This window comes from Fusibacter paucivorans (assembly GCF_018390735.1).
GTDB lineage: Bacteria > Bacillota > Clostridia > Peptostreptococcales > Acidaminobacteraceae > Fusibacter > Fusibacter paucivorans.
Window position 1 is genome coordinate 1 of the sequence record NZ_JAHBCL010000010.1, and the last position, 115343, is coordinate 115343.

A 115343-nucleotide genomic window follows, 5' to 3' on the forward strand; every position below is an offset into this window, starting at 1 on the left:
CATATACGGGATAAGTCTAACCTTTTTTAGGGCAGACTCATGTAATTCTGAAAATAACACACAAAAAATAATGTCATTTTTGATTTTGAAGTTGATCATAGGTTCATGAATAATTCAGGCTCAATTCTTCATCAAAATCATAACTGATGTTGCCAAGAGGTCTCGCATCTTCGAAATAGTTGACCATATCTTCCCAGTCAACTTCTTTCTTATCTCCCTTGTCGTTATCATAGACGAACTCATCCTCATCATTGTTTTGACGCTTTTCGCCATCTTCTTCATTCACTTGATTAATGCGCTCCAGTACGGGATTATTCAGGAGCTCTTCATCAATGAATTCGCTGAGCTCTTGTGCATTGTATTGAAGAATTTCAATCGCTTGCTTAAGCTCGGGCGTCATAATCAATTTCTGAGTTTGAAGGAGATTCAAGTTAAAATTCATTTTCATAAGCAATCCCATCTCTATTCTAAAAATGATTTAAGATAATGCCACGTCGCCAAATACGATGCCGCGCTCTCGTCGCTATCCATCAAAATGGCGTCCTTTATCATTATAGCAAAAATGATACCAAAGTTAAATGACAAATAAAATGAAGGCTTGCCATTAATTGTAAAATTAAGGCTTGCCTCCATTTTCCATCCTTCAAATGACATCTTGTCATAAGAGATTATACAGTCTAACGATGTCCCTTTTCATAAGGGATTCCATCCGCTTTCGGCGCAACCGCTCTGCCAATGAATCCAGAGAGAACGAGGATAGTCGCAACATATGGCAGTGTCTGTAAAAATTCCGATGGAATATTGTTAATGCCCAGCGATGAAGCCTGAATTTGGACAGCTTCCGCAAAGCCAAAGAACAAACTCGCCAGCATTGCACCAATTGGATGCCACTTGCCGAATATCATTGCGGCAATAGCGATAAAGCCCTTGCCGGATGTCATCCCTTCGCGGAAGAGACTAACGGTCCCCAGCGACAGTGAAGCACCTGATATCCCCGCGAGAACACCTGAAATCATAACGCAGATATAGCGAATTTTGTAGACATTAATCCCAACTGTATCGGCCGCTCTAGGATGCTCCCCCACTGCTCTGACGCGCAAGCCAAATGGCGTCTTGTAAATGACGTAATAGGTAATGGCGACTGCGACAAAGGCGAGGTATACAAAAGGCGTAAGCCCTGCAAAAAGCTCACCCAGAACAGGAATTTTTTCTAAAAAAGTGAGTGGATTACCCGTAAGGGCGTGTTCAACAGCATCTGTTTGTCCAGAACGCTTCCAGACCATTTCAAGCAAGAATGCTGTAATACTCGTTGCAAACAAGTTAATGGCAACACCTGCGACGACTTGATTGCCACGCAAATGAATGGCGAGCACCGCCAAAAGCAATGCCGTCAGCGCACCTGCGATCATTGCTGCCAACACACCCAACCAAGGATTACCTGTGAATTTCGTCACCAAAATAGCAAAGAAGGCACCATTAATCATAATCCCTTCAATGGCAATATTAACGACACCTGAACGCTCAGAAAAGATTCCGCCGAGCGCTGAGAAAATCAGAGGTGTTGCCAACCTTAATGCCGAAGCCAACAATGCAATAAAGATAATCATGATGCCTTCACCTCCTCTTCCTTCTTGCCTGTTAATTTACGTTTAATCGCCGGCCAATAACTGCCAATGGCTTCGGCTGCAATAAAGATGATAATAATAGACTGAATAATACCGATAACTTCTTTTGGTATACCGGCAATTTGCATTTTCCGTTCACCATTCTTTAGGATCCCAAATAAAAATGCACTGGCTAAAATACCAATCGGATGATTTTTGCCGACGAGTGCGACGGCAATACCGTCAAAACCATACCCCGGCATCCCAGAAGCCATGTCTACTTTATATGTGAGCCCCGTAATCATAACAGCACCTGCAAGACCGGCAAGCGCACCTGAAATCACCATCGCCAGCGTTATGTTTTTTGCGATGCTGATCCCACCGTATTCAGATGCATACGGGTTAAAACCTACAGAGCGCACTTCATACCCCAGTGTCGTTTTAAAGAGAATAAACCATGTGATAATCGCCATAATAATGGCAATAAATATCCCTGTATTGACACTTGAATAACCAAAGCTCGGCATAATCTCTGTAAGCATTGTCAATCGACCTTGCTCAGGAATCATAACAGAATAAGCTTTTTTCTCCGTTCCCTGTAGAATAGAAGGATTCAGCACAGCCCTTACGACGTAGTTTGCAATATAGAGTGCTGTATAATTGAGCATGATCGTAATAATGACTTCGTTAACGCCGCGTTTCGCTTTGAGAATCCCCGGAATAAACGCCCAGATTGCACCGCCGAGCGCACCGGCTATCAATAAAACAACTGGCAGGATCGAACCCGGCAAATCTCTAAAAATCCATCCGGCACTAATGGTAAAAACAGTTCCTAAAATATACTGACCTTCAACACCGATGTTAAACAGTCCGCAGCGATAACCAAAACCTACTGCAAGCCCTGTAAAAATGAGCGGTGTTGTCTTCAGCATCGTTTCCCCAAAGCGGCTCACCGTGCCAAGGCTTCCGGAAAACAATTCAACATATGCAACGCCAGGATTGTTACCCGTCCATATGATAAAAAATGCCCCAATAATAAATGAAAACACGATGGCTAAGAGGGGGAATTTTATATTGTCAATGGCAATCTTAATCTTACTTTCTCTTTGCATTTGCATCATATCACCTCAATTCCATCTCTTATTAGGCTTTTTGAGCCTTGCCGCCGGCCATCATAATGCCCAGTTCACGCTCATTTGCGTCTTCACCATTGATGATTCCTACAATTTGACCATCGTAGATAACACCAATACGATCCGCAAGTGCCATCACTTCATCGAGTTCCAACGAAACCAATAAAATAGCCTTGCCCATGTCCCGCTGTTCAACGAGTTTTTTATGGATAAATTCGATTGCCCCGACGTCAACGCCGCGGGTTGGCTGCGATGCAATAATCAGTTCAGGGTTTCGATTCATTTCACGTGCAACAATAAATTTTTGCTGATTCCCGCCGGAAAGCGACTTGGCTGGAACCCACTCACTCGGCGTTCTAACGTCGTATTCATCAATAAGATTACGGGTATATTCATGAATATACTTATCGTTCATCAAACCCTTTTTACTAAATGGTTCATTGAGATGACTCCCGAGACACCCGTTTTCTGCTAATGAATGCTCCAGAACCAGCCCCCGTTTGTGACGATCCTCTGGGATATGCGCCAAGCCGTGCTTAAGAATTTGTTTACTGCTGGCTTTCGTCAAATCATCGCCCTTTATTGAAAAAGTGCCGCCTGATGACTTTCGAAGACCTGTCAGCACTTCAACCAACTCCGTTTGCCCGTTGCCGTCGACGCCTGCAATCGCGAAAATTTCGCCGGCTTTAACTTCAAAATCAACGCCCTTGAGTGCTTGAGCGCCTCGATTGTTTTCAGCTTGGAGATTGCGTACAGTCAGAACGTCCACTCCGGCTTCATGCTCATCTTTTTCAACTTTCAGGTTAACTTTTCGTCCAACCATCAATTCAGCCAGCTCATCAATGTTTGTCTCTTCTTTTTGAAGCGTTTCAATAACGCGGCCCCTACGAACAACCGTTACGCGGTCTGACATCGCCATAACTTCTTTTAATTTATGCGTAATGAGTATAATTGATTTATTTTGAGCGACGAGTTTTTTTAGAATTTCGCCTAGTTCAATAATTTCCTGTGGTGTCAATACCGCTGTCGGCTCATCCAAAATAAGAATTTCGGCACCGCGATAAAGCGTTTTCAATATTTCAACGCGTTGTTGCATCCCGACGCTAATATCGTGAATTTTAGCATTGGGATCAACGGCAAGGCCAAATTGCTCAGAAATTTCACGTACTTTATTGGTTGCAGTCTCCATATCGAGTTTGGTATTTTGGAAACCCGTTGTCGTCTCTGAACCGAGAATAATGTTTTCCGTCACCGTAAAGGGTTCCACTAACATAAAATGCTGATGGACCATTCCAATGCCCAGTGAGATGGCAACACTTGGATCTTTAATATTCTGAAGCTTGCCGTTGATAAAAATATCTCCCGATGTCTGCTCATAAAGACCGTAGAGAATATTCATAAGCGTCGTTTTACCAGCGCCATTTTCACCTAATAAGACGTGAATTTCGCCCTGTCTCAGTTCAAAATTGACGCTGTCGTTTGCAACAACACCTGGAAAGACTTTTGTAATGTTCTTCATTTCAACAACATTTGTCATTTAATTCCCTCCATACGGTATTAGGATTCCGTTTTTGATTTTATAGGAGATTGAGCATTTTGTCAGTATCAGCCTTGAGAAATACGAATCCTCTTCAGCACGCTCTGCAAAAATGCCAATCCACCTCTTCCCGTCTCAAAAACAAAGAGTCAGATATCATCTGACACCTGACTCTTAATCATTGTATGCAATAACTATAATGCTGGTGCCACAAAAGCATCAAATTCAGCTTCTGTCGCAGGAACGGCAAAAGTACCAGCCTTGATTGCTTCTAGGTATTTATCTGCAGCTGCTTTTAAATCATCTGTCAAATTGCCAGCTAAGTCACTGTAGCCAACGCCATCATTTTTAGCATCAAACACAATAGTACCACTTTCGAACGTACCGTCGATAACGGATTGTGCCACTTTGTAAACACCGACGTCAACGCGTTTCATCATAGAACACAATACGTTTTCAGGTGCTAAGTGAGATTGATCTTGGTCAACACCAATTGCCCAGAAACCTTCTTCTTTCGCTGCTTCAATTAGGCCTGCGCCAACACCGCCTGCCGCATGGAAGATAACGTCTGCGCCAGCTTGATGCTGAACGAGTGCGATTTCTTTACCTTTTGCTGAATCTTCAAAAGAATCTGCATAGTTTACGATTACTTCCGCGTCTGGGTTAACTGATTTAACACCAGCTTTAAAGCCGTATTCAAATTTTTCGATGAGTGGGAATTTCATACCGCCGATGAACCCAATGACATTGGTTTCTGTTTTAAGGCCGGCAATAACGCCCACGAGGAAAGAACCTTCGTTTTCTGCGAATACGATTTCAGCAACGTTGTCTTTTTCAAGACCGGATGAATCGATAATTGCAAATTTTTGATCTGGGAATTTATCTGCAACTGTTTTCATTGATTCGTCAAATAGGAAACCAACACCATAAATCAAGTTGACTTGTTCTTCAGCAAAAGAAACGAGATTTGGCATATAGTCGTCAGCGCTTTGAGATTCGAGCACTTGTCGCTCAATTCCAAAATCCTGCTCTACCTTTTCAAGACCCAACCAAGCTGAATCATTGAAAGACTGGTCGCCCAATCCGCCTGTATCAGTGATCATCCCCATAACCATCGGTTCAGCCGGTTCAGGTGTTTCAGTGGTTGCTTCAGGTGCCGTCGGCTCTTCAGTAGTCGCTTCTGGCGCTGCAGGTGCCGGTTCTTCCTTTTGTGCACAGCCTGCAAACATCATACCAACGAGCAATAATACTAACATCAATGCTACTGCTTTTTTACTCATTAATAAATCCTCCTCTTATTCATAAGAATTGTTCCCGAATGATAATACTTCTACAAAAAGATTGAAACTCCTGCTAAATATTAGAAAAAAGTTACAATTTTTTCCCCTTAAATCATAGAATTATTTTTCATCATTCGCGAGTTTTCTTCCCTACTCATTATATCCAATTTCAGCTTCAATAATCATTATATTAATGTAATAAAGTAAAGAAAGTTTTAAAAGACCCTTTACGGGTCTCCTTTGTATGATATCTATAAGGCTTAGACTAATGAACGTAAAAGTTCATCAATCCCATCCAAAGAGGCGCGATCTTTCGTGAGCTCACCTGCACGCTCACCGTTTTGGTAGAGGACAATCGTCGGAAGTCCAAGCACGCGCTGGCTTAATGCCAATTTTCGTTCCTGTGTCGTATTGATCTTGGCAAATTTCACTTTGCCGGCGTATTTGCTCTCAAGTGATTCAAAATCCGGCATCAACGCCATACAGGGCGAGCAACCTTCCCCCCAGTAATCAACAACGACAAAACCATCATAATTTTTTACTTCTGTTTCAAAATTGTCTCTTGTAATATCAATCATCTTCTTTTCCTTTCTCGAATAAGGGGATCAGTTTTCAAGTGCATCCACATATTTTTCAGCCTGTACAGCAGCAATGGCACCGTCCGCCGTAGCCGTAACAACCTGTCTCAAACTCTTTGCACGCAAATCGCCCGCCGCAAAAACACCCGGTATATTGGTCTTCATGAGTTCATCAGCAACAATATAGCCGGCCTCATCGCATGTAACGACATCCTTTATTAATTCAGAATCAGGCAAATAACCTACGAAAATAAAGAGTCCCATAAAACCATCGGCATCATCGGCTTTAATTTCTGAAATCGCTTTTGTCTTGAAGTTTTCAACGACAACACCTTGAACGAGTTCATCGCCAATAATGGATTTTACACCCGAATCGAGCACAAATGAAATTTTTTCGTTTTGTTCTGCCTTTTCGACGATGGATTTTGCCGCCCTGAATTGGTCACGTCTGTGAATAACGCTAACGTGTTTCGCAAATTTCGTCAGAAAAATCGCTTCTTCTAGCGCTGTATCCCCGCCACCGACGACAACGACTTCCAAATCGGTAAAGAAATCTGCATCACAGGTTGCACAATAAGACACGCCTCTGCCTGTTAAGTCAATTTCTTTTTCAACGCCTAATTTTCGTGGCGATGCGCCCATTGCCAAAATAACACTCTTGGATGCATACGCACCTTTGTTCGTTACAATGTGCTTCACATCGCCTGTCAACGTCATTGTCTTAACGGTTTCTTTTATCATTTCCGCACCAAAAGCCGCACACTGTTCTGCCATGCGATCTGTTAGTTCCGGACCCGTAATGCCCTCAGCTGCACCTGGATAGTTGGCAACTTCGTTGGTGCCTGTAATCTGCCCGCCAACTTTTTCCCTTTCGATAATAAGCGTTTTCATTTTAGCTCTTGCTGCATATAACCCCGCCGTCAAGCCTGCCGGCCCGGCGCCGATAATGATTACATCATAAGTCATAGGAAACCTCCTCATTGATCTGCATAGTTATACTATACACCAAAAGAAAAAAGCAAGGCAAGTCCCGCCCCGCTTTTTTAATGATTTTCAATTGATATAAAACAAACGCCATACAATGTACTCATATAATACCCGTACATCGTATTGTCATTTAATTCTTTACAGCCAGTACTGCTTCGGCAATATTTTTGGCGTGATCTGAAATCCGTTCCATATTGCTGATGATATCAAGGAATATAATGCCCGAATTCGTTTCGCAACGACCCTCATTCAAGCGTCTGATGTGCGTCTTTCTGAGATGTTTTTCCATTTCATCCACAACGCCTTCAATTTCAATGACATCCCGCGCAAGTTTTCGATTGGATTCCTTCATCGCTTCTAGTGATTTTGACATCGAATCATGGACAACGCTTACCATTTCTTCGAGCTCCATAACGGCTTTCTCCGAAAAGATGATATTGTTTTCAATTTTAAAGAGTGCCAACTCAGCAAGGTTATCCGCATGATCGCCGATGCGTTCAATGTCGTTAATCGTACTGAAAAGCCCATCAATAATCTCTCGATCAAAGTCACCAACGGATGAATTGGAGAGCTTGACGAGATAATCGCTGATATCGCGCTCTAGTTGATTTATCGACTTTTCAATCTTAAATGTTTTTTCAGCAGACTTCTGATGCCCTTCCTTGAGCGCATCTACAGCACTTTCATAGGATATTGTTGCGAGGTTGCCCATGTGAAGCACTTCTTTGATTACTTGTCCCAGTGCAATTGACGGCGTTTCTAAAATACGCTCATCCAAGTATTTAACACCGAGCATTTCTTCTTGTCTTTCATCATCTGTAATTGGAATGATCACCTGAACAATTTTAACGATAAACCCTGCAAAAGGCAGCAGCAGCAGCGTATTCGTTATGTTGAACAGCGTATGGGCATTCGCGAGCTGACGTGCAGCATCATCACTCATCGACTTGACAATATCGACGGTAAAACGGCTAAAGAAAATAATGAAGACCACGGTCCCGAGAACATTGAAGAGAAAATGCATCATTGCTGCACGTTTAGCTGTTCTGCTGGCACTCAAGGATGATAGCAGCGCAGTTACACAGGTTCCGACATTGGTTCCCAGCAGAATTGGAAAGGCCGCCTCAATTGGAAGTGATCCCGTCCCCGCCAAAGCAATGAGAATACCCGTTGTTGCACTAGAACTCTGCACAATGGCCGTAATAAGAAAGCCGACAAAAAAGCCTTCAATGGTACCCAGTATCGTACCCGAACCGATATTGACAATCATATCCGTAAAACCACTGTAGGTTTTAAGCGGCGCCATTGCATCCTTCATAATATCCATTCCCAAGAATAATATACCAAACCCAAGAATGATCTCACCAATCACAACACGTTTGCCGTTTTTCGCAAAGAGCTTAATGGCAACGCCAATGGCAATGGCAATCGGTGCTAATGCCGTCAGTTTAATGGAGACGAGCTGAGCTGTAATGGTCGTACCAATATTCGCCCCCATGATAATCCCAATCGACTGCGACAAATTCATGATCCCCGCATTGACAAAACCGACAATCATAACCGTTGTTGCTGAGGAACTCTGAATAATCATTGTCACAATGGCTCCTACAAAAACACCAACGATAACGTTCCCGGACATCTTCTCGATAATTTTTTCGAGGCGATTGCCGGCGGATTTCTCAAGCCCTTCGCTCATGACGGTCATACCGTACAAAAACAGGCCGAGACCTCCTAGCAAAGGAAATAATATTGCCAGTATTTCCTTTGATGTTATCACATCCATAAAAATCTCCTTCCACCCTAAAGCTATTCTTTTTTTTCACAAAAAAATCACTACTGTGACTTGAGTAGTGACACATTATCCTAAATTAAAATAGGCATTCTGCCTTAATGCCTCATAGAGTACGATTGCTGCTGCATTAGATAAATTTAAACTTCGAAGCCGCTCATCCACTTTCATGGGAATCTTAAAGCGACGATCTGCATATTGTTCATGAATCCAAGATGGCAGCCCAGCCGTCTCTTTTCCAAAAATGATAAAACACTCATCTTGAAAATGGCATTCATGATAATAGCGCGTCGCTTTGGTCGTTAGGAAAAACAAATTTTTGTCGCCATACTTTTCAAAAAAAGCGGCTTCGTTTTCATGTACTTCCAGATCCAGCATATCCCAATAATCCAATCCCGCTCGTTTGACGTGCTTATCGTCAATTGAAAAACCGAGCGGTTTAATCAAGTGGAGCTTCGAACCGGTAATCGCACAGCTTCTCGCAATATTCCCCGTGTTTGGCGGAATTTCAGGTTGATACAGTACGATGTTGATCGCCATGTTACACCATCCTAAACTTTCTAAACTTTAATGGCTATGTCAAACTCCACATTACCCATATTTGATACCAATGGTACACACATCGTCTCCATGCCCGCAGAAGATATTTCGATGGATGTTCCTTTAACCAGTGAAGGCGGTGTAATGTCAATTTTAATACCCTGATTAAACAAAAGTGTTGCCGAATTGCCCATAATCATATTGCCCAGTTCCGAAAGTGCACTCTTTGCCATTTCGTCAATTTCAGTGACAGGCATGCCCATCATCATTCCAGATGCAATTGCCTTTGCAACATCTAGTCCCATACTAAAGACGGCCTGTCCTTTAAATTCGCCTGTAATCCCTAAAATAATCACAATTTCACTTGTTGGAAAAGGATTTTGACGAATAAACGGTCTCCCGACAGAAAATTTCTCAGCAACAAAATTATTCAAAACTTCCGTAGAAGCTTTTATAAACGCATTGACATATTCAACCTTCATTAAGTGCCTCCCATCACATAAATTGAGCTTCTAATACAAGATAAAAAGCTACATTTATAATATACCATATTTCCCCTGCATATTTCATTTTTTTTTGAAGGACATGTTCAAACGCTTATTTTTCTGAGTAATACCAATCAATATCCGTAGATTACTAATCAATAAATGAAATTTAGCGTTCGTCATCACTTCTCATAATCGCCGAGCCTCTCATTCGCCGTTGGTTCAACGAATTAAAGGCTATAGATAAAACATTGCTAAAACAATGATACCCAAAACAATGCGATAATATGCAAAGAGCTTCATGTCGTGTTTTCGAATATAATTCATAAAAAAAGCAATGACGAAATATGCAACGACAAAGGAAACCAGTGTGCCCACACCAAGCATCTGCCACTCAGTCGGGGCAATGTCGCCTTCAAACTTTAAAAGTTTGTAAATTGAGGCGCCGCACAGCGCCGGAATAGCCAGCAGAAATGAAAATTCCGTCGAAAGTTTCCGATCAAAACCAACCCACATACCACCAATAATCGTCGATGCCGATCGCGACATGCCGGGGAATACAATGGCGAGACATTGAAAAACGCCCACGATCAATGCCTGCTTAAAAGTAATCGCTTTATCCGTTACGGTATGAACCTGCTTTTGATGCGTTTCCGATACAATCAGTAATACGGCACCGATGATTAGTGCAAAGGCAACTACAACGGGTTTAAAGAGCACTTCATCAATAATATCTTCCATTGTCAAGGCCAATAAAACAGCCGGCATAATGGCAATGGCCACTTTTAACCAAAGCAGAATATACGTTTTTAAACGCTCAGGATGTCTGAGCGGCGGTATTATTTTTTCACGAAAATAGATCATCGCTGCGACGATGGCACCACTCTGAATCACAATCGCAAAGAGATTGGCGAAATCACCGTCAAAATGCAGCCAGTTATTTGCAATAATCAAATGCCCCGTCGACGAAACGGGAATAAACTCTGTCAAGCCCTCAATAACACCGAGGATGACTGCCAGTAGAATCATATTCATAAAAAGGCTCCTAATTGATTAGTCTTCATCACTATTGGTTAATCGCCCGAACGATTGGCATTCCCATCACATATTCAATGCAATTGACTTTGCAATTATCAATCTTAAAGCGCCAGTAACCCGATAAATCGCCATAGCAAAGATAGCTCAACAGCGATTGAATGACGCCGCCGTGTGCAACAATGAGATAATTCACATGTGCTTCCTTGTCACCATCAGCAATATAGGCTTCATATGCCGCCACGACGCGATTATAAAGCGCCTGCACACTCTCACCCTGCGGCACTTCAAAAGCCTTATAATCATCAAACCACTGCTTTAAAAGCAATGGTTCCGCTTCGCCAATTTCGACAAAAGTCTTTTCTTCCCAGCTTCCAAAATTCATTTCTCTGAATTCAGGATTTATTGCCAGCGCCAACTCCGGCTGATTTTTTAAGATTGTTTCAGCTGTAATGCGTGCACGCTGTAAGTCTGATGATACGGCCTTTGCAAAACACACATCCTTTAATTTTTCAGCGACTTCTGCCGCTTGTGCTTCTCCCTTTTCAGTCAAAGCAACATCCCAATGACCAGCAAAGCGCTTCTGAGCATTGGCATGTGTTTGACCATGCCTTACTAAATAGACTCTCATCATAATAGGTCACTTTTCCTTTCGTATGCATCATTGATTTCCTTAAGCTCTACTGTCAATATAACAATATTCAAACGTCATCCATCATCTTTTGATACAAACATCAGACATTGACAGTGTCCTGACTGTTTCGAAAAGCATCTGAAGCTTCAGTCCACTGCTCACGTGCATATTTCTTGATCATTTGATTCTTGTAAGCCGAAGGATGATTGATCGCTTTGTCATACCACTGCACAGCTTCTTTATAATTGCCAAGCTGTCGATTGATTTCACCTAGCATATAGGTAATTTCCAGTTCCCGCATATCATTTTCCACATGCGATTCCTTTTCGTAGCTGCCACAGAACGCTTCCATTGACATGGTCAAATATTTGACCTCATTGGCAGAATCTTCTGCTTCACGGTAACACCATGCCAGTCTTAAATATATTTTGCCAAAAGTATAATAGGTCGCACCAAGCACTTTATAACTTGCAAGTGCAATCATGTACAGTCTTATAACCTGATCTAGGTCACGTGACTGCGAAAAATTCTGATAATGCCATCTCGACGAAATAAACTTTCGAATCTTTTCCTTGTCTGCTTCCGGCAGTTTTGATTTAAAATCGGATTCAAACTGTGCGTAGCCGCAGTATGGACAACAGATAACACCATAGTGCGTAGGATTGTCGCCTTCGTAGTATGCGTGAAAATCCTTGTCTCTGCTCTTTGGCCGAACGGCTGAAGTCCTTACTTGTTTTGATTTAAAGGTGTTATCACAAACCTGACAATCGTATACGCGATCAAAAAGCGTATCCATGCTTGCCCTCCTATTTCTTCCAACTAATATCGATAACGTCCCCATTTTTGAGTATATCTGTATACCGCGCACGCTCACCATTGAGCTTTAAAACGAGTATGCCTTTTGCTTCACTAATGTCAAAATCGATATGATTAAAAATATCTACAAATACCATCGGATTCGCCGGATTTTCAATTTGGATATCATCACCATTGACAATCACCTTTAACCCTGAGGTATTGTTGAGCTCATTGTCAACGTCATTGGCTGTCATCATCGCACCTTCATCTAATGAACGCTCATAAGGTGCTGCCTCTGTAGGAAACATTTTGCCATCTGCCGCCGCTCCTTCCTGCTTCGCTTCTAGAGGCCTAACGACTGTACGATCTTCATGAATGCGCTTAAACGTCTCTGTATCTTCAATAGACAAAGGCGTTTCACTTGTGGCTGTTTCATCAATGATCATTGGATCCGCTTCCTCTTCAACATAGCCAGACGGCATTATTTCATAATCGACTTGATCACCATGATGCAAGTTCGCATGCGGTGTTACGCGCTCGCCGTTTATACTGAAAACGACTTCTCTCAAATCGAGTTCCATGAGCAGCCCCAATGTTTTTATATCGGGAATACCCTTGACCGCAACATCGTCGCCCGGCTGAATCTCATATGATTCAATACGGTTGACACCGTTGACATTCACAAAATCGACGAGTTTAATCGTCTGTCCTCTAAAGTAAATTTGTGCGTTATAATTAATGAGATCGCCAAGCGTTTTATTGCTTAAACCACCCTTTTGTGCCGGCTCAATCGTTATCTGATCTTTATGACTTATTTTCGCATCCAAACTGGAGACCATGCCATTGACAAATATCTTTGCAGGTTCGCCGAATTCGCCGCGAAGCGTTTTTGCTTTGCCATTCAATGTCATTTCCATATTGTCCCCGCGTTCCGCCAGCAAACTGCGCGCACTGATCCCCGCAATAATAAGGGCATCCGAAACGCGAAGGGTTTTTGAATGAAACAATCTCAAAATATTATCATTGACACTCACCTGAATAAAATCCTGCTCTCGTTCAGAAAACGCGGTCACACCAATGCCTATCGGTGTGATAAATTCAGGCCCAATTAGCGGTTCCTTCATAAAAGTCACCTGCTCCAACTGCTCTACCGATTTTATGGCTACACGCTCTTTCGGCAGTCCAAGCGCTTCAGCCATCGCATATGTAAACCCAGGTATTTGCGAGCCGCCACCAATGCAAAAAACAGCACTTGGCGCCTTTTTGTTAAGCTGAACGATATTTGCAGCTACATGCCCTGCTATATCTTCGACGAGCGGTTCAATAACGGTCATCACTTCCGCCGTTGAGATTTCATGATTCATGCCCATTATATCTGTAAACGAATGATGATCCTGCTTATTCAAGTTAATCTTCAGCAGTTCGGCACCACTGAAATCTAATAAATAATGCTGTGCCAGACGTTCTGTAATCTCGTCGCCTGCAATAGCGACCATACCGTACGTCTCCACGGTACCATCTCTTGAAATCGCAATGTCCGACGTCCCTGCACCAACATCCACAAGCGCCAGATTCAGCAAACGCAACTTCTGTGGTATCGTGACATTCATTGCCGCAATTGGCTCCAACGTTAAATTAAGTACTTCCAGTCCCGCACGTTGTAGGACCGAATAGAGACTGTCAACGACAATATGCGGTAGGAATGTTGCAATAATAGCAACTTTGAGCTTCGAACCCTTGTGGCCTATAGGATTGAGAATCATGCTTTGATCCAAAAAATAATGGATCACCGAATAACCGACACAGTAGTACTCCGCGTGCAGGTTTTCAGCTGTCATCAGTTGTTTCTGAGCCGCTTGAACTGCCTCCATCTCCAGCGTATCCGTGAGGTTTTTCGTAATTTCCTTTGTAAAGTCAACATCTCTTTCCACGGTTGCCTTCTCAGTTTTCAACGCGCGGCCAGCTGCTGCAATAGCCGCCTTTTCAAGCTTAAAGCCATTGCGCTGCTCAAGGCTTTCCACGACGCTGCCGACAACTTCTGTCACTTTTTCAATATCGTGAATCTGTCCGTCGAACATGGCACGGTCGGGATGCGGCATGACTTCGTAATCCATCACTTCATACTGCTTACCATTTAATCGCGCAACGGTACCGACCACATTGCGCGTTCCGATATCAAGCGCAAAAAGCAAATCTTTTGGAATTGGCATCAATTTTTTATCACTCATCTTTACGACCTCGAACATTCTTTTTAGGAATCTTTGGTGTCAGCGATTTATAATATTCACACCAAGGTGCTATTGTACAGGTATCACAAGCCGGTTTTCGAGCCTTGCAGACACGCCTCCCGTGGAATATAATCATGTGATGGGTTTTTGACCACTTGCTTTTCGGCAAATTAGCCATTAATTGTTCTTCTGTTTTCTCGACAGTGCCCGCCTCGGCAAGTCCAATGCGGTTAGAGACGCGGAACACGTGGGTATCAACGGCTATTGCCGGAATGCCAAAAGCGTTGCTCACCACGACGTTTGCCGTTTTCTTGCCTACGCCCGGCAGCGTCATGAGCGTCTCAATGTCTCTAGGAATTTGGCTGTTGTGTACTTCTACCAGCGCTTTTGCTGCTTCGTGCAGATTTTTCGCCTTTGATTTATAGAGACCGCACGGCTTGATAACGGTTTCAAGCTTCGACACTGGCATCATCATTAAATCTGCCGGCGTTGGTATCACCGGAAAGAGCTCTTTTGTCACCAGATTAACCCTCACATCCGTGCACTGTGCCGAAAGCACTGTTGCAACCAATAGCTGAAAAGGATCTTGAAAATCCAGTTCTGCCTTTGCATCCGGATAAAGTGCTTCCAGTGCCGCCAATACTTTTTGAATTTTATATTTACTGAGCATCGCAGCCTCTTTATCATACCCATAGCATCATTAGATGCCATCCTTTATTTTGCATTTCCTAAACATTTTACAACAAAAATACGCCTTAAGACCTATTCGCAATTCAAGCTATATTATAACATAAAATCCTCCGCTTTTTGATGAAGAACGTAAAAAAGGGGCTGTCTAAAAGCAGCACCCCTTACTACAGTAATGTTGAATTTCAGCTTTGAATCTTCATTATATTACTTCCGTACTAAATGTTCAAAATGAAGCAGACGGGATAATGTAAATAAAATAAAAGTATAGATCGGAATAATCGCAATCGCAGCGACGATGCGTCCGGGGAAAAATGCAAGTACGCCCTTGCCGTACATCATACTCAGCCACTTTGTATTTAAGCCTAGGCTAATGACGAGATAATCAAGCGTCACGGCAAATGCAATTTTATCATAACCATACACTGCCTGCTGAAGTTTAAGCTTCTTCGGCTGTACCGCTGGAATCAGCATAAAAATAATCGACATGACAAAGGCAATGCTGATCACGAAAAGTGCCATAGGTTCTGAGTAAACGGGCTTGCCGTTTTCGAATGTAATAACCCCATAGACGACCATGATGCCAATGACAATTAGCAAAAACATTAATATAACGATCGCATTGGCAATATTGTAATTTAATTTTCGCTTATGAATTTTAAAGGTTTGAAACAATAAACCTGCCAGAATGCCGTTCATGGCCGCGCTCAATGTAAAGCCAGGGAAAAACGAACCACCCATTGGGTTTAACATAACGCCGATTAAATCGGCGACAACACCGGTAAGACCACCAACAATCGGTCCAAACAGAAGTCCTGCAATCATAATCGGCAGACTTCCAAATCCCAGTCTCAATGCGGGTATACCACCCAACGGGATCATAATTGAAAAGACTCTAGTGAGAACAATGCTAATCGCTGCAAGCAACCCCGCCTTAACCAGCGTATCCGTTGCAATCTTAAATTTTCCGTTACGGTTCATAACGATGATACTCTCCTTCCAATAGAAAAATACCAACTATTACATTACCAATGAGAGATCATCATAATGCAACAGCGGACGCAGTAAAATACCGCAGACACTTCGTCTTTCGTTTAGGGACAACTTCCCATTCCCTAACACTTAACGCATTTTACCTACTCTGTTACTGTAGTATTATCATTGTACAGCATTTTTTATAAAAAGCAACGCACATGACAGACTTTACGAATTCTTTACAAGTTTATCAAATGTTTTAACCACTTCTGCAAATCGGTTTAGCGCTTCCTGAACAGGCACTTCTGTCTCCATATCGGCTCCGGCACGTCTTAAAATCGGAATCGGCGAATCCGAAGCACCGCTCTTTAAGAAATCAAGATATGCGTTTACCGCTGTTTCGCCATCATTCAAGATACGATCTGATAAGGCAATTGCTGCGGAAAATCCCGTCGCATATTGATACACATAAAAATCGTAGTAAAAATGTGGAATTCTCGCCCACTCGTATTGAATCGCTTCATCAATAACCACATCCGGACCAAAATACTTGCGATTCAGTTCTAAATAATGGCTGCATAGGTATTCCGCTGTCAACGCACCACCGGCCTCAACCGTCGCATGAATATCGCGTTCAAATTCTGCAAACATCGTCTGCCTAAAAATAGTACCGCGAAACTGCTCTAAATAGTGATTGACAATATATTTCTTTCGGCCTTCATTGTCAATCGTCTTCATTAAATAATCATTTAAAAGCGCTTCATTCGTCGTCGATGCCACTTCTGCCAAGAAGATACTGTAATGCCCGTAGACAAAAGGCTGTGTTTGATGCGTCAAATACGAATGCATCGAATGTCCCATTTCATGAATCAGCGTAAACATCGAATCGAGGTTGTCTTTATGATTAAGGAGAATGTAAGGTCTAGAATCATAAGTCCCCCATGAATATGCGCCACTGCGTTTCCCTTCATTTTCATAGACGTCAATCCACCGCGTCTGGTATGCATTTTCAACGACTTCACCATATGCTTCACCCAACGGTTTTAATGCGCCAAGCGTCATTTTTTGCGCTTCTTCATAAGTCACTTTAAAATCAACACTTTCAACTATCGGGTTGTAAATATCATAAAGATGCAAGGCATCATACCCAAGCACTTCCTTGCGAAGTTTCATGTAATCGTAAAAGCTGTCCAACTTGCCGTGTACCGCTTCAATCAGTGCATCGGGAACCGTTACCGGAATATGATTATCAAAGAGCGCCGCTTCGCGCGCACTTTTAAACCCCCTCGCCTTTGCATAAAAAATATTTTTCTTCACTTCTGTCTGTAAAAGTGCTGCAAACGTGTTGATATGCGCCTCATAGTTGGCATAGTACTTCGTAAAGGCATCTTTGCGGAGTTCGCGATCCTCATTCATCATCAGAGGAATATAGCTGCCGTTTGTAATCGGATGCGCATTCCCCTCACTGTCCACGGCATCTTCATAGGTCATGTCAGCATTAAGCAGCATGCCGTAAGCATTGCTGGCGCCTGAAGCCATTTCTTCCGTCTGTGCCAGCAGATGTTCAATTTCCTCAGAACGTATATGAGGCTTGCTTCTAAAAAGCGATTCAAAATAAAAGCGATAGGCGGCGAGCGGTGGATAACGATCCATAAATGACTCAATTTTTACAAAATCGCCCGCCATGAGTTCCGGTGCGTAAAAGGCTGTCATTTCACCATATTCAGAACCTAACGCCTCAACACGCGATGTCAAAGATTGATAGGTTGCATTTTTAGTATCTTCATCATGTTTCAAACGCGCATACGTGATGACATTGGAAAGCATACGCTCAGCACGTTCTTTTGCTTGAATAGCCTCGTAAAGCGTCTCGGGGGCTTCGTAAAGACGCCCGCTGTATGCCTTAAAGTTCTTTGCCAGCACTTTTACTTCCGCAAATGCCGCTTCCCATGTTTCTAAGTCACGATAGAGATCTGATAAATCCCATGTATCTTCCATTCGCTGTTCCGCTCGTTTCATCAATAACCTCCTCGTCTAGTTAATGTATGGATTCGCTTCTTCCTCGTAAGCATCAATAATGTTTTCCAAATCAGTCGGTATATAAATAAGTCGCAAACCACAATCAAAGTGAATGCCATTTTCACGACACCATACAATACGCCCAATGACGACAAAACTCGTATCGTTAATAATCAAATCAATGCTCAGCGTTGTCCCTGCTGCAAACTTTGTCGCACTCTGTATCCCCAAACCACCTGTGGATATGTCTTTTAAGGAGATGATATTGGGGCGATTGATCTCAACCATTCGATTGTCACCCTGAAAGCTGTACGATTCTATTTCGCCAAGGTTTCTAACGCGTTTGGCCTGTCTTCTTTCCATCATAGCCTCCTTTATCACTATGCTTCCATTATACTTTTTTTCCCCTTTTATGCCTACCCAAACAAGCGAAAAGTCACAAATGTCCTGAGTAAAAAGTTTGACAAAGCCTTCACACGGTTTAAACATTGCAAAAGCCAGTGAATCAACAGCGGCGATTAGCGCTGATTCACTGGCTTTACTTCTGTTTTTTATCTTTATTAATCACTTAAAACAATGCAGCCATATCGCTCGAATCCATAAAGGATCCGCATTCACAGCTGTTTTCACCAAGCAATCAATAGGAAACTGCCTGTTGCGATTATTACTTAGGTTTATAGGAACTCTTGAGTGACACAATGCGATTCAATACCAACGCTTCATCAGAAGACAATTTTGTATCTGCAATAAAATAGCCATGACGAAGTATTTGAACGCGCTCACCTGGTGTCATTTCTTTAAAACTCGGTTCAAGCATACAGCTTGTCAGTGTTTGAATGGATTCATCGTTATAAACAAGCGGTGTATTTTCGTCTCCTTCCACTTCACGCTTAACCAAGTTTTCATAAAGTCTAACCGTCGCCGGTATCGCGTGAGAAGCTGAAACCCAATGGATGGTGCCTCTAACTTTACGCGCTGTAAAACCCGTACCGCTCTTCGTTTCCGGATCATACGTCCCGATGATTTCAGTGATCTTCCCATCAGCATCTTTAATAATTTCCGTACAGGTTACAAAATACGCTTTTCGAAGACGGACCTCATTGCCAACATAGAAACGGTGATATTTCTTCGGCGGATTTTCCATGACGTCATCCCGTTCGATATAGAGCGTTCTGCTAAATGGAATCTTGCGCTCGCCCATGTCTGGATTATCAGGGTTGTCTTCATCGTCGAGCCACTCGACTTCGCCTTCAGGATAATTAGCGATGGTTAATTTTATCGGATCGAGCACGCCCATTTTTCGCTTGACACTCTCTTTTAAATCATCGCGAATACAATGCTCCAAAAGTGCGCGATCCACAATGGAATTACTCTTGGCAACGCCTATTCGCTCTGCAAAATCCCTGATGGCATTCGGCGTCATACCGCGTCTGCGCATACCTGAAATCGTATCGAGCCTTGGATCATCCCAGCCTTCAACTGTGCCATCGTCTACGAGTTTCTTCAAATAGCGTTTGCCGAGAACGGAATCTGCAATATAGAGCTTTGCAAATTCAATTTGTTGAGGTCTTTCAACTTTATAATCGTCTAAATGTTCGAGCACCCAATCATAAAGCGGACGATGATCCTCAAATTCCAGTGAGCAAAGTGAATGCGTCACACCCTCTAGAGCATCTTCAATCGGATGCGCAAAATCGTACATTGGATAAATGCACCATTCATCGCCAGTATTGTGATGCGTCGCACGGGCAATCCTATAAATGACGGGATCACGCATATTGATATTCGGACTGTTCATATCAATCTTAGCTCTTAAAACCCTCGCACCGTCTTCAAATACGCCATCATGCATTTGCTCGAACAGCGTTACATTTTCTTCAATTGAGCGATCTCTATACGGCGACGGCGTACCAGTTTCCGTCAACGTGCCGCGTGTTTCACGAATTTCTTCAGCGGTTTGATCGTCTACAAATGCAAGCCCTTTTTTCACCAATTCCATTGCATAACGATACATATCACCAAAATAATCGGATGCGTAGTAGAGGCCATCCCACTCACAGCCTAACCACTTGATATCTGCTTTAATCGATTCAACATATTCAACATCTTCCTTAACCGGATTTGTATCGTCAAAGCGCAAGTTGAAGCGACCACCGTATTTTTTTGCCGTTAAATAATTTATCAAGATCGCCTTGGCGTGTCCAACGTGCAAATAGCCATTGGGCTCCGGCGGAAAGCGCGTACAGATCGACTTGACTTTCCCCGTTTCCAAGTCTGAATCAATAATATTGTGTATAAAGTTTGATGCCATTACCGTTTCATCTTTTATCATCCGTTTGCCTCCAATATTTCTTAGTACTATTATACTGAATTATTCTCATTTTCATAGGCCAAAGCCCTTAAAAGTTAACCTTGGGACAAAATTTCTTTAATTCCCGCTACTGCATAATGCAATTCTTCCACCGTGTTGAGAAATGATGTGCTAAATCTGACTGTTCCCGATGGGTACGTGTTGTAGACTTGATGAGCAAGCGGTGAACAATGCAGTCCCACACGTGTACTAATCCCAAATTGTTTGCTGAGTTCATAGGCAACCAATGCATTATCAATTGTCAGAAACTGCATCGAAAGTACGCCAACGCGTTTTGAATAATCCGGATTGCCAATCAGACGTACACGCGAATCTTGCTGAAAAGCTTCCTGAAGAATACGAATCAGCTGCTGTTCATGCTCTAAGACACGATCGAGACCAATTTTCTGAATCGTATTAATCCCGGCATGAAGTCCTACGATCCCCAAGGAATTAAGCGTCCCGCTTTCATATCTGTCCGGCATCGTATCCGGCTGACTCAGCTGCTCTGAATAACTGCCGGTACCGCCATAGATGAGCGGCTTAATCTGCGAAACCAGTTCCGGTCGGATGAGAAGACCGCCAATCCCCTGTGGTCCCATAAGCCCCTTATGACCTGTAAAGGCCAGTAAATCAATATGTTGTGCCTGCATATCTATTGGCAGAACACCCGCCGTCTGCGCACTGTCTACCATAAAAACGATGTCATTGTCATATGCAAATTTGCCAATGTCTTCAATCGGCATGACATCACCTGTGACATTGGACGCGTGTGTGCTAATGATTAATTTCGTATTCGGCCTTACGGCCTGTTCCAGCGCCGCCAGATCAACAACCCCAAGCGAACTGACCGGCAACGCCGTATAAGTAACACCGATGCGTTCTTTAAGTGCTTCCAGCGGCCTGATGACACCATTGTGCTCAACGCCGGTAACAATAACATGATCCTTCGCTTTTAAAAAACCAAAAATAACAATATTCAACGCTTCTGTAATATGTTTTGTAAAGACAATATGATCCAAATCAGGAAAATTAAAAAGAGTCGAAAGCGCTTCCCGCGTTTCGTAAACAAGGCGTTCCAGCTGCCTTGTACCTGATCCGCTGCTGCGGCTGACATTGCCATAACCATCCCTGAACCACTGTGTTACTGCATGTTCCACTGCAAGAGGCTTTGGAAATGACGTGGCACTGTTGTCTAAATATACTTTCATGCGCTACTCCTTATGCGATGTCGATAAACCTCAATTAACATAACAACAAACCCTATAGCCGTAATGACGTAAACGGTACTGAAACGCCATAAGAATACCACTAATGCGAGATCGTCCGGCTGAACGACCTTGGAAAATATGTAGGCAAAACTGCCTTCGGCAAATCCCGAAGCCCCAGGCGTAAAACCAAAATACATGACAAAATGTGCCATCATTTGGTACGCCGCCGTCTGATAAGGTGCTATCTGATAGCCTAGGAACCCAACGATCACCACCGAAAATAAAAAAACGAATACAAAGTGAACGGAAGTCGTCAAAAGTGCACCAGTTATATTGCGCATACCCGATTTTAAGAAAATGCGCATACCATCCAGAAAAACACTCGCTTCATCTGCCAGATGCAGTAATTTTTCAGCCTTGCGCCGTTTCACCGCAAAATGCTTAAATTTGCCGATCAACCACTGATGATGAAAACTCACAACAATAATAATCGTCGTCCAAAGTGCATACCCCAACGTTATCCAAGGTAGATAATGCGATATTTTTTGAAAGGCATCACCTAATATATCGGCATTATAATAAAAAACAATTGGCAAAACTGAAAAAAAGAAAGTTGACGCCAATACAGCACGCACGGATGTCGCCGCAGTCGCACGGCCGATTGAAACACCTTGTTTATTTAAAAGATATATTTGCGCAATACTTCCCCCTGCCAAAAATGGTGTAATATTGCTGACACTCGTGCCGATAACGACGAGTTTTACAATTTCAGAATACGGGAGGTGAATATCCATAATACCCAATATCCAATAAAACCGCAGTGCATCAAGCAAGACATAAACAACCACCATACCGCATAGTGCCGAAATAAGCGGCATCGAAAGACGAGAAAAGTCTACTTCCAAGTTAAAAAAGTGCTGTACAGCCCACAAAGATGCCGACGAAAGTATAATAAAAACCACAATATAATAAATGTATTTTCTAATTTTAAATGTCACAGCCATTCGCTCCTCTAATTGTCATATTACATTATAGCATACTCGTCGAACCTGTCGTATCATCACATCATTTTATTTATTTTACAGCCGTTATCACATCGCTGTACACTTGTCTATTTAATCGCCACAACTGGATGTATTGAACTTTTATGGGGACACATTGAATGAAAAAGGAGAAGCCTTCGCCTCTCCATGCCTATCATCTCTATTCTGTTCTATCGTAGCGCTCGCCTTCAACGCTGTAAATGACCCATTCAGCCACATTGGTAATATGATCTGCCATGCGTTCAAGATACTTGGCAATCAGCAGAAAATCAATACATTGCCGCACCGTACCCGGACGTTCTTTCATAATCATTTCCAACTCTTCGCGAATGCTCTTATAATAATTGTCCACGATATCGTCTTCTTTACAAATCCGCTTACCTTTATCAACATCAAGATCAATATAGCAGTCAATGGTAAGCTTCAACATCTCCTTGACCTGCTTAGACATTTTTGGTATGTCAATCAATGGTTTGACATACTCTTCTTTTGCCAAATGAAGGGTAAGTTTTGAAACATCAGAGCAGTGATCTGCAATGCGCTCCAAATCAGTAACAATTTTGAGAATGGATGTGATTTTTCGCAAATCTGAAGCCACCGGCTGCTGTCTGGCAATGACAGAAACACAATTGGATTCAATGAGCCTTTCCATATCGTCAAATCGATCGTCACCTTCGATCACCTGTTTTGCCATTTCCACATCCTGATTAATCAGTGCTTGGATGGTGTCATCAATACTTTTTTCTATTAATGTGCCCATTTTAATGATTTGTACGTGCAACGTCCTTAAATCATTATCTAATGCTGTCCTATATGACATTGGAAACATTACCTCCTAGTCTATTCTACACCGTCTGTTTCGCATCAACCGAAACGACCCGTAATATAATTTTCTGTCCGTTCATCTTTAGGATGGTTGAATATGTTTACCGTCTCATCGAATTCAATCACTTCTCCATTTAAGAAGAAGGCTGTATTGTCTGAAATTCTGCCGGCTTGCTGCATATTGTGCGTGACCATAATAATCGTATAATCTTTCTTTAATTCACCAGCCAGTTCTTCAATTTTCATCGTTGAGATCGGATCCAGTGCCGAAGTCGGTTCATCCATGAGCAGTACTTCCGGTTCCACAGCAAGCGCCCTAGCGATGCAAAGGCGCTGCTGCTGCCCGCCTGAAAGACCCAATGCATTCTTTTTCAGTCTGTCTTTTACTTCATCCCAAATTGCCGCCTGCCGTAAACTGCGCTCGACGATCTCATCCAGCTTTGAGCGCTGTTTAACACCATGCGTCCGAGGGCCATATGTGATATTATCATAAATACTCATTGGAAATGGATTAGGTTTTTGAAAGACCATCCCCACGCGTTTACGAAGTGTAATAATATCTTGCCTAGAAGCATAAATATCCTCACCGTCCAGCAACACCTCACCATTTATCGTTACACCGGGAATTAAATCGTTCATGCGGTTAAGCGTTTTGATAAAGGTCGATTTTCCGCAGCCAGACGGTCCGATAAAAGCGGTGATCTGGTGGCTTTTAATTGACATATTTATTTTATTGAGCGCTTGGAACTCGCCATAATACAGGTCTAAGTCCGACACCTTGAATTTGTAATTTTCCATTTTTTCACCTTATTGATTTCATTATTTTCGATTGTCGTGTATGCTTGTCTACATTATACTTGTCCTCAGATATTTTGACGACCTATTGATGCAACAACTATGATGCCATCCTACCGCGTTTTAACAAATTGACCACTTTGTTAGCCGTGAAATTAACCATGAGTACAATGGCGACGAGCACCACTGCTGTCGCATAAGCTTCGTCAAACGAAATGCCTTCACTGGCGAGAATATACATGTGCACAGAAAGCGTTCGCCCCGGATCAAAAATACCGCGAGGCATCCTCGGCACCATTCCTGCCGTTAAGAATACAGCCGCAGACTCACCGACAATACGTCCAATCGTCAGTATCGTCGCACTTAAGATCCCAGGAATTGCCGAAGGCAAAATAACTTTGAAGATGGTTCTGAACTTGGACGCCCCAAGTGCAAAACTTCCCTCCCGATATTCTCTCGGAACAGACTTAAGCGCTTCCTCAGTCGCTCGAATAATCGTCGGCAGCACCATAATGGTTACCGTCAACGCACCTGCTACGAGTGAACGCTGCAATCTAAGGATGACAACAAAGAAGATAAGACCAAATAGACCAAAGACAATTGACGGAATCGCTCCAAGGCTCTCTGTCGCAAAACGGATCACTTTGACAATTCTTCCCTGTTTTGCATACTCTGTCAAATAAATCGCTGCAAAAACCCCGATCGGTGTTGCCACGACGACACCGAGAAAAACGAGGTAAAGCGTACTGATAATAATCGGCAATATGCCATTGTAATCTGATGTTTGATCCGTACTTAAAAACCCCCATGAAATATGTGCAACTCCTTTAACGAGAATATACCCAATAATCCAGAGAAGTACGCCAACCGTTACAATTGTTGAAATATATATTAAACTCTTTAAGATTCTTTCTTTCATTTTCATAAATTGTCACCTTCCATTCTATTTCGCAACATTGCGGTGTACAAAGAAATAAGTGACAAGGTTTAAAATCATGATAAAGACAAACAGCACAACGCCCGTTCCGAATAGGGCATCAAAGTGCAGATCAACTGCATAGTTCATTTCCATTGCGATATTTGTCGTCATGGTTCGAATAGGATCTAAAACACTGCCGGGAACACGCGGGGTATTACCGGCGACGAGCATGACGGCCATGGTTTCACCAATCGCTCTGCCAACACCCAAAATGATTGCAGCGACGATCCCAGATCTCGCTGCCGGTATAAGCACGGTAAACACGGCATTAATATGTGAAGAGCCAAGTGCTAGAGCACCTTCTTTATACTCAACCGGCACGGCTCTTAGTGCTGCCTCTGATAAACTGATGATCGTTGGCAAAATCATAACACCTAATATAAAACTCGCTGTCAACAAACTATAACCCGCCCCGCCAAATACATCGGACACAAGCGGTACGATGACGACGAGACCAAAAAAACCGTAGAGCACTGACGGAATACCCGCTAAGAGCTCAACTGCCGGTCTGACAAATTTAGCGACATTTGGCGGCGCAATTTCCGCCAGATAAACCGCTGTAAAAATGCCGACGGGAACGCCAATGGCAATGGCGCCAATGGTTGCAAAGATCGATCCCGCGATCATTGGTAAAATTCCGAATAAGTTCGCAGATGGCTTCCATTTACTGCCCAATGTAAAATTCAGTAAGCCAATTTCGCTTATTGCCGGAAGACCTTTTATAAAAATAAATATTGTGATCGCCGCTACTGAAAAAACGGCAAACATTGCGCAAATAAAGAAGACGCGCTCGATGAGCCACTCAAATATGTCGCTCCATTTCATCTTTTTCATAGGTTTTAATACCCTTTGCTCTATTCGATCGTTTTCTAAAATCATCCTGATCAACATCCTATCTTTAAAATCATTAAGAGCGGCAAGCTGCACACGCTGCCTGCCGACTCTCATTTATTGACAGTCTTACTTATTTTACTGTGATATAACCATCTTCAACAATTGCTTGGCCCTCATCACTTAAGATAAAGTCGATAAACATTTGTGCACCTTCGGTTGTCTCTTGTGGTGTATTCATTAAGAAAGGTCTTGATACTGGGTAGTCACCAGCTTTAATCGTTTCTACTGATGGTGCGACACCGTCAATTTCGAGTGGTTTGACTGATTCGTCAACAACACCGAGTGAAAGATAACCAATCGCAGTTTCTTTTGAAGCCAGCGCTGCTTTTACACCGCCGTTGCCATTAAAGATCAGAGCAGTTTCTGAAACGAGGCTGCCGCTTTCATCTTCGAGTTTAAGAATTTCTTCAAAGGCACCTCTCGTACCTGAACCATCTTCTCTGCTGATCACGACGATTTCTTCATCATTGCCGCCGACATCTTTCCAGTTTGTGATTTCGCCTTTGAAGATGCCTTGAACTTGTTCTTTTGAAAGACTTGTTACAGGGTTGCTTGGATGTACTGAAACCGCAATCCCATCATATGCAATAACGTGTTCATTTAAGTTAAATTCTTTTTCGCTGTCTTTAAGGTTTCTTGAAGTATTGCCGATATCAGAAATGCCTTCAACAACATCCTTAACACCTTGTGATGAACCGCCGCCATTGACGTTAACGCGTACATTTGGATATTTTGCTTCGAATGCATCTGCTTCTTCCTGTGCCAATGGCAATACAGAAGTTGAACCAGAAACGTTTACAGTGATTTCTTCTGCCGCAGCAGGCTCGCTTGTTTCTGCCGGTGTTGTTTCAGCAGGAGTCGACTCACTTGATGCTGCAGGTGTTGATGTTGAAGCCGAAGCGTTTTCTGTTGATCCCCCACATGCTGTTAAAGCAAATACCATTAACAAGATCATGGCTAAAATGCCAGCTGATTTTAATGTCTTCATTTGTATGATGCCCTCCAATTTTTTTTCAAAATTAATTACAGTCATAATTTAACATGGCTATGTTATGCCGATATCAGTGTAAAGTTAATTCTATGTAAAGTCACATATTTAGCACTAGAACATATCGTTTTCAAAGTTGTATCATACCCAATGCTTAAATCATGCAATTAAAAAAGCACGACGGATCGATTGATCGCATCGTGCTTTCCTATAAACGGCGCTTTAAGGCACCTAACTTCTATTATTGTTCACTATCTTTTGGAAAGAGAATTTCAAAAGTCGTTCCGGCATTGACATTGCTTGTTACACTGATTTTGCCTTTATACAGCAATACAATGTGTTTCACAATGGAAAGGCCCAGTCCCGTACCGCCTTGATTTCGACTTCTGCCTTTATCAACGCGGTAAAACCGCTCAAAGAGCCTCGTTAAATGTTCTTCCGGAATACCAATCCCAGTGTCGCTGACTGTAATCTTAATCCAATTGCCGGTACTGGTAATTTTAATATTGACCTCTCCCACTTCCGTGTATTTAAGCGCATTGTCGACAAGGTTAATCATCATTTGCTTCACCCTGTCACGGTTTCCCAGCATCGTCATTGGGCCATCTTTCTCAGCAGACAATCCAATGCTTTTCTGTTCGGCCTTTAAACTGAGCATATCGACAACTTCATCAATGACTTCACACACTTCAACGCGTTCTTTATCGTAGTCTTTATCCATGCGCTCAATCTCTGAGAGAATCAAAATATCATTGATCAATCGGTAAAGCCGATCCGATTCGATATCGATGATATCAAGAAACCTGAGTGCCGTTCCTTCATCACCGATAGCGCCGTTTTTGAGTGTATCTACAAAACCTTTAATCGATGTCAACGGCGTCTTTAACTCATGCGACACGTTGGAAACGAAATCTGAACGCATTTGTTCGAGTTTGCGTATCTGGGTCACATCTTGGAGCACCACGATACTGCCGATAATGTCTTTTTCATTGGTAATAATCGGATTAATATAAATTCGCAAAATCTTATCAAGATGAATATATGAGAGTTCCTTCACTTGCGATATACCGCTCTCAATGGCATCCTCCACCATTTCAGCCAACTCATCATTTCGAATAATCTTGTACATCGATTCATTTTCAACGATATAGTCAGAAGGCAAGTTCAATATTTCAAAACAGATGGGATTAATCATCAAAATATTCTTATCCGCATCGATGGCAATAATCCCATTGATCATACTGTTGAGAATTGCCTCAAGTTCAACATTGCGCTGTTTAAGACTGGTCATGGAAACAGCAAGATTAACACTCATATGATTGAAAGAATTTGTCAATTCACCAATTTGATCACTGGTATGCGTGTAAATTTTTTTTCCGTAATTGCCGGCACTGATGTCTTTGGCTGCTTTTGTCAGTTCATCAATGGGACCCGTAATACGTCTGCTCATGAACCACGCAATAATCATTGCCAAAATGATTGCAATCGCCGTAGAGAGCATGGTATAGCGTTTGATGGTATCGTTGATTTCATTCAGCTCAAAGAGCGGTTTTGAAATACGGATAATATAGTGTGTTCCTTTAAGTGTCACGGGAATTGCCGTGTAGAGGTATTCCGTCTTGAGGGTGCTAGAATAACGAACCGAACTGGCTAATGTGCCAGTTGAAAGTGCCGTACGCACTTCTTCTCGATTGATGTGATTGTCCATATTCGCCGGATTTTCTTCGGAGTCGGCCTGTACGACGCCGCTGCCATTAATGATGGTGACGCGCACGTCCAGCATATCTTTGACGCCGTAAGCAAACTCTTTAAAACTCGTCTCATCCAAATCAATATCCAACAGATGTTCTTTGACGAGGCCTATTTCATTCTCAAGCTGCGCCTCATACTGCGTCACCAATTGATCCTTTAACGCATTGTTTATGACGACGCTGAGCGGAACGACGATGACGAGCACTAATACGGCGTAGGATAACAGCAGTTTTCTTCGCATATTCGCAATCTCCTTATCGTCTTTGTCCTATTGTTTAAACTTATAGCCAATACCGCGAACGGTTAAAATAAGTTCCGGGTTTTTATCATCTTTTTCGATTTTTTTGCGTAACTGTCGAATATGAACATCAACGGTTCGCGTTTCGCCTATATAGTCATAGCCCCAGATGGATTCGAGCAATTCATCTCTTGTAAAAACACGCCCCGGCGTTTTCATGAGTTTTTCAAGGAGTTCAAATTCTTTCAGCGTCAAAAAGATCTCATTGCCGTCTTTAAATATTTGATGGGTTTCTAAATTGATCGTCAATCCTTCTTGATCGATAATATTGGAAACCTGTGTTTCAACTTTGCGCGCTTCACTTCTACGAATAATCGCCTTCACTCTCGAAATGAGTTCACGTGTTCTAAACGGCTTCCCGACATAATCATCAGCACCCATTTCAAGGCCAATGACTGCGTCAATTTCTTCGTTCTTCGCTGTCAGCATCATGACGGGTAGTGATGCTTTATCTGATTGTCTGATCTTTCGGAGCACTTCAATGCCATCAATTCCCGGCAGCATCAAATCCAATAATATACAATCCAATGTCTGTGTTTCAATAATTTTTAATGCCTGTTCACCGGTTTCTGCCTCGACGACTTCATAGCCATTGCTTTCAAGATTATAACGCAGTAACTCCAGAATATGAATTTCATCATCGACAATTAATACTTTATATTTGTTCATTGGTATCCACCTTTTTCGATATTTGTAATTAATTTTGAAAGGTGAGGAAATTGCATTATTCAACTTTTAATCTTTTTAACACAATATGCATCTCTTCTGCAAGATGAAACTTCAACATACGGTGTAAAAGTTCAACGAAAAGACTATTATGCAATTTCCTTAGATAGCTAATCGCTTTTATTGTATATTATTTCGTTCCCCTATGACAACAGAAAACCTTAATTATTCGCTAAATACCCTCTAAAATATGCGAGACATCATGTTCTTTATCGCTTTTCCACCATATAAACATCCGCTATGAGCTGGTTCAGTCGTTATTAGCAGCATGTCAAAGGTCCTTGAAAGCCTCTCTTAATGAACCCTTGATACGACGTTTAGCGGTTTCACGGCTTATGGCATTAATATTTGACGTTTATTTAAACGACTTTTCACTCATCTTCCGCTATAATAGAGATACTAAGTAATTGCATCATACGTCCGAATATACGTGCTTTAAGGCGCTGAGGTCGCGGCGTAAATAAATCGGCAAGGACAACCCCGGAGGCATCATGTCTTTTTTAGGCTACAAAGATAATCGCGAATTCTATACGCTTCTTTTTAATACAGCAATTCCCATTGCCGTTCAAAATGCCATTTCGTCCTCTTTGAATCTCGTGGACAATGTCATGATCGGTCAATTGGGTGCAACGAGTATTGCCGCAGTCGGTTTGGCGAATCAGCTGTTTTTCTTGATGACACTCATTCTCTTCGGCACTTACAGCGGTGTCAGCATTTTCATTTCGCAGTACTGGGGCAACAAAAATTACGACCGCCTCAGAGATGTCATGGTCGTTGCACTAACCATCGGCTTAATTGTCTCAGCACTGTTCTTCATTATTGCTTTTGCACTGCCAGTACAATTCTTGACGCTGATCTCCGGTGATACCGACCTCATTGCCGTTGGCGCACCGTATTTGCGCATTGTCAGCTTCAGTTACCTTTTGACCGCCGTCAGTTTTGCCTTTGGCTTTTCAACGCGCGGCATTGGCCATGCCAAATTGCCGATGAAGGCAAGTGTCATCTCGCTCCTCATCAATACCGGCCTTAATGCCCTCCTGATCTTTGGCCTCTTTGGCTTTCCGGTTCTCGGTGTACGCGGCGCTGCCATTGCAACACTCATTGCGCGGATCATTGAGTGCATCATCATCCTAAACGGCATTTACCGCGGTATTCCATATTTATCCGTGACACTGTCCGACTTTTTTAAAGCAAAGCGCTCAACCTTTCAGCACATTTTAAAAACAGCACTTCCCGTCATTGTCAATGAAGGTTTCTGGGCGCTTGGCATGACGACATACGCCTATGTATATGCCCATATGGGGACAATGGAAATGGCTTCTATTCAAATATCCAATATGATCAACAGTCTTTTTTTCGTCATCAGTATGGGACTCGGCAACGCCGCAATGGTGATGCTCGGCAACAAACTCGGCGCCGGCGAAATCGACGATGCAATCCGCTTTAATCATAAGTTTTTGGCACTTTCTGCTATCTGCGGTATTTTCGTTGCCATTATCGTATTTACGCTGTCGCCGTTTGCAATCCCAAGGCTTTTTAATTTGACGGCCGCCGGTTACACGGCGACGATTAAAACGCTGAGAGTCCTTGCCTTTTTGACCCCATTTCGCTTTTACAATACTATCGTCGTCATTGGCACGCTTCGCAGCGGCGGCGACACCGTTTATTCTATGATCCTCGAACTTTCCTGCGTTTGGCTGATCGGTGTTCCCATTGCCTTTTTCTGCGGCTTTTATTTAAAGCTTCCCGTTTATTATGTCGCCGGCTTTATTGGCGTTGAGGAAATAGCCAAAGCATTGCTGGGGCTGCCGCGCGTCAAATCCAACAAGTGGGCAAAACGCCTTATTCAAACTTAAATTCACCAAGTCAGAACACATTGAACGGCAACGCGATCGCTCTCACAGATATCTGCCAGAAGCGCGTTGCCGTTTTCATGTGCAAAATGATCTGTCTCGCCGTTCATTTCCGTATTTGCCTGCTGTTCCGGCGCTGCGTAAAGCGATAAAACCACATCAGCACCTTTAAAAACTTCTTGTCTATAGTGAATTTGGATCCCGTTCGGTTGACGCGCTGCCTTTAACCTCTCGGGAATAGCATTCATCAACCAATGAAAATAGGCGCCGTTGTTAACATGTCCATTGACGTCAATATCATTATAACCTACTTGATGATGACAAATGATCGGTTCGACATCCGGTTGCTGCGTTTTTTGCAGCTTTTGCGGTTTGACCGCATCTTTTGCAACGCCAAAGACATCGTAAATCTCAGGTGGAATATTAGCTTGTTTGCGAATTGACAAGCTCATGTATGCCCATTTGCTCATCGCCGTTGCCATGCAGCGCCCCAACTCATCTACGATTGTATAACGCCTATAGGCGATGAATTTCCGAAAATAGATCGGTTCGGTCGTCACGGTTACAAACTGTGCGCGTTCGGGATAAAAGTGCACTTTGACATCCCATTCGACGATCACCCAAAAGCCATCCGCATCGTCCACGCCGCTTTCCGTTAATGCGTGCCAATAATGACGCGTTGAAATGTCTTGTAGAAAGTTTATAATTGTTATGGCCCTTAAACGGTGATTCTCATCAAAATCAACGGTGTTGATTTCATACTTTTTTACATATTCTTTGCCCATAAAATGCTTCTGCCTCCTGTAAATACAGTTCTATTACCCATTATAGCACAATTGTCGAAATCACGAACCCATTCAATCTAACCTATAGACAAACTACACAAATATGTCTGACACAGCAAGACATATTCCATTTTCTGTCATTGCGTCAATACGCCAACTATGATATATTTTTTTGGAATTAAATCACGCTACTGTTCGTCAGTATGCAGCACTTTTTAATTTAGTCCTGTGAGGCTGAAAAGAGAAGATGATAGTCTTCTCCCAATTTTGAAATCAATTAAGGGAGGTTTTTTTATGTCTACAAACACGATGGTCGGCACTACCGAAACGCTAAAAGATTACAAAAGCTTTGTTTTGGGACTTCAGCACTTAATCGCCATGTTTGGCGCAACCGTACTCGTTCCCATTCTAACCGGTTTTAATCCATCCGTCGCACTCTTTGCCGCAGGTTGCGGTACACTTATTTTTCATTTCTGTACAGATTTCAAAGTTCCCGTATTCCTCGGTTCTTCATTCGCATTTATTCCATTGATCTTACAAGTTAAAGAAATGTACGCAGGTGATCTGGCTTATGCCCAAGGCGGTATTATTGTATCCGGATTTATTTATGTCCTGCTGTCATTTGTGGTTAAAACCATTGGTGCTGATAAGATTAAGGCATTTCTTCCACCGAGAGTCGTCGGACCTATGATTATCGTCATCGGCCTCAATCTCGTGCCAACTGCCGTTGACATGGTTAAGGCAAATTTTATGATTGCAGCTATTACACTTGCAACAGCACTGGGCATTAACTTCTTTGGTAAAGGCTTTTTAAAACAACTGGCCATCCTTATTGGTGTCGTAACCGGTTACATTATTTCACTGTCGCTGGGTCAAGTAGATACAAGTGTAATCACATCAGCTTCCTTGGTATCGCTTCCCGCTTTTTCACTGCCAAAATTCTCTGTTGAAGCGATTTTTGTCATTGCACCCGTCGTCTTAGCCGTTTTTATGGAACATATTGGCGACATTACGACGAATGGTACAGTCGTCGGCAAAAACTTTGTTCAGGATCCCGGTTTGCATCGAACGTTGCTGGGTGATGGTCTTGCGACAATGTTTGCCGGTTTTATCGGAGGCCCTGCTAACACCACTTATGGTGAAAATACAGGGGTTCTTGCGATTACGAAAAACTACAACCCTGTCATTTTAAGAATTGCAGCTGTCTTCGCCATTGTACTCAGCCTTATCGGCAAACTTGGCGGCGTGCTCAATTCTATTCCGACAGCAGTCATGGGCGGCATCAGCTTGATGCTTTTTTCCATGATCGCCTTGATTGGCTTTAAGACGATCAAAGATAATGCTGTTCAAATGAATGCTAAAAATATTTTAATCATGGCTGTTATTATCTTTATTGGACTTTCGCCGACATATCTGCCTGCAGCAGCAGTTTCACTGCCTATTCCAGGCACATTCGTTTCGCTTTCAGGTTTGAGCCTTGCAGCATTATGCGGTGTAATCCTGAATGCCATCATCGGCAACCGATAAAAACATTGCACCAAAATATCATGAAGCATATAGAAAACCGATTGTACCGGATGCAGCCATCTGGACAATCGGTTTTTTTACATGCTTTTTTTGTTGTGGCCGATGGCGGAATCCTATAAAATAGTATTGTAAAAATATCCAGAGGAGGTATTTATGGCTAGAATTATTATATTGACAGCATCAACCGGCGGTGGCCATGATAAAGCGGCAGACAATCTCAGAATTCTGCTCACTGAAAGTGGTCACATTGTACAAGTCTCACAATTTATGCGCGAGATCAACCGCCCGCTTAATTATGTTGTCGTGAATTCCTATAAACAAATGTCGCTGCGTTCGCCCAGTACCTTTGGCCGGCTCTACAATCTCAGCAATCGCCGTCTCGTCAACAAACGTTTCTCAAACGTATTGAACATCGTCGGCAAATCGAAACTCCTTGCGCATATTGAAGTGTACAAACCGGACCTGATTATCGGTACACACCTTTTGGCCAGCAACATTATCTGTACACTGAAAGCACAAAACAAGATTCGCGTCCCTTATTTGTCCGTAGTCACGGACTTTTTTCCGCATTTGAGCTACATCAATCCATTTGTCAACGCCTATATCGTCGGTGCAGAGCTAACGCGCAACGTCCTTATTCAAAACGGCATCAAAAGCCGTATCATTTACAATTACGGTATGCCGCTGACGCCAAACTTCTATGCCATCAAACCACAGCCGATTGAACCGTTCACACTGCTCATAATGAGCGGCAGCATCGGCTTAAATTTCATTGATGATATTTTAGATTATCTCAGCAAAAGCTATTTGCCACTCAAGTGTATCGTCGTTTGCGGCAATAATAAGCATCTTCTTAAAAATCTTGAGAAACAGTATGCGGATGATATCAAATCCGGACATTTTGAACTGTATGGTTTTGTGGACAAAGTCGATCTTTTAATGGATCGTGCACATGTTATCGTCACGAAGCCAGGTGGGCTGACCACCAGTGAAGCGATTGCTAAAGAACTGCCGCTGCTCATTCCATTTGCCATGCCGGGGCAAGAAGAAGAAAATACTGAGTTTTTGCTCAGTGCCGGCGCGGCGCTCCGAATCCGAAATGGTGAAAACCTGATGTTCATTTTAAATCAAATACACGAAGACGACCGTTTCTTTAAACTGTTGAAGCAAAATGTCACAGCCCTTAAACGCACTTATGATATCAATGCAACACTCAGACTGATTGATGCCATGTCATTAGGCGAATATGGAAATTTTTAACTTTTCAAACATAAGTATATATGATATAATAGTGTCGTGAGTTTAGTATGGCTAATACTATAACCCTTAAAACTAAATAAAGGAGGTATAAATGTCCTGGAAAGACAGCTTAAAGTCTAACATCCACTCTGTCGATTCGCTTCGTGATTTTTTGCCGATGTCTGAAGAAGAAGTACTGTCCTATCGGAAAATCGCGAAGAAGTTTCCCATTTCGTCCACGCAATATTATCTCAATCTGATTGACATTGACGACCCGCATGATCCCATTCGAAAGATGGCCATCCCGACTATCAGCGAATTCGATATGGACGGTACGTTCGATACCAGCGGCGAATCGCAGAACACGAAAATGAAGGGGCTTCAACACAAGTACGAACAAACGGCACTGCTCTTATCTACCAACAAATGCGCTATGTATTGCAGACACTGCTTCCGAAAACGTCTCGTCGGAACGTCAAGCAACGAGACACTCTCTTTTATCAAGGACGCCGTCAGCTACATCCAATCTCATGAAACCATCAATAACGTCCTCATCACCGGCGGCGACGCCTTTCTTCTCGAAACCGATCTTATCGAAAGCTATTTAAAGGAACTCACGGAAATTCCACATTTGGATTTTATCCGGTTCGGTACGCGTACACCGGTCGTATTCCCGGAGCGTATCACTTCAGACCTTAAACTTCTGGAACTGCTCAAAAAGTATTCCGAAAAAAAACGCATTTACGTCGTAACACAATTCAATCATCCGAAAGAGTTAACTGACGAAGCAATTGGCGCTGTCAGCAAACTCTTGGAGCACAATGTGATCGTCAACAATCAGACGGTACTGCTCAAAGGTGTCAATGACCATCCAAAAACATTGTCTGATCTGCAAAACAGACTTGTCAAGCATGGCATTGTCCCTTATTACATTTTCCAATGTCGTCCTGTTAAAGGTGTAAAAAATCAGTTTCAAGTACCACTTGATCAAGCGTTTGATATCGTTAAGAACGCTCGAAAACTCATGAACGGACACAGTAAGCGCCTCAAATTCTGTATGAGCCACGAGACCGGCAAAATAGAAATTATAGGACGCTATCAGTCTGAAATGCTCTTTAAATACCATCAATCCAAGTATCCGGAAAATCACGGCCGCATTTTTTCTGTTGATTTGAAACCAAATCAGGCATGGCTAGAATCGGACGATATTCAATCGTAATAGAAGCATCAAAGATTTAAAAGGTCAGGCTTTTTTAGCCTGACCTTTTTTTTAGGTATTCACATGTGTAAAATAGAGTTCAATCTCATCATTAAAGTTATCCAGCACTTCGAGTACTGATGCATTAATGACATAACCATTGTCCTTAATTGCATTGACGTATTTACTGACAATTGCCGCCGTCACAGACGTTTCATGAGCGTCTGCGAAGAATTGATATGTTTTTAGACGCTCGTCATCCTCACTAAGTTTACCCAATGTCCGAAGTTCAATTGGAATAAAATCATACAAATACGTTTTGTACAGCTCGTAAACGGTAGGTGCCGTTTGACCGCCTGCATATGCCTTAAGATGCGTTTCAATGCTGAGCAGTCGGTCGATCAAATCTTCCTGACTCAAACTGCTTCCTATCATATAATCATTCAATTCATGCGCTTTTAATGCTATGTAGCTGGATGCTTCTCTGCTGACGTAGGGTGAGACACGGTCAAAATCCTCATAGTTGACCACAGGATAAATGAGCCCGTTAAACGGTACAAAAGTAAAGCCATGATCGCAGATATCTTGAATCTCATCTTTCTTTTCGCCGTGATAGCAACCGATGTCAAATCCGATCTCGCTGTTGTTATAGCAGTTTGCCAAGGCATCCTGAATCTCAGAATCCAATACCACTGTCTCAACAAAATCGAGCTGAGCCTTTGTTGCAACACTTTCAAATTCAAAGAATGCTCGTGTTGCAGCATCTATATTCAGTTTATCAACATCTCTGAAAAATGCGTCATACCGTGTCGATAAATCCATCGGCATTGTCACTTCATGTGTTGCTTTGTCAATAAACGTCACATGATTATCATTCGGTGTCTCTGAACATGCAGTGAGCAACAGCAGTACGGCAATTCCTGGGCAAATCCGTTTTAATATGCCAATTTTCATGTTACCTCCAAGCGCTGCCTGCGAATAGCGCCGCAAATTTCGGCCACCGCCTCATCAATAGCGTCATCTGGCAGCCCACTGTAAGACAATACTGCAATTTTACGCCCTTCAAACAAGCCGGCGTCTTCAAGCCTAATTCCAATTGCCTGCATCTTTTTAGCAGCTGTTGTTACATCGATGACTGGATCAAATGACAGGACGACATGCAGTCCCGATGTCTTGCCAATGACGTGAAACAAATCACTGCCTTTCATTTTTAAAGCTTCTAAAATGAGTTGATTTTTTTTCGCATAAGCTTTTTTAATTTTTCGAATATGTCGGTCAAAATAACCTTCGCGCATAAAATGAGCCAGTGTCAATTGCTCAACTTTTGAAACGGTCTGTGAATACCTCGTCTTTATTTTAACATATTTTGTCAACAAATCTTCCGGTAATATCATAAAACTTATTCGCAGAGACGGCATGAGCAATTTTGAAAAGGCCCCGACGTGCACAACTTGCTTGCCTCGATTTAATCCCTGTAAAGATGGGATCGGTACCCCTTCGTAACGAAGCACACTATCATAGTCATCTTCAATAATATAGGCATCATTTTCACTTGCCCATTTCAGCAGTTTCATGCGATTGTTAATTGGCATAATAGAACCCGTTGGGTATTGATGTGCAGGTGATACATAAACAACACGGGCAGAGCTCTTTGCCAAAGCCTCAATATTGATGCCCTGCGCTTTGACTGGGATCTTAACCGTTTCATACCCATAATCTTCAAAAATCGTCGCACCTTTTAAAAAACCCGGATATTCAAAGGCAATTGCCGGTCGTTCCGGTTTTAAAAGCGCTGACAACAGCATAAATAGTGTCTGGACACCTGCCCCAACAATAATTTGATCCGGCGTACATACGACACCACGCATTTCATGTACAAACTTTGCAATCGCTGCACGAAGACTGTATTCACCCTGTCGATCACCGTAATGGATCAGTTCATCCTGTTCATAATCCATCACCTTCGTCAGCATTTTTCGCCATGCATTGAAATTGAATAAGTGAGGCTCAACACCATCTGTCGCCGCGAATCTTCGAATGCGGGAAGCGTCTTCCGCCCTTGGCTGTTGCGTCCCTTCTGGACAATACGTATAAGGTCTAACACTTTCCTTGACTGTGAGCATTGGAAAGCGCTCCATTCTTAAAACATAATAGCCGCTCTTCGGGCGCGATTCGATATACCCTTCAACCACGAGCTGCGCATATGCACCCTCAACAGTCGACTTACTAACCCCAAGCGCTTCAGATACCGAACGAATAGAAGGCAGTTTTTCGCCTTCAACCAGCTGTCCCGTGTGCACTTCATCCTTGATATGTTCATAGAGCTGAATGTATTTTGGCTGATCACTCTGTTGATCAAATTGAATAACAAATCCCAACATCGCTTTTGTCTCCTTGTCTTTATTAACCGCTCCAAATCTGACCCGATAGTTTTCCTTGTATCTGACACTTTTTAAAGGGACAATTTTATATTATAGTATACTAGAAATCGCGATCCATCAACTGTTTTAGGAGGCAACATGCAAAAAAATGTAAAATTATTGACATACACTGCTTTAATGACGGCTTTTGTCTTTGTAACAACAAGCATCGTAAAAATACCCGTGCCCTTTACCAATGGCTATATCCACGCCGGAGACATGAGTATTTTTGTCGGGGCCATTCTATTGGGTCCTACCTACGGCGCCATTTTAGCGGGATTAGGTTCTGCAATGGCCGATTTTTTTGGCGGCTACGCCCAGTGGGTTTTGCCGACACTTATCGTCAAGGCGATAATGGGCTACTTCGTTGGCGCACTGGCACACAGCCGTCTGAAGGGAAAGTCACTGTCAGCCATCCTCATCCTCTTCTGGTTTGCTGCGATGATCGGGTTATCGCATTTTGTATCGCAGACCCCCGTTGAAACCATTGCCGGTGCCGTTGAAGACGTCAGCGACGCAACAGCGGCTGCAGCACTCGCCGTCGACTTTCATCGACAAATCGTCGTTATCGGTGTACTCGTCCCAGCCATTGCAATCATTATGGCAGTCTTATCCAAACATTTCGCTGTCAAGCCAGCCGAAATTATCGGCATAATGCTTGGCGGCATTTGGATGGTCATCGGTTACTATTTTGCCGCTGGAATCATGTATGGCAGTATGATTGCCGCCATTTTCAGCATTCCCTGGAATATTATTCAATTTATAGGTGGCGGCGCCTTGGCCTTTATCATTTTAAATGCACTCAAGCCGACGGGTATCCGAGCTCATATCGATCATGAACTTAAAAAATAGGCGTACGTTTCATCAACTTTAAGGAAACTTTAACAATTCTCTAACGCCCCTGCTAATATAGACTTGTTATGATAGGATAAAGTTCCATATTTAGCGTAAAAGGAGGCGTTTTTTGATGAAAAAAGTCGCAATCATCTTTACAGCGGCAACGGGCGGGGGCCATAACCAAGCGGCAAACGCGCTTAAAAATCGATTAGAATATCAGGGAATTGAGGTTCATATCGTCAACTTGTTTAAATCATGTCCTAAAATTGTCGAGGTACTTGTTGAAAACGGCTATACGCTCATGGCCAACCACTTTTCGAAATTATACGGACAACTCTACTATATGAGTCATCGACAAACGATTAATAAAAATATGAAAAAGCTGCTCATCAAACTAATGCGCAAACATATGAAGGAACAAATCGATATCTATCAGCCAGATCTGCTTATTTCGACACACCCATTTTTTGTTAACTTGATGGCATCACTGAAAGTCTCAGGTGAAACAAATGCCAAATGCATTTCTGTTATTACAGATTTGGGCGTACACCGATTTTATCTGCATCCAGCAATTGATGCCTATATAACGGGATCACAGCACACCAATCAACAGCTACAGCGCTTTGGCATCCGTACCGATCGCATCTTTGACTTTGGCATCCCCGTAAAAGATGCCTTTTACACAGCGACAGTTTCACCCCCTTCGGACCCCAAACCGTTTACAGCACTAGTCATGGGCGGCAGTATGGGCAGTACAAAATTGATAAAGGTTTTAAATGGAATCAAGATGGTACGCAAACCGATGCACGTTCATGTTGTCTGCGGCAGCAATGACCGCTTAAGACAATATCTCAATGCACATGGTCAATATATGCCCGAAAATATCACCATGACCGTTCATGGCTTTGTCAATAACGTCGATGAACTGATGACTGACGCCGACGTACTTATCAGCAAACCCGGCGGGCTAACTGCAACGGAAGCTCTCTGTAAGAAGCTGCCAATGATTATCCCCTTTTACATTGATGGACAAGAAGCTGAAAATGCCGAAATTCTAGCAGCACTTGGTGCTGCCGTTCACATAAAGCAAACCTCAAAGCTCGCAGATCACCTTGAAGCAATGATGTATGAACCCGCTATTCTCGAAAAGATGCGTTTTCAAATGGCACAGATCTCCGCCAATTATTCACTTGAAAAAACAGGTTTGCTCTTTCACAGTCTCATGGCGTCATAATCATGCTCAATTTTATATAATCTTCCGCCGTAGGCCATTCGTTATCGCACATCTCTTAATGGTGACATTACTGTCATCATTTTATTTTTTTGTAAATTGAAACGACCGCCGTCATTAACAATAAAGTCTTCACACTTAGCACATCTCAATGTGTATAACGTGTAAAACATTTCCGTATCTTATTGCCGCAGTTTCGCTTCCCCATGCATGAGGCGTCAATTGTGAATGCGTCTTTTTTTTGGTATGATGAACAAAAGGAAGTGAATACCATGCAGCATATACTCATCGCTGAGGACGATCAAAAAATCACACGTGTTCTCGAACTTCAATTAAAATACGCAGGCTACCACACTGTAGCTGTATCCGACGGCAAAGCTGCCGTCTCCTATGCACTGGCACACGACTGTGATCTTATTCTCATGGACGTCATGATGCCTGAGCTCGACGGGATCACCGCAGCCAAACATATCAAATCAATTAAGCCGCGTCAGGCGATTATCATATTGACGGCAAAAGACGATCTCGACGATATCATCACCGGCCTTGATGCAGGTGCAGATGACTATGTCACCAAACCCTTCATTTTTGATGAGCTGCTGGCGCGCATTCGCGCAAATATCCGAAAATATGCACCACTGCAATCAGAAGAAATTCACGAACAAATTATTTACGATGACCTCGTCATAGATCCGTTAACCTTTGAAGTTAGCCGCGATCATCAAGCCATCGAATTATCCAAAACGGAATTCGACTTGCTGCGCTATTTGGTTATCAATCGCGAAATCGTTCTGACGCGCGAACAAATTCTCGATCAAGTATGGGGATTTGACTATTATGGCAGCCCCAATATCGTTGATGTCTATATTAAATACCTGCGTGATAAAATAGACAGGCCATTTGAGCGAAAGCTGATTCAAACAGTGAGAGGACGTGGCTATGTCATCAAATAAACACTTTTTTAAAATACCTCTTCAAAAAATACGAAAACCCTTTAAGCTCACAACGCGAATCACCATGTCCAATGTGATTTTTTTCACTTTGGTCATTGCGCTGATTACTGTCTTTGTGTTCTTTTTAACACAGCAGTTTCTCTTTCTAAAAAACCGGGATGAACTCTACGTCAAACGCGATCAAATCGACACCTATTTCGCCGATCACGAAGCGGCACTCAAAGAGACTCATCCCGATGAACGACTGGAACGCATTTATCGCGATCTTCAGGAACTATATCTGTTTGACCATTATAAATATATTGCCTTTATCTACAACACGGAGGATGAGAGCTCCTACGCTTTTGAAAAGAATTATTACGACCGTTTATTTCTTTCAAATTTCAACATCGTTACCAACGATCTGACATTTTCCTATGCTTTTGAGAACCGTGCCGATCAGGCCTGGATGACATTCAACATCAGCGAACCCAACGGAGACGGCGATAGTCAAAAAGTAGCCACTGCTTTTATTCCGCTTCCCACCAAAAACGATGATAGCGCTATCAATCAAATCTCCTTCCTCGGAGACACCATTTTGGAGACGACGTTGATGGTTTCCTTTGATGACGGCAAACCCATCTACTTAACCCTTTTCTTGTTTCCCCAATATGATCGCGCTTTTATTCTGATTCTACTGTCAGCGCTCATCGTCTCTTCGCTCATCGGCATTTTGCTTATTGGCATCTTTGGCCGCTATATCACGAGACGAGCCCTTCAACCGCTGGTAAATGTCTCATCACGTGCAGAAAATATTCATTTTGAAAACATCCATGATCGTATTCCGCAAACAGGTGCTGAAGATGAACTCGACAGTTTGATTAAAAGCTTAAACGGCATGCTGGATAATCTAGAGGATTCATTTGACAATCAACGGCGTTTTATTTCAGATGCCTCCCATGAGCTGCGCATTCCACTGACCGTTATATTGGGATACATGGATTTACTGAACAAAACTAATTACCAAGATGAAGCACTGATGGTAGAAAGCCTTCAATCCGTAGAAAGCGAAGCGCGGGGCATGCAGTATCTCGTTGAAAAACTATTGTTATTAGCACGTGCGGACAGTCATCGGATTCCCGTTTCACCATCGTCATTTGATCTCTGCAGACTCTTTGAACAGCTTAAGATCGATGCCGAAATGCTTTATGGTGAAACCGTTTTTGAAATCTTTTGTTCACCTGAATTAAATGTTTATGCAGATTACGATTTGCTTTTACAGGCACTGCGAGCACTCATTGACAACGCGATAAAATACGGCAACTCTGAACGCGGCATCACTGTCAGTGCGCGACTTGAAGCCAATACGATTGCCATTACAGTTCGGGACTATGGTGCCGGCATTCCTGCCGATGCCCTACAGCATTTAACTGAGCGGTTTTACCGTGTCGGCATAGATCGCAACCGCAACACAGGGGGCTTTGGCCTAGGATTATCCATTGTTAAAGCACTGATTGACTGTCAAAGTGGCCAATTGCAAATAGAAAGCACAGTCGGTAAGGGAACCGCTGTGCTCATCATGTTGCCGGTTGATTAGGCAACACATCTATTTTAACCATCTCAAGGCGCTTCGCTTGGTTTCGCTCGTTTCACAAGGGATGTGATCAGCGAAAACGCACCACAGAAAATGAGGCTGAAGTAATAGCTGACTAAACGCCACAGTACCATGAGTGTCGAAGCCAGATTGCCCGACATCACATTTCCCATCAGTGCAACAAAACCAAACTCCGATACACCCACGGTTCCCGGAACGGGAATGAAACTAATACACATATAGAGTACCGCCTGGATCGTCAGCATTTGTAAAAAGTGAATCCCTGGAATTCCCATCGCCTTGCTGAGAAAGTACGGCATACTGAAAAATGCCGTTAGCTGAATCAGTGAAAGGAGAAAGAGCGTTGCCGTCTCACGGTAATCGCTTGTGAGTCTCGCCATACCCGTTTGATAATCGTCGACAAACTGGCGCGTGCGGGTTTTCAACTTTTGCATTCGCGTTTTAGACCTTTGGAACTTTCGAATACTCCAATCAATGGGCCCAAAGAGAACTTGCGGTTTAAACGCGCTAAACGCAATAATCGCAAGTCCAATCAAATTGATGACAAGGCCTGTAATGACAAATGGTCTCGACGCAATTGGCGTTGCTTGAAAAGAACGTATAAACAGGAAGAGCGCATAAAGCGTTACTGTAATCTGAAAAATTAAAAACTTGGACATCAATACTGCCGTTCCCTCAGACGTCGAGAGCTTATGCTGTTTTAGAATATAGAGCTGTACCGGTTGTCCACCGCTGGCAAAAGGTGTGATGTTCGCATAATACTGACCAACCAGCGTCGTCTTAAGTGCAATCCACGGGAGCCGACGCCTTTCTATTTTTAGATTGACGCGATGAATAAGCCAGCCCATCATCAGTGCTTCTAGTCCCCAAAAGAGAAAGAGTAATCCTATTGAGAAAAATAAGTAACGCCACATCATGCCTGACAATAATGATTTTAACGTTTCGATATCAATCGCATTTCGCATAACGTACCAAGTGATACCAATTAAGACGAGAACGATCAACAAATCGCGCATATCTTTTTTGGTGATGACCTTTTCATTCATAATGTCACCTATGCCAGCAACGCACTGATAATCGCGTTTTGATCAAATTCTTTCTTTAAAGAATACATATTGTTTCGAAATTGATAGAGTTTCAAATCATCATCCAGTATTTCTTTTAAAATACGTATAAAGTGATCAGGTGCCTCAACAATGACGCCAATCTCTCTTGATTTAATAAAGGCAATATTAGCACTCTCCTGCCCCACCGCTGTGTCCTGTACGAGCAGCGGCAATTCAGTGTTAATGGCCTCAAAGAGCGTCACGCCGCCGGGCTTCGTATAAATAAGATCCGCTTCTGCCATTAGGGTTGCAATGTCCTCAACGTAACCCAGAATGGTAATATTTGAAAAATGAAAGTGTTTTAAGCTATCATACAGTGATGTATCAGTACCCGTTACAATGGTAAAATGTGCTTCATCAATCATTGAAAGCTGCTCCAGAAAGGACTGGTCAAATTTTATCTTGCCCATGGCACTGGACATGATGAGAATATTCTTTTTCATCGTGAACCTCGACTTCGGCTGTCCGACTTTAAAAGCCTTTCGAACCGGTATCCCCGTGACACTAATCCGATAGCTCGGAATGCCTTTTAAACGCAATCGGTCTCTGACTTCCTGTGTGGGTACAAAATACCGATCTGTGTCTTCATGAACCCATTCCCAGCTGTCAACAACATCTGTGATAACCGTTATCAGCGGAATATCGCTTTCGTGCTGCTGTTTAAATCTGGACATGAACCCCGATGTCATTGGAAAGGTGCTGATGACAATTTGAGGATTTGTCGTTTGAATATAATAGTTAAACTTTTTCTGATAGCCTTTATAGATAAGACCGTCAATTAGATTATGCTTGGCACTGCTTTTATAATAATAGAAAAAATTATAAAGTTCTTCAAATTCTCTTGTCAGAACGTTATACCCTTTTTGAAGTGCGAGTTTTAAACTGGGGTTTATAATTTCAAAGAGATCGACAATTTCAATGCTATACCCTAAATATGCTGCGGCGATTTCATCTTTGATGGCCTTCGATACGGCTTGATGACCCATGCCAAAGGTTGCTGTTAAAATCAGTACTTTTTTGTTTTCCATGGTCTAGCCTCCTTACCTTATAGCATAATTGCCACAAATTAGAAGCACGTCAACTCTACATTAAAATTGAATTAAAAAACCATAAACAAATTTTAGCGATAGATGAAGCGCAATATGTGATACAACTACCGAACCAGATCTGCACGTTCAAACTGCCTTATCGCAAGCATCGACAAAGCAATCAGCCCCATACACAAAATAGCGCTCACACCACCTGATGCAGGCTTTTCAAGATCAAAGTAACCAAACGTGGACAACCATTTGATCCAATTCGTACTCGGCATCATTTGCGAAACATTATTGAGGAAGTACATGACGAAAACACCGCCAACCGCCAAGTGCATCGCACTGTCACGCCATTTGACAAGCGTTGCCAATAAAAATCCCAGTGTTGCATTAAGCCAAACCGTCAAAATCATCAAACCGTGCCGTTTTAGAAAGTCTTTGACACTGTACGGTGCAAAGAGTTTTGCCGCTGTCACTTTCCCCGATAACAAATAATCCACGTCACCGACAATACCTTTGGACAGCATCAAGTTTAAGAAAAATTCAGGGGACATTTCAAAAAAGGACGACAGCGACTGCGCCGGATCAAAAAAGGCATCGTGCATGGTTAAATAGGAAGCTTTCTCTGATTGAATGCCTTCAACAAATTCGTCAAGCGATACATTTTCTAATTGAAAAGCTTCAAAGTATGGTTCTGGATTAGCGAGCATTTTATCAAAGAGCATCAGCGGGTCCTCTAAATCATCGCCAATGAGGCTTAAAATGCGATTCACATCAATACCCGCTTCATCGAGCTCCGCTCCTGAAGTATTGAATTGAGCCATTATCAATCCTTGCGTAAATGTTTGAAAATCGTCTTCTGTCAGTGCCATCATCGGTACAATTGCCGCTTGTTCTGCGATGATGGATGCCTTTAACGCCGGTGTTAAAGCATCCTGTTGCAAAACCGCATTCGATTCAGAACCATAAATGGCAAGGGCAATCAGACCGCTGCCACCAACGACCACTGCATAGAAAGACAGTGCCGTCATCAGTGCACTCCATTTGATAAGCCATAGTTTCCGGCGGCTTACCGGCAGCGACAATACAAATTCATAGGTCCCTTCAATCTGCTCTGCTGCAATGGCCTTTGCACCGTAAAAGCCAAAGATAACAGAACCAATCAGCGTTACCCACATGGTACAGTAAGTGGTATAAAAACCAATAAGTGATGTCATGGCACCGACATTAAGATTAAAAATCTTAAACACCTGCTGCATGGCACCCGTTTCAAAAAAAGTACTTAGAGTCGCCATGTAATCGCTAATCGCCGGATAAAATGACATACTGAAAACGATCATAAGGGCTGTTATGATACTGACAAGACCTACTGATTTAGCGTATTTCCAGCATTCAAAACGGTATAGGCTTCCCATTATATGCCTCCTATCTCAGCAGCTTCATCTGCCGAATCATGGTAATAATGCATAAAGATCGATTCGAGACTCGGTTCCGTTACCGTGAAGTCCTTCGGATTGATCGACGTCATTAATGCAGTCAGCTTTGACGGCAAGCCATGCCAATCCATCTGGATCACATTGCGGTCAATCCGGACGCGGCTTGCTTCACCGCTTTGCTCGACCATTGCAGCACATGCTGTCACACGATCCTCGTGACATTTCAACATGACCCGTTTAAGGCGTTTTTGCCGAAAGTGCTCAATTGCCTCATTGGCAATGACACTTCCCGATTTAACAATGGCGACTTTGTCACATAATCGTTCGACTTCACTCAATATATGTGAAGAATATAAAATCGTTGTCCCCGCAGTATGGCGTTCTTTGAGCAGTTCAAAAAAAGTTTCCTGAACAAGCGGATCAAGACCGCCAGTCGGTTCATCCAAAATAAGAACCGGCGGCTCATGCAGCATGCTAAGTACAATGCCCGCTTTTTTTTGATTGCCGAACGAAAGTGCACCGAAAGGACGCTGTACATCAAGCGACAACCGCTTTGACAATGTTTTCGCCGTCTGCTCGGCATGCTTTTCGAAAGCCGCAGCCGCTGCCTTTCCCTGTACCGACGCAATGGCATCACGTCTGATGGCAATGGCAAGCGCTATGTGAACCTGCGTGCTGAGTTTGCGATAAAGTCTTATTTCAGAAGGCAAATAGCCAACACTGGCTTTAATTGACGCCATTGCTTTTTTATCATCGAACCCCAAAATCGAAAACGTGCCGGAATCCGGGGTAAGCAATCCCATCAGGCATCTGATCGTCGTCGATTTACCAGCGCCATTTGGCCCTATAAACCCTTGAAACTGTCCTGTTCCAACCTTTAGTGACAACTGTTCCACACCGGTGATCTCACCATATTTTTTTGTAAGCTCCCTGACTTCAATACTCATAATGCCTCCAATATTTCAACGAGCACTGCGTGAATCAAATGATCGTAGTAACGTGCGACATCAATTTCTATCACAGGATTTAATACCGCAAGATAAAACAGGCTTCTCAACAGTTCAACTGCGATCTCCGGTGAAACGCGAAGCTTGACATCTTCACCTATGATTGCCCATAGAAAAGCCACATCGACTTCGAACATGGCAGACTTTTCATCTTCTGTTCGGGTATTTGATAAAATATCAATCCCTTTTGCTGCAATGAGCTGTCGGATAAAATCATCTTCTCGAATAATCATCAACATATCTGACAAACATTTTCGAAGTCGACCAACACCATCTTCAATCGCTGCGATCTCCTTAAGGATTTGCGCTTGCATAACTTCTTCATAAGCCATAGTGCAGGCGACAAAAAGTGCTTCTTTTGTATCAAAAAATCTATAAAATGTACCTTTGCCAATGCCAACAGCTTTGGCTATCGCCTCAATTTTGACGCGCTCATAAGGCATTTCAGAAAAAAAGCGTATCCCAGCTTCTATCAGCGCACCTCTAAGTTTCTCTCTTTCTGCTTCTTCAAATGCTTTTCCCAATGAGTAACCCTCCTTCACGATCTTACACTGACGTGTACACACCATCAGTTTATCTATTTTGCTGAGACATTTGCAAATCTGTGACCGAAATCAAATTATCAGTCATAGGTTGCTCTTTTGAATACCGCCTTTCGGCGGCTTGCGGATATTCTTTCAAGAATAATCTATGACTTTTAACTATGTTCTAGTCACAGATTATCATGTCAATCGTTTTTTGTCAATTCCCTTTAAATCTTCAATGCAATAAAAAAACATCCCTATCGGGATGCGAGTTTAAAGTTTGGGCAGATCCAATATTCCGCCATGGCAATTCCCTCTTCAGTAAAGGGGATCACTTCTGAATGGGTATCGAAAACTTTGCGAACCTTACCGCCATTTTTCATAATTCTTGTTAGATTTATGCGTTCATTAATAGACATTTTCGTATTATTCAGTGCAATAACACCTAGTTCGGATAATGTCACAACATCACCTGACTTAATTTTCATTTCCTGACCCCCTTCGTTTTGTTATTCAAATTTTATAAAATAAAGTCTAAACAACTTTTACTTAATTTAATATGATTGACCGTTTTATCTATTATAGCAGATAATTCACCAATCTGAAGGGGGGACATGCAATTCCTTTACATGTTTTGTATTTTTATAAATTCACATTATTCTCTTAAGTAAATCCAGAGGATGGCTTATTATATAATCCGGTTCGAGCGCTTTCAGTACGTCCATTTTGAGAATTGACCATCCCACGAGTACCGTGGTTACCCCTGCATTTTTTCCCGCTTCAATATCATGTGCGCTATCACCGATCATATAGACGTCTTTTAGATCAAAAGAAAGGTCCGATGCAATTTTTAAAATACCATAGGGGTCGGGTTTGGTCCGCTCAATATCATCGGCACAGAGACTATGCGAGAAAAAGTCTGTCATGCCATGTGTCTCAAGTCCTTTCGTCAAGCCATTACGCCCTTTATTCGTTAAAACAGCACAGATTACGCCTTCCGCTTTAAGCGCTTTCAACATCTGTAAAACCCCTTCAAATGGAAAGACGCGGCCTTCCTGATGTGCACGATAATACTGTCGATAAAAGGCAACCATCGCGTCACAATGCCTTTCGGATACCATGCTCATTTGTTCGCGCAGCGGTCGTCCTAAAATAGTCTGCAATTCCTCATCCGTTAGATAACGATTAAGAGATGCATGAACCGCTGCATTGAGACTGTCAATAATAACGCTGTTCGTATCCATCAGCGTGCCGTCAAAATCAAAAATCATCAGTTTTTTCACGTTGCTGCCTCCTCTTGGTTACGCCTATTTTAACATATGTCGCCATCACTGAGAAGTTCTTTTACGGTACATCAATTGCAATTCGAATCACATTATTTGTCTTTTAAAAGCAGAAAATTACCTTGACGCAACGCTTTTTTTTCAATAAACTGTACTTGTCAAAATGCTATTGGGTGCCTCAATATGAGGAGAATAGGGAATTAGGTTTAAGTCCTAAGCGAACCCATCACTGTGATGCTGAGTCGTATGTAACCGCCACTGATTTTTTCGGGAAGGCACATTGCGATGATGATGCTCAGCCAGGAGACCTGCCCAAGTAGCGACCTATGGACGACGGTAAAGCCCATTGCTCTCAGGAGCAATGGGCTTTTTTTGTCGCCACTAAACATACAGGAGGCATTATGCTATACGAAACCCTTAGTCAAATTAAACCGCTTGATCGCGAGCTCATGACAAGTGTCAAACACCGCGTCGATCATCTCATTAAGCCCCAGGGGTCATTGGGTGCACTGGAAGACATCGTCGTCAAACTTTCAGGAATGACCGGCAATCCCTTTCCCATGACCGATAACAAAGCCATCATCGTCATGTGTGCTGACCACGGCGTTTGCGATGAGTACGTCGCATCAGCGCCTCAAAGCGTTACCCTTCAGCAGGCACGCAACATCCCTAGGGGGTTAACCGGTGTCGGCAGCATGGCAAAACAAAGCCATACAAAGCTATACTCTGTTGATATTGGCATTAATACCGACTTTGAAGACACTTATATCATCCCCCATAAACTGATGCACGGCACCAACAATATGCGTAAAGGTCCTGCAATGACGCGCGAAATAGCCGTCAAAGCACTGGAAATCGGTATCCAAATGGCCTACCATGCCATTGATGAAGGCGCCAACATTCTTGGAACCGGTGAAATGGGGATTGGCAATACAACGCCTTCTACAGCGATCCTCTCCGTTTTAACAGGGCAGTCACCCTTTGAGATAACGGGGATGGGGGCCAACTTCCCAGCCGATAAACTGAAGCACAAGGCGACGGTAATCAATGATGCCATCGTCCTCAATAAACCAGATGCCAGTGATCCCATTGATATTCTCGCAAAAGTAGGCGGTCTAGATATCGCCGGTATGGCCGGCACCATGATCGGCGGCGCTGCAAAAGGCGTACCGGTGGTAATTGACGGCTTTATTGCCACTGTTGCCGCACTCATTGCCTGTGAACTGTCGCCAAGCGTTAAAGATTACTTACTGCCCTCTCATGCTTCACTTGAAAAAGGCGCTAAACTCGCAACAGACACCCTTGGCCTTGAGCCCTTCATTCATATGAACCTTAGGCTTGGCGAAGGCAGCGGCGCACTACTGGCATTTGGCCTTATTGAAGCTGCCTGTTATATGAATAAAGAAATGATTACTTTTGACGAAGCTGGAATCGGTATCGTTTAAAGCTTCGTTTTCTAAACAACATATCTGGCCGTACAATAATCGACCCAAGCAAATTGCTTCATTACCACGCTTTCGGCAAATAGCTTGAGTCGTTTTTTCGTTAAATTCTGGTAAAATCGCTTTGGATTTGAAGGAATTATTGACCCTGATCTCGAATAGGAATAAAATCACCATATAAGCAACAATACTATCAACAATATTAATTGCAATATTCGTAACAATATTAGCGATATCATTAAATGCACAGAATACATCAGTCGCACAAGGAGGGTTTATGGATACAAAAGTGATCGCCCATCGCGGCGCACATGAACATTATACTGAAAACACGCTGGAAGCTTTTGAGCTGGCGCTTGAACAGGGCGCAGATGGAATCGAACTTGATGTTCACTTCTCTAAAGACGGCGTTCTCATGGTTTATCACGATTTTGAACTCAGCCGACTCACACCGGTCAAAGGTCTCATTTCAGACTATACTTGCGACACGCTTCAGAGCATTATGCTCTGGGGCCACTCTAAGATTCCGACACTCGAAGAAGTCTTGCTCCTCTTATATCAATATGGCAAAAAAAGAACGTCGCCGCTACTTCTCAATGTCGAACTCAAAGCGGGGCACCGCATGTACCCAAGTATCGAAACACGCGTCGTCACCCTATGTGAGCAGTACCTTTCACGTGAGCAAATCATCTACTCATCTTTTGATCATCACGCCTTGGTAGCGCTTAAAAAAATAGCGCCTGATATTCGCACAGGCGCTTTAACGGCAAGCAGTCTATACGAACCATGGCACTATTTGAAAACTTTAAATGCTGATTTTTTCCATCCAAATATTATGACATTAGATGGCGGCGAGCTCAAAGCACTTCAGGAAAATGGCGTCGCTGTCAACGCTTACACTGTCAATGACCCAAAACAAGCGAAACAGCTGATCCACGCCGGCGTTTCCGGTATCATTACCGATCGGCCTCAAACAATGCTGGCCTTAAAAACGGAGGAGGTAAGCCCTTGAAATTAAATGTCAAGCAAACCTTTATTTTAGGTTTAGGCTTTTTTGCCGTCAGTCTCGTCTGGCCGCTGTACAACGTTTACGTCCCCATTTTTCTCAGAGACTTTATTGACAGCCAGTTTCAGATTAACGCCATTATGACACTTGACAATATTTTAGCCGTTAGTTTAATCCCCGTTATCGCAACCCTTAGCGACCGTACGCAGACGCGCTTCGGCCGACGCATGCCCTATCTTATGGCAGGTATTCCCATTGCCGCACTAATGTTTGTCATCCTACCCGGATACACGTCTTTGCTGTCGCTGATGGTTATTATTACAATCCTCAATTTTGCCATGGCCATTTTTCGAGCGCCAACCGTCGCACTGATGCCGGATATTACACCGCCATCGCTGAGAAGTCAGGCAAACGGCATCATCAACTTTATGGGGGGACTTGCCTCGGTATTCGTCCTCATTGGCGGTGCTTTTCTTTATAATATGGCACATATGCTGCCGTTTATACTGACCGCTGTCTTGATGCTCTTTGCCCTCTTTATGCTGCTTAAGTTTATTAAAGAACCGACACAATACGTCGCAGCATCAGAAGAAAGGGAAAAACTCGGAACCTTACTTGCACGCATTGACCGCTCAGAAAAAAAAGAAACTTTTCTCATTCTCGGCGCCATTTTTTTCTGGTTTTTTGGCTATCAGGGCGTTGAAGCGACTTTCAGTAATTACTGTGTCAGATTTCTTGGACTGGAAGTGCCTACAGCATCACTGATCCTCGGCTTCTTTGCGCTCTCATTCCTCATCTTCGCCATTCCGGCAGGTTTTGTGGGAACTAAACTCGGCAAGAGGCGAACGATTCTCATTGGTATCGCAGGCGATGCCGTGATCTTTATCGCGCTGTCTTTTATCGGTAATTTTATCCCCTACACCATGCCGATCATGGCATTGCTTATGTTCATTGGCGGTTTTTTTTGGGCAATGATCAATATCAACTCGTATCCGCTGATTGTCGGCAAGGCCCCTGAAGCATTAGTGGGCACCTATACGGGACTCTACTACTTCGCCTCTTCAGCTGCGGCAATTTTCGGCCCGCTGGCATTAGGGCTCCTTGTGGATATTACGTCATTTAAGTACATGTTTGTCTTTACCGCTGTGGCTTACCTCATTGCTGGCGCCCTCATTCTTAAAACATCAAATAACGCTTAAGCCGTGTACATGATGTCGTCCCATGATTCGATAAGTTGTGGGATAATTTTATACAAATCACCGACAATGCTGAAATCCGCCACTTCAAAAATCGGCGCTTCAGGGTCACGGTTAATGGCGATGACGAGATCAGAATCCTGCATACCTGCCAAATGCTGAATAGCACCCGAAATCCCACAGGCGAAATAAACTTTAGGCTTAACCGTCGTCCCCGTCTGCCCCACTTGATGGACGTGATCAATCCAGCCTGCATCTACCGCAGCTCTTGAAGCGCCAACTGTACCACCAACTTTAGCCGCAAATGTTTCCATGAGCTTAAATCCCTCTTCTGTGCCAAGGCCTCTGCCGCCGGAGACGATAATCTCCGCATCACTTAGCGAGACCATGGCCTTTGCCTGTTTAACGACTTCAATCACTTCTGTTCGGATATCGGTTTCACAAAGTGCGGGTTCAATTCGAATTACAGATGCCTTTCGCGTCATGTCTTTTTCACATTGCTGCATAACGCCCGGTCGAACGGTTGCCATTTGCGGTCTCGTCTTCGGACAGACGATGGTGGCCATTAAATTCCCGCCAAAAGCTGGGCGCGTCTGCAGCAGTGTACGGTCTTGTGACGTCGCATCAAGTGTTGATGTATCAAGTGTCGTATATTTTTCCGCATACGCTTTATAAGCCGCGACACTTACATCAAGCCGCGTACAGTCTGCCGTCAGTCCCGTATTTAACCTTGCTGCAACCCTTGGCGCCAAGTCTCTTCCAATATGTGTCGCACCGTAAAGTACAATTTCCGGTTTATAACCTTCGATCATCTCTGTAAAAACTTTTGCATAACCATCGGTTGTATAGTGTGATAAATGCGTCTCTTCTGCAAGGTAAACACCGTCCGCGCCATATGCTGCGCAGGTTTGAACGAGGTTTTCGACAGCATCCCCCATGAGAACAGCGTATACTTTTGTATCGCCGCCCATGGCTTCAGCAAGTCGCCTGCCTTCACCGAGCAATTCTTTCGAAACATTCATCAGCCGTCCGTCACGCTGTTCTGCAAAAACCCAAATATCTTTATAGGCATCCAGATCAACTTCTTTTAAATTAGCCGCTTCTCTGCTAATGGCATGAAATGGACACGCATCAATACATTGATTACATGCCGTACACTTTTCTGTGATGACCGCAACTTTTCCCTGCATCTCAATTGCGTCAAATGGACATGCTGAAATACAAAGCTTACAGCCTTTGCAAGCTTCTGATTTAATGACTACTGCCATGGTTTTCCTCCTTACACGATCTGCTTGGACTTAAGCGCCTGCAATAAATTGACCGCCAGTTCACGATCTGTATCACCGGTTATCTGCTGTCCTCTCCCTTTGACGACAGGCGTAAAAGACCGATAAACATTTGTCGGCGATGCATCAAGTCCCACTTCGGTTGCATCAACGCCAAGATCTGCCGCCTGCCAGACGGTTACATCTTTTTGCAGTGCGTCAAATATGCCGCGAATACTCATATACCGCGGTTCGTTTAATGCCTTAATTGCCGTAATCAAACACGGAATCTGCACTTTAATGCGTTCATAACCGTCTTCAAGAGCGCGGACAACCGTCATCGTATCACTCTCACCAGCAGTAGAACCAACCGTTTCAATTTTTGATACATAAGTAACTTGCGGCAACGCAAGCTTCTCCGCTATTTGCGGTCCCACTTGTGCCGTATCACCGTCAATCGCCTGCTGACCGGCAAAGATCAAATCACAGCCGCCGAGTTTCTGAATACCAGCCGCAAGTGCATTGGATGTCGCCCATGTATCCGAACCACCCAGCGCCCTGTCTGATAACAGAACTGCTCGATCAGCACCCATGGCCATACATTCCGTCAGCATTGCCTTCGCCTGCGGCGGCCCCATGGAAATGACAGTCACTTCTGTTTCCGGCAGCTCATCCTTGATTTGAAGTGCTGCTTCCAGTGCATTGGCATCATCAGGATTCAGAATACTCGGAACCCCCTCACGAATCAGCGTCTTTTTGACTGGATCTATTTTTATTTCATTGGTATCTGGGACCTGTTTTACACAGACCACGATTTTAAATGCCATGATTATCCTCCTTAAAACAGACTGCCTGAGATCACCATTTTCATTACTTCTGAAGTGCCTTCATAAATTTCTGTAATTTTAGCATCACGCATCATGCGCTCTACCGGGTAATCCTTGATATAGCCATAGCCACCGTGAAATTGTACGGCTTTGGTTGTAACGTACATCGCTGTTTCTGAGCAGAAAAGTTTTGCCTGTGCTGCTTCCACTGTACTCGGAAGACCTCGTTCACGCCTGTCTGTGGCTTTATAAAGCAATAGGCGTGCTGCATCAATGCGCGTTTTCATATCGGCCATCTCAAAGGCCAGTGCTTGAAACTTGTTAAGTGAGCGACCAAATTGTTTCCTTGATTTCATATAATCGACCGTTTGGTCGAATGCGCCCTGCGCAATACCAAGCGCCTGTGCTGCAATCCCCAACCGCCCTACATCCAGTGATGTCATTGCGACTTTAAATCCTTTTCCGATTTGGCCCAGCAAATTTTCTTTTGGTACTTTGACATTTTCAAAATGGAGTTCTGTGGTTACCGATGCACTGATTCCCATCTTTTTCTCTTTTTTAGGAATCGTGAACCCCGGCATACCGCGTTCCAGAATAAAAGCTGTAATGCCTTTTGTTCCCTTCGATTTATCTGTCATGGCCATAATGACAAAGACATCGGCAACGGCGCCATTACTGATAAATATTTTTGATCCGTTGATCAGCCAGTGATCGCCCTTGTCCACTGCTTTTGTCTGAAGACCTGCCGCATCACTTCCCGCATTGGGTTCCGTTAGACCGAAAGCACCAATCTTTTCACCCGAAAGCAGTCCCGGCAGATATTTTTCTTTCTGAGCTTCGGTTCCATACGTGAAAATCGGCCATGCACAGAGCGCACAGTGCGTCTGAATAATAACGCCTGTTGAAGCACATCCTTTTGAAATTTCTTCAATGGTCATAATATAAGATAAGTAGTCGGCACCTGCTCCACCATAATTTCTTGGAAACGGCATCCCCATCATCCCAAGCTTGCCCGCCTTGCGAATAGCTTCCATTGGGAACGACGCCGCCTCATCCCATTCTGCTGCATATGGCGCAACTTCATTTGCCGTAAACGTTTGCGCTAATTTGCGCACCATTTCCTGTTCCTTTGTTAAATTAAAATTCACCTTTACCTCCAAACAGTCCTTACATAAGATGTGCACCCGTGTTATCATCAGCAGGGGTGCACATCCGAGGGATTGTCAAATGCGATTTTAGTCAGCCTTTCGCCAGTCAGTATCTCGCTGGCGTTATACGCCATTTTTACTTTTGGTGTGCTTTTAATGTTTTTACTTCGCCGCCAACGGCCATTAACGCATTGACGAGAATGGACGAATCAGATTTAAAACCTAAATAGCGCGCGCCTTTATCAATATAGCGTTTGGCATCGTCAACATTGCCGACCCAAACCCCGAGAATTTTTCCCGCTGCAAGCGTGCGTTCGATAATGCGATCCACGACAGCCATTACTTCCGGTGCATTCACCTGCATTGGCTTGCCAACTGCTTGGCTTAAATCCCCAGGGCCGATGAAAATGACATCGACTTCGTCAATGGCACAAAGTGCATCGATTTGTTCTGCCATTTCGAGATTTTCAACATGGACGACAACCAAAGTGTTTTCATTTGCCTTTTGGAAGTATTCACTGCTTTTCATAAAGCCAAATCTCGCCGCACGCTGATTGACGTTCATGCCGCGATGACCAGCTGGATAATACTTTGTGAATGGTACAAAATTTTTAACATCTTCGACATTGCGAACACTTGGCACTTGGATGCCCGTTGCACCTGAATCAAGTGTATGAAGAATGTTTTCTTCAGAACCGCTGGCAATGCGCACGATGGAATCAATGCCGACGCCATCTGCCGCACGTACGATATGTTCCACATCAACATGGTCAAAATTCGAATGTTCATTGTCAATAATGATGAAATCATAGCCTGCATAGCCCATCATCTCCGCTATGTTGGGATTATTTGCTTTAAAGAAAGCGCCGACGAGTACTTCGCCGTCAAGCATTCTTTGTTTCATAGTACTTTCTATCACCTATTGCCTCCATTTCGTAAGTTTGATGCGGCATTATTTCGCCGGCATCCTATTAAAATAAATAAGGAAATTGTACCATTGAGAATTTATCGCTATTTAACCGTTACTTTCACGGCAGTTGCCATTGCTCTTTCGCTAAGTTCCTGTCCTAATCCCGGCAAATCTGGGATTTCAAAATACCCGTTAACCGGTTGATAATCATAGATGCCCGTCATAATATTCTCAGGAAGCAATGCTGCTTGGTGATGCTCGTGAATGACAAAATTATCAATCGCCGCCTCTAAATGAAGCGCTGCCGCAGTCGCCTGTGGACCGCCGCATACATGCGCTTGAACGCCGACATCATAAATTCTCGCCATATCACAAATTTTCTTGCCCTCTGTCAAACCGCCGCAGTTGCCTAAATCCGGCTGAATAATTTGCAGTGCCGCCGCTTCGAAAAACGGTCTGTAGCCCCATCTCGTGTAAATTCGCTCACCAGATGCAATTGGGAGATTGGTTCTTCTGGCAATCTGCTGCATATTGCTCACATTCATCGGCATTGTCGGTTCTTCGAAATAAAAAATGCCAAATTCTCTGATTGCCTCAGCGAGTTGTACTGCTGAATTGACATCTGTCAAAGAATGCACTTCAATGATGATATCCATATCCGGCCCACCTGCTTCACGGATTGCCTTAACACGGTTGCGGACAATTCTCAATTGGTCTTGCTGTAAAATACCTGTGACTGACCATCCCTTGTATTTGCCTGCCATGTTAAAGCAGAGCGGATCGACTTTAATGCAATTATAGCCGTCTTCCTTTGCTTTGCTGCATGCTTCACCATATTCTTCGGGGTGAACCAGCGCTTTTGCCTCCGGCCCCCAGTCAAATTGAATTTGGCTGGCGTAGGCACGCAGCTTCTGATTGACCTTCCCGCCCAGAAGCTGGTAAACCGGCACATTCAGCGCTTTACCCTTGATATCCCAAAGCGCAATATCAATTGCACTCATCGCGCCGTAAATAACCGGACCGCCGCCGAGACCCCAAAAGGTATTGTGCAGTCTATTCCATACACCTTCATTATTCATGGGATCCATCCCGATAATGAGTTTGGCAAAATCTTTGACCATGCCAAATGGCCCTTCTTTGGTATCGCCGTATGCCAGCCCGACTTCACCATAACCGGAAATGCCTTCATCGGTATTAATGCGAACAACAACGGGATTCCATGGACTCCCTTTTACCGAAGGGCGACCTATGGTTACTAAAAAAATATCTACACTTGTAATTTTCATATCTTTCTCCTCATCTCTCTGCAAGCGTCTGCCGCTGTACATTTATGCTTTTCTCTTATATCTGTTTTAGCGACAAACCCGTCATTTTCCGAAGAAATCAATGATTCCCGTCGTCAAGATCGGATTAAAGCCAACAATAATTTCCGCCGCGAGCAATCCAGCAATAAACGGCATGGCCGCTCGCGTAATCCGCTCCATACTCAATCCTGTCATGGAAGATGCTACAAACAGGTTTAATGCAACCGGCGGCGTAACAAAGGCTACCGCAAGTGCCAGTGTGACGATCAGACCAAAGTGTACCGGATCAATACCTACCGCTTCAGCAACGCCTAAAAGAATCGGCGAAAGGATAACAATAGCTGGCATCGTCTGGACAAACATGCCGACGACAAACAGCAAAGCGTACATGAGCAAGACAATAACGTAAGGATTCGTTGAAATACCCAAGAAGAAATTTTTGACAACAGTTGTATAGCCAAGATAGGCAAAGATCGCGCCCATGGCACCGGCAGGTGCAAATGTAAAAATAACGCCGCCGATAAAATCCACTTTATTTTTAAACATTGGCACGATATTTCGAACATCAAGTTCCTTGTAAACAAATACGCCAATAAAGAGTCCATAGACACAAGAAATAACAGCTGCTTCGGTAGGCGAACAAGCGCCGGAATAAATCCCGCCCAAAATGATAACAGGCATGAGTAATGCCCATTTCGCATCCCATATAGATTTTAGAAGTTCTTTAAAGTGAACGGTTTTGCCTTCTTCCTTATAGCCATATCGCTTACTGTAAATAAAATTAATGCTGACCAAGACAATCCCAACAACAAGCGCAGGTCCAAATCCAGCTAGAAACAAGTCAGATATGGAAACATCGTTAGTCACACCGTAAAGCACTAGCGGAAACGACGGCGGTACAATAATGCCGAGTCCCCCTGCAACTGCAATTAATCCTGTTGCATAGTACTTATCGTAACCAGCACGAACCATTTGCGGTATCATAATCGTTCCAATGGCTGCAACCGTAGCAGGCGAAGATCCAGAAACGGCGCCAAAGAACATACAGCCTAAGATTGCAACAATACCAAGACCTCCTGTCACATTGCCAATCAGGTTATTGGCTACCCCAACCAGTCGTTTGGATAACCCGCCCGTATCCATAATGTCTCCTGCGACAATGAAAAACGGCAATGCCAAAAGTGTGAATTCTGACGGCTTTGTATACATAAATTGTGCAATAAACTCAAACGTTGTAATTTGCGTCTGCCAAACCAACAGGCAAATTGGAATGCCGATACTGATCCCAATTGGAACGCCTAGAAAGAGCAAGACAAAGAGCAGTAAAAAAATCAAACCAATACTCATTGTGAAGCACCTCCGTTCTTCGCTGCTAACGCTTCATCGCGTTCACGTACAATGGCATCGAGATCAATAGCCGGCTTCGATTTGCCAAGCTGTGTTTCATGTTCGTGCATTAAAATATTGATCTCCTGAGCTGTTCTAATCAGTGTCAATATCAAAAGCACCGGTATAACCGCATAGATATAAAACTTTGGCAGCCGCAGGATAGAAGTCCTGCCGCCACCAATGCTCTTCATCACGTTAAAGAATGGTCCGAGCATGAAGACAATCCATGCAGCCTGCATTAAATTGTCAAAGATCAAGAGAATGCGTTTAATCTTAAACGGCATTTTATCAACTAAAATTTCAATTCTTAAAAACTTTCTGCCGCGCACAGCGCCTGCAACACCACAGTAAACCATTGACATCATTAAGATGGTTGAAATCTCTTCAATCCATGAAAATGAAATGCCAAAGATATACCGAAACGCCACCTGCACAGTTAACAAGACGAGCAGTATGAGAAAAATCGCAGTACCAATGTAGATTTCAATATTGTCAACGATCTTGTACCAAGAAAACTTCTTTTGCTGTTCAGTCATATCGTCACCTTCTGCAATCTTTAACTACAGTCCAAGCTGTGTTTCCGCTTTGTCAACGGCTTTGAGGAGTTCATTCCATTTTTCCTGCCCCATGATCTCTTCCGCCATATCCCAAACAGGCATCACTTGATCAACAAAAACTTGTTTTTCTTCAGGTGTTAAAGTTGTAACAGTAATGCCGTAGTCTTCTACTTGGTTTAGCAATGTCTCTGTTTGCAGCTGACAGGCAACTCTAGAAGCATCCGTTGCCATTTTCCCCGCTTCTTCGAACCACGTTTTTTCCTCATCACTTAAAGTCTCCCAGTAAACACCGCTTAATACGAGTATCGATTCTGTTGGAGAATGCTCTGATACCGTCAAATACGGCTGAACTTCATAGAATTTTTTGGATACGATATTGTGAATAGGATTTTCTTGTGCTTCACAAAGTTTTTGTTGAAGTGCTGTAAATAATTCTGAAAACGGTACCGATACGCAAGATCCGCCTAACGCTTCAAAAGCCGCTATTTGAATAGGATCCGACTGTACGCGGATTTTTAAATCCGACAAATCCGCCGGTGCGTGAATTTCACGGGAACTGTTCGTCATTTGGCGCATACCAAGCTCCATAAAGCCAATTGGAACAACATTACAGTCTTCTCTAACCTGCTGTACCATTTCATCACCTATTTCACCGTCGATAATCGCGTGGACAACATCAATGTTTTTATAGAGAAAAGGAATGTTCAAAGGTGCAAAAGCGGTTGTATAATCACCCCAGCTACCTGCTGAAAGCTCTGAGATTTCAAAAGCACCTGAAGCTAATGAGCTAATAATTTGATCCGCACCACTTGCCAACTGATTGGCAGGATAAATCTGAAGCACTATTTTGCCACCGCTTCGCGCTTCAATTTCGTCAACCATCGTTTTAAAGAGAACACCCGATGGGGTCACGCCATAGTCCGCCGCGCTGAGTGATGTTGAAATTCTGGCAATGCGTACACCCTCTTGTTGGGTATACTGCGGAATTTCATAAACATTTTTATCAAGGCCAACCCTTACTTCTTCTGTTTGTGAAACTTCTGTACTTGAAGAGGATGATGCATTGCTTTCATTGTTATCGCTGTTCTGTGTTTCAGACGGCGCACTGCCTAATCCTCCACATCCTGACAAAACAATCGACAGTATCATTATCACGGTTAACAAATAACGCATTTTTTTCATAGTTTGACCCCTTTCATCATTACGATTCTTTTTTCATATGATCTAATTTCTAATTCCCCAATTGAAGCGTCTCTTCAATTGACATACGCATTCATTGAACGAATGCGATCGACATCCCTGCCTGCTGCAACCCCTTTTACGTTGTCATTACACTCTTAAATGCTGTCGCAAACCTTTGGTCACTCACATTGTTTTTGTTTACTTTGATAGCTCTACTTAGGTGTCATTTGTTTTTAATTGCCAACATCGCCCTTGCAGTTTCGACTGAAGCGATTGTATGACCTGATATTTCAGCAATTGTACGAACTGCCGCCACTTGTTCAGCACTGGATTTCGCCAAGACGCCTCGTTTAATATAGAGATTGTCTTCAAGACCAACACGGACATTGCCGCCCAGTGCAATCGCAACCATCGCCATATTAAACTGTGCCCTGCCAGCCCCTGCTACTGACCATACGTAATCACCGATCAGCTTATCTGCCGTTTGTTTTAAAAACACTAAATTTTCAACGGTTGCCGGCATACCGCCTAGAATCCCCAAGACAAATTGGATGTAAATAGGCCCTTTGAGAATGCCTTTTTGTTTAAAATAGGCCAAGTTGTTAATCATCCCTACATCATAAACTTCAAATTCCGGCTTCGTCCCCACTTCCGACATCGTCTCAATATAATGTTGTAAACCATCGAAAGTATTTTTAAAAACATTGTCCCGCGTCTTAATGAGATATGGCTTTTCCCAGCCGAATCCATCATCAATTTTTTCTGCAATCTCCGACAAGACAAAGTTCATTGTCCCAGCATTGCAAGAAGCCAATTCAGGCTTAAACACTTCAACCGGCAACAGCCTTTCTGCCGTTGTCATAAGCTGGCTGGCACCTGTCGTAACACAGACGATCACATCGCATTTCGAACGAATCCTCTCCAATATGTCTGACATGAGTTCATTTGAGGAAGACGGTTCTCCGGTTTCAGGGTTTCGAGCGTGAACGTGTACAACGGCAGCGCCTGCTTCGTAAGCTGCCTTTGCTTCCTCTGCAATTGCCTCTGGTGTAATGGGTAAATACGGGCTCATACTCGGCACGTGTACAGCACCTGTTAACGCTGCAGTAATGATTACTTGACGCATCTCGGTTTTCCCTCTACTTTCTTTTATAACTTTCTTTTCGTTCTTGGTGTTCGTCATCAAACGTTTAAAACCTCATGAGTTTTGCTGGATTAGTCTTGCCAATGAGTTCAATATCAGCCTCAGTTAGGCCATTACGAGATTCCAGTAAATTTATAAAGGTCATCATGCCTTCAACCGGGCTGCCATTGCCCTTTTGTCCCATATCCGAATCGAGAATAAAACAGTCGATTGGCAATGCCTCAAGCATTTCATCGACAATATGCCAAGGTAGAGGCCCCAATTTGGATGCATCTGAGAAGACGCAGACATTCAGCTCAATATAAGCCCCCATCTTTGCCCATTTTTGCATTTGCTCATAAGTCGCGCCAATATGAAAATGAGGGTGATTGACAAGAACACGTTTAACGCCCACTTCAAATGCTTTTGTTACCAGATGGTCAATTTCCCATGCAGAGCCATGCCCCGTTCCCAATACCATGTCATTAGCAGCCATGTATTTTAAAATTTCCACAGCTTCCGGCATCATCACACCGTCTTCATCAACATAGACAACGGGTTCTTCTTTTACCGATGCCATTCCTGATCCCGCAAAATTCCCCTTGTGAGCATCAATGTGATTCTTTGCTGACACCGTGGGAAAATAAATCATCTGTGTCCCCATTTGACGTGCTGTATCAACTGCCTTGAGATTAAAAAGGCCCATAGAATGATTGAGGGCCAACGAACTGAATATTCTAACATCACCCTTTGCCAAATGTTTTTCAATCATGGTACAACCAAGTGCAGATGGGAAATAATGATCTTTTACTAAAAACCCTCTATAACCAGCCGCACGCGCCTCCGTCAGCATATCAGCTACATCCAGTTCGCGGTTTGCCGTTGAAGGCCCCGTGTGAACATGTAAATCAATAAGTCCCTTGAGTATGGATCGATTCATGCATAACACCTCCTTAAGATGACCGCATTATTCTTTTGAATACACCAGCATTTTCTAAAACGCTGCATAGCTGTCTGGGAGCCCTGCCATCATATCCGTTGAAATGCCATAAGGCGCAATTGGATAGCGAAGACCATTTTTATAAAGCTTCTCAAGGCCTTCTAAAGCACGTTCCAAATTTTTTGGCGTCATTGTCAGAACGAGATCATGCGCCTTCGTACCGCCAAATTTTCGCTCTGCAAAACTAGGGAGCGCAAGGCTCGGTTTGCCTGTTTCATAGGTTCTAATCCAAGAATCATTGCACGCAGATTCACCTGAAAAAGTAAATGACAGTTTCTCATATTGACCATACAGGTATCCGCTGAGCAGCATAAAAAACTGTTCAGAATCACCATAGAGAATACAGACATCTGTCTGTGTCAGCTTGCCACTGTCCACTGGTGAAGCAATAATACCAACAACCTGCTTTGACAGAATATTGAGCTGACAGTGATGTGCCTTTGCCGCTTCAGGATCGTGCCAGATATCCGCAAACATTTTGCCGGATTCAAAGCGTTCATCCGGTTTTTCAAAACCGTGGATGACACGGCAATAATCTGCGTGAAAATTGTGATGTCTAATCCCCATCGTCCAACGATAGTAGCGGGCTTGTCCAATGAGCTGACATGCCGCATGCCGTTTAGGACTGGTGCGAACACCTTTTACCGCTTGAAAAGCTTCTTCCGTTTCACAAAACTGCAACCCGATGATCGGTTCAGCATAGCGAAGGTACTTCACTAATTTTGATATGATATCTTCCCACGCTACTTTGCTTTCATCATGCATTATTTGCCTTCTTTCTCAGCTAAAAATGCGGTAAAGCTTTCTGTATATTCCGGTCTGTCCGGTGTAAAAATATCCATTTGCAGACAAGGTACCGTGCTATCGTAAACATGGATATAATGCTCGACATTCGGCGGCACCGTTACCCATGAACCCGGTGTTAAGCGATAGGGTACGCCGTCAACATAATAATCGCACTCGCCTTCAAGGACTAATGCCACCTGCTCATTTGGATGCGTATGCGGTTTTACTTCATTACCATTTTCTACGCGTCCCACCGTACAGCATAGCGTGTCTGCTTCCATCGCGAAAACGACGCGCTCAATACCCGCTCTCAGCGGCTGCCATTTTGTTTCATTCCAGTTGCCATTTGCAATTTTACTCATTCTTTGCCTCCTCAACTTGCTTTGATAATGTTTCATAGCGCTTTGTCTTAAATGTATTCAGTTCTTCATAGGCCTGCTGAAACCTCTTTGCCGCCATTAACAAATCTGAACTGTATGCCACCATATGCATTCCCCACGCCTCATAGAGCGTCACTTCTTCCATCGATCCGGCATACGCCCCTAGATACTTGCCGCTCCTTAGAACTGTTTCTGTAATGCCTCTGACGACAGCAAGTACTTCAGGATCATTGGTTTGTCCACGTTTGCCCATCTCAGCACTGATACTTGCAACGCCAATAAAGATGACATCGACATTGCGGATATTGCATATTTCATTGATGCGACCTGCCATTTGCAGATTTTCAATCATCACCATGCTGGTAAATGCCTCATTGAATCCTTCAATATAGTCATCACTTTCATAAAGACCATAATGTCCGGAGCGTGTTGTCAGTGCAAAATCCAATCTCCCAAGTGGTGCATATCGCATATAGGTAGCAGCACTTTCTATTTCTGCCAACTCATCGGCAATCGGCATCAAGATGCCCTGCGCACCTAAATCAATTGTATGAAGAATATGCTCTTCCTGATTTGAAGGAAGCCTCACAACTGCCGACATGCCCACGCCATTCGCCGTTCGGATCATTGTCATTATGGATTCATAGCTGTAAGCACTATGTCTGGCATCGACAATGATAAAGTCAAATTGCGAATAGCCAATCATTTCCACAATTTGAGCATTATTAAGTTTGATATACGTTCCCACAGAGAGCCCGCCTTGACTTAATTTTGCTTTCAGGGATAATTGCGATGGATACGCCAATCCTTCACCTCCTTTTTAAAGCTCGTCTAGACTTAACGCAAAAGTGATGCCAAATATCATCTTCAAAACTTAAACGCTCTGTTTTCAACGCGTTTGCAGCTTCTGACGATGAGCGTAAGCATCATTTCACCTAAACAGTGAAGAGATATACTTCAATTTGCTGATTTTTGAAAATCCATCAAGTCAATATCGACTCGTTTGTTGCTTCGTTTAATTGAGATATTTCTTTAAAATTTTGAACTTTTTTAAGAAATCACTCAAAATAGGCCATATCAACATTTCTTTCAAAGCATTTACTGTAATTATTCAATAGATGCAATAAGTCGTTTTTGATTTATATAGGCAATTGTATTTTGCTTCATCGTGCCTCAAGCGTTCTTATTTCACACAATCAGATAATCAACTCATATTCGACTTGTTTTTATCTTGCGCTTTAAGTCATCATTGTACCTTAAGTTGACTTTTTAAAAACATCATGTTAGATTGAAGTAAATTTGATGTCGTGTAACCACAGAGGGGGCCAGCAAATCATGAACAGTGTCGAATGGAATTTGTCCATCAACTTGCAGGATATTCTAGATGTTCTCGAACTGCCAACGCACATTATCGATCATAACGGCATTGTCGTCGCCGTTAACGATAAGTGGGTAAAGCACATTGGCGTGTCTAAAGAGGAAGCCATTGGTTTTAAAATCAATGACGTGCTCCGAAGCTCTATGACGAAATTCTACTTTTCAATTGATTACGATGCGGACAAAGATGACAGCGAACAAAACGTCACACACTTTAAGGAAGCACTAAAGGATTCCGTTGCACTAAAAGTATTGGAAACCAAGACGAAAATAGCGATGTTCACGTATTCCGCAAAGCACGAAACAAAGCATAATAAGATGCTTGTCACCAGCACCCCCATCTTGCGCGATAACAAGGTCTGCTATGTTGTGACGACACTAGCAAACGTCACCGAATCCATTCATCAGGCGCAACAGCTTGAAAAAGAAATACAAAAAAACGAAATGATTTTAGAAGAACTGAATTATTATAAAATGCAGCAGGTATCGCCAAAGATCGTTGGCAACAGCCCAGAAATTAAAAAAATAAAGGATTACATCGCCTTTGTCTCAAAAGCGAACGTCACCGTTTTAATCACTGGCGAAAGCGGCGTTGGCAAGGAAGTCTTTGCCAATGAAATTTATAGGAACAGTCATCGTGCTGACAAGGCCTTTGTTAAAATCAACTGCGCTTCTATACCGGATAATTTAATTGAATCCGAGCTCTTTGGGTATGAAAAAGGCGCCTTTACAGGCGCCAATAAAACGAAAATAGGACTGTTTGAAGTCGCCGATCAGGGGACTATTCTCCTTGACGAAATTGGAGAGCTGCCGCTCAATCTCCAGTCAAAGCTCCTTCGCGTGCTTCAAGAAATGGAAATCATGCGCATTGGTGGTAAAAAGCCTATTAAGATCGATGTCAGAGTCATTGCTTCAACAAATGTTGATTTATATCAAAGTGTTCAAAATGGGCTTTTCCGCAGCGATCTTTTCTATCGTCTCAACGTTATTCCCATCCATATCCCTGCACTCCGAGGACGAAGTGAAGATATTCCCGAATTAGCCGACTACTTCGTCGAAAAGTTCAATCGCAAATACAGCAAATTAAAAAGTCTTTCTGACGATGCCATTATGCTTTTAAAGAATTACCAGTGGCCCGGCAATATTCGTGAAATGGAAAATTTACTTGAGCGCATTGTCATCATTGGCAGCAAAGACAAGATTACACAGGCTGATTTACGCTGCATTCTCTATCAGGATGAAGCCGCAGTCGCTGAAACCGCTGATTTAAGTTACGATGAAGCACTCGAAGCTTTTGATCGAAAATTGATAGAGGATTCACTGCATAAATATGGCAGTACTTATAAAGCCGCGGAGCATTTGCATACGACACAGTCTAAAATTGCACGTAAAGCAAAAAAATACAATATCCTGTGGTAATGACATACACTGCCTTTTACAACCGTTACACTAGCCTTACAAACAAACATGCACCATAACAAGTGTATGCCATAACAAACATGCGCTACATTAAACATACGCATTCCTAAAATGTAAACACAATCCTTTCGCCGAACAATAAGAAACGCCGTTTCATTTTACTGCTCTCGGTTAACTGGTATAATGTTGTCGATAAACGTAAAAAAGCCCTGCCGTGCATCTGATCTGCTCAATCATCATGCAAGACAAGGCTTTATTTTATTGATTTTAACGCCTTTAACCAATTTTTTTAATATCGTAAACCTGAAGGTCATCAAGGCCTTCTTTGGTGTTAATCAATTTGACAAATGCACGATACGTATCATAGGCATGAACACACGGGATCTTCTTTTCAGTCGCATATCGTCTAAGACCAAATGACTGCTTACCCGCTTCACCAGACAAATTGGTAACGACAAATTTTACGTCGCCGTCGTTGATTACTTCGACGAGATCATCTGATACTGACATTTTCGGCATTTTAATATGATTGGCTTCACAGAAGGCAACGGTTGCCTGATCTGTTACGATTTCAAGGCCTGCTGATGCAAAACCGTCGACGATCTTTTCTACTTCGTAGAGCTGCTCGTCTAAGTAATCGAGCTGGCAAACGACTTTTCCCTTATTGTCAACCGCATTGCCTAAGGAAATAAATCCCTTTAACAACGCGCGTTCCACTGTGTCTTCAATGCACATGATTTCGCCTGTAGACTTCATATTCGGTCCAAGGGCAATATCAATACCAACGAGTTTGTCGTTGGAGAAGACAGGCAGTTTCACTGCATAGACATCTTTTTCAGGGTAAAGACCCGTACTGTATCCCTGCTCTGCAAGTGTCTGTCCAAGCATAATGCCCGTTGACAGCTTAATCATCGGCACACCGGTGATCTTGCTGAGGAATGGTACCGTACGCGATGCACGAAGATTGACCTCAATGATGTATATTTCGCCATTTTGGATAATGAGCTGAATATTCATCAGACCCTTGACTTCAAAGATTTCAGAGAGTTTCTTTGTTATCTCAAAAATGCGGTTTTTAACATCGACATTCAAAGCCGGCGGCGGATAGATGGAAATACTGTCACCGGAGTGAATACCCGCGCGCTCAAGATGTTCCATAATACCCGGGATCAATACTTCGCTGCCGTTGCAGATTGCATCGACTTCCACTTCCTTGCCGTTAAGATAATTATCGACGAGAACGTCTTCATTACCAAGATCAAGCAGCTCCTGTACGTAGGTCGCCAGCGTTTCCTTTGTTTCAACAATTTTCATGCCGAGACCGCCAATGACATAACTTGGTCTAACGAGTACCGGATAGCCATAGCCTTCTGCCGCCTCAAGTGCTTTTTCCGGTGTCGTAACAGTCGTCCCCTCCGGATGTTTAATTCCTGCTTTATTAATAAGTTGATAGAAGCGCTCACGATTTTCACTCGCATCAATCTGATCGTAATCTGTACCAAGTACGTAGTCTTTCATCGAATCAGCAAGTTTAAGCCCTGTATTGCCTGCATATTGTACGATAACACCTTCTGGCTGTTCATACTCAACGACATTCAGGACATCCTCAATGGTCAGCGGTTCAAAATACAGTTTATCGGAAACGTCGAAATCGGTACTGACCGTTTCGGGGTTATTGTTAATGATAATGCCTTCATAGCCTTTTGATTTAAGTGCCATAATACCATGGACAGAACAGTAGTCGAATTCGACACCCTGTCCAATTTTAATGGGGCCCGAACCAACGACGACTACTTTTTTGCGATCAGTGCGCTCATTTTCATCAAACGGATCATAAGTTGAATAATAGTAAGGCGTCAGCGCCTCAAATTCACCGCTACAGGTATCGACCATCTTATACGATGCAACAATGCCCATATTTTTACGATAAGTCCTGACGTCAAATTCTGAAGGATGATCCAGCAAGTGCTTTGAAAGGAATGCATCCGACATCCCCATGCGTTTCATCTTTGTCATCTGATCTTTCGTGATGCATTTGAGCACCGATTTGCGCACAAAATTTTCGAGCATGACAATATTTTTCAATTTATGCAGAAAGAAGAGGTCAATCCCAGTTCTCGCATTAATCCCAATCGGCGTCACTTCACGTCTTAACAGTTCCGCTACATAGAATATGCGGTCGGATTTTGGAAATTTAATATTGTCAAAAAGTTCTGTCAAAGTAAGTTTCATCAGCGGTTCAAACATTAAGCTGTACTGATTCAGTTCCAATGACCGAATGGCTTTTAAGAAAGCCGCTTCAAAGTTATTGCCAATGGCCATGACCTCACCAGTTGCCTTCATTGTCGTTCCAAGTGAGTTATCACCTTCTGGGAACTTGTCAAATGCCCATTTAGGGAATTTAATGACGCAATAATCCAATGACGGCTCATAGCAGGCATAGGTATTCTTTGTAATATCATTTTCAATTTGGTCTAAATGATAGCCAAGCGCAATCTTCGTCGACACTTTGGCTATCGGATAGCCCGTCGCCTTGGAAGCCAGCGCCGATGATCTAGAAACCCTAGGATTGACTTCAATAACGTAAAACTGAAAGCTATCCGGGTCAAGTGCATACTGAACATTACAGCCGCCGACGATTTCCAGTTCGCCTGCGATATCAATCGCCGCTTTCCGCAGCATTTGATACTCACGATCACTGAGTGTTTGTGATGGCGCCACAACAATGCTGTCTCCCGTGTGTACGCCGAGCGGATCAATATTTTCCATATTACAGATGGTAATGCAGTTGCCTGCGCCATCGCGCATAATTTCGTATTCAATTTCTTTCCAGCCCATCAGTGATTTTTCAATCAAAACTTGGCTAACTGGCGATAATGACAGGCCGCGTTTCGTAACGGTTTCAAACTCTTCCATGGTATGACAAATACCGCCGCCCGTGCCCCCAAGGGTATAGGCCGGTCTGACAACCAACGGAAGTTCTAAATGTTTCAATGTCTCAAGTGCTTCTTTGTATGTGGTGACTGGATAGCTTTCGAGCACGGGAATATCAATTTTTTCCATTGCTTTTTTAAAAGCATCACGGTCTTCTGATCGCTTAATCCCTTCAATAGAAGTTCCGAGTACTTCAATGCCGTAAGCATCGAGTACGCCGCTTTCATGAAGTTCGACGGCAGCGTTTAAACCCGTCTGACCGCCAATACCTGGGATGATAGCGTCAGGGCGTTCTTTTTCAATGATTTTCTTCAAGAATTCAAGCTTTATAGGCTCAAGGTAAACGGCATCCGCCATTTCGCGATCTGTCATAATCGTCGCAGGATTGTTGTTGACGAGTATCGTGTAAATACCTTCTTCTTTTAACACTTTGCAGGCTTGGCTGCCCGAATAGTCAAATTCTGCCCCTTGTCCAATGACGATTGGGCCGGAACCAATGACGAGAATACGTTTCATTATTCAGCCTCCTTCATCATACGAATAAATTCATCAAACAGATAACTGGAATCACCGGGACCCGGAGAAGCTTCCGGGTGATACTGTACGCTGAAAATCGGCAACTCATTATGTTTCAGGCCTTCAATAGACCGATCGTTCAAATTCAAATGCGTTACGGTGACGGGCTTGTCTTTCAGACTTTCATCGACGACCACATAACCGTGATTTTGGCTCGTAATAACGATTTTGTCATTGACGAGATCTTTGACCGGATGATTGGAGCCTCTATGACCAAATTTCAACTTTTCCGTCTTAGCACCAAGCGCCAGCGATATGAGCTGATGTCCGAGACAGATGCCAAAAACTGGTTTTAAGTCAAGCAATGTTTTCACATTTTCAATGACTTCGACATAGTCTTCCGGATTGCCGGGACCATTGGACAGAAAGATGCCATCTGGCGCGTATGCCATAATATTCTCTACCGATGTAAAGGCAGGAAATACTCTGACATTTAAGTTGCGCAGCACGAGTGAGTCCAAAATATTGCGCTTAATGCCAAAATCAAGCACCGCCACTTTGAGGTCACCTTTGCCCAAATCATAAGCATCTGGTGTTGTTACGGCTTTAAGGATATCAACGCCTTCTTCCAAACCTTCGAAAACATCTGCTTTATTGACATCGTAAAGTGTTTCGCTGACAATTTTCCCAATCATGGTTCCCTTGTCTCGAATGTGCTTAACCAACGCACGGGTATCAATGCCTTGAATGCCGACGATCTTGTTGTTATTCAAATAATCTGACAGATTATCTTTGCCGCGCCAATTTGAATAGTCTTCAACGAATTCACGACAGACGAGTCCTTTGATTTTAGGCCCGCGTGATTGTTCGTCTTCATGGCTTATGCCGTAGTTCCCAATTAATGGATAGGTCAAAATAACAATTTGACCGTAGTATGAAGGGTCTGTGATGATCTCCTCATAGCCAGTCATCCCAGTGTTAAAAACCACTTCGCCTACGGTCTCAGTCTCACACCCGAACAGGGTGCCTTCAAATATCAAGCCATCCTCTAGCAAAAGATAACCTTTCATGCATACCTCCATTTTAATCAATGTATCTCGTACATTATTAATTACTGTCTACCTAAATTTATATGATATCACAACTGAGCTTCCGGTGAAACTATTTTTATATTTTTTTTATCATTCACCATTTGACTGAGTATTTCTAAAAGGCCTTCATCAACAGCAATGATGTCGGCATTCTCCTTCTCTGCAATCGCCATTATTTTTTTTGCCCGATATCCGGCGCTTTCAATTTGCGCTTTTTCACCTTCAATCATATACACGCGGTTAGCACCAATCGCAGTTGCAGCATTGGACAGCATTGGTGCATCAACTTCTGAAAAATGGACGGCAATACGCCGCGCATTGGCTTGCGCTTCCATCCAAGCAAGCACTTTTGAATTTAGATTGTCTTCACGATAAGCAAAAATAATGGTTTCCTGCACTTTTTTATCACCTCAGTCTTTTAAGTGATTATACATAACATTTTATATTTATTCAATTGTTTTTTGAAAAAAAGAGGACAAAATGTCCTCTTATAACAGTTGCATAAAATGAATTGAAATATCTACAGTCTCATGACAGTTTATTTGAAAAACCTTCAATAACAAAACTCGTAATATACTCGTATTTTTCAAACGGCTTAATCACTTCATTAATCCACTGACCCTTAAAGCCCATGGCTTCAACTGCAATGCCAAAATGACACATGACAATGCCCATATCAATGTATTTGAGATTCAGCCCTTGCTCTGTTAGATAATCTGACTGCATATAAAACCTAAAAACAGTATCGTCAATCACAATGCGCCACGGCTGACGATTCATCGTCGACGGGGCTCTTTGAACCGCTTCAAAAATCGGTTCGTAGCGATTGATATGGTATCCTTTTAAAGGACTTCCGATAAAATTTGCAAAGAACAACTGGTCGATTCGCTTACGCTCTCTCCCGTGTTTTGCCCTGATTTTTTGATGCCAACTCGCCTCATCAGCACGATAACCAACACTAATCAGCGCCGGAATATTGTCATCGTCTTCAAGGCCTAAATGACGCTCGATTCTGCCCTTGTTAGGTATATTGCCGATCCAGCATGTACCCAATCCCTCGGCAGTGAGATTTAAAACCATGTGTTCCAGGCTATAGCCGTAATCTATGAGGATAGAGCGCTCATTTGGAACGCGCGCAAAAAGATAAGCGGGACTGCCTGTAATCGCACCAAATGACGAAAAACGCGTAATGCCTATGTCGCGTGCTGTCTCCGTATCGACGATTTCAGGTTCTAGTATATTGCCGAACACCCCGCGTCGGCATTGCCTGAGTAGGGGCTTTAGGGTCTCGACATTAAATGGTGACAGTTCATAAGCTCGAACCGACGTTCTCTGTCTTATCCGATCCATGTTAACTCCTTTCTCATATGCCCTTCCGCCATGATGATATTGCTTGTCTGTACGCTAGGGCAGCACGTACTTACATCTATTATATTATACCACTTTTTACAAAAAATATTCAGTACAATGGCTTGCAATACATCACAAATTTTGATATAATATCGTTAATAAATATTCATTCCATTGTATAATAATTAGTAGTTATTTAAGTCGTTCCGTGAGACGACAATACGAGGAGGTATGTATGAAAAGTTATTTGGTACTTGAAAACGGCTCAATGTTGAACCTTGCAACCTGTTCTTTCAGCCACAATGTCTTAGGCGTGGTTACCGTTGATAATCATACACTCAATCTACAAGATCCGGCAACTGGTAAAGCATATCGTTCAAAACTCGATATGAAAGAAGAAAATCGGCTCGCTTCTATGCTGATGACTGGTCATCCGATGCTTGGCAAATTTGTTACAGACGAATTGCCGCTCGACTATCATTTATATGATTTAAAAACGGTGATTCTTTCGTAAATCATTCGATTAGTCTACATAACGCTTTACGTAAAATCCAAAACGGTTATTTCAAGCAAGATCCTTGAAATGACCGTTTTTTTATTTTGTCAATTATTCTTTTGTTAATTTAATTTTTTCAGATAAGACAATTACATCATTACCTTTAAGTAATCCTTCACGTAGGTTGTATTTTTGTAGGATGCAATTTCCTCTCAAAAACTAATTTCTATGATTCATATTCTATAAACAAATTTTGAATGATTTATAAATATGTGATCATTATAGTGAACTTATACAATCCCAACTGGATTGATTAATAAGAAAAGAGGTTCATTAAAATGACAAAAACAATTTATGGTAAACAAAGAGATACAGGCTTAGAAAACGTTTTACAAGAAGTAAAATCTGAAATACCAGGCCGAAGTGCATTTGAAAATGCAATAAAACTAAGAATGTTTGACTGGTGGGCAAAATGGGTTCCCGACTATGCCGGCTGGTTGAAAATTGCAGACAGTCTATACGCGGATGAATGTGTTATAGAAGCAATTGGCCCAGAACCGCAGATTTACAAAGACTATCGATCAGCCATGAAACATCAGCGCGATGCTTATGAAATGGATATGGGCCCCATTGAAAATTGCGTTGTTGAAAATGATACCGTTGCATTAGATTACAAAATGTATATGACGCCAAAGGCAGGTGACAAAAAAGGTGAAACCTTTATCCTTCGCGTTACAGAATTTAACCGCTTTGACAATGTTCCCGGCTACGATCAGCCAATGGTAGTCCATTTAAGAGTCGTTGCAACCGGCATCGCGTAAAAATATAGCTGACAGCTTCCATATAACAGCCCCTCCAAGTTGATGCATTTAAGCATCCTATCCGGAGGGGCCTTTTATGTGAAAATAAACAATGCCTTTCGTTGAACTTTCACAACCATGTATTGCATTTCAAGCTCATAAAGATGGACATGCCATGCATCTTTTTCACATTGCCGCTTTCTCTGATTTCGTTAGTGCGATGATTGCCAAGATTTTAATTACTTATTGTCATGTACGATCAATTCAAACACATCCGGTCTGGCATAATGTCCCGTCGGGTCAAAGTCCATTCGACTCAATGGCACCTGTGCCATATCAAGTGTTGCATAGGCAATCATCTCTTTGTTCCATATTGGCTCAATCACGTACTTGCCATATGGATCCACAACGCAGCTTCCGCCGGGGCACAATTCCTCCGATAAAGATTCAAGCTCACTTTGATAGTGGAATCGCTCAGGATACATGCTTTTCGTCACATATTGATTACAACCGACAACAAAACACCTGCCTTCCGCAGCAATATGCCGCATTGTACATTGCCATTCCTCGCGATTGTCAGCCGTTGGCGCAAGATAAATCGCAACCCCCTTTTGATAGAGTGCCGCACGTGCAAGCGGCATATAGTTTTCCCAGCAAATCAGTCCACCTATTGTACCAAAAGGTGTTTCAACCGTCGAAATGGCACCTTCATGACCATCTCCCCAAATACAGCGTTCCGTTCCCGTCGGTTTTAGCTTTCGATGTTTTGAAACAATTTCACCCTCTGGACTAAAGAGCAAATACGTACAATAGAGTGTCGCATTGACTGCATCTCTTTCCGAAATGCCAAGTCCGACATAGATACCAGCTTTTTGGGCAGCTTCGGCAATCTTCGCCGTTTCATCACCCGGTACCACAACGGATTCATCGTAATAAACTTTCCAGTCTTCCCGTCCCTTCATCGTACGGCTGCCGACGACAAATCCATACGAGAAGCCTCGAGGATAACAGGGCACATATGCTTCTGGAAAGACAATGAGATCTGCTTTTTCAGCACCAGCCGCTTCGATGTATGCAACAGCTTTTGCAATGGTTTTGGTTTTATCAAATAAAATGGGTGCCGCTTGAACAACCGCTACTTTGCATTTGTCTGCCAGTATTTTCATGTAATCGTCCTCCCCTTTTTCTGCCGACTTGGCCAATGTTTACGTCAATATTTTCATTACGGCATTGTCGCCGCTCTATTTGTATGATACCATTTTTTTAATATCAGTTCAGATGAAATATATGGTATGTATTATCGCTTTTATCGATAAGGAGAACGCAATTAATGGAATTTCGAAATCTTAAATCGTTTGTTCACGTTGCAGAATCCGGCAGTTTTTCCAAAACAGCGGAACAGTTGGGATATGCACAGTCAACAATCACAGCACAAATCGATTCGCTTGAAAAGGAGCTGGGCGTCTCCCTTTTTATTCGGCACGGCAAGCGCTTTTCTCTCTCGAGCGAAGGCTGTCAGCTTCTTGCATACGCTTATCAAATTCTTAAACTGGAAGCAGAAGCAAACGCCTATTTTCAAGGCGATGCCGCACCTGTAGGTTCACTAAAAGTCGGCATGCTCGAGTCCATCAGCGCTTCAAAGCATGCCGATGTCCTAAGTCATTTTCTGTCGCATTATCCTGATGTAAAACTAGAAGTCGTCGTTGCTACGACGCTACAGCTTCTGTCTATGCTCGAAAAAGGCACACTCGATCTAATTGTGACATTGGATATTCCTATCCGGAATCCTAAATTTAAATGTATGCTTTCAAAGCCTGTGCCCATTCAATTTTTTGCTGATAATCATTCCCCATATGCTCATCATGCTGCCATCTCGCTTAGTGATCTTGCAAGAGCTCGTTTTCTATTAACGGAGAAAGGCTGCAATTATAGACAGGTATTTGAAGAAATTTTAGCTGAACACGCTTTGTGTATCAATGATTCTCTGGAAATTGGTTATACACAAATTATTATCGACTGCGTCCGTGAAGGACTTGGCATTTCACTGCTGCCGTCGTTTAATTTGACCAATGCACTTGAAAACGGCGAGATTGCCCTTGTTAATGTTAAAAATTGCAGCATTGAACTGTCACTGCAAATACTCGTTCTTCAAAATCAGTGGCTATCACCTGCGAAAAAGGCCTTTATTAATGCATTTACTTTGTCTTTATCATAAAAGATTGCCATTGCTTTACCGATACGATAAAGTTGTTCAGTATCTTAAAATCATTACGAATGGAGGAAAGCATCGCCTGATGCTGCAACCCTATGCTAAAATCGCTTGAAATCCTCTTTGAAAACGATCGTTTCATGGTCGTCGTCAAACCACAAAACACACCTGTACAAGCAACGCGTGCCGGCAGCATTTCTATGCTAGATCTTGCCGAGGATTATATGACCTTTAAATGCGGTGTTGAAAATCCTTATGTCGGCCTTGTTCATCGGCTTGATCAGCCTACCGGCGGTTTAATGCTCCTTTCAAAGTCGCCGGATGCTACCAAGAAACTCAACGAAGCCTTTCGAAACCATCGTGTCGAAAAAAAATACCTCGTTCTGATACAAGGACATATCGTACCTGAGTCTGCCGACGTCTGTCATTATCTATCGGCTGATTCAAAAGCCAATTATGTCACCGTCAGTAAAAATCCCGCCCCCGGCTATCAAAAGGCCATCCTCCACTATCGGTGTCTCCGCCACGATACTTGGCAAAATCAGCCCGTCAGTTTACTTGAAATTCATCTCGATACAGGGCGGCAGCATCAGATACGCTGTCAGATGAGCACTTTGGGACACGGCGTCATTGGCGATCGAAAATACGGCGTCGTCATTGCCAACGAGCCCTTAATGCTATGGGCATATGCATTGACTTTCTCAGATCAAAAAAAACATTATCATTTTGAACTGCCGCCATCTGTCGAACCCATGCAATCTATCTATCAAGTAACCACAGACTAACGTGGATTTAACATTTTTTTATCATCCGTACACTTGCAAGATGCGACAGTCTCTTTTACACTGATAAGAAAATAGTAAAGTGCAATATACCATTGAGACAATGACATCCTTCAAATTTTAATCCTGAGTTGATGATGTGATGTATTGCCTTATACGAACGGATAAATGAGACAATCGCCTTAGATGGTAAAATTTATGACAAAGGTGGCAATCATATGAAGATCAATACCAAAACACTCATTATCACCATCCTTTTCTGCCTTTTCTATGCAAGCGGTATTTACTGGCTTAATACACCATCAGAAGGCGAAGTGCCTACCGCTGCCAGCAAACTGCTCTTTGTTAAAGCACATGTTTCAGAAATTCTAGACGATAATGCTTCACCAGACATTTGGACAGAAGGTTTAAGATTGGGAACACAAGAAATTGTCGCCATCATAGACAGCGGTCTTTATAAAGGACGGGAACTCTATGCCGTCAATTATCTAAATGCCTACCAGAATATTGATCTGAAAGAAGGTATGAAAATCATTGTGCGTTTGGATAATGACGACCCCAAAAACCCCAAAATCGCTTCAATTGCCAATTATGACCGCAGTGCACTCATCATCGTGCTCGTCACAACGTTTATCCTGTTATTGTTGCTTTTCGGCGGCAAAAAGGGGCTTATGGCCATTTTGGGACTGTTCTTTACTATCTTCAGCATTTGGTTCATGCTCATACCAATGATGCTTAAAGGTTTTCCGGTGATCCCCTCTGCTGTCCTGTTAGTAAGTATTACCGCCGTCGCTTCACTCGTACTGCTTAACGGTTTTTCACGAAAAACATTTTGTGCTATTATCGGCTGCATCGGCGGCGTTTCATTTGCCGGCGCAATCGCCTATCTCGCCGGAATCATCACACCGCTTGGCGGCTTTAATATGATTGAAGCAGAAGAACTGGTTTTGAGAGCATCTGACAGCGGCTTGCAAATCAGCGGACTACTTGTCAGCGGCATTCTCATCGCCGCACTTGGTGCCGTTATGGACATTTCACTAACGATTACATCCGCTGTTTACGAAATGCATCAACTCAATCCCAAAACCAATTGGCAATCACTTTTCAAATCCGGGCTCAATATCGGCCGCGATGCCATGGGCACCATGGCCAATACCCTTATACTGGCTTTCGCCGGCGCCTCACTCAATACACTCATTCTCTTTAGAGTCTACGACTATCCTTCTCTTCAAGTCTTCAATAGCGATATGATGACCGTCGAAATCGTTCAAGGCCTCGCCGGTTCTATTGGAATCGTCTTAACTGTACCGCTTGTCGCACTGCTTAGCGCGATGCTCTTTACCAAAAAAAGCTTATAAATTCAAAAGGAATTTACCCAACATTAACAGAAATACGCCCTCTCTTTTAACGCTGTTTTTCTATAATAATATCGGTTGTAATTACATGAGCCATTGACCTTTTATGTCGGTGGCTTTCATTATCTCAATGCCCAAAAAACACTTATTTTCGTCTATACATCGACGGCTTTTGGGTAGAAACTATTCGACAAACATTTCACAACCTTTAGGGAGGGAAAACATGAAGACGACACTGAAACGGTATCTCAGTATGTTACTGGCGTTTTTAATGATGACCAGCACGACGAGCATACCAGTGAATGCTGCGCCTGCGCCTACATCGGCTACACATGTAGTCATCAGCCAAGTTTATGGCGGTGGCGGCAACAGCGGCGCACCGTATTCAAACGATTTTATCGAACTTTACAACCCTACTGCTTCTGCCATTTCGCTGGATGGCTGGTCTGTTCAATATACCAGTTCATCTGGAACATTTGGTTCGAATACGACGCCGCTGACAGGTAGTATCGCAGCTGAATCGTATTATCTCATCCAAGAAAACAAGGGCTCCGGAGATTATGAAGCGCTGCCGACGCCAGACGCTACCGGCAGCATCAGCATGAGTGGTTCCAAAGGTAAAGTAGCACTCGTTTCCAATACGGACGCCGCAACCTCAAAAGATGATCCTGATGTCGTTGATTTCGTAGGCTACGGTTCTGCCAATGAATACGAGGGTACTGGAACTGCACCTACACTCAGCAGTACAAAATCAGCCATGCGTTCATCCAGCAGTATTGACACCAATGACAATGCGGCTGATTTCAAAGAATCATCGCCAACACCGCGCAACAGTACTTATGGTGCAGCTGTAACCAAATGCGCCACACCAACTGCCAATATACCTTCAGGGACAATTCTTCCAGGGACACAGGTTACATTTGACAGTACGACAGACGGCGTCCTCGTTCAATACAATATGGATTCCGCTGCCAGCGTCAATTGGACATCCGGCAGCACCGTCAATGTCACATCAAGCGCTACCTATTATGTCAAAGCCGTTAAAAGCGGGTTAAGCGACAGTGATGTCTCCAGCTTTGATTACACCGTTGACAACAGTGCACCTGTTACCATCGCAGAAGCCAAAGCAGCTGCTGTCGACACAAAAGATATTAAGATTGCCGGCATCGTTACTTATGTCAGCGGTAAAAATGTCTATGTACAAGATACAACCGGTGCAATTTGTCTCTATCTCACGTCGAATGCTTCCGTGCTCCAAAAGGGTGACATGATTACCGCCATTGGGACGCGGGACGCCTATAATAATCTTCTCGAATTATCAGGCATAAATGAAGCGACAGTCCTCATTTCATCCCATGATAACACACTGCCAACGCCTACGACCGCAACGATTTCAGAACTCATTGCAACACCAGACGGGCAAACCGCCGGTTATAACCACATGTGTGAAATCGTCAATGTCAAAGGTGTTACGCTGACCAGCATTTCACAGCTTTCCCAGGGCGGTTCCGATATCGTCGTATATCCAAAAGTTGATTTGACAAAATATACGGGAATTGCGGAAGGCGATACCATTGATGCAACACTGCGCATGTATGATTATAGAGGAACACTTGAAGTCGAAATACTCACCATGAGCAAATCCGACGTTGAGGCTCCGCTTGCCGTCACTGCATCACCAAATGGCGGCAGCATTGTCAGCGGCGATGCCGTAACCTTATCTGCCAACAAAACTGGTGCCGCTATTTATTATACGCTTGACGGCACTAACCCAACGGCTTCCAGCACCGTTTATACAGCGCCAATCGCCATCACCGGTACCGTTGGTGAAACGATTACCCTTAAAGCTTTTGCGAAAGCTTCGGGAATTGCTGACAGCAGTGTTACAACCATTACCTATACCATTAAAGATCCAGACGCCACATTATCCATCAAAGAAGTTTTAGAACTCCCAAGCGGCACGAAAGATGTCGTCGTCACCGGACAAATTGTCTACTTTGCAACATCGTACGGCAACCCTGTTATTCAGTCCGTCATTGATGGCAAAACTTATGCACTATATGTCTACGGTTCAGCACCAGAGGGTGCTGTCGTCGGCGATATCGTGAAACTCACAGGGACTTATTCCATCTATAACGGACTGCCGGAACTCTCCAGCGTTACCGATCCCACGATCATCGGCAATGCTGCTAAGCAGGTCCCAGAAACCGTTACGATTGCCGATCTCAAAACTAACGGCCTCAATATGCTGGATCACTACGTGAAAATTAAAGATGTTTCACTTGGCAGTTACAACGCCAACGGTTCTACTGAAATTACCGATAGTACCGGTAAAATAAGTATTTACAAAGCAACGGCTTATCCTGCACTCGTTGAAGCAAACGATGTTGTCGACCTCTATGCAATGGTCGCATGCTACCATTCCTCCGTGCAGCTTTATACGGGGACTGCCAGCGACAATGGCTATCAAGTTTACGACGTCGTCAATGATACGAAAAAACCGCTTTTAACATTGCCGGAACAATTTTTAACGGCAAAGGCAAAACAGCCTTATACCATTGCCGTTGAGGCGGCAGATAACAAAGGCATTGATACTGTGACTCTAACCTACACCATTGGCTCAAACACCGTGACAGCACAGCCGATGACTTATCAGTCGGATTTAGGCAAATACGTGTTTGATATCCCTGCTGTCGAATTAGACGGCACTGTTGAATCGCTGTCTTTCACCATTACAGCGACGGATGTCACTGGCCTCACAACGACCTCCGACGCCGTTGTTGTTGACATTGACAATCGGCCTCAGATCACAGCTGTCACACCTGCGAAAAACGGCAACACCGGCGAAGATAAAACTCCTACCATCTCTGCCACACTAGTCAATGCCGGCACAGCACCAATCGTCACTTTAACACTTAAATTAGATAACACAACGATCGTAGATGAAACCACAATGACGCAAACCGCTGATACAAGCAACATCATCTACAGTTATACACCAGCGGCACTTGAAGATGGCAACTATTTTGCAACGGTTACAGTATTGAGAAGTGACAATGTCAGCAACAGTGAAACATGGCAATTCACAGTTGGAACGCCTCGTTTCAAAGCTTACTTCGGACAGCTTCACGCACATACAGCTGAATACTCTGATGGTTCCGGAACGTTACAAGATTCTCTAAACTATCTCACAGGCATTAATGATAGCGACAATGTCGATTTTATTTCACTGACAGATCATTCCAACTATTTTGACAGTACTTCAGCTGCCAATCCCGCGGGAGCACTTAACGACAAATCCCTGATGACATCTGAAAGTCTATCGCTTTGGAACAAGTATACCGGCACGATGAGGACTTTCAACGAGAATCACGCCGGTGCACTGGCAGCATTGCCAGGCTTTGAAATGACGTGGTCAGGCGGCCCCGGCCATATCAACACCTTTAATTCTGACGGCCTCGTCAGCCGCAACAACACCACCTTAAACAGCAAAAGCGGCGATGCCGGTATGAAAGCATACTACGATACGTTAATACAAGATACCGATCCACTGGCAAACCTTTCACAGTTTAACCATCCTGGTGCCACTTTCGGTACATTCTCTGACTTTGCCTATTGGTCACCAGCTTATGACCAAAAAATGGTTGCTGTTGAAGTTGGTAACGGCGAAGGCGCCATTGATTCGGGCGGTTATTTCCCAAGCTATAGCGAATACACCAAAGCGCTCGATAAAGGCTGGCACGTCGCACCAACTAACAATCAAGACAATCATAAGGGGCACTGGGGAAATTCAAATACTGCACGTACTGTTATCATTACAGATGATTTCTCAGAAACAGGCCTTTTAACAGGTCTTAAAAATATGTCCGTTTATGCTACAGAAGACAAGAATCTCAATATCGACTACAAGGTTAATGATTTAATCATGGGAAGTACCATTAGCACAGTTCCAACAGATCCGCTTGCTTTCACGATTAATATTGATGATGAAGATTCAAATGACACCATTTCAAAAGTAGAAGTCATTACCAATGGCGGCCGCATTGCAGCAAGTAAAACATTTGCATCAAACGTTGCCAACTGGTCATTTGAATTGCCGCCAGAGCAAGGTTATTATTATGTCCGCGTCACTGAAGCGGATAAAAATATGGCTGTCACCGCGCCAGTCTGGGTCGGTCAAGCACCACTCGTCGGCATCAGTTCGCTGGAAACAACCTCTGAAATGCCAGTTACAGGCGAATCATTAAAACTTGAAACGACGCTGTTTAACAATGAAACCAGCGACGTAACTGTAAAAAGCATTGACTACACCATTGATAATACCGTTATTGCTTCTGAAACACCAAATGCAACCATCACTTCCATGGGAACATTTAAAAATGAAATTAATTATACGCCAACTGACGCAGCATTGACAGCGGTAACCGTTTCATCTGTTTGCAGCATCGCCGGCCAAGACAAGACCTTTACTGCCAATCTCGATTTAAATGTCCGTGACAGCGAAAAACTTGTTTACATTGGCATTGATGCCAGCCATTTCAACGAATACGTTGACGGCAATTACAAAGCCAGCATGGGGAATTTCGCCAATATGGCTACTGATTTTGATGTACGCGTCGTCGAACTCGAAACCAGTGACGCATTGATTGCCGCCGCACAAAATGAGAAGTATGAAATGCTTATCTTGACACCGCCAACTCGCCGAGACGGCACTGCCTTCTTGATTGGCTACAAGAATTATTCAGATGCAGAAATCGACGCCGTTGCTGCTTTCGCCAAATCCGGCAAGACTGTTATCGTCACCGGTTGGGGTGATTACTATGAAAACTATACAAAATACTCTGACGGCACCGATTTTACACTACCAGCGAATGAGCAAATGTCTGTGCAGCAAAACAGACTACTAAAAGCCATTGGTTCTTCACTGCGAATTTCTGATGATGAAATTAAAGACGATGTCACCAACGGCGGTCAACCGCAAAGACTGTATCTCACCAATTATAATCTCGACAACAGTTTCTTAAACCGCGTCGTGACTGACGAACAAGTATACTCCAATTATGGTGGTTCAACCGTTTATGCTGTTGATTCTACTAACCAGCCGACATCAACATATGCAGATCATGTCAGCCCAATGGTCTATGCCTTTGAAACAAGTTACTCATCAGATGATGATGGCGACGGTACGACTGGTATAAAAGATGTAAACGTCCCTAAATACGATGATAAATACATGGTTGCAGCCACTGAAACCATCGCACATGAAGATGGAATCACTTCTACCGTCATCGTAGCCGGCTCTGCATTTATGAGCAACTTTGAAATTCAGGCAACACTTGATAGTTATTCCACACCGGCATACAGCAACTATACGATTTTAGAGAACATTGTCGCCTCCGTAAAAGACATTACACCAATTGCAACTGTTCAATCCGCAGATGAGGGTGAAAGCTTTACTATTCGGGGCATTGTCACTTCAAATGCATCTGGTTATGATCAGGATACGGCATTCTTCGATTGTATTTATGTTCAAGATGATACATCAGGTATTAACGCCTTCCCTGTTTCAGGCAATATCCAAGCGGGACAAACCGTTGAAATCATCGGTAGAGCAAGTTCGTATAACGGCGAACGTCAAATTGCCGTTACAAAGATCATGGTCGTTGATGATACCGTTCAAACACTGCCAGAACCAATTAACGCAACCGCTGCTGAAATCGAATCGGCCATGTACCTAGGAAGCCTCGTTCGCATTGACGGTACGATTTCAAATATTACTGCGCCAAATGGTGCTGTTGAAAGCATTTATGTTCGCGATGCCGCTGGTGATACTTGTCGCGTCTTTATAGACGGCTATATCACAAGTAACAAGCACATTCCAAATCTTTCGATCGGTTCTGATATTCAAGCAGTCGGCCTCGCTTCCATTGACACAGAAGGCAGCCGCATTCGCATTCGAGACAGAGCCGATATCGTTTGTACGGACACATCGGATGATCGCAGCAACCGAAACAACAATACCGATACAGACACAGCACCCGAGCCTGTGAAAACAGAAACAGCCGGCGAAACTGCCACTGCTTCTGCCACCGTTGAAGGAAAACTCGAAGCTCCTGGCCGCTTAAAAGCTACAATTTCAGCCGCAGCGAGCAACACCCTTATCGAAGCCGCAAAGAATGCGGAAATACAAGGTCAAAAGGCAGTCATCGAAATTCAAATGAACGCCTCTGGAGATGAAAAAGCAATGGCTGTTGCCATTCCAAAAGCAGCTTTTAAAGCCATTGCAGACGATACTAAAGCCGATGTCAAAATCAATACAGGTCTTGGTGCCGTCACCTTTGATATTGGTGCGGTCAAAACAATCAGCGATGCATCTGAAGACGCCGCAGAAGACATCAGTATCAGCATTGAAAAAGTTGATGCATCTTCTGTAACTGAATCAGTTCGCCAAGTTGTCGGCGATCGTCCGGTATATGACTTTACCGTCAGTGCCGGTTCAAAAACTGTTTCTTCATTTGGTGGCGGTAAAGCAACCGTAAACTTGCCATATACACCAAGTGCAGATGAAGACGTCAATGCCATTGTCGTCTACTACCTTGACGACAGTGGTAACTTACAAAAAGTTCGAGGTCAATACAATAAAGAAACAGCAGCCGTCGAATTTGTAACAACCCATTTTTCAACCTATATTATAGGCTATGACAAAAAATCATTTAAAGATGTCAGTGAAAGCGACTGGTATCACGATGCCGTCTCTTATATAACAGCGCGTGACATCGCTTCCGGCACAGGTACGAATGCGTTTAGTCCAAGCGATGCCATTACGAGAGGCCAATTTATCGTCATGATGATGAAAGCCTATGAAATCGAGCCTGATACCATCATTACCGGCAACTTTGCAGATGCGGGCAACACTTATTACACTGGTTATCTAGCTGCTGCCAAACGCCTTGGCATTACCAGCGGTATCGGCGATAATCGCTTTGCACCGGACGCCGCAATCACACGCCAAGATCTCAGTACCATCCTTTATAAAACACTGGTCCTGACGGATGAGTTGCCAGAAGTCGATGCAGCTGCATCTTCAAATGCGTTTAAAGGCTACAATGATACAGCAAAAGTCGCCGACTATGCAGAAGACGCTATGCGTCATTTTGTCGCAGGCGGTGTTCTCTCGGGCAGTTATGCACAAATCAATCCGACGACACCAACGAGCCGAGCTGAATTCGTCCAAATCCTTTACAACCTGCTTAATCAATAATGTTCATGCCCTTTAAAGTTAAAAATAGCATCTGTGATTAAACGGGATTAAAGTTAAAAATAGCATCTGTGATTAAACGGGATTAAATTTAAAAATGGCGACATCTCAATGATGTCGCCGCTTTTTTCTTCATAGCATAATCTTTATTCGACTGTTATCACAGCATTTCATAAAAACGCCGTCATCAACCAATGCCCTCCTGATGCGGAAAAAGCTTTTCCCCGTACCAGTATAGCCGTATTACTTAACTGTATAAATCCAACCTTCCGGTGCTTCGACATCGCCAAACTGAATACCCGTTAACGTATTGTAAAGCTCAGTTGTTACAGGCCCCACCTCTGTTTCGCTGTAGAAAACATGGAGGCTGTCTTTATAATCAATGCCACCAATTGGTGTGATCACAGCTGCTGTACCACAAGCCCCAGCTTCTGTAAATTCATCTATTTTATCAATTGGACAGTCACGTTCTTCAACTTTCAGTTTTAAATAGTGCTCTGCCAGATACATTAACGAGTATTTTGTAATACTCGGTAAAATAGACGGTGATTTTGGCGTTACAAACACTTTGTCTTTTGTGATGCCAAAGAAGTTAGCTGCACCGACTTCTTCAATTTTTGTATGTGTCATCGGATCCAGATAGATACAATCTGCATAACCTTTTTCAGCTGCTCTTTCATGCGGCATCAAACTGCCGGCATAATTGCCGCCAACTTTTGCGGCGCCAGTACCATAAGGTGCCGCTCTATCCATGTCGGCAATGGTAAAGTTGACAGGTGTCAGGCCACCTTTAAAATACGCGCCAACCGGCATACAGAAAACGCCGAAAAGGAATTTAGGTGCCGGTTTGACACCAATCGTATCGCCTATACCAATCATAAAAGGTCTTAAGTATAGCGTTGCGCCAAAACCATACGGCGGTACATACTGTTCATTTGCTTTTACAACCTGCATACAGGCATCGACAAATTTTTCTACCGGAACGGTTGGCATTAAAATACGTTCACAGCTCTTCATCATGCGTTTCGCATTTTCATCCGGTCTAAATAGCTGAATGCTGCCATCTTTGGTACGGTAAGCTTTTAGCCCTTCAAAACATTGCTGTCCATAATGCAATGCTGTTGAAGCTTCACTAATGGTAACCGTATTATCGGTAACGAGATTCCCATCATCCCATTGACCGTTTTCCCATATGGATATGTAGCGATAGTCCGTTTTAACATATGCAAAACCGAGGTTCGCCCAATCCCAATCTAATGTCTTACTCACTTTTTCAGCCCCTTTCAAATCCTATCTTATTTAGTTTGTGTCATCTTACTGACCGCTGAAAGGCTATGCTTTTAGCTAAAATGAAATGAGACGTCAATCCAATTAACTTTACACCAACACTTTTCAACTGTCATCAGGCTCTAAAGCTATTATAGCCCAATCGCAGAGTGTTGACCAGTGAACTTTTACAATTCTGTCATATCTCCATCACTTGAATATGATGATACCAATCTCATAGCACTTAGGCTCTTAAAATGCCATGGTGTTTTGGATTAGCCGCAGGTAACTGCACCGTATATGTCAAAACACCATCGACAACGTGAATGCGAATGGCGGCAATGGATTCCAAATAAGCTAGGTATGCTTTAATGCTGCGTTCCGCGACATAATACTTAAATACATTTTTACCTAAACCATATTGAATCCCTATCGTGCGCATCAAAGCATCAAATGTAGACTCTGGCGATAAAAATTTCAGCACTTCACGATACTGCCGCTGGAAAAAAGCGCGATTGCGATCGCAAAGCCCAGATAATTCTTCCGGTAGATAAACATGTGCGCCATGTCCCACGGCAAAAAAACAACCTCTAATATTTCGTACCGCCTCAATGGATTCAAAATGCTTTTCAAGTTGCGTCACGACACCAACTTTTGCCGTTGCCAACCTCGTATCATCCAATAGTACATCACCAATAAAACAAACATGATCCGGTGTTATGACAACATGGTGGTTAGGCGTATGCCCTGGCATCGTCATCAATCGAAAAGTATGTCCTAAAATTTCAAGCGTCTCTTGACCGTTCAGCATTGTATCAACACGAAATCTTTCTTCGCCGTAAACCATCAATCCATCTATCGCCGTCGTCACAAAAGACATATAATACCGGCTGCTGTCTTCACAATAAAGATGGTCAATATAAGGCATGGCGATTTCGCATCCAAAATGTGCCTGTAATAAATAATTGCCGCCTACGTGATCGATATGTCCATGCGTATTCACAATATAGCGCACTGTAAGCGCCTGTTCTGTCAGCCATGCCAGCAATTGCCTGCTTTCACGCACGTGACCGGTATCAATGAGGATCACCTCATGATCTGATAAATAATACAGCCCTGCATTGGCATATTTCATTACCAGCAGGGCTGTTTTGGGCGTTAACGAAATCAAATGCATTCGAATCTGCCATCCTTCACTGTTTTGAAGCCATTATAGCATATTCACTGCAAATAAGCATTCTTTTATACGAATATCCGTGATTGCCGTACATGTGTCTTATCGTTTTTTAAAGTGTTTTTGCTTTCGATTCCGCATCGTTTGAAGCTGTTGTTTCTTTCTATTGAGAAATGCGATTTCACGCTGCAGTTTAAGATAGTGCGCATACCTTTCTTCCGTAAGTGCACCAGATTCAATAGCCGCTCTCACAGCACATCCTGGCTCGTTGCCGTGGGTACAATTGTTAAATCGACATTTCGCCGTTAACGCGCCAATATCATCAAATGTTTGGTCCAACGTCTCTTCATCTGCCCAAAGCTGTACTTCTCGAACACCAGGTGTATCAATAATTGCAAGACCATTCACGCCTTGTAAAAGCTGCGCAGCCGTCGTTGTATGCTTTCCCTTCGCGGTATGCAGCTGTGTTTCACCTGTCTTTTGAACCGACGCTGATAATAGTTTATTGGTCAGTGTTGACTTGCCGACGCCCGACGATCCAATGAGCACAATCGTATCGGTTGGTTCCAGCTCTGCTGAAAGCATTTCGAAGCCCTCACCCGTGACAGCGCTATAGCCAATGACCGGAATACCGAATGCGACAGCCTTCACTGCTTCTATCAGGGCTTCCGGCGTGGGACATAAGTCGCGCTTACTCATGACGATTATAGGCTTGGCACCACTGTTGTAGGCAAGCGTTATAAAGCGTTCAATGCGCTTCAAATTATAATTACCGTCCAAGCCTGTCACAATAATCGCTTTATCGACATTTGCTGCAATAACTTGTTCTTGGGTCGTACCCACGCCGCCTGCCATCTTTTTACCGCCTGTGTCTTTTTGCTTGCGAACAAAAACACTTCGCCTTGGCTTTACAGATTCGATTCGGCAATGACCGTCCACTAGGAAAATAGTAACCCAGTCACCAACTGCGGGGAAATCAATGTTGCCTACCGTTTCATACTTGAAACGACCCGAAAGCACTGCATCAAATACTTGATCAGAAGTCTGTACACGGTAGTGTCCTCTATTTTTATAGATGACTCTACCTTCCTGCAACGATGTCTCAGGAGCACTATAGCCTGCCCCGTTCTGAACCGTTTCACCGATATTGCCGTCAATTTTAATTGTCTCAAGTTCCTTCTTCTCAATTTCTCTTCTGTTCATATGTTCTTTATTGTTTATCATTTCGCCTCCATGCATGGGACGTATTTTGTCCCGATTAATTAAAAATAAAACACGATTCCCATCGTGCATCAAAAACCATGCTGAAAGGTTAATCCATCACTTGGCAATTGCCAAGGCATTATTTCGTTACGCCAAAATCACCATTTTAAATTTTGTCATAATAACATCACTCCTTTCAGCCTATACATGTCAGCTGCTTGCATTCGTGTATTACTGCGTCTTTCATATTCAATGGCCAAATATCGCTTGGCATTATAGCCATGCAGATACGTGCCAAATCATTAACATCGTTATTGTACGCTATTTGCCAAGTACTGTCAAGTTTCAATATTGACGGCAATTGACTCCCCATTAATATGATCGCATAAGGGGGCATTCAGCAAGTATTCCCTGTTATGGTTAAAGCGTAAAATTGGCAATCAATTGCTTTGTATAAGCATGTTTCGGCGCTGTAAAAAGTGTTTCCTTATCGGACAGTTCAACCATCTCGCCATCTTTCATAACCGCGATGCGGTTACACATATGTTTAATCACGTTTAGATCGTGGCTGATAATAATGTATGTCAAATCCTGCTGTGCGTGCAGCTTCATCAGCAGATTAATGATTTGTCCCTGTACCGATACATCAAGTGCCGATACGGGCTCATCGAGCAACAGGAGTTTCGGTTCAACCGCTAGCGCCCTCGCAATGCAAACGCGCTGCAGCTGCCCGCCGCTAAACTGATTGATCTTCTTTATTTTGTCAACAGGCGACATCCCCACTGAAGACAACAGGGCTTCAATACGCTCATCCTGTTCTGACTTGGTGAGTTTATGATGCCGTTTGATAGCCGTGCGCAAAATTTTTTCCACAGATGAAAGCGGGTCAAACACTTCATTAGATTGCTGCATGACAATCTGAACATCTTTGCGAAAAGGCATGCCAATGCCGTCAAAGATCAGTTCACCTGCTGTCGGTGCTTGCAGTTTTAAAATCATTTCACCGAGCGTCGTTTTACCTGAACCCGATTCACCAATAATGCCCAATATATCGCCTCGGTAAACCGTCATGCTGACGTCCTTAACCGCATCAATGAGATGACCGCGCTTAAGCAAATTTGGCTTTACAAAAAATTGTTTTCTGAGATGGTTAATCAATAAAATGCGTTCATGCATGGGCTAATCCTCCGTCATTTGCATCCAGATACGGGTGACAGCATCGATAGCGCTCACCCCGATAAGTCTCCATAATCGGAACCATCGCTTCACAGCTTATCGTTTTGCGTTCACAGCGTTCAGCAAATGGACAGGCTTCTTTAAAATTTAAAGGGTTCAGCGGATAGCCAGAAAGCTCATAAAGCGTTGACGACATGTCTTTCAGCGATTCAGCACAGGTGATGAGCCCGCGTGTATACGGGTGCACTGATGCTTTCATCAGCGCCTGTGTATCCCCTTCATTCATGACAAGCCCGCCATACATCACCACAACGCGCTGTGTTATATGGTGAATAACGTCAAAATCATGCGTTACAATAATCATAGCAGTCCCATATTTTTCATTGATTTGCTTAAGCAATTTCATCATTTTCAGTTTCAATGTCGCATCAATTGCACTGGTTGGTTCATCGGCAATAATCACTTTGGGCTGTGCAACGAGCGCAAGCGCAAGTGCGATACGCTGTCCTTGTCCCCCGCTGAGTTGATAAGGATATTGTTTTAGCAATGTCGTTTGATTTTCAATACCGACATCTGACAACAATTGTTTTACATAGGATGCATCATAAGGTTTGCCCAGTACTTTGAACTGCTCTTTAAAATGGTACTGTATCGTTTTGCGCTGTGACAGCGACTGCTTAGGATTCTGAAAAATATAAGCAATCGATCTGCCAAGAATCTGATACCGCTTCTTTATTGGCAGCTCCAGCATAGATTCCCCTTCATAAAGCAATGTACCACTATCGACGCGATAAGAATCATAATCCATTAACCCAAGCATGGTCTTCAAAAGGACTGACTTTCCGCTGCCCGACTCTCCTATGATGCCTAAAACCTCACCTTTTGCAAGCTTCAAGTCAATGCCGCGGATAACTTCGAGATACTTATCTGAAATTTTTAGCGATACGCGATATGCTTTTAATGCAAGTAACGCTTCTGCCATGTTTTTATCTCCCTCTTGGTATAAGATTAATCACCTTATAAGATTCGACAACTTTCTATGCATCGTCAATACAGTTCGAATACGAGCGATTCAATCAGCAAGTTGCCAAAATCTTCAACGCTAATACCGTCATTTTTTGTTTCGGATGTCTGATAGTTAAGATAGACTGTTGGAATTCCCCATTTGTAATAAAATGGTTCTTTCGTGCGTCTCGCTAAAAAAGAATCTGGATGACCACTTATATTTTCGATGTTTTCGACAAGTAAGTTCGTAAAGTTAGCAGCGACCGGCTTGGCGTCTGATATGAGGTGTTTGTCGATGGTCACTTCACCATTTAATCCTTGTGAAAAATCGAGATGCGTCAAATCAAGGTAGCATTCGCTATTCTTAATCTGATAATAATACCGCTCCCAGTAAACGCCTTTCCCACCGTTATCCTCTAATTGACTGCCATCCCAGAAGATAAGGATAACACTCTTTGTCAATCGCCCTTCATTGGCTTTTAACGCTTGCAGGAAGTTCATAACGAAATTAAAACGCCGCGTTCCCTCTTCACTGTCTTCATAATTCAAATCAAATCCCAAAATCATCGCTTCCGGTTCATTGATATCGGGATTGCCTTGAATATAGCCGACGACGTTCGTGAGAACTGCCTCTTCCTGCTGACTCTTTACTGTCAAATGCATCCGTTCCTTCATCAGCGCCCGTTCATATTTTTTTGGCATACCGATGATCACACCGTCTTCAACACGTGTTCCGAGGCGTGAATACTGTGACGCTTCGTCTTCCAGTACGATAATCCCCAGTGCATTCGTCTCCTGCAAGACTTTCTCCGAGAAGTTCAGCCAATAAGCTTCATCATAGAGCTCCGGATTGATAATGACAAACTTATGGTTAATTTTAGCACGCTCCGTATTTGACAGGCTGGTTAAATCCGATTGTCGAGCATCGTAGACATAGCCTGTTCCCTCAAAAGATTGATACGTATAAGGTACAATCCCTTCAATCACTGTATTGCCAATCTCTCCATCAATGGCCTCAATCCAATGATAGCGCAATGATTCATAGGGCTGGTCATAGGTTTCCAGTGCCGGAACGGGATCAATCCCGAGTGTGGTCAGTCGGTTTACAAGATACGTTCTATGAGATTCATTACCGGGCAGTGCCGCTTCCTGATCAAAGGCGACACTTGGTATACGCGACATCGAAAAATCATGATACGCTGCCCCCGACGTAACCATCGGCATTGTAATCACCGCAATTAACACGAGAAACACAATCGCACCGACCGTCGTCTCACGCTTCGAAAACTGAAGCACTTTCATTTGCTTAAGTTTTCGGCGAATCCCTTCACCCAGTAAATTGAAGCCCAATACGACGAAGAAAAAAGCCGCTGCACTGGAAAAAACAATCCACGGTGCACTGCGGATCGTATTTTTGGCAGCACCGAGCATACTTGACCACTCTGGTTCATAACTCGTCGCCTTGCCGACCAACACCCCCTGATCTGTTGAAGCGACAATGCGCAAATTGCCAATATAGACGTTAAATATCCCAAGCTGCATCAGTACAGTCAGTACACGTGCAATTTCCATAAAGAACATCACAGTCATTTCCGGCAGCAAATGCGGCAGAATATTGCTGAAAATAATCTGAAGAGGGTGTCTGCCAATGGCTATTTCGCTTTTAATAAAATCCTTTTGCCGAATGCGTATAACGCGATCACGGACAACTTCGCCGGTTCTCGCCCACTCTACAAGTGTTAAAACAACAATAAACACCATCGTTGACGCCGATTTTGAAAATGTTTTAAAATAGGGAATACTCAGCACGAGAATACAAAGCAGTACCGGGGGAATGCCGTTAAAGACATTATTGAATTGTTCAATGACAACTTTTGACGCCGTTCGCTCATAACCGGCACCGATCCCAAAGATTAGTGCGAACAAAAATCGCAAGAGCGTTACGGATAAAGCAACGGACAATGTCAGTCGCGTGCCATAGAGAATAAAGCTTAAGACATCTCTGCCGGAATCATCCGTTCCAAGCACATAATCTTCATCCGGTTCAAAAGGTGCCGTCCGAAACACAAAGGCTCCCGACGAATCTGTATAACTGTCCAGTGTGTTCGTCGTATAGGGATTCTTATCTGTCAATACCCATGGAAAAAGCATGATGATAAAGGTAACGAACAACATGAGTATACCCGCGATCATGAAGCCATTTGTATACTTTTTAATCACGATTGCCTCCTCATCGGGTCAAACCAGTTATTAAGTATTCTAAAGAATGTATTTGCAGCAATAAACATCAGCCCCAAGATAACAGAAATAAGCAGTACATACGTTGGATCATAGCGGTTGATAATCAAATAGGCCCCCACGCCGACACAGGCATAAAGGTATTCAACCACCAGTAGATTCACCATAATCAGTCTCAATATTGAAGCCATGGATGTCAATAAATACGTAATGAGCATTGGCAGGACGTGATGCCACAAAATGCGCTTTCGAGGCACGCCTCTAGCAATTTCACCCATGATAAATGGTTCTGCCATCAGGCGCTCTGTTTCCATTTGAATGATGCGAATGATATAAATCATCGGGACAACACACATTACAATAATCGGCATCACGGTCATCCGCATCGTTTCAGGTGTAAAGGGACCAAGCCATCCGTGTTTGACGAGTACAATAATGGTATAAATACCAAGAAGACTAATGAGAACATCCGGTATTGCATAAAGGATGAGCACGACGAGATCGCCGAATGTTCGCTTTTTAAGCCCCCTGTGCATACCGATGAGCAGACCTGCAACACCTGATATGGTCACCGTTGCCAAAAAACGTTTTAGTGTCTCCAAAAAGCCAACATATAATGCAGTTTTAAGTGCCGGCGTCAAGTATGAAGCTGAATTTCCCACCAACTGCATCACATAGTAAATCATGCGTCTGATGTGCAGTGAAAAAACATAATTCGTATACTGTCCGCCATAATCTGCTTTAGTAATATCGTTTGGCACCAATAAAATAAACAGCATCAAAATCAGCATGATGACTGTTGGCACGATGATGATCAGTGCTTTGAGCAGCAGCTGATAAAGGGTTGAACGGTACATTCTTACGAGGATCCCTGTCGTCATATGTTTGCCCACGCTAACAATCGCCGCCAATCCAATAGTCAGCCAGAGTAAAAACACAATCACTCTAAGCTGATAAGGCATGTAATTGAGATCTCTCGGCTTAAAATAAGCTTGACTTAACAGCCCTTTCAGCGCATCAACACCGCGCTGATATGCATCTATATCCATCATATCAATACGGTCTTGCGCCATAATATGCGACATGGTACTCATATTGATGTTCTGCGTTAAGATAATAGATGGAACAGACTGATTTAATAAGTAACTGCTGCCATCTGTATTGAGAATATCGGTCTCCCCCAATACAACATCGGAGGTTTCAAGATATTGGCTCACTTTACTCGCCAGTATTGCCGAAAACTTATTGCCGTTATTATTGGCACTGCGATATCCGATATTGACATCGGAACTCCCGGCAAAACCCATGACCCCAATTTCAATAAATTCACTACCTTCGGGCATTTGTTTCAATAAGTTTGCAACGCCTGCGTCACTGCTTGAGCCCCCGTCAACAAAAGCAAAATACACATCACCGGCTGGTTTCTGAGCAATCTCAGCTGCATACTTAATCATTTCAGAAAGTGCCGATACACCTGTCAGACGTTGCATGACATTTTGATAACGGTCACCTAGATAGTAACCAATGCTATCATAATATGTGTAAAAGACGATTGGGCGTCCATGCCCTGTTCCTTTGATTTTGCCGACAATATTATGCCCCGTTAAAACGGGATAAGCATCGCCAACCTTTAACGTTACATTTGAAATACGGCCTGATACGGGACCGCTTTTTGCCGTACCTTCTAAAGGCCTTTCGATCGCCATTGCCTTTAATGCGGCATAAGTTTCTTTCGTGATTTTTGCGAGGTACAGATCGTCAGCGCGTTTTTGACCAAAATAGGGATTAAAATACAGTTGCTCACGCTGCGGTGTATCCTCCATAATCATTAGTCCGCGAACGCCATTTTCTCTGGCATATGCAACGATTTCATCTGTTAGCTGATTGAATTTTGTCACGACAATTTTGCCGGACAAAAGCGCAGGCGTCGTACTATAAAAGCTGCTCTCTAAAAACAACATGTCGCCAGTATAATTAATGGCACCCGAATATTGATTATAATAAGTCTGATAATCAGACATAATTTCAAAATCCAGCGTTTCTGAATCTGTATGAATCATGAAAGTCGGCGCTTCATCATAACTGATTCCGATCATATCGAAGTCTTGAACATAATTCTCACCATCCGGCTTAAGACCCGAACTAGCCATGGTTTCAAGCAGTGCATTTTCAAATACTGCGTGTCCTTCAGTTCCTACCTGGCGTGTTGTTTTATCCGCATCAATCAATGCATAAATTGAAGGATGCCCACCTGTTTCAGTCACACGATCTTCGTGGCTAAACAACACCCATGCCAAAGACAGCGTTATGGTAATAAAGATGATGCTGTAAAGAGCCAAACGCTTTTGCCGCATGTTCAAACCTCACTTTTAATAAGCATTCACAATCATTTGCCGTATAAAATTCTTTATACAGCTTATTTTACGGTTTTTTAATAGAAAAATCTAGTAATTATAAAGTTTTTATAGCATTTTACAATGAAACTTGCTTTTCCGCTATACATTCCATTAAGATAGAAGATGATAGTTTGACAATCAAAGTAAATTGAGGAGGCTCAATGAAACTTCCATCTTTAAAAATCGGTGATCTCACCGTTAAATACCCCATCGTCCTCGGTGCCATGGGCGTTGGCGTCACAAGATCGTCACTTGCTTCCGCAGTGACAAACGCCGGAGGACTCGGCGTCATTTCAGGTGTTAATCTTGGCTTTTCAGAACCTGATTTTCTTGAAAATATGCTTGAAGCTAATCTGCGCGCTCTAAGGCGTGAAATTAGACGCGCAAAAGAACTGACAAAGGACGGCATTGTCGGTATCAATTTTATGGTCGCTATGAACACTTATGCAGAACACGTCGTCGAAGCCGTCAAAGAAGGCATTGATTTTATCGCCTCGGGCGCCGGACTGCCAACAGAACTTCCAGCACTGGTAAAGGGGACAAAGACAAAAATAGCACCAATCATTTCTTCTTCAAAAGCAGCAGGACTCATTACAAAACTTTGGGATCGCAATTACAATGTCATTCCCGATGCCATTATTTTAGAGGGCATTAAGGCCGGCGGTCATTTGGGCTTTAAACCCAAAGAGCTGTTAGAACCTCAGTATGACATGGTTCAAACACTCCATGATATCAAAGAGGTTTTAAAACCTTTTGAAGCGAAATACAACCGTAAAATACCGATTATCGTCGCAGGCGGCATCTTTGACAGCAATGATATGAAAGCTGTTTTTCAAGCCGGCGGCGATGGCGTTCAAATGGCAACGCGTTTTGTCGCAACAGATGAATGCGATGCACACCAGCACTTTAAAGATGCCTATATTCAAGCGCAGAAAGAAGATGTCCAAATCATTATCAGTCCTGTCGGCCTTCCCGGAAGGGCCATTGGCAATCCCTTTATAGATGCCGTTGCTTCAGGCAGCAGACCACCGATTAAACGGTGCATCAATTGCTTGAAAACCTGTGATATCAAAACAACACCTTATTGTATTTCGCAAGCTTTAGTCAATGCCGTCAACGGCAATGTTGATGAAGGGCTTATCTTCTCCGGAGAAAACGTCTACAAAGTAGATCGCATGTCTACAGTGCCGGAGATTTTCGAAGAACTCGTTTCTGCATTCGAACGTCCTTAATGCAATCGTCAAAAAACAAAAAACAAAAAGGCTATCCCAATGCTCATTATGCACATTGTGATAGCTTTTTTATTGGGACATACATGTGCATCTCCATATGCATCGCCCTGTGACGTTTCGTAATAAGAAAACTTTGCAAGGAGAAACTTCTAAGCAAAAGACTGTGGTGATTCAATCTGAGACTATTTAATTTTTCTCGTACTCTCCCGTATCCGCAGCACCGTTGGTATAATGACCTTTTTAGGGATCACGCGCTTTTTATTAAGGCGTTCCAGCAAAAGTTCAACGGCCGTTTCACCCATGAATTCCTTATAAACGCCCACGGTCGTAAGCGGCGGTGATGTATACTTCGATGTGGGAATATCATTAAAACCAATGATACTCACTTCTTCCGGCACCGCAATACCCGCCTCATGTAAAGCCCGCAGTGCGCCTATCGCCATGGAATCACTGGCAATCAAATAGGCCGTGGGACGATTCGTTTCCTCCGAAAGTGCATCTTTCATCAATCGATAACCTGATTCTGCAACGAATGTGCCAATGTGAATGCACGTTTCATCCAGTTGTCCTGCATCAGCCATATAATGCCTGAATACCGCCTCTCGACGTTCGCCCAATACAATCCGTTCTTTACCGATATACTCTCGACCACCCATGTAGCCAATATGCTGATGCCCATTTTTCATTAAATAATCCAGCGCTTCGACGATCGCGCGTTCAAAATCAATAACCACACTGTCATAAAGTGCCTCTTCAGGTGAAGAATCTACAAAAACCATATGCTTGCAGACTTCCTCAAACCGCTTAATCTGTGAATTCGTGAACTTGCCTATGGCGATGAAACCGTCAATATTGCCAAGGGATCTGAAATCGAACGCATCCGGTTTAAAGATCTTAATCATCTCAATACCATTTTCATAACACAATCGCTCAATACCAAGCCGAATGGACATAAAGTAAGGATCATCAAGCTCCTGTGACATTGAATACCAGTGAATAAGCCCAATCTTTAAAGCTTTTCTCGATCGCTTACTGCGTCTTTTTCTCGGCGGCGTATAAGCGAGTGCCTCGGCGATCTCAAAGATGAGCTGCCGCTTTTCTTCCGAAACCGACAGTGTCTCATCATAATTGAGTACCCTAGATACCGTTGCAGAGGATACCCCGGCTTTTGCTGCAATCTCTTTTATTGTCGCCATTTAAAACTCCTTTCATCTATCGAAATTTTAGTAAATATTTTTACATTTCATATTTCTATTGTAATGTTTTTTTACTAAAATGTCTCATAAATCTCTAAATTTCAATGTCTTCGAAATGAAAATATTGCAGCGGCATTCGCCATTTCATAAAATCCTCATTACACGCCAACAAAGTTTTACCCAGTTTTACGGTGAAGTTCCTTCAATTATTTAATCAATTGCGCCATGTAAATGTCTATTGCCTATGTTTTTATGTATACAAATAAAAACAAGGACAAATTTAAGCTTAAATTTATCCTTGTATATTCTCTTTTCGGCAAACACCTTCACGTGTATGAAAAACATTTTAAATAACGACATCGTTCATGTTCGCCTTGTCAACAACATCCGATTTCATTTTCGAATACGTTATCAAACGAGAGGGCATTTTTTAAACTTAGGATTAATTTACAAATCCAGACAATTTCATTATAATAGAGTCAATCAATGAATACAAATACGATATTATACTTCGTTTTAATTGCATGCAGCGGCACGCCGATTCGCTGCTGGAGGTGAACTATGGACAAAATCAAACAACTCGCCGCATGGATTGAAGAATCACACTCAACCGTTTTTTTCGGAGGTGCCGGCACATCAACCGAAAGTAATGTCCCTGATTTCCGGTCGGAAGACGGTCTCTACAAAATCGATTTTCAAGGCATTCGACCAGAAGAGGTCTTAAGTCGCGACTTTTACTTCGATCATACGGATCTCTTTTACAAATTTCTCAAAACCTATCTCCTCAAATCGGATATTCAGCCTCACAAAGGACATCATGCGCTGGTATCTTTAGAACGCGAAGGGATGCTTGATGCTATTATTACCCAAAATATCGACGGTCTCCACCAAATGGCCGGATCTAAAAATGTTTTCGAATTACATGGCACACTTGCTAAATACCATTGCATTAATTGCCGCACGCCCTATACTGCCACTATTTTATCCGAACAGTCATCATTAGTGCCAACATGCCCCAAATGCGGTGGAAACTTAAAACCAGACGTTGTCCTCTATCAGGAAGGTCTTGATGATCATGTCGTCAGTGGTGCCATCAAGGCCATTGCCGGTGCCGATTTGCTCATCGTCTGCGGCACATCTCTGGTCGTCTATCCTGCCGCTGGATTTTTGCAGTACTACAGAGGCAAACGCCTTGTGCTGATCAATCGTGATGAAACACCTTATGATGGCAGAGCCGACCTCGTTATTCGTGCACCCTTTGGCGAGGTTTTTGGTAGTCTCGTACGCCGTACCACGTGATCATCAATGCTTCACACGATCAATTATTGTTTCAGCAATCGTCCCATTTTATCAAGAATGCTCTGCTGGTCAATACCGTCTTTAGGATAGGTAACAAATGTATTCATCAATGCAAACCCCTTTAAGTTTGCATTGTTTTCCTGCATGGTCGCAAAGAGCATCTTTAATTTACCGTCGACAATTTCAGTCTCATTAATACCGCAAAAAGGAAAAAAACTGACGAAACCACGCGGTCCATACTGGATCAGCAGATCGGTATCCCAATAATGCTGGCGAATGCGATTGATAATCCGTGAGCCTTCTTCATAATTGAGATCCTTATCAGTGATGTTTTCACCAATGGGCTGAATTACGCTGAGACCAATACTCAGCTCGTATCTACCCTTTTGCGCCTTTCTGAGCTCTCCCGACAAGTAAGTGTTTAAGTCAAAGACGATCTGGTTCAGATAGACTTCTTCCGTCTTAGCACTTTCGCCAGCCTGCAAATTTTTCATAACCCTTTCAACAAAGACATCATCATCACTGGACTTCAGAATATAATCCTTAGCGCCCAGTTTTAAGCCGCTCACCAGTGTCGCGCGCGTTACAGATGAAGTATAGATTATGAGTGGTGTAAACGGATGGTTTGCCATATAATTTTCAAGCCACTTGGAAACGCCGTCAGAATCAAAATTGACATCTGCTAAAATCAGATCAAACCGCGAACCGTTTTCGTTTGACAAATAATTCAGTTGTGCCTGTGAGCCAGCTTCAATCACATCAATCTTAAAGGTTTTTAAGATTCGAATCACTTTTGACCTAATATATTGCGCCTCATCATATACCAACACCCTAAACACGTACAGCCCCCTAAAAATCCCATTTGACGTCGTAAAGCCACATCAGTCACTGTCATTCACACCGCTAGGCGCTCTATTGACACCTTAATTCTTAATGAGCGGTTTCTCATTTATATACCCATTTTAAGCGGCCAGCCATACATAAAATTTAACGTTTGGATCGCTGCACCACTGGCGCCTTTTCCCAAGTTATCGAGTTTAATAGTAAAGAGGAACTGCGTTTCATTGCCGTGAACATCTATTTCGAATCGATTGCCAAAGTCAATTGTCTCAGCATTTAAAACGCCGGTATCGTTTAAACCAATTTTTGCAAACTCGCAGTTTTTATAATACGCTTGGTAAATTGCCAGCAGCGCCTCGCGATCTGCCTTTTTTTTCAGCTCTTCACCCTCTAATGGCATACTTAAGACAATACCACGCTTATAGGCACCCACAACAGGCATAAACATTGGTTTGCGTTTTAGCCCCAAGTGCTTCATCATCTCTGGGATATGCTTATGATTCAGTGTCATTGCATAATGCCTTGGCGGCAGCGTATTGCCGGATTCAAATTCATTAATCATTGATTTCCCGCCGCCGGAATACCCTGTAATCGAATAGAGTTTCAGCACACTTTCCGAATCGAGAACCCCCGCTTCAATCAAGGGTTTAATCAGTAAAATTGCAGCCGTTGCATGACATCCCGGATTGGCAATGCGCTTTGATGTTTTCAACACTTCAGCCTGCACCGCTGATAATTCTTGTAAGCCGTAGCACCACGCATCATCCGTTCGATAAGCAGTACTGGTATCAATGACGACCACTTGATTGTTTTCAATCATCGACACCGCTTCCCGGCTCCCCACATCCGGAAGACACAAAATAGCAATGTCACAGTCATTTAGCATCTTTTTTCGCACAGACGGGTCATGTCGCTGTTCATACGGCATTTCAACAAGTGTTAAATGCGGATGTCTTTCAATATACTTTTGAATTTCTAGTCCTGTTGTACCATGTTGACCATCAACATAAACGCGTTTTATCATATTGTTCACCTCGAATGCATTTTTATTCGTTATTATGTAATATTATACTAAAAATGACGTTGGGTTTCAACGTCATTTTCGCAGGCGGCATCAATTGCCGTTATTTGTTCTTAAGAAATCCCGGTGTTTTTTGAACCATTCTCAGAACACTCCATTCACGGGTATATATTGCCACTTGATCAATCGGTATCCACTTGAGCTGTTTAGATTCACGATTGACTGTCGTTTTGGCCTTTGAATCTGCCATAAACATAAAGCGGATATCATAATGGATATGTGACGGCGTCATACGATAAGTCGGAATTTCATGAACGTCAAGATCAAAAATCGCATCGCTCACCAATTGGATATCAGTCAGCCCTGATTCTTCTAATGCCTCACGACGGGCGGCCTCAATAATCGTCTCACCGATTTCCGTATGCCCACCAAGCTGCAACCAACGATTGAGCTTATAATGATGGGTCAGCAGTACCTCGGTGCCCGCCGAATTAATCAGCCACGCAGAAGCAGTGATATGTCCCGCCAAATTCGTTTTGCCAAACGGCTGTTGTGTTTCTTTTAAAAATGTTATGATACGTTTTTTAGCAACTGCCTCATCATCATACGCCGGCAGATGGTTTTCAAGCATATTTATAAGCTCAACCCTATATGGTTCAGACGGTTGCATTCCTTCTGCACGATTGGTCTCTGCTGCTTTCAATAACGCGTTTGCGTCAGTTTCATACTTTTGCATCAATAGCCGCATTCCCTTTCAAATGGTTTTGTCATGATTGACTATCCTTTAACGCGCTTCTCATACAGCAGCATTAATAAGATGACAGACATGCTGTTGCAACAAATTCACAATGCTCATCCGGCACTTTGATGGGCGGCATTTCAGTTGTCACCCATTTGAGATCATGGCCCATTTCCGTTACGGAAGCTTCAAAATGATACATGGCAATGCCAATATCCAAATACTGCATATCAAAATTGAGTTTATTGCCGTAATTAGGTGTATGTGCCAAGAAAAAATGAACACAGTTCTTTTCGCGATCATAAACGAGGCGCCAAGGCTGCTTATTTGAAGCCGACGGCCCTCTTCGCACCATTTCAAAGACCATATCGTAAACACCGGCCGCTTCGTGACTGAGCGGCAAACTGAAATCATTTTGAAAAAAAAGCATTTCCCATGGTAATCGCGTATCAGACTGCGCCATCTTTCGCATTGTCGTTTCAATAAGGCGCTGACCGGGCTTTGCATAGCCAATTGGCGAAATCGCCGGGATCAGTTTGCTCGTGTGAATATCAAACTTCTCATAAAATAAGTTGCGCTTGAAAGTTCCGCCAAGCCAACAGCTTCCGATGTTTAAATGCTGCATAAAGATAATGAGTTTTTCAAACAGATAACCCAGATCAATCAGATGTTCACGGGTGTCTTTACATGCTGAAATAATATAGGCAGATGCATTCTTAACAACGCCGTAAGTCCCTATTTTTTCTCCTTTTGAGGTAATGTTGTTGCTAACTCTGGAATAATAAAATTCTGCTCTATTACCAAACGGCCCCATCTCGTAGTAAATATGATGCAGATACTGCTTGATTTCAGCGACGTGTTCCTGAGACAGCGCCTCTGCTGTAAAGGTTCTAACAGAGCGTCTGTTCTTAATCGCTTCGATTTTGGAAAATTGCATCCTGTGCCTCCTAGTTCATCGCCATTGCTAACCCCTTAAAGTCCAAACCAAATATCTATCTCTTTCTTTGCGCTGTCAGTTGAATCGGCCCCATGTACGAGATTCGCCGTAATATCCACGCCATAGTCGCCGCGTATCGTCCCCATTTCAGCGTCTAAAAACTTTGTTGCACCATTGATTTTTCGAACCTGCGCAACAGCATTTGGCCCCGTAATCGTCATGACGACGACGTCGCCTGACATCATAAAAGCCAGTAAATTTTCAAAAAAAGATTTGCCTTCATGCTCGGCATAGTGTTTTACCAGCGTGTCTCGTGAAGGCGTCAGCATCATCATCTTTGTTATTGTCAGCTGTTTTGCCTCATAGCGTTTGATGATTTCACCGATTAACCCTCGTTTTACAGCATCCGGCTTGATAATGACGAGCGTTTTTTCCAACTGTGCCATTTAAACCTCCTCTATCGGATGATATATAAAAGTTTCTGGTGCTAAATTATTCGCTGATTTCTGATACGTGCGCTGTCTGTTTGGATTATCTGCAAGTGTCGCCATCAGGCTGCTGAGTTCAGCCGTATGCAGATTGCTGTTGTCCATCTGACGCAATGATGCGACTGACTCGATGGTTATTGTTTCCGATTTTAATGTCAGCAGTTCAATATTGCGGATCTCTATTGCATCTGTCGCCTCGGACTTCAGACGCTTTATCTTAGTCTGCATTGTTTCATCCAATATTTCACCTAATGCCAACTTCGCGTGCAATACCATCGCTTCATGCCAGCGTCGAAGCCTTTTCACATAATATACCTGCTGATCATTCCGAACCATCTCAAACTGTCCACTGTAATAAGCGGTCAATAGTGTCGTCATCGCCGAAACTTCTTTGGCGATTTGGCGATAGATCATTTGTTTAGATAAATTCTCTGTCAGCTCATCCACTGTATCCAATGAAACACATACAAAAATACGCTGTAAAATTGCATCAAAATAGCGCATGCCCTCACGGTATTCAACCCAGTACATCCCTGCAACGGCAAGGGTAATCGTCGCACCGCCCCTGCCAATTTGACCATGTAATGCCATACTGAGACCAACTGCTAAAAATCCAAGGCTTATCAGCCCTTTTGTTATTTTCTTCGTCAATTCTTCACCCCTCAAATACGTCCCAATTGCTTGCCACGATCTTCACTGCGGCACCTCTCTCTATTATAACATTTTGTATACAGCATTTTGCAAAAATATGATTTCTGCGATTAGATTTCTGAAAAAAGGTTATAAGAGGAAATATAAAATGTATTGTTGGAGGCTATTTTATGAAAATATACACGAAGACAGGTGATAAGGGACAAACGAGCTTATACGATGGTCACCGCGTCCCGAAAAATGACATCCGTGTTGAAAGTTACGGAACAATTGATGAACTCAACGCCTCTATTGGTGTCGCGAGACAATACTGTCGCGATGCTTCTGTCAAAGAAGCGCTCTTCCGCATTCAGCGCCTTCTTTTTAACGTTGCCGGTATGCTGGCCACAAAGGATTCAAGCCAGTTTCCCGAGCCAATCACGGATGAAGATGTCCGCTGGCTCGAACAGACTATTGATTATTATCTCGATAAAATGAATCGCGATGAAGTCTTTCAATTCATTATTCCGGGCAGCAATTTCTTTAGCGCTTCCATGCACGTCTCAAGGACAATCTGCAGAAGAGCCGAGCGCAGAATGCTAACACTTGCGGAACAAGAACCCGTTCCGGAGGCACTCATGAAATTTATCAACAGACTTTCAGACACGCTTTACACGGTTGCTCGCTATAGTGAAACCGAACTCAACTTGGTAAATTTCAAAAAATAGAAAGATGTCAATCGCAATTACAGTAAAATTCAGCGAAACCTTTTGACACTTATTGACGATACGTCACAAGGAGGACTGTATGGATAAACTGAGAGGTCTTTTATTCGGCGCAATGATTGGTGATTCCTTTGCGTTGCCTGCACATTGGATTTATGATATAGGCCAAATACGAGAGGCATTTTCAGATTATACTGCATACAGGCCAACAGTCCGACATACTTTCCATCAAAATAAGCCGAAAGGTACTCAGACGCATTATGGCGATCAGGCACTTTTAATGCTAAGAAGTATTGCTTCTAGTGAAGGCTTTCAGCTTGAAACATACCGTCAGCATTGGCTGCATATGATGTCAAACTACGAAGGTTATCTCGACAAAGCGACAAAAGACAGTTTGCCGCTGCTAAAGTCCGGCCTCAAAACCGGTTCTGCTTCAGATGACCTTGGCGGTTTTGTCATGTGCGCCCCGCTGATTACATATCATTTCGACGACATAGCACTCTTTGACGATTTACATGATGCCATTCGCATGACGCATGATTCACCTGCTCTACTGTCAGCAGCTGATTTCATCACCTGCGTTCTCATGGAACTCGTCATCGGCAAAACGTTAGTCGAATCGCTCGATGAAATTGCTGCGGCACATGAAGACGGCGCCAAATGGCTGGCACTCGCACGCAAGCATCTGGGCGCCGCTACCACTGACAGCATTCGTACAATAGGTCAAAGCTGCGCCATGGCTTTTGCCCTGCCAAGCGCACTGGTTATCGTTTTAGAGTATCCTGACGATTTCATGGGCGCCATGCGCGCCAATGTGCTCGCAGGCGGCGATTCAGCAGCACGCGGTATGCTCATCGGCATGCTGCTCGGTGCGGCAATGGGTATCCAAGGCATTCCGAAACCGCTTATTGACGGGATCGCGTGCCGAGATTTACTCATGAGTTTTACTAAACACAACCGTGTTTAATGTATCTGCTTATGCCCCCGATACACCTTATGCAAACACATAGGCTCATATGTGTGACAATATGCGTGTATCGGTTTTTTTAATGCGCTTTAAACGTTTCTTCAGTGGCAAAAGGTAAAATCACCTTGAACGTGGTTCCCTCTCCCGCTGTGCTTTCTACAGTAATGCTGCCATTGTGCTTCGCCATAATATCCTGACTGAGTGCAAGCCCCAAGCCGCTGCCTTTGCCAATGGGTTTTGTCGTAAACCCCTGATCAAATATCCTTTCCATGACGCCTTCCGGCATACCAATGCCGTCATCTGCTATCTCAACAATGACGTTTGCCTCTTCCTGATATAGCCTGATCCAAATATGTCCCGTACGTTCTATGGCATCAATCGCATTGGTGATGATATTCATAAATACCTGATTCAACAGTGAAGCATAACACATAACGGCGGGAAGCGCTTCATACGTTTTGATGATTTCAATACGGCTCTTCCACAAATTCGACGTCAGCAGCAGGACGCTGTCGATACCTTCACGCAAATCTGCAGCTTGAAAATTAGACTGATCAATCCGAGAAAACTGTTTGATATTGCGAATAATTTCAATCACGCGATCTGCGGCTTCAATCACCATTTGGTTGGTCGTTTTTATCTTGCCTGCCTGCTGCTGCATACGTGTTATATCCTCGCTGTGCTCAAATTGGCCAAGAATCATATCGGCCATTTGCGCGTTGCTTCGAATAGCACCGACTGGCGTATTGATTTCATGCACAATAGCGGCGGTAATTTGACCGACTGAAGCCATTTTTTCGTTCTGTATCAACTGCTTTTGCTGCGTTTCGATGATTTCACGGTTCTTCACAAGTTCTTCGTTTTGAACAGTCAGTTCTTCATTTTGATTTTCAAGTGTACTTTGCAGCGTTCTAAATTTATCATGAATAGCATTAGAACTTGCGATCATCTCTGCAATTTCTTCCGGTGGCCGTTTGATACCCAGTGTGTAGTGACTCACTTCATTGATTTGATACGCTGCAATGCGTTTCAACTGACTATTGAGCTGACTGAGAGGCCGCATGATTCCCTTTGCCATCATCATGCTGACAATTTTAACAATGAGAATGGAAAGCAGCGACATGACGATAAGCGTCGCAATATAGGGCACTAAAATAATCTGGAGCAGCTGCGGGTCCATTGCAATACTGAGTTCACCAATTTGATTCCCGTCAGCATTCACGATGGGCATCCGTTTCCGATGCGTATTAATCATGGCATACACTTTGCCATTCGTATCAATTTCTTCAGATTTTGTCAAGCTGAGCATCCGATCATCAACAGTCACTGTAATATTGCAAATATCCATATTAACCATATAGGCTTCGAGAAAATCGTTGATATTATTATAGATTTCGCCTGAGATCAGCATCAATCGCTTGACGTCATTGTCGCTTTCCACGACGATCACCGCCGAATCATCAATCGCAATCCCCTCCGGCATCTCCATTGCAACAGCATTCTCACTTTCAAGGTTTTGAATGATTTCCTCTATGGAATAGTTCATTGTAAATGCCTGATTGATCATCGCCTTCGATGTTGTACTCTCACGTGTCGCTTCATATCTTTTGACGATATCATCTGTCGCTGACTTGGTTATAAAGTATGTCACAGGGTATAATGTCAACAGGAAAACCGGAACGATGATTGCAAAAATGATGATAAGTGTCAACAGATTGGCAATAAACATGGAACGCTCAATTTTTCGTTTAATCGTGTGTTTCATAATAGCCCTCATCAATTATTCTGTGTTAAAATATATTTAGCTTACAGCCTTATTATACCCCAATCCGGGCATTAATTGCCACTAACTTAAACTCGCAGAAAACAGGAGCACTAACATGCGTAAAATTATCATCGTCGACGACGAACCCATGATTACCAACACCCTTGCGACTCTGATCGAGCTCATGCTGGATTATGCCGTTTATACTTTTAATAGCCCTTCTGATGTCTTAAACAGCTCCATTGTCAAAAACGAACATATTGATTTGATCATTTCAGATTTCATCATGCCGGGCATGAACGGCCTAGAGCTGCTTTCCGCGATTAAAACAATGCAGCCGCATATTATTACGATTTTGCTAACCGGCTATTCCGACAAAGAAAGCGCAATCCGCAGTATTAACGATTTAGGTCTTTACTATTACCTGGAAAAACCTTGGGATAACAATGAATTGATAAAAATTATTCAGAATGGTATTGAAAAAACAGAACTCGAAACAGCTCTGCATCAAAAAATTACTGTCATCGAGAAGAAAAATCAAGAAATTTCAAGACTTTACGAGCTTTTAAGACGTGATTTCAATCGTGAGATGGACAACGTTCTCGAACTGGTTCTCAGTTTATCCAATGTGATCGAAGCAAAAGATCATTATACTGACGGGCATACGAGGCGCGTTGCAGACCTCGCCATCGCACTTGCCAAGCGCCTGAACCTAAGTGAGCCGCAAATTCACAATATTGAGATCGGCGCCATTATCCATGATATTGGTAAAGTCGCCACGCCTGAAGTCATCTTAAACAAACCCGGGAGACTCACTTATGAAGAATTTGAAGTCATGAAAGAGCATTCTGAATCCGGCGCTAATATCATTATGCCCATTTCGACACTGAAAGACTGTGTGCCAATCGTCCGTTCACATCACGAGAAACTCGATGGATCAGGCTACCCTTACGGGTTAAAAGGAGATGCAATTGGCATTGAAACACGCATTGTCGCTATTTCAGATATCTTCGATGCACTCTACTCTGATCGCCCTTATCGTAGGGCTCTATCTTTTGAAGAGGTTAAAGCCATCTTAGATCATGATGCCGACAATGGCAAACTTGATCTCACCATTATCAAGACACTGTACGATTTGTATCACGAAGGTGCCATTGATGCTATTTATCGGGATGCTTAAGACTTTTACAGTGTCAATTGGAAAGTACGAGGCAAAATATGTTTACATTAAAACGTTTAAATCAGGCATATGAACATGCAGAGCACTTTACCATTGACAACACGACCAAACTCATCTTTTTCAGTGATGTTCATCGGGGCGACAACAGTCTTTCTGACGAATTCGCTCACAATCAGAACCTGTATTTTTACGCATTAAAATATTATTACGCCAACGGTTTTACCTATGTCGAAGTCGGTGATGGTGACGAACTCTGGGAACACAGCAAGTTTGAAGTTATTCGCTATGCACACAGCGATGTCTACATTCTACTGAGACTTTTTTTTGATCAGCAGCGATTTATCATGCTCTACGGCAATCACAATATCGCCTTTAAACATCAGCATCACATTGAACAAATGCTCTTTTCCTTTTATGATGAATACACTTCTTTCACCGATCATCTCTTCCCGAATATTAAAGTTCACGAAGGCATTGTCATACATCATGCCGAAAGCAATCGTGAAATCTTCGTCGTTCATGGTCACCAAGGTGATTTTATCAATGATCAAATTTGGCCGGTCATGAAATTCCTCAACCGCCACTTTTGGCGTTACCTGCATGTCGTCGGTTTTCACAACCCAGCCAGTCCTGCGAAAAACGTTCACAAACGTCACAAGATTGAACGCAATTACAATAAATGGCTTGCATTAAATGACAAACTATTGATCGCAGGGCATACACATCGGCCAAAATTCCCAAAACAGAATGAACGCCCTTACTTTAATACGGGCTGCTGCATTCATCCGCGAAACATCACGGGCATCGAAATCGAAAATGGTGAGATTGCCTTAATTGAGTGGCGCATTACACCTGATCTCGAAGGATGTTTGAAAATCAAGCGCCGCGTGGTTCGCGGCCCCGTGCCTATTGCTGATTTTTAATTATTATAAAACCGGCCTCCAAAAGCGTCGTCTTTAAGCTTCGCTTTTAGGGGTCGGTTTATTCTTTTAAGCAACTCTTTTTGAAATTGTTTTTAAAAAATAGTTTTTCGGCAATTTGATTCATACAGTCTTAAGGCGCTCGTACAGCGCACTAAAGGCATCAAAATGACGGGCTAGGCTATCAATAATCATCGGATCAAAATGTGTTCCGCGACCTTTTACAATCATTGCCCAAGCTGTTTCAAAGCTGTAAGCCTCTTTGTATGGCCTTACGTTGGTCAGGGCATCAAAGACATCCGCTATTGCAACAATGCGTGCAGAAAGTGGAATTTGCTCCCCAGAAAGCCCATCTGGATACCCCGTCCCATCATAATGCTCATGATGAGACTTGGCGATTTCGCGTGCAATCTTGAAGTAATCACTTCGATCGACGTACATCCCTGCCGTCATATTCACCAAAACATCAAATCCAATGAGTGTATGCTTTTTAATAACGGCAAACTCTTCTGCCGTCAATTTTCCGGGTTTATTTAAAACCGCTTCGCTTATGCCTACTTTTCCAATATCGTGCAGCGGACTGAATTTAAGAATTTTATCAATGTACGACTCATCAACCTGCTGAACGTACAAAGCATCATTGTATAGGCACTCCGCAACAAATTTTGCATAAATGCTCATGCGATCAATATGATTGCCCGTCACGTAATCTTTCGATTCTACAATTTTAGCGAAGCCTTTCACAGAAGCCAAAATGAGATCGTCAAAGACAAAACTCTTTTCAAAGGCAATGGCCAACGATGTGGTTAAACTATCTACAAACTGCATGTGGGCTTCATTATAGGCATCTTTGTGTTTTGATGAGAAAAAGATGACGCCAATGACCTGCTGATCTACCAGCAGCGGCACTGTCATTGATGCTCGAATGCCCTCTTCCAGGATAATTTTTGTCGATTCGGATTTTGGATGCGATTCAAGATAAGCTTCCAAATCGTTGATAATTCTAATTTTACGACTGCGAATCACATCGGCTATTGACGATCGTGAAAGCGGTTCCTGATAATTGCGTCCCATCAGTGCCGTGTAGTCCGCTCTCGCTCGAAGTGCTCGAATATACTGACCGTCCTCTGTAATAATGGCGATTGCAAATCGATTATAAGGCAAAAAAGGTTTACAGGCACGGAAGACAAAGTCCATCACTTCGTCAAAATCTTTTTGGGCATATATTTTAGAATTGAGCTCTGTAATCATTGAGAGCCGTTCTGTAAAATGATTTAATTTTTCTGCAAAAATGCCCAACTCATGTCGCATGCCCATCTCGATCTTAGGGGGTGACATTTCATTGTTTGCCAAACGATCATCAATAATGCCGCTGAATTTTTTTAGCGGCTTTAAAAGCTGCATATCGACTATAATAAAAATCAAAACGAGTATCAAAAGATCATAAACAACCATAATCCCATTCAAGAAGCCTGATTTTACATTATTTTCACGTATGACGACGATTGAATCCTGACGAATTCTGGCAATATATGCTTTTAGTTGTTCAATGTCGTCTAAGGTCGAAGCGATCAGCCTTTCATCAAAGGTTGCATCGTCTTTCATCCGCATCTCCAGATCATCCGTTAGCTTTGCGATCATCGTTACATTGCCCGTGTCAATTTCAGCGTCATAAATACCATTTTGTTCTGCACGATTCAAGGCTGTTCGAAGGTTTTCAATTTCACCGTCAATCATATCGCGTATGTCGCGATGCATATCGGCAATGACAAAGTATTTGTAATAGTGTTTTTCGATTTCATCCAGCGAAGAGACCATGGCAATGCTGGTGCTCACATAACCATTATAAGAAACAACCGTTTTTTCATAGTAGGATATGCGGTATAATAATATAAAAAGTAAAAGCCCTGAAATAATCATAAGGGCTACAAATGTTTTTTTCAATGATATTTGCTGCATCATAACTCCATCAGTTTTCATATTCTGCATCGTCAACAAATTAGGTTCGATGTTGGTCGATTGTACCATCTTTATATTCACAAACGCTAGCTTCATTTTCATTGTATCATATCCGTATGTGAGGAAAAAGCAAATTTGCGTCAAAGCACGCCATCTTCACAATATGCACTCATCCAAAACGATAGCGTAACTAACAGTCGGCTAAAAACACCATTGTGAAAATTGTTTCGCAAGAATACACCTTTAAACCGAAACGCCTAGGAGGCAATACATGATTCCAAACGATCCGTATATTCTGTTAAGTTTCATCAATACCAAACTAAGGGACGCCTATCCTTCACTTGAAGCACTCTGCGACGATTTAAACATTGTGCCAACCGACCTGTGTAATCAGCTCAACGCAATTGGTTACGTCTATCGAAAAGATTTACGTCAATTCCTTTCTGTAGCAGCGCAATCGCCTCCTTCTCTTTGAGCGGCTTTGCAAAAAAATACCCTTGAAAACGACTGCAGGCAAATGCAATCAGCTGTTCCAGCTGCGCTTCTGTTTCTATCCCCTCAGCAATAATCTGAAGCTCCAACTGGCTTCCGAGTTTCAACATTGTCTCGACGAGACTGAGCACTTTGCTTCTCGTCATCATCCCATCAATAAATGTACGATCAATTTTCAGTGTACTAATCGGCAGTTCAGCCAATTGACTCAATGAAGAATATCCTGTTCCGAAGTCATCCAAATGGATTTCAATTGAAGCCTTTCGAAAGGCTTCTAAATTATCGCTAACCTCATCAATATATTTTGCAATAGCCGATTCTGTAATTTCAATTGCAATATAAATCCCTTCCCTTCGCGCTTTGACTATTTTATCAATAATCCGACGAATGTGTTCTGTGTTTAAGAGTTCAATATACGACAGGTTAACTGCAATGCCGATCTCCTGCCCGCCGTTGACTATCTTTCTGCCAAAGCCCAGCGCCTTCTCTAAAACAATCTCATCAATTCTGTGAATCTCCCCCAACTCTTCTGCCAGTCCAATAAAAACATCCGGTGAAATCATACCGTAATTGGGATGGCGCAGTCTTACCAACGCTTCAAACCCCCATATGCTGAATACACCGTTTTCATATTTAATCTGCGGTTGATAATAGACTTCAAAAAGCGATTCCATCATTGCTGTTCTTAAATAAGCAGAGATTTCTTTTACAAATACTTTGCGATTAAAATAATCCCAGTCAAATGCTTTTAACTTGCCATAGTAATGTGTCTCATCACAGAATGTTCGTGTTTCTTCCAGCCGATCGAGGATGGTTTCAGTTGTTTCATTTCCGCGATACTCATAATAGGGAAACATCAGCGTACACTGAACATCAACATTGAAAATATGAACAGGTCTTTCGTATTGCCTCGAAAGCGCAGCAACGCCATCGACCAACGTATCGTAGTATTGATCCTTTTGCAGAACCAATACGCCAAAAGTGCCTGCCTGTATGACGCTAAAAATGGAAAAGTGACCAAATATGTTTTTAATATCATTGCCGAGCTGATACTGCAATGCTTCAATCACTTTTTTCCCGTAGACTTGCATCAGCTTATCATAACGTGCAATACTAACATAAAAAACCAATAAGCTTTCATTTGACGTCAGCATATACTTCTTCATGGTTTCTGTAAAATAATCAGCATTTAAAAA

The 115343-nt window shown here is 43.0% G+C and carries 98 protein-coding genes and 2 riboswitches (1 of these 100 running past the window's edge); of the genes, 25 read left to right on the forward strand and 73 right to left on the reverse strand.

The features are described from left to right. Positions 1-103: 103 nt before the first annotated feature. The 28 genes from KHM83_RS06870 to KHM83_RS07005 all read right to left on the reverse strand — a co-directional run bounded on the left by KHM83_RS06870 (position 104) and on the right by KHM83_RS07005 (position 30113). Positions 104-448 (reverse strand): RNA polymerase factor sigma-54, encoded by a 345-nt coding sequence (locus KHM83_RS06870; protein ID WP_213236257.1) that lies wholly within the window; start codon positions 446-448, stop codon positions 104-106. A 229-nt stretch (positions 449-677) separates the two neighbouring features. Then, entirely contained in the window at positions 678-1607 is a 930-nt protein-coding gene (locus KHM83_RS06875; protein WP_213236258.1) for an ABC transporter permease, read from the reverse strand. Next, a complete protein-coding gene (locus KHM83_RS06880; protein WP_213236259.1) occupies positions 1604-2725 on the reverse strand; it encodes an ABC transporter permease in 1122 nt (373 codons plus the stop codon). Before KHM83_RS06880 ends, KHM83_RS06875 begins: the two co-directional genes overlap by 4 nt. A gap of 22 nt (positions 2726-2747) precedes the next feature. Then, positions 2748-4274 carry an ABC transporter ATP-binding protein gene (locus KHM83_RS06885; protein ID WP_213236260.1) on the reverse strand — a complete coding sequence of 509 codons (1527 nt, stop codon included), beginning with the start codon at positions 4272-4274 and terminating at the stop codon, positions 2748-2750. Between the two features lie 194 nt (positions 4275-4468). Continuing rightward, positions 4469-5554, reverse strand: a complete 1086-nt coding sequence (locus KHM83_RS06890; protein ID WP_213236261.1) for a BMP family lipoprotein — start codon at positions 5552-5554, stop codon at positions 4469-4471. A gap of 260 nt (positions 5555-5814) precedes the next feature. Continuing rightward, entirely contained in the window at positions 5815-6132 is a 318-nt protein-coding gene (gene trxA / locus KHM83_RS06895) for a thioredoxin TrxA (protein WP_213236262.1), read from the reverse strand. Between the two features lie 27 nt (positions 6133-6159). Beyond that, positions 6160-7098, reverse strand: coding sequence for a thioredoxin-disulfide reductase (gene trxB / locus KHM83_RS06900; protein WP_213236263.1), 939 nt, complete (start codon positions 7096-7098; stop codon positions 6160-6162). Between the two features lie 151 nt (positions 7099-7249). After that, a complete protein-coding gene (locus KHM83_RS06905; RefSeq protein ID WP_246542933.1) occupies positions 7250-8902 on the reverse strand; it encodes a Na/Pi cotransporter family protein in 1653 nt (550 codons plus the stop codon). A gap of 75 nt (positions 8903-8977) precedes the next feature. Beyond that, positions 8978-9448 (reverse strand): tRNA (uridine(34)/cytosine(34)/5-carboxymethylaminomethyluridine(34)-2'-O)-methyltransferase TrmL, encoded by a 471-nt coding sequence (gene trmL / locus KHM83_RS06910; protein WP_213236264.1) that lies wholly within the window; start codon positions 9446-9448, stop codon positions 8978-8980. A 20-nt stretch (positions 9449-9468) separates the two neighbouring features. Beyond that, on the reverse strand, positions 9469-9930 hold the full coding sequence (locus KHM83_RS06915; protein ID WP_213236265.1) for a chemotaxis protein CheX: 462 nt from the start codon (positions 9928-9930) through the stop codon (positions 9469-9471). Between the two features lie 240 nt (positions 9931-10170). Next, a complete protein-coding gene (locus tag KHM83_RS06920) occupies positions 10171-10968 on the reverse strand; it encodes an undecaprenyl-diphosphate phosphatase (RefSeq protein ID WP_246542935.1) in 798 nt (265 codons plus the stop codon). Between the two features lie 31 nt (positions 10969-10999). Further along, the gene (gene cobC / locus KHM83_RS06925; protein ID WP_213236266.1) at positions 11000-11602 is read right to left on the reverse strand and encodes an alpha-ribazole phosphatase; all 603 of its coding nucleotides are present in this window, start codon (positions 11600-11602) and stop codon (positions 11000-11002) included. Between the two features lie 100 nt (positions 11603-11702). After that, the gene (locus tag KHM83_RS06930) at positions 11703-12398 is read right to left on the reverse strand and encodes a DUF2225 domain-containing protein (protein WP_213236267.1); all 696 of its coding nucleotides are present in this window, start codon (positions 12396-12398) and stop codon (positions 11703-11705) included. A 10-nt stretch (positions 12399-12408) separates the two neighbouring features. Next, positions 12409-14628 carry a cell division protein FtsA gene (locus KHM83_RS06935; RefSeq protein ID WP_213236268.1) on the reverse strand — a complete coding sequence of 740 codons (2220 nt, stop codon included), beginning with the start codon at positions 14626-14628 and terminating at the stop codon, positions 12409-12411. Next, positions 14621-15298 (reverse strand): endonuclease III, encoded by a 678-nt coding sequence (gene nth, locus KHM83_RS06940; RefSeq protein ID WP_213236269.1) that lies wholly within the window; start codon positions 15296-15298, stop codon positions 14621-14623. The genes KHM83_RS06935 and nth overlap by 8 nt, the downstream gene beginning before the upstream one ends. A 224-nt stretch (positions 15299-15522) precedes the next feature. Further along, positions 15523-16296: a folate family ECF transporter S component gene (locus KHM83_RS06945; protein ID WP_213236270.1), complete on the reverse strand. Its 774-nt coding sequence runs from the start codon at positions 16294-16296 to the stop codon at positions 15523-15525. A 70-nt stretch (positions 16297-16366) separates the two neighbouring features. Then, positions 16367-16461: riboswitch (THF riboswitch) on the reverse strand. A 57-nt stretch (positions 16462-16518) separates the two neighbouring features. Next, positions 16519-18309, reverse strand: a complete 1791-nt coding sequence (gene pepF / locus KHM83_RS06950) for an oligoendopeptidase F (protein WP_213236271.1) — start codon at positions 18307-18309, stop codon at positions 16519-16521. 15 nt (positions 18310-18324) lie between these two features. Beyond that, positions 18325-18672: a PilZ domain-containing protein gene (locus KHM83_RS06955; protein ID WP_213236272.1), complete on the reverse strand. Its 348-nt coding sequence runs from the start codon at positions 18670-18672 to the stop codon at positions 18325-18327. A 301-nt stretch (positions 18673-18973) separates the two neighbouring features. Beyond that, positions 18974-20641: a glutamine--tRNA ligase/YqeY domain fusion protein gene (locus tag KHM83_RS06960; RefSeq protein WP_213236273.1), complete on the reverse strand. Its 1668-nt coding sequence runs from the start codon at positions 20639-20641 to the stop codon at positions 18974-18976. A 74-nt stretch (positions 20642-20715) separates the two neighbouring features. Next, positions 20716-21870 carry an aminotransferase class V-fold PLP-dependent enzyme gene (locus KHM83_RS06965; protein ID WP_213236274.1) on the reverse strand — a complete coding sequence of 385 codons (1155 nt, stop codon included), beginning with the start codon at positions 21868-21870 and terminating at the stop codon, positions 20716-20718. Continuing rightward, on the reverse strand, positions 21867-22868 hold the full coding sequence (locus tag KHM83_RS06970) for a lysylphosphatidylglycerol synthase transmembrane domain-containing protein (RefSeq protein ID WP_213236275.1): 1002 nt from the start codon (positions 22866-22868) through the stop codon (positions 21867-21869). Before KHM83_RS06970 ends, KHM83_RS06965 begins: the two co-directional genes overlap by 4 nt. 205 nt (positions 22869-23073) lie before the next feature. Beyond that, a complete protein-coding gene (gene phoU, locus KHM83_RS06975; protein WP_213236276.1) occupies positions 23074-23733 on the reverse strand; it encodes a phosphate signaling complex protein PhoU in 660 nt (219 codons plus the stop codon). Positions 23734-23777: 44 nt separating this feature from the next. Continuing rightward, complete coding sequence (gene pstB, locus KHM83_RS06980; protein ID WP_213236277.1) at positions 23778-24536, reverse strand: phosphate ABC transporter ATP-binding protein PstB; 759 nt, start codon at positions 24534-24536, stop codon at positions 23778-23780. 97 nt (positions 24537-24633) lie between these two features. After that, positions 24634-25458 carry a phosphate ABC transporter permease PstA gene (gene pstA, locus KHM83_RS06985; RefSeq protein ID WP_246542937.1) on the reverse strand — a complete coding sequence of 275 codons (825 nt, stop codon included), beginning with the start codon at positions 25456-25458 and terminating at the stop codon, positions 24634-24636. An 18-nt stretch (positions 25459-25476) separates the two neighbouring features. Continuing rightward, the gene (gene pstC / locus KHM83_RS06990) at positions 25477-26346 is read right to left on the reverse strand and encodes a phosphate ABC transporter permease subunit PstC (protein WP_213236371.1); all 870 of its coding nucleotides are present in this window, start codon (positions 26344-26346) and stop codon (positions 25477-25479) included. 130 nt (positions 26347-26476) lie between these two features. Beyond that, positions 26477-27394 (reverse strand): phosphate ABC transporter substrate-binding protein, encoded by a 918-nt coding sequence (locus tag KHM83_RS06995; protein ID WP_213236278.1) that lies wholly within the window; start codon positions 27392-27394, stop codon positions 26477-26479. Between the two features lie 241 nt (positions 27395-27635). Beyond that, positions 27636-29387, reverse strand: coding sequence for a two-component system histidine kinase PnpS (gene pnpS / locus KHM83_RS07000; RefSeq protein WP_213236279.1), 1752 nt, complete (start codon positions 29385-29387; stop codon positions 27636-27638). A 27-nt stretch (positions 29388-29414) separates the two neighbouring features. Continuing rightward, positions 29415-30113: a response regulator transcription factor gene (locus KHM83_RS07005; RefSeq protein ID WP_213236280.1), complete on the reverse strand. Its 699-nt coding sequence runs from the start codon at positions 30111-30113 to the stop codon at positions 29415-29417. Between the two features lie 548 nt (positions 30114-30661). Between KHM83_RS07005 and KHM83_RS07010 the strand changes: the two genes are divergently transcribed. Next, entirely contained in the window at positions 30662-32026 is a 1365-nt protein-coding gene (locus tag KHM83_RS07010; protein WP_213236281.1) for an MATE family efflux transporter, read from the forward strand. A gap of 2 nt (positions 32027-32028) precedes the next feature. Here the strand turns inward: KHM83_RS07010 and KHM83_RS07015 are convergent, their stop codons facing one another. Beyond that, positions 32029-32808: an acyl-[acyl-carrier-protein] thioesterase gene (locus tag KHM83_RS07015; protein ID WP_213236282.1), complete on the reverse strand. Its 780-nt coding sequence runs from the start codon at positions 32806-32808 to the stop codon at positions 32029-32031. Positions 32809-33102: 294 nt separating this feature from the next. Here KHM83_RS07015 and KHM83_RS07020 point away from each other — a divergent pair, with 294 nt between their 5' ends. From KHM83_RS07020 to KHM83_RS07030, 3 genes are all read left to right on the forward strand, one after another. Beyond that, a complete protein-coding gene (locus KHM83_RS07020; protein ID WP_213236283.1) occupies positions 33103-34335 on the forward strand; it encodes a uracil-xanthine permease family protein in 1233 nt (410 codons plus the stop codon). Between the two features lie 153 nt (positions 34336-34488). Further along, a complete protein-coding gene (locus KHM83_RS07025) occupies positions 34489-35595 on the forward strand; it encodes an MGDG synthase family glycosyltransferase (protein ID WP_213236284.1) in 1107 nt (368 codons plus the stop codon). Between the two features lie 91 nt (positions 35596-35686). Beyond that, the gene (locus tag KHM83_RS07030) at positions 35687-36793 is read left to right on the forward strand and encodes a KamA family radical SAM protein (RefSeq protein WP_213236285.1); all 1107 of its coding nucleotides are present in this window, start codon (positions 35687-35689) and stop codon (positions 36791-36793) included. Between the two features lie 51 nt (positions 36794-36844). Here KHM83_RS07030 and KHM83_RS07035 read toward each other — a convergent pair whose 3' ends face one another. Then, entirely contained in the window at positions 36845-37726 is an 882-nt protein-coding gene (locus tag KHM83_RS07035) for a hypothetical protein (RefSeq protein ID WP_213236286.1), read from the reverse strand. Next, positions 37723-39153 (reverse strand): MocR-like pyridoxine biosynthesis transcription factor PdxR, encoded by a 1431-nt coding sequence (gene pdxR / locus KHM83_RS07040; RefSeq protein WP_213236287.1) that lies wholly within the window; start codon positions 39151-39153, stop codon positions 37723-37725. Before pdxR ends, KHM83_RS07035 begins: the two co-directional genes overlap by 4 nt. Before the next feature lie 138 nt (positions 39154-39291). Here pdxR and KHM83_RS07045 point away from each other — a divergent pair, with 138 nt between their 5' ends. From KHM83_RS07045 to KHM83_RS07060, 4 genes are all read left to right on the forward strand, one after another. Further along, entirely contained in the window at positions 39292-40044 is a 753-nt protein-coding gene (locus KHM83_RS07045; protein ID WP_213236288.1) for an ECF transporter S component, read from the forward strand. A gap of 115 nt (positions 40045-40159) precedes the next feature. Further along, positions 40160-41263 (forward strand): MGDG synthase family glycosyltransferase, encoded by a 1104-nt coding sequence (locus KHM83_RS07050; protein ID WP_213236289.1) that lies wholly within the window; start codon positions 40160-40162, stop codon positions 41261-41263. A gap of 221 nt (positions 41264-41484) precedes the next feature. Beyond that, positions 41485-42213, forward strand: a complete 729-nt coding sequence (locus KHM83_RS07055; RefSeq protein ID WP_343213125.1) for a response regulator transcription factor — start codon at positions 41485-41487, stop codon at positions 42211-42213. Continuing rightward, on the forward strand, positions 42200-43789 hold the full coding sequence (locus tag KHM83_RS07060; RefSeq protein ID WP_213236290.1) for a sensor histidine kinase: 1590 nt from the start codon (positions 42200-42202) through the stop codon (positions 43787-43789). Before KHM83_RS07055 ends, KHM83_RS07060 begins: the two co-directional genes overlap by 14 nt. 23 nt (positions 43790-43812) lie before the next feature. On the opposite strand, the gene KHM83_RS07065 is transcribed toward KHM83_RS07060, so the two are convergent. From KHM83_RS07065 to KHM83_RS07095, 7 genes are all read right to left on the reverse strand, one after another. Then, positions 43813-44853: a lysylphosphatidylglycerol synthase transmembrane domain-containing protein gene (locus KHM83_RS07065; RefSeq protein WP_213236291.1), complete on the reverse strand. Its 1041-nt coding sequence runs from the start codon at positions 44851-44853 to the stop codon at positions 43813-43815. Positions 44854-44861: 8 nt separating this feature from the next. Next, complete coding sequence (locus tag KHM83_RS07070) at positions 44862-45941, reverse strand: MGDG synthase family glycosyltransferase (protein WP_213236292.1); 1080 nt, start codon at positions 45939-45941, stop codon at positions 44862-44864. Between the two features lie 125 nt (positions 45942-46066). Further along, positions 46067-47362 (reverse strand): ABC transporter permease subunit, encoded by a 1296-nt coding sequence (locus KHM83_RS07075; RefSeq protein ID WP_213236293.1) that lies wholly within the window; start codon positions 47360-47362, stop codon positions 46067-46069. Beyond that, a complete protein-coding gene (locus KHM83_RS07080; RefSeq protein ID WP_213236294.1) occupies positions 47362-48330 on the reverse strand; it encodes an ABC transporter ATP-binding protein in 969 nt (322 codons plus the stop codon). Before KHM83_RS07080 ends, KHM83_RS07075 begins: the two co-directional genes overlap by 1 nt. After that, positions 48327-48914, reverse strand: coding sequence for a TetR/AcrR family transcriptional regulator (locus KHM83_RS07085; RefSeq protein ID WP_213236295.1), 588 nt, complete (start codon positions 48912-48914; stop codon positions 48327-48329). Before KHM83_RS07085 ends, KHM83_RS07080 begins: the two co-directional genes overlap by 4 nt. 257 nt (positions 48915-49171) lie before the next feature. Further along, positions 49172-49402, reverse strand: a complete 231-nt coding sequence (locus KHM83_RS07090; protein ID WP_213236296.1) for a hypothetical protein — start codon at positions 49400-49402, stop codon at positions 49172-49174. Between the two features lie 162 nt (positions 49403-49564). Continuing rightward, positions 49565-50197, reverse strand: a complete 633-nt coding sequence (locus KHM83_RS07095) for an HAD family hydrolase (RefSeq protein ID WP_213236297.1) — start codon at positions 50195-50197, stop codon at positions 49565-49567. Positions 50198-50352: 155 nt separating this feature from the next. Continuing rightward, a riboswitch (cobalamin riboswitch) is annotated at positions 50353-50527 on the forward strand. A 71-nt stretch (positions 50528-50598) separates the two neighbouring features. On the opposite strand from KHM83_RS07095, the gene cobT reads away from it, so the two are divergent. From cobT to KHM83_RS07110, 3 genes are all read left to right on the forward strand, one after another. Continuing rightward, positions 50599-51642: a nicotinate-nucleotide--dimethylbenzimidazole phosphoribosyltransferase gene (gene cobT / locus KHM83_RS07100; RefSeq protein WP_213236298.1), complete on the forward strand. Its 1044-nt coding sequence runs from the start codon at positions 50599-50601 to the stop codon at positions 51640-51642. Between the two features lie 274 nt (positions 51643-51916). After that, positions 51917-52651 (forward strand): glycerophosphodiester phosphodiesterase, encoded by a 735-nt coding sequence (locus tag KHM83_RS07105; protein WP_213236299.1) that lies wholly within the window; start codon positions 51917-51919, stop codon positions 52649-52651. Then, a complete protein-coding gene (locus KHM83_RS07110; RefSeq protein WP_213236300.1) occupies positions 52648-53844 on the forward strand; it encodes an MFS transporter in 1197 nt (398 codons plus the stop codon). The genes KHM83_RS07105 and KHM83_RS07110 overlap by 4 nt, the downstream gene beginning before the upstream one ends. On the opposite strand, the gene KHM83_RS07115 is transcribed toward KHM83_RS07110, so the two are convergent. From KHM83_RS07115 to KHM83_RS07175, 13 genes are all read right to left on the reverse strand, one after another. Then, positions 53841-55109: an electron transfer flavoprotein subunit alpha gene (locus tag KHM83_RS07115; protein WP_213236301.1), complete on the reverse strand. Its 1269-nt coding sequence runs from the start codon at positions 55107-55109 to the stop codon at positions 53841-53843. The genes KHM83_RS07110 and KHM83_RS07115 overlap by 4 nt on opposite strands. Before the next feature lie 11 nt (positions 55110-55120). After that, entirely contained in the window at positions 55121-55933 is an 813-nt protein-coding gene (locus KHM83_RS07120; RefSeq protein WP_213236302.1) for an electron transfer flavoprotein subunit beta/FixA family protein, read from the reverse strand. Positions 55934-55944: 11 nt separating this feature from the next. Continuing rightward, positions 55945-57081 carry an acyl-CoA dehydrogenase gene (locus tag KHM83_RS07125; protein WP_213236303.1) on the reverse strand — a complete coding sequence of 379 codons (1137 nt, stop codon included), beginning with the start codon at positions 57079-57081 and terminating at the stop codon, positions 55945-55947. A gap of 136 nt (positions 57082-57217) precedes the next feature. Next, positions 57218-58000: an HpcH/HpaI aldolase family protein gene (locus KHM83_RS07130; RefSeq protein ID WP_213236304.1), complete on the reverse strand. Its 783-nt coding sequence runs from the start codon at positions 57998-58000 to the stop codon at positions 57218-57220. Between the two features lie 92 nt (positions 58001-58092). Further along, entirely contained in the window at positions 58093-59277 is a 1185-nt protein-coding gene (locus KHM83_RS07135) for a mandelate racemase/muconate lactonizing enzyme family protein (protein ID WP_213236305.1), read from the reverse strand. Between the two features lie 81 nt (positions 59278-59358). Beyond that, positions 59359-60642, reverse strand: a complete 1284-nt coding sequence (locus KHM83_RS07140; RefSeq protein ID WP_213236306.1) for a TRAP transporter large permease — start codon at positions 60640-60642, stop codon at positions 59359-59361. After that, positions 60639-61220: a TRAP transporter small permease gene (locus KHM83_RS07145; RefSeq protein WP_213236307.1), complete on the reverse strand. Its 582-nt coding sequence runs from the start codon at positions 61218-61220 to the stop codon at positions 60639-60641. The genes KHM83_RS07140 and KHM83_RS07145 overlap by 4 nt, the downstream gene beginning before the upstream one ends. A 24-nt stretch (positions 61221-61244) precedes the next feature. Further along, positions 61245-62423, reverse strand: a complete 1179-nt coding sequence (locus KHM83_RS07150) for a TRAP transporter substrate-binding protein (RefSeq protein ID WP_213236308.1) — start codon at positions 62421-62423, stop codon at positions 61245-61247. A 223-nt stretch (positions 62424-62646) separates the two neighbouring features. After that, a complete protein-coding gene (locus tag KHM83_RS07155; protein WP_213236309.1) occupies positions 62647-63549 on the reverse strand; it encodes a beta-keto acid cleavage family enzyme in 903 nt (300 codons plus the stop codon). Positions 63550-63613: 64 nt separating this feature from the next. Continuing rightward, positions 63614-64486, reverse strand: a complete 873-nt coding sequence (locus KHM83_RS07160; protein ID WP_213236310.1) for a DUF6282 family protein — start codon at positions 64484-64486, stop codon at positions 63614-63616. 54 nt (positions 64487-64540) lie between these two features. Next, positions 64541-65311 (reverse strand): DUF169 domain-containing protein, encoded by a 771-nt coding sequence (locus tag KHM83_RS07165; RefSeq protein WP_213236311.1) that lies wholly within the window; start codon positions 65309-65311, stop codon positions 64541-64543. Next, positions 65311-65694, reverse strand: coding sequence for a cupin domain-containing protein (locus KHM83_RS07170; RefSeq protein ID WP_213236312.1), 384 nt, complete (start codon positions 65692-65694; stop codon positions 65311-65313). Before KHM83_RS07170 ends, KHM83_RS07165 begins: the two co-directional genes overlap by 1 nt. Beyond that, entirely contained in the window at positions 65687-66517 is an 831-nt protein-coding gene (locus KHM83_RS07175) for an HpcH/HpaI aldolase family protein (protein WP_213236313.1), read from the reverse strand. Before KHM83_RS07175 ends, KHM83_RS07170 begins: the two co-directional genes overlap by 8 nt. Before the next feature lie 530 nt (positions 66518-67047). Between KHM83_RS07175 and KHM83_RS07180 the strand changes: the two genes are divergently transcribed. Beyond that, on the forward strand, positions 67048-68508 hold the full coding sequence (locus KHM83_RS07180) for a sigma-54 interaction domain-containing protein (protein ID WP_213236314.1): 1461 nt from the start codon (positions 67048-67050) through the stop codon (positions 68506-68508). A gap of 276 nt (positions 68509-68784) precedes the next feature. Here the strand turns inward: KHM83_RS07180 and carB are convergent, their stop codons facing one another. The 4 genes from carB to KHM83_RS07200 form a co-directional block, all read right to left on the reverse strand. Next, on the reverse strand, positions 68785-71958 hold the full coding sequence (gene carB / locus KHM83_RS07185) for a carbamoyl-phosphate synthase (glutamine-hydrolyzing) large subunit (RefSeq protein WP_213236315.1): 3174 nt from the start codon (positions 71956-71958) through the stop codon (positions 68785-68787). After that, positions 71958-73028 (reverse strand): glutamine-hydrolyzing carbamoyl-phosphate synthase small subunit, encoded by a 1071-nt coding sequence (carA, locus tag KHM83_RS07190; protein WP_213236316.1) that lies wholly within the window; start codon positions 73026-73028, stop codon positions 71958-71960. Before carA ends, carB begins: the two co-directional genes overlap by 1 nt. 68 nt (positions 73029-73096) lie before the next feature. Further along, positions 73097-73447, reverse strand: coding sequence for a hypothetical protein (locus tag KHM83_RS07195; protein WP_213236317.1), 351 nt, complete (start codon positions 73445-73447; stop codon positions 73097-73099). 130 nt (positions 73448-73577) lie between these two features. Beyond that, positions 73578-74399 (reverse strand): nitroreductase family protein, encoded by an 822-nt coding sequence (locus KHM83_RS07200; protein WP_213236318.1) that lies wholly within the window; start codon positions 74397-74399, stop codon positions 73578-73580. 235 nt (positions 74400-74634) lie between these two features. On the opposite strand from KHM83_RS07200, the gene KHM83_RS07205 reads away from it, so the two are divergent. Continuing rightward, entirely contained in the window at positions 74635-74913 is a 279-nt protein-coding gene (locus tag KHM83_RS07205) for a hypothetical protein (RefSeq protein WP_213236319.1), read from the forward strand. A gap of 320 nt (positions 74914-75233) precedes the next feature. Beyond that, on the forward strand, positions 75234-75716 hold the full coding sequence (locus KHM83_RS07210; RefSeq protein ID WP_213236320.1) for a hypothetical protein: 483 nt from the start codon (positions 75234-75236) through the stop codon (positions 75714-75716). Positions 75717-75934: 218 nt separating this feature from the next. On the opposite strand, the gene KHM83_RS07215 is transcribed toward KHM83_RS07210, so the two are convergent. After that, a complete protein-coding gene (locus KHM83_RS07215; RefSeq protein WP_213236321.1) occupies positions 75935-76861 on the reverse strand; it encodes a carbon-nitrogen hydrolase family protein in 927 nt (308 codons plus the stop codon). A gap of 164 nt (positions 76862-77025) precedes the next feature. On the opposite strand from KHM83_RS07215, the gene KHM83_RS07220 reads away from it, so the two are divergent. From KHM83_RS07220 to KHM83_RS07235, 4 genes are all read left to right on the forward strand, one after another. Further along, positions 77026-77910: a LysR family transcriptional regulator gene (locus tag KHM83_RS07220; RefSeq protein WP_213236322.1), complete on the forward strand. Its 885-nt coding sequence runs from the start codon at positions 77026-77028 to the stop codon at positions 77908-77910. A gap of 92 nt (positions 77911-78002) precedes the next feature. Beyond that, entirely contained in the window at positions 78003-78689 is a 687-nt protein-coding gene (locus KHM83_RS07225; RefSeq protein WP_213236323.1) for an RluA family pseudouridine synthase, read from the forward strand. Between the two features lie 215 nt (positions 78690-78904). Next, positions 78905-80044 (forward strand): YibE/F family protein, encoded by a 1140-nt coding sequence (locus tag KHM83_RS07230; RefSeq protein WP_213236324.1) that lies wholly within the window; start codon positions 78905-78907, stop codon positions 80042-80044. 220 nt (positions 80045-80264) lie between these two features. Beyond that, positions 80265-87302, forward strand: coding sequence for a CehA/McbA family metallohydrolase (locus KHM83_RS07235; RefSeq protein ID WP_213236325.1), 7038 nt, complete (start codon positions 80265-80267; stop codon positions 87300-87302). 240 nt (positions 87303-87542) lie between these two features. Here KHM83_RS07235 and KHM83_RS07240 read toward each other — a convergent pair whose 3' ends face one another. The 7 genes from KHM83_RS07240 to KHM83_RS07270 form a co-directional block, all read right to left on the reverse strand. Then, complete coding sequence (locus KHM83_RS07240) at positions 87543-88568, reverse strand: branched-chain amino acid aminotransferase (RefSeq protein WP_213236326.1); 1026 nt, start codon at positions 88566-88568, stop codon at positions 87543-87545. 241 nt (positions 88569-88809) lie between these two features. Then, the gene (locus KHM83_RS07245; RefSeq protein WP_213236327.1) at positions 88810-89742 is read right to left on the reverse strand and encodes an MBL fold metallo-hydrolase; all 933 of its coding nucleotides are present in this window, start codon (positions 89740-89742) and stop codon (positions 88810-88812) included. A 99-nt stretch (positions 89743-89841) separates the two neighbouring features. Further along, the gene (gene rsgA / locus KHM83_RS07250; protein ID WP_213236328.1) at positions 89842-90963 is read right to left on the reverse strand and encodes a ribosome small subunit-dependent GTPase A; all 1122 of its coding nucleotides are present in this window, start codon (positions 90961-90963) and stop codon (positions 89842-89844) included. Between the two features lie 399 nt (positions 90964-91362). After that, the gene (locus KHM83_RS07255; RefSeq protein ID WP_213236329.1) at positions 91363-92118 is read right to left on the reverse strand and encodes an ATP-binding cassette domain-containing protein; all 756 of its coding nucleotides are present in this window, start codon (positions 92116-92118) and stop codon (positions 91363-91365) included. Beyond that, positions 92111-93100 (reverse strand): ABC transporter ATP-binding protein, encoded by a 990-nt coding sequence (locus tag KHM83_RS07260; RefSeq protein ID WP_213236330.1) that lies wholly within the window; start codon positions 93098-93100, stop codon positions 92111-92113. The genes KHM83_RS07255 and KHM83_RS07260 overlap by 8 nt, the downstream gene beginning before the upstream one ends. A 65-nt stretch (positions 93101-93165) precedes the next feature. Next, positions 93166-95343, reverse strand: coding sequence for an ABC transporter permease (locus KHM83_RS07265; protein WP_213236331.1), 2178 nt, complete (start codon positions 95341-95343; stop codon positions 93166-93168). Then, a complete protein-coding gene (locus KHM83_RS07270; protein ID WP_213236332.1) occupies positions 95340-97715 on the reverse strand; it encodes an ABC transporter permease subunit in 2376 nt (791 codons plus the stop codon). The genes KHM83_RS07265 and KHM83_RS07270 overlap by 4 nt, the downstream gene beginning before the upstream one ends. 203 nt (positions 97716-97918) lie before the next feature. Between KHM83_RS07270 and KHM83_RS07275 the strand changes: the two genes are divergently transcribed. Further along, positions 97919-98989 (forward strand): NAD(P)H-dependent flavin oxidoreductase, encoded by a 1071-nt coding sequence (locus KHM83_RS07275; RefSeq protein WP_213236333.1) that lies wholly within the window; start codon positions 97919-97921, stop codon positions 98987-98989. Between the two features lie 182 nt (positions 98990-99171). On the opposite strand, the gene KHM83_RS07280 is transcribed toward KHM83_RS07275, so the two are convergent. Then, positions 99172-100185, reverse strand: a complete 1014-nt coding sequence (locus KHM83_RS07280) for a LacI family DNA-binding transcriptional regulator (RefSeq protein ID WP_213236334.1) — start codon at positions 100183-100185, stop codon at positions 99172-99174. A gap of 561 nt (positions 100186-100746) precedes the next feature. On the opposite strand from KHM83_RS07280, the gene KHM83_RS07285 reads away from it, so the two are divergent. Then, positions 100747-101484 carry an NAD-dependent protein deacylase gene (locus tag KHM83_RS07285; RefSeq protein WP_213236335.1) on the forward strand — a complete coding sequence of 246 codons (738 nt, stop codon included), beginning with the start codon at positions 100747-100749 and terminating at the stop codon, positions 101482-101484. Between the two features lie 23 nt (positions 101485-101507). Here KHM83_RS07285 and KHM83_RS07290 read toward each other — a convergent pair whose 3' ends face one another. From KHM83_RS07290 to KHM83_RS07315, 6 genes are all read right to left on the reverse strand, one after another. Beyond that, positions 101508-102323: a response regulator gene (locus tag KHM83_RS07290; RefSeq protein ID WP_213236336.1), complete on the reverse strand. Its 816-nt coding sequence runs from the start codon at positions 102321-102323 to the stop codon at positions 101508-101510. Positions 102324-102433: 110 nt separating this feature from the next. Beyond that, positions 102434-103348: an N-acetyl-gamma-glutamyl-phosphate reductase gene (gene argC, locus KHM83_RS07295; RefSeq protein ID WP_213236337.1), complete on the reverse strand. Its 915-nt coding sequence runs from the start codon at positions 103346-103348 to the stop codon at positions 102434-102436. Positions 103349-103448: 100 nt separating this feature from the next. Next, the gene (locus KHM83_RS07300) at positions 103449-104081 is read right to left on the reverse strand and encodes an NUDIX hydrolase (protein WP_213236338.1); all 633 of its coding nucleotides are present in this window, start codon (positions 104079-104081) and stop codon (positions 103449-103451) included. 73 nt (positions 104082-104154) lie between these two features. Next, entirely contained in the window at positions 104155-105021 is an 867-nt protein-coding gene (locus KHM83_RS07305; RefSeq protein ID WP_213236339.1) for a nitroreductase family protein, read from the reverse strand. Between the two features lie 35 nt (positions 105022-105056). Continuing rightward, the gene (gene ndk / locus KHM83_RS07310) at positions 105057-105467 is read right to left on the reverse strand and encodes a nucleoside-diphosphate kinase (RefSeq protein ID WP_281415033.1); all 411 of its coding nucleotides are present in this window, start codon (positions 105465-105467) and stop codon (positions 105057-105059) included. After that, a complete protein-coding gene (locus tag KHM83_RS07315; RefSeq protein ID WP_213236340.1) occupies positions 105468-106160 on the reverse strand; it encodes a hypothetical protein in 693 nt (230 codons plus the stop codon). Positions 106161-106330: 170 nt separating this feature from the next. Here KHM83_RS07315 and KHM83_RS07320 point away from each other — a divergent pair, with 170 nt between their 5' ends. Both KHM83_RS07320 and KHM83_RS07325 read left to right on the forward strand, forming a co-directional pair. Beyond that, the gene (locus tag KHM83_RS07320) at positions 106331-106867 is read left to right on the forward strand and encodes a cob(I)yrinic acid a,c-diamide adenosyltransferase (protein ID WP_213236341.1); all 537 of its coding nucleotides are present in this window, start codon (positions 106331-106333) and stop codon (positions 106865-106867) included. Positions 106868-106946: 79 nt separating this feature from the next. Continuing rightward, the gene (locus KHM83_RS07325; RefSeq protein WP_213236342.1) at positions 106947-107831 is read left to right on the forward strand and encodes an ADP-ribosylglycohydrolase family protein; all 885 of its coding nucleotides are present in this window, start codon (positions 106947-106949) and stop codon (positions 107829-107831) included. A 79-nt stretch (positions 107832-107910) separates the two neighbouring features. On the opposite strand, the gene KHM83_RS07330 is transcribed toward KHM83_RS07325, so the two are convergent. Next, positions 107911-109596, reverse strand: coding sequence for a sensor histidine kinase (locus KHM83_RS07330; protein WP_213236343.1), 1686 nt, complete (start codon positions 109594-109596; stop codon positions 107911-107913). Between the two features lie 115 nt (positions 109597-109711). Here KHM83_RS07330 and KHM83_RS07335 point away from each other — a divergent pair, with 115 nt between their 5' ends. Both KHM83_RS07335 and KHM83_RS07340 read left to right on the forward strand, forming a co-directional pair. After that, complete coding sequence (locus tag KHM83_RS07335; protein ID WP_213236344.1) at positions 109712-110776, forward strand: HD domain-containing phosphohydrolase; 1065 nt, start codon at positions 109712-109714, stop codon at positions 110774-110776. A gap of 38 nt (positions 110777-110814) precedes the next feature. Beyond that, on the forward strand, positions 110815-111699 hold the full coding sequence (locus KHM83_RS07340; RefSeq protein ID WP_213236345.1) for a metallophosphoesterase family protein: 885 nt from the start codon (positions 110815-110817) through the stop codon (positions 111697-111699). Between the two features lie 120 nt (positions 111700-111819). Here the strand turns inward: KHM83_RS07340 and KHM83_RS07345 are convergent, their stop codons facing one another. Continuing rightward, positions 111820-113676, reverse strand: coding sequence for an HD-GYP domain-containing protein (locus tag KHM83_RS07345; protein ID WP_213236346.1), 1857 nt, complete (start codon positions 113674-113676; stop codon positions 111820-111822). 250 nt (positions 113677-113926) lie between these two features. Here KHM83_RS07345 and KHM83_RS07350 point away from each other — a divergent pair, with 250 nt between their 5' ends. Then, positions 113927-114130, forward strand: coding sequence for a DUF4250 domain-containing protein (locus tag KHM83_RS07350; RefSeq protein WP_213236347.1), 204 nt, complete (start codon positions 113927-113929; stop codon positions 114128-114130). On the opposite strand, the gene KHM83_RS07355 is transcribed toward KHM83_RS07350, so the two are convergent. Further along, positions 114051-115343, reverse strand: the 3' portion of a protein-coding gene (locus tag KHM83_RS07355; RefSeq protein ID WP_213236348.1) for an EAL domain-containing protein. 1137 nt of this gene lie beyond the right edge of the window; the window shows 1293 of its 2430 coding nt (coding positions 1138-2430); the start codon falls outside the window, past its right edge — the gene reads right to left on this strand; its stop codon occupies positions 114051-114053. The two genes, KHM83_RS07350 and KHM83_RS07355, sit on opposite strands and share 80 nt — an antisense overlap.

Excerpts from the sequence above, each read along its gene's own strand:
- KHM83_RS07070 (WP_213236292.1), bottom strand. The coding sequence starts at position 45,941 with ATGGAAAACAAAAAAGTACTGATTTTAACAGCAACCTTTGGCATGGGT.
- trmL (WP_213236264.1), bottom strand. The coding sequence starts at position 9,448 with ATGGCGATCAACATCGTACTGTATCAACCTGAAATTCCGCCAAACACG.
- KHM83_RS07305 (WP_213236339.1), bottom strand. The coding sequence starts at position 105,021 with ATGCAATTTTCCAAAATCGAAGCGATTAAGAACAGACGCTCTGTTAGA.
- KHM83_RS07105 (WP_213236299.1), top strand. The coding sequence starts at position 51,917 with ATGGATACAAAAGTGATCGCCCATCGCGGCGCACATGAACATTATACT.
- carB (WP_213236315.1), bottom strand. The coding sequence starts at position 71,958 with ATGAAACGTATTCTCGTCATTGGTTCCGGCCCAATCGTCATTGGACAA.
- KHM83_RS06995 (WP_213236278.1), bottom strand. The coding sequence starts at position 27,394 with ATGAAGACATTAAAATCAGCTGGCATTTTAGCCATGATCTTGTTAATG.
- KHM83_RS07010 (WP_213236281.1), top strand. The coding sequence starts at position 30,662 with ATGTCTTTTTTAGGCTACAAAGATAATCGCGAATTCTATACGCTTCTT.
- KHM83_RS07225 (WP_213236323.1), top strand. The coding sequence starts at position 78,003 with ATGCTAAAATCGCTTGAAATCCTCTTTGAAAACGATCGTTTCATGGTC.
- KHM83_RS07260 (WP_213236330.1), bottom strand. The coding sequence starts at position 93,100 with ATGGCAGAAGCGTTACTTGCATTAAAAGCATATCGCGTATCGCTAAAA.
- KHM83_RS06935 (WP_213236268.1), bottom strand. The coding sequence starts at position 14,628 with ATGAGTGATAAAAAATTGATGCCAATTCCAAAAGATTTGCTTTTTGCG.
- KHM83_RS07030 (WP_213236285.1), top strand. The coding sequence starts at position 35,687 with ATGTCCTGGAAAGACAGCTTAAAGTCTAACATCCACTCTGTCGATTCG.
- KHM83_RS07220 (WP_213236322.1), top strand. The coding sequence starts at position 77,026 with ATGGAATTTCGAAATCTTAAATCGTTTGTTCACGTTGCAGAATCCGGC.
- KHM83_RS07205 (WP_213236319.1), top strand. The coding sequence starts at position 74,635 with ATGAAAAGTTATTTGGTACTTGAAAACGGCTCAATGTTGAACCTTGCA.
- KHM83_RS07255 (WP_213236329.1), bottom strand. The coding sequence starts at position 92,118 with ATGCATGAACGCATTTTATTGATTAACCATCTCAGAAAACAATTTTTT.
- KHM83_RS07210 (WP_213236320.1), top strand. The coding sequence starts at position 75,234 with ATGACAAAAACAATTTATGGTAAACAAAGAGATACAGGCTTAGAAAAC.
- KHM83_RS07020 (WP_213236283.1), top strand. The coding sequence starts at position 33,103 with ATGTCTACAAACACGATGGTCGGCACTACCGAAACGCTAAAAGATTAC.
- KHM83_RS07090 (WP_213236296.1), bottom strand. The coding sequence starts at position 49,402 with ATGAAAATTAAGTCAGGTGATGTTGTGACATTATCCGAACTAGGTGTT.
- KHM83_RS07005 (WP_213236280.1), bottom strand. The coding sequence starts at position 30,113 with ATGAACAAATATAAAGTATTAATTGTCGATGATGAAATTCATATTCTG.
- KHM83_RS06915 (WP_213236265.1), bottom strand. The coding sequence starts at position 9,930 with ATGAAGGTTGAATATGTCAATGCGTTTATAAAAGCTTCTACGGAAGTT.
- KHM83_RS06890 (WP_213236261.1), bottom strand. The coding sequence starts at position 5,554 with ATGAGTAAAAAAGCAGTAGCATTGATGTTAGTATTATTGCTCGTTGGT.
- KHM83_RS07345 (WP_213236346.1), bottom strand. The coding sequence starts at position 113,676 with ATGAAAACTGATGGAGTTATGATGCAGCAAATATCATTGAAAAAAACA.
- KHM83_RS06880 (WP_213236259.1), bottom strand. The coding sequence starts at position 2,725 with ATGATGCAAATGCAAAGAGAAAGTAAGATTAAGATTGCCATTGACAAT.
- KHM83_RS07245 (WP_213236327.1), bottom strand. The coding sequence starts at position 89,742 with ATGCATTTGATTTCGTTAACGCCCAAAACAGCCCTGCTGGTAATGAAA.
- KHM83_RS07300 (WP_213236338.1), bottom strand. The coding sequence starts at position 104,081 with ATGCAAAAGTATGAAACTGACGCAAACGCGTTATTGAAAGCAGCAGAG.
- pstB (WP_213236277.1), bottom strand. The coding sequence starts at position 24,536 with ATGGAAAATTACAAATTCAAGGTGTCGGACTTAGACCTGTATTATGGC.
- KHM83_RS07065 (WP_213236291.1), bottom strand. The coding sequence starts at position 44,853 with ATGAATGAAAAGGTCATCACCAAAAAAGATATGCGCGATTTGTTGATC.
- trxA (WP_213236262.1), bottom strand. The coding sequence starts at position 6,132 with ATGATTGATATTACAAGAGACAATTTTGAAACAGAAGTAAAAAATTAT.
- KHM83_RS07015 (WP_213236282.1), bottom strand. The coding sequence starts at position 32,808 with ATGGGCAAAGAATATGTAAAAAAGTATGAAATCAACACCGTTGATTTT.
- KHM83_RS06945 (WP_213236270.1), bottom strand. The coding sequence starts at position 16,296 with ATGAACCGTAACGGAAAATTTAAGATTGCAACGGATACGCTGGTTAAG.
- KHM83_RS07285 (WP_213236335.1), top strand. The coding sequence starts at position 100,747 with ATGGACAAAATCAAACAACTCGCCGCATGGATTGAAGAATCACACTCA.
- KHM83_RS06965 (WP_213236274.1), bottom strand. The coding sequence starts at position 21,870 with ATGAAAGTATATTTAGACAACAGTGCCACGTCATTTCCAAAGCCTCTT.
- KHM83_RS06905 (WP_246542933.1), bottom strand. The coding sequence starts at position 8,902 with ATGGATGTGATAACATCAAAGGAAATACTGGCAATATTATTTCCTTTG.
- KHM83_RS06870 (WP_213236257.1), bottom strand. The coding sequence starts at position 448 with ATGAAAATGAATTTTAACTTGAATCTCCTTCAAACTCAGAAATTGATT.
- cobC (WP_213236266.1), bottom strand. The coding sequence starts at position 11,602 with ATGATGAGAGTCTATTTAGTAAGGCATGGTCAAACACATGCCAATGCT.
- KHM83_RS07280 (WP_213236334.1), bottom strand. The coding sequence starts at position 100,185 with ATGGCGACAATAAAAGAGATTGCAGCAAAAGCCGGGGTATCCTCTGCA.
- KHM83_RS07050 (WP_213236289.1), top strand. The coding sequence starts at position 40,160 with ATGAAAAAAGTCGCAATCATCTTTACAGCGGCAACGGGCGGGGGCCAT.
- KHM83_RS07180 (WP_213236314.1), top strand. The coding sequence starts at position 67,048 with ATGAACAGTGTCGAATGGAATTTGTCCATCAACTTGCAGGATATTCTA.
- KHM83_RS07155 (WP_213236309.1), bottom strand. The coding sequence starts at position 63,549 with ATGCGTCAAGTAATCATTACTGCAGCGTTAACAGGTGCTGTACACGTG.
- KHM83_RS07060 (WP_213236290.1), top strand. The coding sequence starts at position 42,200 with ATGTCATCAAATAAACACTTTTTTAAAATACCTCTTCAAAAAATACGA.
- KHM83_RS07230 (WP_213236324.1), top strand. The coding sequence starts at position 78,905 with ATGAAGATCAATACCAAAACACTCATTATCACCATCCTTTTCTGCCTT.
- KHM83_RS07235 (WP_213236325.1), top strand. The coding sequence starts at position 80,265 with ATGAAGACGACACTGAAACGGTATCTCAGTATGTTACTGGCGTTTTTA.
- KHM83_RS07135 (WP_213236305.1), bottom strand. The coding sequence starts at position 59,277 with ATGAAAATTACAAGTGTAGATATTTTTTTAGTAACCATAGGTCGCCCT.
- pdxR (WP_213236287.1), bottom strand. The coding sequence starts at position 39,153 with ATGTTGGGATTTGTTATTCAATTTGATCAACAGAGTGATCAGCCAAAA.
- KHM83_RS06885 (WP_213236260.1), bottom strand. The coding sequence starts at position 4,274 with ATGACAAATGTTGTTGAAATGAAGAACATTACAAAAGTCTTTCCAGGT.
- KHM83_RS06875 (WP_213236258.1), bottom strand. The coding sequence starts at position 1,607 with ATGATTATCTTTATTGCATTGTTGGCTTCGGCATTAAGGTTGGCAACA.
- KHM83_RS07075 (WP_213236293.1), bottom strand. The coding sequence starts at position 47,362 with ATGGGAAGCCTATACCGTTTTGAATGCTGGAAATACGCTAAATCAGTA.
- KHM83_RS07320 (WP_213236341.1), top strand. The coding sequence starts at position 106,331 with ATGAAAATATACACGAAGACAGGTGATAAGGGACAAACGAGCTTATAC.
- KHM83_RS07035 (WP_213236286.1), bottom strand. The coding sequence starts at position 37,726 with ATGAAAATTGGCATATTAAAACGGATTTGCCCAGGAATTGCCGTACTG.
- KHM83_RS07140 (WP_213236306.1), bottom strand. The coding sequence starts at position 60,642 with ATGAGTATTGGTTTGATTTTTTTACTGCTCTTTGTCTTGCTCTTTCTA.
- carA (WP_213236316.1), bottom strand. The coding sequence starts at position 73,028 with ATGAAAGGTTATCTTTTGCTAGAGGATGGCTTGATATTTGAAGGCACC.
- KHM83_RS07330 (WP_213236343.1), bottom strand. The coding sequence starts at position 109,596 with ATGAAACACACGATTAAACGAAAAATTGAGCGTTCCATGTTTATTGCC.
- KHM83_RS07160 (WP_213236310.1), bottom strand. The coding sequence starts at position 64,486 with ATGAATCGATCCATACTCAAGGGACTTATTGATTTACATGTTCACACG.
- KHM83_RS07120 (WP_213236302.1), bottom strand. The coding sequence starts at position 55,933 with ATGGCATTTAAAATCGTGGTCTGTGTAAAACAGGTCCCAGATACCAAT.
- KHM83_RS07150 (WP_213236308.1), bottom strand. The coding sequence starts at position 62,423 with ATGAAAAAAATGCGTTATTTGTTAACCGTGATAATGATACTGTCGATT.
- KHM83_RS07215 (WP_213236321.1), bottom strand. The coding sequence starts at position 76,861 with ATGAAAATACTGGCAGACAAATGCAAAGTAGCGGTTGTTCAAGCGGCA.
- KHM83_RS07045 (WP_213236288.1), top strand. The coding sequence starts at position 39,292 with ATGCAAAAAAATGTAAAATTATTGACATACACTGCTTTAATGACGGCT.
- KHM83_RS07270 (WP_213236332.1), bottom strand. The coding sequence starts at position 97,715 with ATGCGGCAAAAGCGTTTGGCTCTTTACAGCATCATCTTTATTACCATA.
- KHM83_RS07335 (WP_213236344.1), top strand. The coding sequence starts at position 109,712 with ATGCGTAAAATTATCATCGTCGACGACGAACCCATGATTACCAACACC.
- pstA (WP_246542937.1), bottom strand. The coding sequence starts at position 25,458 with ATGAAAATGAAAGAAAGAATCTTAAAGAGTTTAATATATATTTCAACA.
- KHM83_RS07200 (WP_213236318.1), bottom strand. The coding sequence starts at position 74,399 with ATGGATCGGATAAGACAGAGAACGTCGGTTCGAGCTTATGAACTGTCA.
- KHM83_RS06920 (WP_246542935.1), bottom strand. The coding sequence starts at position 10,968 with ATGAATATGATTCTACTGGCAGTCATCCTCGGTGTTATTGAGGGCTTG.
- KHM83_RS07350 (WP_213236347.1), top strand. The coding sequence starts at position 113,927 with ATGATTCCAAACGATCCGTATATTCTGTTAAGTTTCATCAATACCAAA.
- KHM83_RS07170 (WP_213236312.1), bottom strand. The coding sequence starts at position 65,694 with ATGAGTAAAATTGCAAATGGCAACTGGAATGAAACAAAATGGCAGCCG.
- nth (WP_213236269.1), bottom strand. The coding sequence starts at position 15,298 with ATGCTCAGTAAATATAAAATTCAAAAAGTATTGGCGGCACTGGAAGCA.
- cobT (WP_213236298.1), top strand. The coding sequence starts at position 50,599 with ATGCTATACGAAACCCTTAGTCAAATTAAACCGCTTGATCGCGAGCTC.
- rsgA (WP_213236328.1), bottom strand. The coding sequence starts at position 90,963 with ATGATAAACAATAAAGAACATATGAACAGAAGAGAAATTGAGAAGAAG.
- argC (WP_213236337.1), bottom strand. The coding sequence starts at position 103,348 with ATGATAAAACGCGTTTATGTTGATGGTCAACATGGTACAACAGGACTA.
- pepF (WP_213236271.1), bottom strand. The coding sequence starts at position 18,309 with ATGAAACGAGCGGAACAGCGAATGGAAGATACATGGGATTTATCAGAT.
- KHM83_RS06960 (WP_213236273.1), bottom strand. The coding sequence starts at position 20,641 with ATGATAAAAGATGAAACGGTAATGGCATCAAACTTTATACACAATATT.
- KHM83_RS07340 (WP_213236345.1), top strand. The coding sequence starts at position 110,815 with ATGTTTACATTAAAACGTTTAAATCAGGCATATGAACATGCAGAGCAC.
- trxB (WP_213236263.1), bottom strand. The coding sequence starts at position 7,098 with ATGACTTATGATGTAATCATTATCGGCGCCGGGCCGGCAGGCTTGACG.
- KHM83_RS06955 (WP_213236272.1), bottom strand. The coding sequence starts at position 18,672 with ATGGAAAGAAGACAGGCCAAACGCGTTAGAAACCTTGGCGAAATAGAA.
- ndk (WP_281415033.1), bottom strand. The coding sequence starts at position 105,467 with ATGGCACAGTTGGAAAAAACGCTCGTCATTATCAAGCCGGATGCTGTA.
- KHM83_RS07115 (WP_213236301.1), bottom strand. The coding sequence starts at position 55,109 with ATGGCAGTAGTCATTAAATCAGAAGCTTGCAAAGGCTGTAAGCTTTGT.
- KHM83_RS07325 (WP_213236342.1), top strand. The coding sequence starts at position 106,947 with ATGGATAAACTGAGAGGTCTTTTATTCGGCGCAATGATTGGTGATTCC.
- pnpS (WP_213236279.1), bottom strand. The coding sequence starts at position 29,387 with ATGCGAAGAAAACTGCTGTTATCCTACGCCGTATTAGTGCTCGTCATC.
- KHM83_RS07275 (WP_213236333.1), top strand. The coding sequence starts at position 97,919 with ATGAAACTTCCATCTTTAAAAATCGGTGATCTCACCGTTAAATACCCC.
- KHM83_RS07025 (WP_213236284.1), top strand. The coding sequence starts at position 34,489 with ATGGCTAGAATTATTATATTGACAGCATCAACCGGCGGTGGCCATGAT.
- KHM83_RS06930 (WP_213236267.1), bottom strand. The coding sequence starts at position 12,398 with ATGGATACGCTTTTTGATCGCGTATACGATTGTCAGGTTTGTGATAAC.
- KHM83_RS07145 (WP_213236307.1), bottom strand. The coding sequence starts at position 61,220 with ATGACTGAACAGCAAAAGAAGTTTTCTTGGTACAAGATCGTTGACAAT.
- pstC (WP_213236371.1), bottom strand. The coding sequence starts at position 26,346 with ATGAAAAAGATGAAATGGAGCGACATATTTGAGTGGCTCATCGAGCGC.
- phoU (WP_213236276.1), bottom strand. The coding sequence starts at position 23,733 with ATGTCATATAGGACAGCATTAGATAATGATTTAAGGACGTTGCACGTA.
- KHM83_RS07080 (WP_213236294.1), bottom strand. The coding sequence starts at position 48,330 with ATGAGTATTGAAGTCAGGGAGCTTACAAAAAAATATGGTGAGATCACC.
- KHM83_RS07165 (WP_213236311.1), bottom strand. The coding sequence starts at position 65,311 with ATGCATGATGAAAGCAAAGTAGCGTGGGAAGATATCATATCAAAATTA.